Genomic DNA, 115,343 nt, shown 5'->3' with positions numbered 1-115,343 from the left:
TCCGTTTAAATATTAAGGAAAAGGGAGGAACTAATATGGGAGAACATGTAGTTGTTATTTATCCGCATCCAGATGACGAAGCCTTTGGAGCGGCAGGAACTATTACCACATTTCGCGAAAAAGGAATACCAGTAACTTACTTGTGTGGAACCTTAGGGGAAATGGGACGGAACATGGGAAATCCCACGTTTGCTACCAGAGAGACTCTGCCAGAAATTCGCAAGGCAGAATTGATCAAGGCATGTGAGGTATTAGATATCCACCTAGAGATGCTAGGTTACCGCGATAAAACAATAGAGTTTGAGTCTACTGAAGATGTAGCGGCTCACCTATTTCAGTTTTTGAACGAAATAAAACCATCTTTAGTAATAACACATTATCCAGGCCATGCGGTGCATCCTGATCATAATGCTTTTGGGGCGGCAGCTATTAGAGCTGTTGAAATGTTCCCTGCGGCAGAACGGCCAACTGTATGGGCACAGGCTATCAGCAATACACACGTAGAAGAACTAGGCGGACCTGATATCGAAAATGATGTATCAGATCGGATTTCCAAAAAGTTAGAGACCATTATGGCCCATAAATCCCAGGCGGATGGAATGTTAAAATCTGTTAAAGAAGAAGCCGATGATATTGAACTTGCCACCAAACAATGGTTAGGTGTGGAATCTTTTTACACATGGGAATTTAACTAATCCCTTCTTCTGGTTTAGAAGTGTCCCATCTAGGGAATAATAAAGTGAAGCTTCATTCAATGGATTTTTTCATCCCTACTGACCGCTAGCTGAAACAAATGGACGTTACTGGCCGTTGGATCTCCCACTTAACATGATGTGTTCCTTTCTTGAGTGGGGGTCTTACAGCCAGTTACACCACGATAAAAGAAGAATGTCCTCAGTGGTAAGGCTTGATCTTCCACTGAGGGGTAGCAAAATCTGGTACCATGATCAAATATAGGACAGTTATAGGAGGGATATATGTGTCGAGAAGATTATATCGATCATCAACGAATCGGATGTTGGGTGGTGTTCTTGGTGGAATCGCAGAGGCGAGTAATTTAGACGCAACCGTATTGCGTTTAATATATGTCGTATTGTTGATTTTTACAGCTGGCATCCCACTAACGCTTTTATATATTGCTGCCTTGATTATCATCCCTAAAGAGGGTGAATACTAATGGGGCGTTTACTTGTATCGTTAGTACTGAATGCCCTAGTATTGATGTTGCTGGATTATTTGTTTGCTGGCTTTTTTATTGATGGTTTTTGGATCGCATTATTAGCCAGTGTCATTTTGTCGGTACTTAATATGATTGTCAAACCGATTTTGGTAGTCCTTACATTACCTATTACCATCGTGACTTTAGGGTTATTCTTATTAGTCATCAATGCTGTTACACTATGGTTAACACAAATTATCTTAGGCAGCTATTTTGTGATCGAAGGTTTCGGTATAGCGATAATTTCAGCTATCATCATTTCTATCTTGAATACATTTATCAATAGCCTTACCAAGGCATAAACCGTTATGGATTTATAGCGGTTTTTTTATGAGCAAAGAAGACATATATTTTGGCATATATTTTGTATAGTATCAGCAAAACGAATTTTTTCTAATGCAAAAAATTGTTCGAAGATTAAATAGCAGATGGATAAAAATTGTTGAAAACAAAAAATCAGGGACAGATCTAAGGCGAGATCTGTTCCCTGTATGCTGAGTGAATGATACTTTTTATGTGCGATGCTCTATCAGATTGCTTTCCGACTGTAAAGCCTTATCTCTAAGCTAAAAAAGCTCGTGTGCTTCCCCCCTTTTTGTAACTTATGGATTCTTGGCTAGCGCTTTAGGAAGCAATAGATTTAATAATACAGTAGCTATCGCACCAACAGCAGCACCAGATGATAAGATATAGCCGATAAAGTCTGGTGTGGCTTCGATTGCTTCAGCTGGAAGAATAACTGTAGCAATCGTTAATAAGATGGGAATCCCGATAATAAGCATATTGCGGTCATCAATAAACAATGGCTGAATAACCTTCATTCCATTTGTCACAACTGCTACACAAACGATACCAAATACCCCATTAATAACTGGTTCCGGAATACAGGTAATGGCTGTTGATAATTTTGGAACTAATCCTAGTGCAATCAGGATAAACCCGCCAGCCATTATCGCCATTCTGCTGGCAACCCCGGTGATCGCTAGTAATCCTGCATTGGAAGAATAACCAGTCATCGGTGTGCTGCCAAAAAGAGAGCTGGCAAAACATCCTAATCCTTCACCAAATGAAGCTCGATTTAAACGTTTTTCATCTAATTTTTCTCCAGTAACAGAGGAAACGACAAACCAAGTACCGGTTGTTTCAATAAGAATAATAAAATAAACAAACACCATTGTTAAGATTGCACTAATATCAAAGATTGGTGCTCCGAATGGAAAGAATTTCGGTAAAGAGAACCATGCAGCGTCTTTTACAGGCGAAAAGTCTACCTGCCCAAAGAAGCTGGCAACTACCGTTCCTACAAAGATAGCAATCAAAACAGACACGATTCGAACCACAGTACCAAAACGAGTCTGATTTCTGCCTAGCATAATACAAATCATCAGAACGCCTGCTGTGACACCTGCAATCAAGATGTTATGCCAGATGTTACCTGGTGATTGATAGATATTGTTCATCCCGATTGGCATAAGCGAGATGCCGACAATAATAATTACTGTTCCACCCACCAGCGGCGGGATGATTTTTTGTACGACTTTCGCAAACCATTTCAGTGGAATACCGATTAAAGCTACAATAATAGCACCTGGAATCAAGCTTCCGGCAATAGCTCCCAAACCTAACTTGCTTCCGATCGCTCCAATTGCCCCAATTGGTACATAAGATGGTCCTTGAACAACTGGGAGTCGAATACCAAAACCTGTTTGGATAATCGTTCCAATTCCAGTAGCGAGGAAACACATTTGAATAAAAAATGACATATTGGCTGTTGATAATGACAGAATACCTGCGATAATGATAGGTGCAATATACAGATCCATCGCCAGTACGTGCTGCAATCCCAGCAAGAGTGCCTTTCTTACACCAATTTTCTCATCTACCCCTACAACAATATTTGTTTTGTGGTCTTGCACAAGATAGCCCCCCCTAAAGTATCATAAATGATGATATTTATTATAGCGCTATTCTCTTAGATTTCAACAAAAAACGAATAAAAATACATTTTTTTTATAAAATGTTCGTATTGGGTTGAAGTTAAACTAATTCTGCCGTAAAATATGATTAAAAATACTCATGAAAGAAGGCTGTCTGTATATGCGATTAACAGAGAAGATTTTAGAAAATGACTGGATCGTAGCTTGTCCTGCTGAAGAGGTACAAGAGGAACCAATTCAGGTTGTTATTTTAAATGAACGGGTCGTTATTTTTCGAACAGATAATGGGGTACAAGCATTTAAGGACTTATGTATCCACCGAGGAGCAGCATTATCACTAGGAACAGTTAAAGATAATTGTTTAGTATGTCCATATCACGGCTGGAAATATGATGAAACAGGGGATTGTGTCGAAATTCCACAACTTCCGGAAGATCGGGCGATACCAACAAAGGCAAAGGCAATCAAGTATGCCTGTAAGGAAGCATATGGTTTGATTTGGGTAAACTTTAACAACAATGCTCCTGAACTATTTGATTATCCGGAATATGATGATCCAAATTATCGGAATATTGTTTGGGGAGGTCATGTTGTCGATGCCAAGCCGCCTCGGATTATTGAGAATTTCCTGGATGTAGGTCACTTAGCTGTGCTTCATGGTGGATATTTAGGAGATGAGGAACATACAGAAATACAGCCTTATAAGATGAATAATCAAGAGGATGGATCGATTTTTTCTGATGAGATTCCGATTTTTCAACCAGATCCTGATGGTTCAGGAGTGGCGAAAGATGTGTATTATACTTATGGTATTTATCGTCCATTAGCGGTTCGATTTACCAAGCGTGACCCAGACACAGACCATAAATTCACCATCCTATTATTAGTACGCCCAATTGATGAAAATTCTTCAATGGTTTATGGTATTATGTCGTTTAATTATGATAACCAGCAGACAGATCAGGAAACGAAAGACTTCCAAGATATTATCTTTATGCAGGATAAACCAATTGTAGAAAATCAAAAACCGGAGGATCTTCCACTAGATTTGCAAGTAGAATTATCCTTAATCAGTGACCGGGTTAGTATTGCCTATCGCCGCTATCTAACAGATAAGGGCTTCACTTTGGGAACAGCATAAATCAGCAGGGAAAGGCTAGTCTAGCAAAATAGACTAGTCTTTCTTGTAGGAGGATCAAAATCTATGCCCTAGCTTATAAGTAAATAAAGTGGATAATCAGCGGTTCCATAAAAAGTGTCTTGTTTTATAGAGGGATTTCGCTTTATTACTGAAAAAATCAGTAATCGACAGCAACATATAAGACAAGCAGTTAGGCACCGATAAGGCAGGTTATGTGAAGTGGCTATGATCACATATTGACCTTAAAGGGGTGCAAGAATCCGCTTCGGCCAACTACTGCGCTTTTCGACGTACAGGACGTCGCGACGTTAGCCTGTCATGGGGACGGCCTCAGCTAACTAAAAAGGAAAACCGCTTTTTTAGTGGATCTTCAGCTCGTCCTGTTCCTTGTCTGGCTACAAGTGTCAAAAACGTAACAACTTCCCGAAAGCACCCTACGATAAGTCATCATCGGTTCCTCCCCGTGATTCCTTTATCTCAGTTGCTTCGGTCCAGTTGTTACGTTTTTACCCGACACTTTCGCCTTTCCCATAGGAGTCTTCGTGGTTGGCCTGGGCTATCTTATAGTTCTACACTTTATGTAAGAAATAGACCTTATGATGGATATAGCTAAAAAACAGCTTTTCTGCTGTTTTATTACTTGATTACAAGCTCGTTTATGTGCCTAGAACTCTTGATACTAGCAGTTGTAATCATTGCAGCACTACTACCTAGCGCAGCCTATTTCCGAAGCGCTGTCAAGCGCAGACAAATGATCAAAATCACTACATTGAAAAGCTTGCCACTTCACATAACCTTCGTGAAGTAGCTCCTATTTTTACTTAGTTAAATGGTAAAGCTTCAAGCAAATTTCCTGTTTTTTCTTATATACATAGCAAAAGGGGAGTGGTGTTTCCTCACAGGATATGATTTCCTTCCCCTTTTTCAAAGAAAGTTATGGAATCATTGTGCAAAAGTGCTACAATAGGGGTAAAGCATTTTAAACAGAGTGTTAGTGTGTTAAAAAGGGGGATATTATCATGCCGAAAGTACGTACACAGGATCTATTGGATCGTTTTCAGCTCGAGTTAATTGCTGGTTCGGAAGGAGTGCATCGCGAGATATTTATGAGCGAGGTTGCCCGTCCAGGTATTGAATTGACTGGCTATTTTAAATATTATCCAAAAGATAGACTGCAGCTGTTTGGAAAAACGGAATTGTCGTTTTTTGAAGAATTATCACCAGAAGAGAAAAAAGACCGCTCCTATCGTTTATGTACCGATATTACACCAGGAATTGTCGTCACAAGAAATATGGAAATTCCTGAAGAATTGGTAGAGGCTTGTGAACAATCAGGTGTGCCTTTATTGCGTTCACGTTATAAAACTTCTCGGGTAATCAGCCGGATCACTAATTTTCTTGAGGCCAAATTTGCACCTTTTACTGCTATCCATGGCGTGCTTGTTGATATCTATGGCGTAGGTGTTATTATAACAGGGCAAAGTGGTGTAGGTAAAAGTGAAACGGCCCTGGAATTAGTGAAGCGGGGCCATCGCTTAGTTGCTGATGACAGTGTAGAAATTCGTCAAGAGGATTATGACCGTTTGATTGGTTCCTCACCTCCATTAATCGAGCACTTATTAGAAATTCGTGGTTTGGGTATTATTAATGTAATGACACTTTTTGGAGCGGGTTCGGTGCGATCCCATAAAAAGATTTCATTAGTTATTAATCTCGAAACATGGGATGCAAAGAAACAATACGACCGCCTAGGTTTGGAAGAAGAAACAATGAAAATTATTGATGTAGATGTTCCGAAGGCGACACTTCCTGTTCGACCTGGACGTAACTTGGCTGTTATTATAGAAGTAGCAGCTATGAATTTCCGCTTGAAACAGATGGGAGTCAATGCAGCGGAAGAATTTTCACACAGATTAACACAAATGATCCAAAAAGGTGGAACAGAAGAAGACGACGAATTAAGCATGAAGTTGGATTCGGAGTAAACAGATCGGAGGAAATGAATCTTGGCATGTGAGGCACCTGCACTAAACCCTGTCTTTCTGCAGCTCGGTCCTTTGTCGATATACTGGTATGGTGTGATTATTGCCTTCGGTGTATTCCTGGCATTGTGGATGGCCACAAGAGAATCAGAACGATTAGGATTGAAAAAGGATTATATGGTAGATTTGCTCATGTTTGCAATCCCGGCAGCTATTATTTTTGCGCGAATTTACTATGTTGTATTTGAATGGGACCGATATGTTGGCGGTCCTTGGTGGAAATGGTTTGCGGTATGGGAAGGCGGTATTGCGATACACGGCGCATTGATTGGTTCCGTGCTAACAGCAATCATCTATACGCGCATCAAAAAGTTATCATTTTGGCAGATCGCAGATATTGCAGCTCCAAGTCTGCTTGTTGGACAAGCGATTGGCCGCTGGGGTAACTTTATGAATCAGGAGGCACATGGCGGCCCCATTTCAGAGACAACCTATCAAAATTTCCATCAGTACTTACCTGATTTTATTATGAATCAAATGTGTATTGATGGGACCATGTACCATCCGACGTTCCTATATGAGTCGGTTTGGAATATTCTTGGAGTGGTATTGTTATTGATTTTGCGACGTAAGTCAATCCGCAGAGGAGAATTATTCCTCAGCTATGTGATCTGGTATTCGATTGGACGATTCTTTATTGAAGGGATGCGGACAGACAGCTTATATGTAAGCACTGCGTTTGACCTTCGGGCAGCACAGTTACTTTCCATCCTATTGATAGCTGGATCCGTACTTCTGATACTATACCGCCGCAATAAAGGACTGGCAGATCGCACCTACCAAGGAAACCGTATCAAAAATGCTGCGAAAAAGAAGAAGAAATGATCGACAGTCGAAGAGAGGGGATCATTCCCCTCTTTTTCGCACGTTACAATGGGATTGATTCTAATCCCTGATAAGTTTTGCAGAAAGCAGGAGGTTATTGGATGAAGTTAGAAACACTATTATTTGATTTAGATGGAACACTAATTAATACTAATGAGTTGATTATTGCCTCTTTTACCCATACATTAGAACAGCATGGCGATCGACCATATACAAGGGAAGAGATCATTCAATTTATTGGCCCGCCATTGATAGAAAGCATGGAAAAAATCAATCCCGACAAAAAAGATGTTCTGATGCAAACCTATCGTGAGCATAATTTGGCTAATCATAAGGAATATGTCGAAGCATATCCGACTGTATTGGAAACCATGAAACGTCTAAAAGAGGCAGGCTGTAAGCTAGGTGTTGTTACAACGAAGCTGCATGATACTGCTCAATTAGGATTAGAGATGACAGGGCTTGCCCCGTATTTCGATGTGTTAATTGGGCTGGATGATATTGAGCATGCCAAACCGCATCCAGAACCAGTGTTGAAAGCGATGGACCAACTACAAGCAAATCCGATGACTACTATCATGGTAGGGGATAATTATCATGATATTGAGGCGGGACATAATGCCGGTGTGCAGACCGCTGGAGTAGGATGGGCGATTAAAGGAAAAGAGACACTAAAACAATATGATCCTGATTATATACTAGATGAGATGTATGATTTATTAGCAATTGCTGGAGTGGAATAGCCATGCGGAAAACCGATCGCTATCGTGTATATAATGGAAATAGTTTAAATCAGATATATAAGACGGTATCATTCTGGAAGGTCGCCAAGAATTTCGTGATCATTCAGATAGCAAGATATACACCATTTCTCCCTGTGAAAAATTGGTTATATCGCACTTTTTTGCGTATGGAAGTAGGAAAGCAGACGGCTTTTGCCCTTATGGTGATGCCAGATACGATGTTTCCAGAGAAAATCCACGTCGGTACAAATACAGTGATTGGCTATAATACCACTATTTTAGCACATGAATATTTGATTGAAGAATATCGCTTAGGAGACGTTTACATCGGCGACCATGTGATGATTGGAGCGAACAGCACCATATTACCAGGGGTGACGATAGGTGATAGAGCTGTTGTTGCCGCAGGTACCGTTGTCTATCAAGATGTTGAACCAGGCACCTTTGTTGCAGGCAATCCTATGAAGCTGATTTATACAAAGGAACAGATGGCACAACGTCGAAGCGAAGATACTTTTTTTCAAAAGTAAGCTGATTGATAAGAAGAGGACATTGCTGATACGTAGCATTTACCTCTTCTTTTGCATGTTATATGTGTAAGAGGCGATATTGCAGGGATTCCCCAAACAGCTGTAAGTCACATATATTTATTAGAGGGTGTTCTTTCCGTGTTTGCTGTGGGGGTGCCAATTTCCAACCTTTTCATAGGTAGTAGTGTTTGTCAAAACGTATTGGTTTTGAACACATACTATTAGCAAGTTTATCATGCTTTAATAAGGAAAATAGGTCTTTCAATAACTGTAAATTATGTTATAATGCATTAGTCATTGCATTTTATCGTAGGAGGTAGCGTATACCTCTGTTTTTCATCAATGAGGGGAGGCGAATCAAGCATGTCTAAGTTATATCCAGTAAAAGGTAATCTGATACCATTCATTCCTGAAGGGGAATTTTATTTTTCTAAAGGTGTAGAAGCCTATCAAAAGCGTAAATTCGACCTCTCTTTAAAATGGTTTCAAAAGGCAATGGAAAGACAGCCAAATGATCCATTATATATCTGCCAAGCTTCGATTGTTCATACCGAAATGGGGGCTTACCATCTTGCCAATCAGCTGTTAAATAAGGTATTATCACAATATGGCGAACGTTATATCGACTGTTACTATTTGTTAGCAAACAATTATGCTCATTTAGGGCTTTTACAAGATGCGGCAAAATATGCAGCATTATATTTGGAGAAAGCCTCAGATGATGAATTCAAAGAAGAAGCAGAAGAACTTCTTCAGTTATTGGATTTTACAGAGGAAGAGGATGAGGCAGAAGACTGGCTGTTAGAAGAAGAGGACGACCTTCTGATGTATCAGGAGACGGCTTTTTATCATTTAGAACGGGAAGAATGGCAAGATGCTATTTCTGTTTTAGAAGAAATGATTATCTTATTTCCCGATTTTTCACAGGCTCGACATGAATACTACTATGCCTTATTCTTCGCGGGGGAACAAGACGAGGCGGTTGCGATGGAAGAAAAACATTTGCTAGATCATCCCAATGCCTTATTCAGTATGATGAATTTGGCTGTATTTTATTATTATAGTGATGATCAGAGTAAACTGGCACCGTTCGTCCTATGGCTGGATAATATTTATCCCATTCATGAACAACAGAAACTAAGGATGGCTGTTACTTTTTGTCACCTAGGTCTTTATTCAAAGGCATTACGAAGATTTCAATTACTGCATAAATCGAAGGTAAAAGGTCATCCTTCTTATTATAGATGGTATAGCAGATGTCAATATGAGATGGGAATGGAAACGATGGCTGAACGGTTATGGGAGGAAGGCTGCCGCCAGCATCAAGCTCTCATTGCCAAACGTCCGCCGTGGAAAAAGGATGATTGAGCAAAATAGTAGACCTTTTGCCCAATAGATATGATAATGAAGTGAGACTTCCATCAGTGGAGAATTTTCTTGCCTGCTGATGGTCAACAGAGTAGTATGTGAAGCAATGGGATAAAAGCCAAGAAGGCAAGGAAAGGATGACAAGGATGACAGAAGAAAGAATGTATGATGTTATTATTGCAGGGGCGGGGCCAGCTGGTATGACAGCAGCAGTTTATACGTCACGTGCCAATTTAGATACATTAATGCTAGAAAGAGGAATCCCAGGAGGACAGATGGCCAATACAGAGGATGTAGAAAACTATCCAGGTTATGAACACATCCTAGGACCAGACTTATCTAATAAGATGTTCAGTCACGCGAAAAAATTTGGCGCTGAATATGCATATGGTGATATTAAAGAAGTAATTGATCATGGCGAATACAAAACAGTTATTGCAGGTTCAAAGGAATATAAAACAAAGACATTGATTATTACTACGGGTGCGCAATTCAAAAAATTAGGCGTACCTGGAGAAGACGAACTGGGCGGTCGAGGTGTTTCTTACTGTGCTGTATGTGACGGTGCCTTCTTTAAGGAGAGAGAGCTAGTCGTTGTCGGCGGTGGAGACTCTGCGGTGGAAGAAGGTGTGTACTTGACACGTTTTGCCAGCAAGGTAACGATTATTCATCGCCGTGATGAATTACGTGCACAAAAAATATTACAAGACCGCGCCTTCAACAATGATAAGATCGATTTTATCTGGGATACAGTAGTTAAGTCTATTGATGAAAAAGATGGAAAAGTCGGCAGTGTGACATTGTATAATAAGAAAACAAAGGAAGAATATAAGAAAGAAATAGACGGTACATTTATCTATATTGGAATGGTGCCGCTAAGTGAGCCATTTAAATCTCTTGGCATAACAAATGAAGAAGGGTATATTCCGACAAATGAGAACATGGAAACGAGTGTACCTGGTGTCTTTGCTGCAGGAGATATCCGTGAGAAGGAATTACGTCAAATTGTTACAGCGACAGGTGATGGCAGTATTGCGGCGCAGGCGGCACAGGCCTATATTGAGAACTTGGAAGAAGCAGTACAAACACCAAGCTAGTCTTGTAATGATTTAGACATACAAAGTTACTTTAACTTAATCAGGCTGTAACACGAACGAAATATAAAAATGGTACTATGTAATTAACTAATTGACCCCCTTTTTAATAAATATAGAACTTGAACGGCATAGGTTTTCATACCTGTGCCAATTTTTTTTGTGGTAGAGCGGATTGAGACTGTGTATAATAGAAGTACAGGTTGTCTGAGAAGAGGGGATTCTTTTTAGGCACGCACATATACATGATAATACGGAAGTGGCGTATGAATAATAGAATGAGGAGTGTGCGTTTATGGGGAGACAATCAGAAGAGATACATTTAGTCGTTATTACCGGTATGTCTGGTGCTGGGAAGACAGTAGCCGTACAAAGTTTTGAAGATTTAGGCTACTATTGTGTGGATAATTTACCGCCAGCCCTATTACCGAAATTTCTAGAGTTGATGAAGGATGCTACCAATAATATTCAAAAAGTGGCTCTCGTGATGGATTTAAGAGGCAGGGAGTTTTTTGATACATTATTTGAAGCACTGGATTCACTAGGGCAAGAAGAATGGTTAGATGATCAAATTCTGTTCCTTGACGCCGACGATAATGTCCTCGTATCACGCTATAAGGAATCACGAAGGTCACACCCCTTAGCACAAGATGGGTTGCCTCTGGAAGGCATTCATGCCGAACGAAAGATTTTAAGTGAACTTCGCGGGCGTTCTCAGCATATTATTAACACATCTGAACTAAAGCCGAAACAGTTACGAGAGGAAATTGTCCAACGCTATAGTCAGAAGGATCAGGAGATATTCTCCGTTCATACGCTGTCCTTTGGTTTCAAATACGGCTTGCCAATTGATGCAGACTTAGTGTTCGATGTGCGTTTCTTACCTAATCCGCATTATATTGAACATATGCGGCCTTTAACTGGACTAACTCCAGAGGTATCTTCTTATGTGTTTAAATGGTCGGATACGCAGAAATTTCTGGAGAAAACTGTTGATTTATTGCAGTTTATGCTGCCACAGTACAAGCGAGAAGGAAAAAGCCAGCTCGTTATTGCGATAGGATGTACAGGAGGCCAACACCGTTCCGTGGCAATTGCTGAGTATATTGCGAAATATTTCCAAAAAAACTATGTCACTCATGTCAGCCATCGTGATATAGACAAACGGAAGGGATAATTATGACACAGATAAACAAGAAGAAAGTCGTCGTTATTGGTGGAGGTACAGGAATGCCTATTATCCTCCGTGGTTTGAAACAGCATCCGATTGATTTGTCTGCGATTGTTACTGTCGCTGATGATGGCGGCAGTTCCGGACGACTCCGAGATGAGCTGGAAATGCCTGCCCCTGGTGATATACGAAATGTAATTGCCGCACTATCAGATGTCGAACCCATGTTGTTGTATCTATTTCAACATCGTTTTACCAAAGGCAACAATCTATCAGGACATTCGATGGGGAACTTGTTATTGGCAGCTATGTCCTCTGTCACTGGTGATTTCTATACAGGTATTAAAGAAATTTCACGCGTATTGAATGTGAAAGGGAATATTTATCCGATTGCTAATCAAAGTATGTTCCTCCATGCCGAATATGAGGATGGCCATATCGTAGTTGGGGAATCTAATATTCCAAAAGAAAACCAGCGTATTAAACGTGTATTTCTTAAACCAAATCCTGTTTTACCTCTCCCAGAAGCAGTTGTCACCATTAGAGAAGCAGACTTAGTAGTGATTGCACCAGGAAGTTTGTATACTAGTATTCTGCCTAATTTAATTGTCCCGCAAATTGGCGAGGCCTTACGTGAAACAAAGGCAAAGGTGGTTTATGTGTGTAATGTAATGACCCAAGCTGGTGAGACCAATGGTTATACGGCTTCTGATCATGTGCAAGCCATTATGGATCATATAGGAGAAGGATGTATACAGTCCGTCATTGTCCATAATCAAACGATTGATCCATCCCTGCAATTAGTATATGCAGAGGAGAATGCTCAGCCTGTACGGTATGATTTAGAGCGATTAAGAGAAATGGGATTAGAAGTGATTGAAGAAGATATTGTGAAAGATCTGAATCGCTCCTTGCGTCATGATACGGACAAGGTGGCTAACGTATTGTGTTCGTTAATAGATTGACAAAGAGAGGGGGAGGACGTTGTCATTTGCAGCAGATATTAAGAAAGAGTTGACAAAGGTTGAAGCTGAGGCTTGCTGCCAGCAAGCGGAACTAGCCGCGTTGATTCGCATGAATGGTGCTATCTCTTTCTCTAGAAATCATTATTCATTAGATGTACAAACAGAAAATGCAGCGATTGCAAGACGGATTTATACTTTAATTAAATCGACTTATCAGCTCCCAGTTGAACTGTTGGTTCGTAAGAAAATGAAGTTGAAAAAAAACAATGTATATATTGTGCGGATGAATGAGGGAGTAAAGGGAATGCTTCAAGATTTGGAAATACTGAAGGAAACCCTTCAATTTATTCACGCCATTTCTGAAAAATATACAGAAAAAGAATGTTGTAAGAGAGCCTATTTACGAGGAGCCTTCTTGGCAGGCGGTTCTGTTAATAATCCGGAAACTTCGTCTTATCACCTAGAAATCTACAATTTTCATGAAGAGCACAACCAATCTTTATGTGCCCTGTTAAATACTTATGATTTACGTGCGCGAATCTTAGAGCGCAAGAAAGGCTATATTACTTATATTAAAGAAGCCGAGAAGATTACGGAATTCTTGAATTATATTGGTGCACACCAAGCCTTGTTTAAGTTTGAAGATGTCAGAATTGTTCGTGATATGCGTAATTCGGTGAATAGACTCGTTAATTGTGAAACAGCAAACTTAAATAAGACAATTGGTGCCGCATTTCGACAAGTAGAGAATATTCGTTATATTGATAATACAGTAGGCTTAGACGCATTGCCTGATAAATTAAAGGAGATTGCCCAGCTGCGTCTGGATCATCAAGATGTGTCATTAAAAGAGCTAGGTGAAATGGTATCTGGTGGTAAGATTAGCAAGTCTGGCATTAATCATCGCTTGAAAAAGATCGATCAATTTGCCGATCAATTACGTGGCGAGAAATTAATCATTAAATAATCGGCTTTTTTTATCGCGCTTCAGCAGGAGGCGAATATTCCCTGCTGTTACTTTATGTTAGGCAGCATGAGAGTCACACTTTCATGCTTTTAGGAATATAATAAAGTTATTGATCAACAGAGGAGGGGTAATGCATGATAGAAAAAGAAATAGTCATAGGAATTGAACCAGGCTTACAGGCACGTCCGGCAGCACAATTTGTTCAAATGGCAAATAACTATACATCTGAGATATACATTGATAAAGACGATAAGCGGGTAAATGCCAAAAGTATCATGGGATTGATGAGTTTGGTATTGTCCAAGGGAAGCACGATTAAGATTGTAGTAGATGGCAGTGATCAGGACGAGGCGTTAGCAGACTTAGTGAAATTTGTCGAGGCCAAGTAGTGTAAAAAAGTGGGATGACCATAGGGCTTTTAAATTGGTCACACCACTTTTTTATTTTGCAAGATATTCTGGAGAAATCATTTGTGCTTAATGGTAGCAAGCAGTAGTAATTAAGGTTACCTCATAAAGGCCAATGTTTATATTTTCCTACGCAAGAACAAAAGCGCAGAGCGCCCTTACAGGTTAAAATCGCGACATCATGTCGCGCAACACCTGCATTAGCACATTCTGTACGTCACAGCAACGTACGAAGCTGAGGGAAGTTGCGCTAGTTGCTGGGCGCTCGGAGCTAGATGTGGCTATTCGTTTGCAAATAGTTATCACAAGCGAGTATTTTATAATTTCCTAGACAATAAGAAAAAATGGTGCTGCAGCTAACTGCAACACCACTCTGTCATCTTAATTTAAGCTATCAGGCTTTTTCTCCATCACATGGTCAATTAAGCCATATTCTTTTGCCTCTGCAGCAGTTTTGAAATTGTCACGATCGGTATCTCTTTCAATAATTTCGATTGGCTGCCCCGTACGATCAGCAAGAATCTTATTTAATTTGTTGCGCATTTCAATAATACGATTAGCATGAATTTGAATGTCAGAAGCCTGACCCTGTGTACCGCCTAACGGCTGGTGAATCATCACTTCACTGTTTGGTAACGCATATCGTTTACCAGGTGCACCTGCTGTTAGTAAGAATGCCCCCATAGAAGCAGCCATACCGATACAGATAGTGGACACATCGGGTTTAATAAACTGCATGGTATCATAGATAGCCATACCAGCTGTAATCGAACCGCCAGGAGAGTTAATATACAATGAAATATCCTTATCTGGGTCTTCTGCTGTTAAGAACAGCATTTGGGCAACAATACTATTTGCTACATTGTCATCAATTCCGCTTCCTAACATAATGATTCGATCTTTTAGTAGACGAGAATATATGTCATACGCTCGCTCGCCACGATTCGTTTGTTCAATAACTGTTGGAATTAAATTCATAAAAAGATTCCTCCTTTAAACGCTAACTTATTTCGTCATTCTTTGTTGACTAATTCTATGATAACTCAATGGTCAAAAAAGGTCAAAAGTTTTGTTTGTTTTTTGCTTAAGAAAATTAATGATACTTCTCTTGCCAAAGTGCAAGATCCCTTTTTCTAATTTCATCCTACCCTGAAGTATATCATTTTAAACCTTGAACCAAACAAAATCTAGCTTCTTTCCTTATCCTAACATGCTTTCCTCGACAATTTTTAAGATTTTCTCACTGTTTAGCATATCGGGCTTGACATGTAGTCTATTTCAGCCGTATACTGTAGTAGTTCTTGTTTACATATGCGCTCGTAGCTCAGGGGATAGAGCAATGGTTTCCGGTACCATGTGTCGGGGGTTCGAATCCCTCCGAGCGCGCTAGTTTTAAATTATCTAATACATAGCATGCCTAATTCGTATCAATTGATGAGTGGGCATGCTTTTTTATCGGCCACAATACGTAAGCGTTGTAAATACGCTATTTCATGTTCGATAGGATAGACGAATATCATGAAAAGGGAGCTGATGAGATGCAAATAAAAGAGGCTATAGAAAAGGCAAGAAGCTGGGTACAGACAATCGCCCAAAAGGAAACTGGCTTTGTCGGGGCCTATCTGGCTGGATCGATTATACAAAAGTCTTTCGATGAAGTTTGGCCGATTCATTCCGATGTAGATATTATGATTGTTTCTTCCAATATACCTGAACTAAAAATCGGAAAATTTATGTATGACGGTGTTCTGTTAGAAGCAACTCATTTGGATAGTACTCTATTTTGTAATAAAGAAATGATATTAAGTGACTATCATCTTAGTTACAGCTTTGCCCATACTCTTTTTTTAGCCGATCCAGAAAATTCACTGACACCACTGCAGAAAGAAGTAGCAGAAGATTATCATAAGGAATATTGGATCCATAGACGTTGTCAGCAAATTAAAAATAAAATAAATTCCGGCCTCAGCTCTATTCCTGAAGAGAAGCCTTTCCATGAACAGGTAATGGGCTGGTTATTTCCAACCAGTGTACTTACGCATTTGTTTCTAACTGCTGCCTTGGAAAACCCCACCGTGCGCCGGCGTTATGAAGCAGTAGAAAAAGTTCTCGAGACATATCAGATGGAGGATGTTTATCAAGCACTGTTAAAAGAAATCAATGCTGTTTCTCTAAAGAAAAATGATGTGCAAATGAGTTTGCATGATTTGAGTGACACCTTTGACTTGGCTGCTGCCTATGCACAGACACCGATTTTCTTTTTATCCGATATTTCATTATCAGCAAAATCTATTTCTATCGAAGGTTGTCAAACGCTGATTGATAAAAATAAACATAGAGAAAGTATTTTTTGGATCATTGCAACCTATTGCCGGTGTCATATTATCTTGGCAACAGATGCTCCTGAGATTCATGCAGACAGATTACCTTATTTTAAGAAAACTTTAGCTCTGATTGGCATGTATACTAGTGAAGATCTGTTTAGAAAAGCAGAAAGTACGAAATCCAATCTTCCTTACTTCTGGGAAAAAACAGAGCAACTTATTTCTATAGTAACTAAAACTTGAGATATGGCGGTTAGCTGGAAGCAAATGGACTGGAGTAAACAGCTCCTCTTCGTTATTTTCAACAAAAACTCAACCGTTAAATGTAAACAATGTATCAAAGAATCGGAACAACATAATCAAGCCTTTGCCAGCTAGTAAAAAACAATTGACAAGCCATAGCCACCATGCTACAGTATTACATATCAAAAGTGAATGATGAGTAAAATACTCGGGATTAAGTATTCTTATCTAGAGAGGCGGAGGGACTGGCCCAATGATGCCCAGCAACCATTAAGTAATTACTTAAAAGGTGCTAATTCCTGCAGGGTATCCTGACAGATAAGTAGGAGACATGTGTGTAGTGTGATAACTAGAGCCTTCTTCTTATGGAGAAGGCTTCTTTTATACTCAATAATGATATAAGTAAAACAAAGGCTTTTGACAAGCTACGTTTTTCTAAAAATATAGTAAATAGCAGAGATTCATTTGGGGAGGATATAATCATGACAGATTTTAAACGAACAACGTATGATCCAGAAACGATTCATTTACATGGAGGACAGTCACCGGACCCAACTACAGGTTCTCGTGCGGTGCCAATCTATCAATCTACTTCGTATGTGTTTCATGACACAGAACATGCGGAGCGATTATTTGCGTTAGATGAACCTGGTAATATTTATTCCAGAATTGGTAATCCAACAGTAGATGTCTTTGAAAAGCGAATGGCGCTGCTGGAAGATGGAGTGGCAGCGGTTGCTACGGCGTCAGGAATGTCTGCTATTACCTTATCGATTTTAAACTTGGCAAGTGCTGGGGATGAAATAGTTGCTGGTGTTAACTTATACGGCGGGACTTATAATTTATTTAATGTCACGCTCCCGCGCTATGGCATTCAAGTAAAGTTTGTCGATCCAACTAATCCGGAGAACTTTAAAGCGGCCATTACAGAAAACACGAAGGCGGTTTATGGAGAGATTATAGGTAATCCTGGGCTGCAAGTTTTAGATGTAGAGCGTGTTTCAGAAATTGCGCATGAGGCAGGTATTCCATTAATTATTGATAATACCTTTGCTACACCATTTGGATGTAAGCCAATTACATTAGGGGCGGATGTAGTTGTGCACTCTGCAACAAAATGGATTGGCGGACATGGAACTTCAATTGGCGGTGTTATCGTTGACGGTGGTCGTTTTAACTGGAATTCCGAGAAATATCCATCTTTTACAGAACCTGACCCCAGCTATAATGGCATTCGTTATGCAATCGATTTTGGCACATTGGCGTTTATTACAAAAGTTCGTGTCCAATTATTAAGAGACTTTGGGGCTGCATTAAGTCCATTTAATGCTTTCCAGCTCCTGCAAGGTTTAGAGACACTGCATATTCGTGTAGAGCGACATAACCAAAATGCTTTAGAACTTGCTCAGCATTTGGAAGCACATGAAGCTGTGGAGTGGGTGCGCTATCCAGGACTAGTAAGTCATCCATCACACGAATTGGCCAAAAGAATTCTCAACAACGGGTTTGGCTCTATTATCGTATTCGGTATTAAAGGTGGGCGTGATGCAGGTCGTGAATTGATCAATAATGTGTCACTATGGTCTCATGTCGCTAATGTAGGGGATGCCAAATCTTTAATTATTCACCCGGGTTCCACCACACATCAGCAATTGACTAAAGAAGAATTAGAAAAAACAGGCGTATCTGAAGAGTTAGTCCGTTTATCAGTCGGGATAGAATCGATCCGGGATATTAGAAATGATCTGGATCAAGCACTATTCAAAGCAACAGGCATCGGATCAGAAGATACCAAACCAGTGGTCAATGATGAAGGTGTGATCAAGTGGGCATTGAACTCTCCTTATGAGCGTTATACAGAGAACGGTGAGGAGAAAACGAGACAAAAAACATTAGCTATCGTTGGTTTAAGTGGTAATGAGGCTCGCCCGAGTTATCGTTTAGCTAGAAAAATGCAGCGGTTAGGTTATAAGATTGTTCCAGTTAACCCAAGAGAAACAGAAATCCTTGGAGAAAAGGCATATCCGGATTTAAAAAGTGTTCCGGTTGATATTGATATTGTTCAAGTATTCCGAAGCCCAGAAGCGGCAATTGGGATTGCAGAGGAAGCAATTGAAGTAAATCCGAAAGTATTCTGGCTGCAAGAAGGCGTCGTTTCTCCAGAAGCAGAGCGTGTGGCATTGGAAGGCGGTTTACAAGTGGTGCATAACCGTTGTACGTACAAAGAAGCACAACGATTACGCGGAACTATTTCCACTTATGCATGTGAAATTTAAGTCATACAAAGGATATCTTTATCATAGACTGTATATGCAGGGCAAAATTTTCCCTGAAACGATTATGTGGACGGGAATGGTGCTTAAGATAGATATGTCTAGCGAAGTTTTCGATTGATAAAACAGGTCACACATCATAGAAAAAAACATTATACACAGAATTTAACTCTTATGAAGAGCGGTGGAGGGACTGGCCCAGTGAAACCCGGCAACCTTAAGTGTAAACCACTTAAAAGGTGCCAAATCCAGCAGACAGCAGTTTGAAAAATAAGAGGGATACCAAAAAGTCTCTCTTTCCCTTGAAGGAGAGACTTTTTGTATGGGAAAAGCTGCATCCCCACTATGCTAGTAGTAGGTGACTTCTCTTAACATATTTATCATTGAATGAGAGGAAGGATAGTATTGGCAAAAGTCATGACAAAAAGCAAGATAAGAAACAAACGGCAAATAGCTGAACAGCAGCTGACAGTAGAGGGAAAAAGGTATTTATCTGATATCTTGGAACGCAGAAGACAGCCGAGTGTCCTTCGATTATCAGATGAACAGGAACAGCATTTTAGGGTGTCTCCGTTATTGCTTGGGGCTGTCGGAGCTCAGACATATTTTCATCCTGATGGAGAGTGTGCCACTGCCCTAGCTGCCAAACAGCAAGAAGTTCCCTTTATCGTGAGTGCCTATTCCTCCTATAGTCTAGAGGAAATCCGTGATGCAGTACCTGATAGTGAATTATGGTTCCAAACTCATATTTTCAAGGATAAAGAATTAACAAGACATTTCCTCCAGCGTGCGGAATTAGCCGGCTATCAAGCTATTGTCCTGTCGGTTTCTAATGATATCATTTATCAAGATGCTGATCAATTAGAGAAGGGAGGAGCCAATTTTGTAGTGGATCCAATTTTCTTACAAAAACATGCGGAGAGCGCAAGAACCTTTCAAGAGAAAATTGCCGAGGAATACGATACTGGTAAGTTAACTTGGCATGATATTCAAGATCTAACTTCATTTACGACTTTGCCGGTATTTATCTATGGCGATTTGTCCATTGACGATATCCGTGCCGCCCTACAGCACCATATAGATGGGATTATTCTTACCAATGTGACGGAGCATAACCTCGATTTTTTAGAACGGATTAAAATGGTGATAGGGGAATCGATTCCGATTGTTCTTGAAATGGAAGTAGAAACAAATCAGGCTTGGAATCATTATCTGCAGCATGGTGCTACGGCTATATCTATTAAAGAAAATTACTTATATGGTTTAGCTGCCAGCGGGGCAGCCGGAGTAGAAGAAACCATTTATGAATTGTTTGTATAATGCCAATATGTTTTAGCAGACAGCACTTTTTGTGAAATATCTAGTTGTACTACGTATTTGGTTTATTCGTATAAAGCACTATGTAACCAAGGATGTACGCAAAAGTAATTTATCAATTCATCCATTAAGATAGTTTCCTCATTCTTGTAAAGTGAGATATAGTATAAGTAGAACAGATAGTGAGGGGGATAACAATGATTAAACTACAAACAAAATTAAGAAAAGTGGCCGTTATTGGAACAGGTTTTGTCGGAACTAGTTATGCTTATGCCCTTATGAATCAATCCCTTGTCAATGAGCTTGTTTTAATTGATTTAAATGAAGCAAAGGCAGATGGAGAAGCACGGGATCTCAATCATGGTATGCCATTTGTTGAGCCAGTGCGGATCAAAGCCGGCGGTTATCAGGAATGTGAAGATGCTGATTTAGTGGTAATCACAGCAGGTGCCAATCAAAAACCAGGTGAAACAAGGTTAGACTTAGCGGCTAAAAATGCCAGTATTTTCAAAGGGGTTGTCGAACAAGTCATGTCGCATCGTTTTAATGGCATTTTCCTGATTGCAACCAATCCAGTTGACATTCTTACACATGTCACTAGAAAAATATCCGGTTTGCCTAAACATCGTGTGATCGGCTCAGGAACAAGTCTGGATACCGCTAGATTCCAGTATCTATTAAGTGAACATCTGGCAATAGATCCACGAGACATTCATGCCTATATTATTGGCGAGCATGGTGATTCCTCATTGCCTGTTTGGAGTCAGGCACGGATAGGGGGAGTACCATTACAGACATATTTAAACATGGAAGATATTGATAATAACCAAGATATGATTGCAATCTATGAAGGGGCACGCGATGCGGCCTATGATATTATTCAGAGAAAAGGTGCTACTTATTATGGGATTGCCTTAGGGTTGGTGCGGTTAACGAAGGCCCTTTTCCAAAATGAAAATGCAATTATCCCTGTTTCTGCCCATTTAGAGGGAGAATATGGTTTACATGATATATGTATAGGTGTACCCGCTGTTCTAAATGAGCAGGGAGTGCGCGAGGTATTAACTTTGGAACTATCACCATCTGAACAACAAAAATTGCAGCACTCAGCAGAAATTATCCGAGAGATGACCCGGACAGCTATGACGGCTGTACGGTAATAAAAGGCGGTTTTCAGCCAGTGTAGGTTTCTGTCCCTCACACTATGCAGGCAAAAAAAGATAAGGACCAACAAGAGGCATGTCTGTTGAGAAGACTGTTTCTTGTTGGTTCTTCCTATAAAAGGAAGGAGGCAGCAAACGATGCGACTGCAACTATACGGTAAAGCTGTATGTGATTTGTGTCAGCAGGCTAAGACATTACTAGAGCTGTTACAGAATGATTATCGGTTCGACATAGAGGAGATAGATATCTATTCAGATGAGCAATTGTTGGAAAAGTACCATATAGCTATTCCAGTTTTAGAACATAATGGTATGATCATTGATAGCGGAATTATTGACCTAGAAACGGTGGAAAACTATCTAAAGAAGCAAAATAATATAGAAAATAGTTGAGCACTGTACACATTTTTGTTACAATTGGATCAAGGAAGTTATTTTTTTATCCTGGGTGGGACGGTATGTGACTGCGAGGGACAAATTTTTACCGGTAAAGCTAAAGGAGCGTTTCCGTTTTGAAGGAATTAATAGAAATTCAAGAAAAACTGTTTCCAGATTTACTCGATATCATGCAACGAAGATATAAAGTGTTGCAATACATACAATTGATGCAGCCGATTGGGCGGAGAAGTCTGGCTGATAATATCAAGCTGACAGAGCGAATTGTCCGCAGTGAAATTGACTTTTTGAATAAACATGGCTTTATCACGGTTACATCAAAAGGTATGCAAGTAACACTTGAAGGAGACTTTATGATTGAGAAATTGTCCTCTTTTATGGATCAAATTTCTGAATTTCGTGTTTTAGAAACACAAATTAAGGATAAATTACAATTGAAGCATGTCATTATTGTTGCAGGGAACAGTGATAACCAAGCAACCGTCAAGCAAGACCTAGGAAAGGCATGTGTACAATATTTAAGCAGTATATTAACTTCCGATCAAACAATTGCTGTTACAGGTGGTACAACGATGGCTGAGGTTGCGAATCAAATGACGCCATTAGCGCATGCTAAGAATTGTATGTTTGTACCGGCACGCGGCGGACTAGGTGAGCAAGTGGAAAATCAAGCCAATACAATCTGTGCCCAAATGGCTAAGAAAGTAAATGGTAATTACCGCATGCTGTATGTTCCAGATCCGTTGAGTGAAGAAACATATTATTCTATTATTGAAGAGCCGACCATCAAAGAAATTCTGGAATTGATTCACGATGCGAAGATTGTTATTCATGGTATCGGTGACGCAATGACGATGGCTAAACGGCGAAAAGCATCGGAACAGATTCTGACAAAATTGCAGCGAAATCAGGCGGTTAGTGAGGCGTTTGGTTTCTATTTAGACGAACAGGGACATGTGGTTCACAAGGCCAGAACTGTCGGTATGCAATTAGAAGACTTAGATCAGGCAGAATATGTTATAGCGGTTGCTGGAGGTTCATCAAAGGCAAAGGCAATCCAATCGTATTTTAAGCAAGGAAAGAGTAATATATTAATCACCGATGAAGCAGCAGCAAAACAGTTATTAAAGGGGTAAATCCCTTTAAGTATAAATTATAAGCACAATTTTAAGGAGGAATTTTAGCATGGCAGTAAAAATTGGTATTAATGGTTTTGGCCGTATTGGCCGTAACGTTTTTCGTCAAGCTCTAAACAATGATGAGGTAGAAGTAGTTGCAGTAAACGATTTAACAGATGCTAATATGCTTGCTCACTTACTTAAGTATGATTCTGTTCACGGAAAATTAGCAGAAGAAGTTTCCGTAAATGGAAATAGCCTTGTTGTAGGTGGAAAAGAAATCAAAGTACTTTCTGAACGTGACCCAGCTAACCTTGCATGGGGAGATTTAGGTGTAGAAGTAGCAGTAGAGTCTACTGGTATCTTTACTAAGCGTGATGCAGCTGCTAAACACTTAGAAGCTGGAGCAAAAAAAGTAATCATCTCTGCTCCTGCTACTGATGAAGATATTACAGTGGTAATGGGTGTTAACGAAGACAAATATGATCCAGCAAACCATCATGTAATCTCTAATGCATCTTGTACAACTAACTGTTTAGCTCCTTATGCAAAAGTATTAAATGACAAATTCGGTCTTAAGCGTGGTATGATGACTACGATCCACTCATACACTAATGATCAGCAAATCTTAGATTTACCACACAAAGACTATCGTCGTGCACGTGCTGCTTCTGAGAATATCATCCCAACAACTACTGGTGCAGCGAAAGCAGTATCTTTAGTATTACCTGAATTAGAAGGTAAATTGAATGGTATGGCAATGCGTGTTCCTACTCCAGACGGTTCTTTAGTAGATTTAGTTGCTGAATTAGACAAAGACGTAACAGTAGAAGAAGTAAATGGCGCGTTAAAAGAAGCGGCAGAAGGTCACTTGAAAGGTATCTTAGGATATTCTGATGAGCCATTAGTTTCAGTTGACTATATTGGAAACACAAACTCTTCTACTATTGATGCTCTTTCTACAATGGTAATGGAAGGCAACATGGTAAAAGTAGTTTCTTGGTATGACAACGAAATGGGTTACTCTTCACGTGTGGTAGACTTAGCTGCATACCTTAAAAAACAAGGACTATAAGAAAAGACCAACGGGAGGGGGATCAATCCTCCTTCCGTTTTCACTTATTGAGTAGCTTCCGTGCCGCTGCAATCCAGCCTTTACTTGCAGAGGCTGTGAAGCTTCTCATTTCAAAACATGTCCTTAAGGAGGCTCATACACATGAATAAGCAAACAATCAAAGACATTGATGTCAAAGGGAAAAAGGTATTCTGTCGTGTCGATTTCAACGTACCAATGGAAGCTGGAAAAGTAACTGATGACACACGTATCAGAGCTGCATTACCGACAATTCAGTATTTGTCGGAACAAGGGGCGAAAGTGATCTTAGCCAGCCACCTTGGACGCCCAGGCGGCGAAGTAGTCGAAGAATTGCGTATGGACGCTGTTGCTAAGCGTTTAAGCGACCTCAGCGGTAAAGCTGTTATCAAAACAGATCAAGTTTATGGCGATGAAGTAAATCAAGCGGTTAGTCAATTAGAAGATGGCGACTTATTGTTGATTGAAAATGTTCGTTTCGAACCAGGTGAGACAAAGAATGATCCTGAATTAGCGAAACAATTTGCCAGCTTGGCAGACTATTATGTAAATGATGCCTTTGGTGCGGCACACCGAGCACATGCTTCAACGGCAGGTATAGCTGAGTATATTCCTTCAGCAGCAGGCTTTCTATTAGAAAAAGAATTGGATGTATTAGGAAAGGCATTGTCTGATCCAGCACGTCCATTCACAGCCATTATTGGCGGTGCAAAGGTGAAAGACAAAATCGGTGTCATTGATAATCTATTAGATAAAGTAGATAATCTAATCATCGGCGGCGGACTTGCATACACCTTTGTGAAGGCTTTAGGGCATGAAATCGGAAAATCATTATTAGAAGAAGACAAAATCGAACTAGCCAAAGATTATATGAAGAAGGCAGAAGAAAAAGGTGTTAATTTTATCATGCCGGAAGATGTTATCGTTGCGGATGACTTCTCTAATGATGCGAATACACAAATCGTCAATATTGATTCGATTCCTGCTGATTTAGAAGCATTGGATATCGGTCCAAAGACTCGTGAAAAATATGCAGAAGTCGTGAAAAACTCTAAGCTTATCATCTGGAATGGTCCGATGGGAGTATTTGAATTAGATACTTTTGCGAATGGTACAAAGGCAGTTGCTGAGGCTTTAGCTAATACAGAAGGTTATTCTGTTATCGGTGGCGGCGATTCTGCAGCAGCAGTTGAAAAATTCCATTATGCAGATCAAATGGATCATATCTCGACAGGTGGCGGTGCTTCCCTTGAATTTATGGAAGGAAAAGAACTGCCAGGCGTTACTGTACTAACAGATAAGTAAGGCAAAGGAGAGAAAGATATGCGTAAAAAAGTAATAGCAGGTAACTGGAAAATGAACAAGCTGCTAGGAGAAGCAGTCGATTTTGTTGAAGACACAAAAAACAAAATTGTTGCAGGAGATCAAGTGGAATCTGTTGTTTGTGCACCATTCCCTTATCTGCCAACTCTAGTAGAGAAAGCGAAAGGAACATATCTACATGTGGCGGCACAGAACATGCACTTTGAAGAAAGTGGAGCATTTACTGGTGAGGTAAGTCCAAGCATGCTGCGCGATATCGGTGTTACCTATGTCGTAATAGGTCACTCTGAACGCCGTGAACTATTTGCAGAAACAGATGAAACAGTGAATAAAAAGGCGCATGCTGCCTTTGCACATGATTTAATTCCGATCATTTGTGTTGGGGAAACATTGGAACAACGTGAAGCAAACGAAACAATGACCGTGGTAGAAGAGCAAGTGAAAGCTGGCTTAACAGGTCTAACTGAAGAACAAGTCAAAGCTACTATTATTGCTTATGAGCCAATTTGGGCCATCGGTACTGGTAAAACAGCTACTTCCGAACAAGCTAATGAGGTTTGCAGTTTTATCCGCAAGGTAATTGCAGAATCTGTATCCGCAGAAGCTGCAGAAGCAGTGCGCATTCAATACGGAGGCAGTGTAAAGCCTGCTAATGTGGACGAGCTGTTAGCACAATCTGATATTGACGGTGCCTTAGTAGGTGGCGCTAGCTTGGAAGCTGATTCTTTCTTACAGTTAGTGGAGGCTGGTGCAAAATGAGTGAAAACAAACTAGCTGCCTTAATTATCTTAGACGGATTTGCCATACGGGATGAAGTAAAAGGTAATGCCGTGAAACAGGCAAATAAACCGAACTTTGACCGCTATTGGAACCAATACCCTACCAATCAATTGACTGCCAGCGGCGAAGCAGTTGGTCTCCCGGATGGTCAGATGGGGAACTCAGAAGTAGGGCACTTAAATATTGGTGCTGGGCGTATTGTGTATCAAAGTTTGACCAGAGTCAATGTGGCGATCAAGGATAAAGAATTCTTTGATAATGAGGTATTAGTAAAAGCTGTTGAACAAGCAAAAGCAGCCGATAAGGCCTTGCATGTATTTGGCTTGCTGTCTGACGGCGGTGTTCACAGTCATATTAATCACCTGTATGCGGTATTGGAATTGGCAGCTAAACGAGGCTTAGATCGAGTCTTTGTTCATGCGTTTTTAGATGGGCGCGATGTTGGTCCGCAAACGGCGGAATTTTATATTAAGCAAGCACAGGACAAAATGAATGAACTGGGTGTAGGCGAGTTTGCTACTCTTTCTGGCCGTTATTATGCGATGGACCGTGATAACCGCTGGGATCGTGTGAAAAAGTCTTATGATGCGATTGCATATGGAGAAGGACCTAAGTATAGCGATCCGTTAGAAGCAGTGCGCGAGTCTTATGCCAATGAGGTGTATGATGAATTTCTTATTCCATGCGTGATTACAGATGAAAATGGACAGCCTAAGGCTACTTTAGAAGATAATGATTCGGTTATTTTCTATAACTTCCGTCCAGATCGTGCGATTCAAATTTCAGCGGCTTTTGCCAATAAGGATTTTCAAGGCTTTGAGCGTGGGGAACATGCTCCGAAAGATCTGTATTTTGTCTGCATGATGAAATATAGTGAAGCGGTGGAAGGTCATATCGCCTATAAGCCGATGAATTTGGAGAATACAGTAGGAGAAGTGCTGGCAAATAATGATTTACAGCAGCTTCGTATTGCTGAGACTGAGAAATATCCGCACGTTACTTTCTTTATGAGTGGCGGGCGCGAAGCGGAATTCCCTGGTGAAAAACGTATTTTGATTGATTCGCCCAAGGTAGCAACCTATGACTTGAAACCTGAGATGAGCGCTTATGAAGTAACGGACGCGTTATTAAATGAGCTAGATAAAGATGAGATCAATGCGATTATCTTAAATTTTGCTAACCCAGATATGGTTGGTCATTCAGGTATGCTGGAGCCGACAGTTAAGGCGATCGAGGCGGTTGACGAATGTTTAGGTAAAATAGTCGATAAAATCATTGAAAAAGGCGGTCATGCCATTATTACGGCAGATCATGGCAACTCAGATGAGGTAATAACAATAGAAGGAAAGCCGATGACAGCTCATACAACCAACCCGGTTCCGGTTATTGTAACCAAGGATGGGATAGAATTGCGTAATGGCGGTATTTTAGCTGATTTGGCACCAACATTGTTAGATTTACTCGACGTAGAAAAACCAGAAGAAATGACAGGCGACAGCCTGATCAAAAAATAAGTATTTGAAAAAGGAGAAGATAGATTATGCCATATATTACAGATGTTTACGCACGTGAAGTATTAGACTCTCGTGGTAACCCAACCGTAGAAGTAGAAATCTTTACAGAATCAGGCGCATTTGGTTCTGCATTAGTACCAAGTGGTGCATCAACTGGTGAACATGAAGCAGTTGAATTGCGCGATGGTGACAAAGACCGTTATTTAGGTAAAGGTGTTTTAAAAGCAGTAGAAAATGTGAATGAAGTGATTGCACCAGAACTTTTAGGTGTAGACGTAACACGTCAAGTAGTAATTGATCAATTATTAATTGAACTTGACGGTACAGAAAACAAAGGGAAATTAGGAGCTAACGCTATTCTTGGTGTATCGATGGCAGCAGCACATGCAGCAGCAGATTACCTTGGTATGCCTTTATATTCCTATTTAGGTGGATTCAATGCTACAACACTTCCAACACCAATGATGAACATTGTTAATGGTGGAGAGCATGCCGATAACAACGTAGATATCCAAGAATTCATGATTATGCCAGTAGGTGCTCCTACATTCCGTGAAGCACTTCGTATGGGAGCTGAAATCTTCCATAGCTTGAAGAAGGTTCTTAGCGGTAAAGGTCATAACACAGGTGTTGGTGATGAAGGTGGTTTCGCACCAAACTTAGAATCAAATGAAGAAGCATTATCTACTATCATTGAAGCAATAGAAGCAGCTGGTTACAAACCAGGTGAAGAAGTGAAGCTTGCGATGGATGTTGCCTCTTCTGAATTCTATGAAGATGGTAAGTACAACTTGAAAGGCGAAGGGGTTGTTCGTACTTCTGAAGAAATGGTTGCATGGTACGAAGAAATGATTAACAAGTATCCAATCATTTCAATCGAAGACGGTTTAGATGAAAACGACTGGGAAGGTCACAAACTTCTTACAGATCGCATCGGCGACCGTGTACAATTAGTAGGTGATGACTTGTTCGTTACCAATACAAAACGTCTTGCCCAAGGTATCGAGCAAGGTGTAGGCAACTCTATCCTTGTTAAAGTAAACCAAATTGGTACACTTACAGAAACCTTTGAAGCGATTGAAATGGCAAAACGCGCTGGTTACACTGCTGTAATCTCGCACCGTTCTGGTGAAACAGAAGATGCAACTATTGCTGATATTGCAGTAGCGACAAACGCTGGTCAAATCAAAACAGGTGCGCCGTCTCGTACCGATCGTGTAGCAAAATACAACCAGTTACTACGTATCGAAGATGAATTGGTTGGTACAGCGAAATATGCTGGTCAAACAGCGTTCTATAACTTGGACAAATAAGTAAAAGTTATTGGGACGATGTCATCAACAAAGTTCTCGTTGGCATCATACCAAACAAAGCATATAACCTCCTATTTATGTACAACCACATAGATAGGAGGTTTTTGTATAAGTAAAGAAAAACTATCATCTGTAGCTACAAATAGGATGAATAATGATGTCTATAATGCAGGTTATGTGAAGTGTCAGGCTTTTTCTATGGGGGGATTTTGAATGTTAGTATGTGCTGAGCCGCGCTTCGGAAATAGGCTGCGCTTTCCGCAGGCTTGGCTCAGTCTCCTCGTCAGCAAAGAACGCTTCCTGTGGGGTCTTCGCACTGCGCTATTCCTGCAGGAGTCTCCACCTATTTCCTACGCTAGGTAAATAGTGCTACAATTATTACAACCGCTAGCAGCATGGGTTCTAGGCACATGAAAAAGCCTGTAATCAAGTGAAAAACTGCAGATAAGCTTTCTTTTGGGGATGTCCATCATGATGCTATTTCTTGCAAGAAGTATAGAACTATTTTCCAGCGCAGGCCAACATGCTGACATACCCACTTCACATAACCTGCATTATTTAGCGTAGTTTTTGCTTGTTCTAGATTATAATGTAGGCTGTTTCCTATGCTATAATAAAAGAAAAAAGCCATAGAGGGGAGAACTATCTATGCCGACTATTTATGGACTTACCGTCGATGAGGAAACACGTTGTGAACATTATCATCAAACAGAAGATGTGATTGCAATTAAATTCAAGTGCTGCAGCAAATATTATCCCTGCTACAAGTGCCACCAAGCTTGTGCAGACCATTCAATGAAACGATGGGGAAAACATGAATTTGACCAATATGCTATTTTGTGCGGAGTATGTAAAACGGAATTAACGATCTATCAGTATTTGAATTCCAATAAATGTCCTGCTTGCGCAGCACCGTTTAATCCAGGCTGTGCCAATCATTATCATCTATATTTTGATCTCTAATAAAAAAACTAGGGTATCGCTGCATAAGCAAGCGATCAGGCCTAGTTTTTACTATTATTGATTTGTTTTTTCACGGATAAATGCTTCTACTTCATCCGCAGTATTCATACTTAGCAGTTGATCCTTATAAGAAGCTAGTTCCTCTTTCGATAGATGTTTGATCTGTGTACGAGCAGGTAAGATGGATGTTGCACTCATACTGAACTCGTCTAGACCTAATCCTAACAGAATTGGAATAGCGATGGAATCGCCTGCCATTTCACCGCACATACCTGCCCATTTGCCTTCTGCATGTGCAGCCTCAATCACGTTATGGACGAGGTTAAGGATAGCTGGATGATATGGCTGGTATAAATAGCTTACACGTTCATTCATTCGGTCAGCTGCTAATGTGTATTGAATTAAATCATTGGTTCCAATACTGAAGAAATCCACTTCTTTAGCGAACTGGCGTGCAATAACAGCGGTAGATGGAATTTCTACCATGATACCAATTTCAATATCATCAGAAACTGCTGTGCCGGCTTGTACTAAATTGTCTTTCTCTTCCAGCAGAATTGCTTTTGCCTGACGGAATTCATCAAGTGTAGCAATCATTGGGAACATAATTTTTAAATTTCCATAAGTGCTGGCACGCAATAGGGCGCGCAGTTGGGTACGGAAGATATCATCGCGTTCCAAGCAAAGACGAATAGCGCGGTATCCCAAGAATGGATTCATCTCTTTCGGTAATTCCAGATAAGTAAGTTCCTTATCACCGCCGATATCTAAAGTACGGACGACAACAGGCTTGTCTTTCATTTGCTCTAAAACAGATTTATAAGCTTCAAACTGCTCATCTTCTGTTGGGAGCTCATTTTTACCCATATATAAGAATTCGGTTCGGTATAGACCTACTCCTTCGCCGCCATTATTTAATACACCGGAAACATCCTCAGGTGTACCAATATTGGCCACTAATTCTACATGTGTACCGTCTTTAGTAACACTCGGTTCATCCTTTAATTTAGCCCATTCATTTTTTTGCTGCTCAAATTCTTCCTGCTTTTGTTGATAAAACTTGATTTCATCTTCTGTCGGGTTGATGATCACTTCGCCATGGATACCATCTACGATAATAACGTCACCCTTGTTAACCTGCTCGGTAACATTTTTCGTTCCTACTACAGCGGGAATTTCTAAAGAACGTGCCATTATGGCAGAATGAGAGGTACGACCGCCAATATTGGTAGTAAAACCTTGCACAAACTGCTTGTTCAGCTGTGCGGTATCAGATGGTGTTAGATCTTCTGCAATCACGATAACTTCCTCATCGATCAAGGCAGGATTAGGGAATGTAACACCTAATAAATGCGCCATTACACGCTTGGTTACATCTTTAATGTCGGCAGCACGTTCTCTCATGTATTCATTGTCCATACTTTCAAACATTTGAATAAACATCTGTGCTGTTTCATCTAAAGCAAACTCCGCATTTACCTTTTCATTCTGAATCTTGTCTTTGATTGGATCAATCAATTCTGGATCACTTAAAACAAGTAAGTGAGCAGAGAAAATCTCGGCATGCTCATCACCTAGTGAGGCTCGGGCATGTTTTTTGATTTTTTCTAATTCAGAAGAAGAAATGGCAAGGGCACTTGTTAGGCGTTCTATTTCCTGATCTGGATGATCAACCTTTGTTTTTTCAAAAGAAAGGTCAGGAATAGCAAGCTTATATGCCTTAGCAATGGCTATTCCATTAGATGCTGCAATACCAGTTAGTGGTGCCATTAATATATTACTCTCCTAGCCCCTCTGATTTGATTACATCAACAATAGCGTCAAGAGCTTCTTGCTCGTCAGAACCGTCAGCAACGATTTTGATTTCTGCTCCTTGTGGAATACCAAGAGACATAACGCCCATAATTGATTTTAAGTTGATAGATTTACCATTATACTCTAAGTTCATATCAGATGAGAAACTACCTGCTTTGTTTACTAACACAGTTGCTGGACGTGCATGTACTCCTGTTTCATCTGTAATTGTTACTGTTCTTTCTACTGCCATAATAAAAAACCTCCTAAGTATGATTTGAATTTTAGATCACTCTACAACCTAATTTTACCCTTGAACATGGTCTAATTTCAAGGAAAATATCAGGGTATCATTGACATTATAAAGATAGAGTCGATTTCTGACAAGACTTTTGTTTGAATATCCATAAAATAATATCTTGAAATACATGATTTTTATCCTTTTCATTCAATATTTCATGTCTGCCCGAATCGTATAATCGATAATCAATGTTCTCCATACCAAGTGATTGATAAAAAGTGACTGCCGTGTGAATACCTTTGCCATATTGACCAACAGGATCATCTTTTCCGCTGATAAATAACATTGGTAAATCTTTACGTATTTGGCTGGCTAAGGATTTAGACTGCATCTTCTCTATTCCTGTATATAGATCATAAAAAAATTGATTGCTGGGAATAAATCCGCACAAAGGGTCGGCTTGGTAACGATTCACTTGCTCCAAATCGGTAGATAACCAATCATTTGCAGTTCTTTTCTCTGTGCGCTTGTTATACCCTGAGAAGCTCAATTTATGCATCAAGGTGCTTTGCTTGTCTTTTCCCTCTACCTTGCCAAGCCACTTTGCCAGCTGTTTCCCAATTGTAAGCAATGTTTTGGACTGAGAGCCAGAACCAACCAAAATGACTCCATCAATTTCATCAGAAGACTCGATAATATAGTTTCTGCTGATAAATGAGCCCATGCTGTGACCAAGGAGGAAGAGAGGCAGCCCTTCCGGATGTTGTGTTTTAATATATTCGGTTATTTCCAGGCAATCATGTACTACTGTCTGAAAACCATCTTCATCAGCAAAAAAGCCAAGCGAGTTTGTTTCTTTACCTGTTTTCCCATGTCCACGGTGGTCATGTCCATAAACGATAATCCCCTGAGAATTGAGAAAAGCGGCAAAATCATGATAACGTTCAATATGTTCCGCCATACCATGGGCAATTTGGACAATGGCTACAGGCTGGCTTGCTGGGAGCCAGGCTTTTAGATATAAGCGGCAGCTATCACGGACAGGGACCCAAAATGAATGTTCAGGCATTACTAATCCTCCTTTTTTATCATGGAACTAAGGAATAAAAAAATCCCCAATGATAGAATTCTCGCTATCGCTGTTTGTTTATGCTGTATTTCTATTATACATGATCAGCAATGGATATTTTTAAGGATTTGCGTGTTCTTTGTCCCTGTATAGTAAAAATGTCTTGCTATTCTATTATTTTTTTGCTACATTGATATTATGTATTTGTACGTTTAAGGGGGGTTTGCAACTTGTTGACTGTTGCAATTACTTTATTAGTTATTGATGCGATTGCCCTAATTGTATTGGTATTACTTCAATCAGGGAAGAGCGCAGGCTTGTCTGGCGCGATTTCTGGTGGTGCTGAACAATTATTTGGTAAGCAAAAGGCTCGTGGGATAGACGCTGTACTTCATCGGGGTACTATCATTACAGGTAGTCTATTCTTTGTCTTGACTTTTGCTATAGCTTATTTAATATAAAAATAAATGAAAATAGCATCAATGAACATCCTTTGCTTATTTGCAAGGGATGTTTTTCATTACAGGAATAGAACGCCAGAACTAATAGGGTTTATTTCTTTCTAAAATAGGTAATAGTTTATAGTAGGTGGTGCAGAAAGGGGAAAGAATGATATGAAGATGAAACAACCGGAACCTTTTATGTTTAAAGGCGGGGAACGTGCGGTATTATTATTACATGGCTTTACAGGACATTCTGCTGACATGCGCATGCTGGGCAGGTTTTTAAATAGTAAAGGTTATACATGTTATGCTCCGATTTATCGCGGACATGGAAAAACACCGGAAGATTTGCTTGATGTTAGTGCTGACCAATGGTGGCACGACGTAGATCAGGCTTACCAATATTTACGGGAACAAGGTTATCAAAAAATAGCCATTGCAGGATTATCACTTGGAGGTGTACTAGCTTTATATCTTGCTTGCAATAATCCTGTGGTTGGTGTCGTTACAATGTGTGCGCCAATGTTTTTTGATAATGAAGAACAGCTGACGATTGGGTTTCGCCAATTTGCAAAAGACTATAAAGAATTAGAAGGCAAGGATAAGGAAACAATAGATCAGGAGATAGAACAACTGGTGATTAACTCTAAAGCGTTGTTTAAGCAAATTGAGTCTTCTATTACAAAGGTGAAAGAAAATGTGGGCATGCTGTATGCACCAACAATGGTCATACAAGCAGAACAAGACGAAATGATTAACCCTGAAAGTGCAAATTACATTTATGATCATGTAGAAACAGATCAGAAAGAAATCAAATGGTATAAACATGCTGGCCATGCAATTACCTTCAGTAAAGAGAAGGATCAGCTGCATGAAGATGTTGCAGCTTTTTTAGAATCATTGGACTGGTAATTGTTATACTAAAGAAATAGAGAGAAAGAGGTGAAAATATGACAACAAATCAAACATTACAACAAAATATTTTGAACTATTTTCAAGAAAATGCGACAAAACCATTATCGATTCATGAACTGGAAGAGATAATGGAAATGGAAGAAACAGAACAATTTACCGAACTAGTTAAGGCACTCAATCACTTAGAGAATTCCGGTGCTTTAATTAGGACAAGGAAGAATCGCTATGGGCTGCCAGAGAAAATGAATTTAATCAAAGGTACTATCCAAATGCATACCAAGGGATTTGCTTTCTTAATCCCAGAGGATGACACAATGGATGATATCTATATAAATCAAGCTGACTTGGCTTCTGCGATGAATGGAGATACGGTATTTGTCCGTGTCGACCGTAGAGATGACCAGGATAAAAGGGCAGAAGGCGTTGTCGTACGTATCATCGAGCGTCATAGTAATGAAGTGATCGGCACATATGATGACAATGGAGCCTTTGGTTTTGTGATTGCCGATGACAAACGGATTCCTCATGATATTTTTGTTCCAAAGGGGGAATCTAAAGGAGCGGTTGATGGTCATAAAGTGATTGTCGAGATCACTAAATATCCAGAAGGTCGTTTAAGTGCAGAGGGACGAGTGATTGAAATCCTTGGTCATAAAAATGATCCCGGTATGGATATTAAGTCAATTATCTATAAAAATGGGATTGCAGTTGATTTTCCTAAAGAGGTATTAGAGCAGGCTGAGAGTATTTCCGAGGAAATAAGCCCAGAAGAGCTGAAAGATCGCCGTGACTTGCGCGAAGAAACGATCGTTACAATTGATGGAGCTGATGCAAAAGACCTTGATGATGCTGTAACAGTTACCAAGTTAGCAAATGGTAATTATAAATTAGGAGTTTATATTGCCGATGTGACTCATTATGTTGCAGAAAACTCACCAATTGATCAAGAGGCCTTTGAAAGAGGTACCAGTGTGTATTTAGTCGACCGTGTGATACCGATGATCCCTCATCGTTTATCCAACGGTATTTGTTCATTAAACCCACAGGTAGATCGTTTAGTGCTTGGCTGTGATATGGAGATTGATGACAAAGGGACAGTGGTTAGTCATGACATTTTTCAAGCTGTTATTAATACGACAGAGCGAATGACTTATAAAGCCGTCAATCAAATTTTGGTTGATCAGGATCAAGAAATGATGGAACGATACGCTGCCTTAGTTCCTATGTTTCGTGAAATGGAAGACTTGGCTTCTGTATTACGCCGGAAACGCTTTGGCAGAGGAGCGATTGATTTTGACTTTAAAGAAGCGCAAGTGCTGGTTGATGAGCAAGGGAAGGCAAAGGATGTAATAATTCGTGAACGTTCAGTAGGAGAACGACTGATTGAAGAATTTATGCTCTGTGCTAATGAAACGATTGCGGAACATTTCCATTGGATGGATGTCCCGTTTATCCATCGGATTCATGAGGATCCTGAGCCGCAGAAGCTGCAGACATTCTTTGAATTTATTGCTAGATTTGGCTATATAGTAAAAGGTACATCTAATGAAATTCATCCTCAGGCATTGCAGCGTGTTCTCGATGAAGTGGCCGGAACGGATGAAGATATGATTATTTCCAAGCTGATGTTAAGATCGATGAAACAAGCGAAATATGATCCACAAAGTGTTGGACATTTCGGTTTGGCGACAGAATTCTACACTCATTTCACATCGCCGATTAGAAGATACCCTGATTTGATCGTTCATCGTTTGATTCGAACCTATTTGATTGAAGGTAGGTTAGATGAACGAACAAGACGGTACTGGAAGGATCGAATGCCTGATATTGCCAAGCACGCGTCAGAGAAAGAACGAGCTGCTGTGGATGCGGAACGGGAAGTAGACGATTTGAAAAAGGCAGAATATATGCTGGATAAGATCGGTGAAGAATATGAAGGTGTCATAAGTTCCGTAACGAATTTTGGTTTATTTGTCGAATTACCGAATACAGTGGAAGGACTTGTCCATGTCAGTTACTTGACAGATGACTACTACCATTTTGATGAGAAGGCTTATGCTATGATTGGTGAAAGGACAGGAAATGTCTTTCAAGTAGGGGATGTTGTAACTGTCAAAGTAGCTCAGGTTAATTTGGATGAACGCGCCGTCGATTTTGAGATCGTTGGCATGAAGCCTAGAAAAGAAAGACCTATCCCAGTTAATCGCAGCAATAAAAATAAACAGGATAAAGGTCAGTTAAAGAAAGTAGCTAAAAAAGCACAAAAATCCAATGGAAAAAGGCCTGCTAAGAAAAAGGGGCAGAAAAAGAAAAAGAGACGCTAATATCTGTGAATCAAGGTATTTATGGCTGCAAGCTCCTGCCTTAAGGGTAGGGGCTTGTCCAGTCATGAGACAGAGAGCAACCTTGACTCGCATGATGGCTGAATATTTGGTACAATAAGTGGTACCGAATAACAGGGGGAAGCGAAGATGGCAAAAGAAAAGGGAAGAGTACTTGCACAAAATAAAAAGGCAAGCCATGATTATTTTATTGAAGAGACATATGAAGCTGGCATTGTCTTACAAGGTACCGAGATTAAATCTATTCGTGCCGGAAGAGTTAATTTAAAGGACAGCTTTGCCACCATTAGACAAGGGGAAGCCTATATCAACAACATGCATATTGCGCCATATGAACAAGGCAATCGATTTAACCATGAGCCGACACGTGCGCGCAAGCTGTTATTACATCGTAAAGAGATCGATAAATTAATTGGTGAGACCAAACAAGCAGGTTATTCACTAATTCCATTGAAAGTTTATATTAAGAATGGCTTTGCGAAGGTTTTGTTAGGTCTTGGTAAAGGAAAGAAAAATTATGATAAGCGTGAAGATTTAAAACAGAAGCAAGCCAAACGGGATATGGACCGTGCTCTCAAGGATCGCTTGAACTAAGTTTTTCCAGTCAGCAATCCTTGAATTATCTGTTTTATATGGTATAATGGTAGTTGTCGTTACAGACATAACAATTGAATAGATGAGCTGACCAGCTTATTCCGTTCATCCTTTTATTTTTGATAAGGGGACGTTACGGATTCGACAGGGGTAGGTCGAGCTCAGGTTGCGCGTCGAGGTTACGGCTCGTAAAACGTTACGCCAATAATAACTGGCAAAGAAAACAATTACTCTTTAGCAGCTGCGTAAGCACTGCCTAAAGGATCCTTCCTGCCATCGCCCATGTGTCAGATAGAAGGGTCTCACTTATCAGTGGGCTACGCTGCGATCCTCCGCCTGGGGATTTAGCAGAAGAGACCAATCAGGCTAGCTACTTGGACGCCTGTTGGTAGGCAGAAGAGCTAGCGAATCACGAATATACCAACTATGCGTGTAGACACCTGAGTGCCGATATCCTTGGACGTGGGTTCGATTAGACAATAGTCGCCTTATGTGGTAACACATAAGTGAAAATTCGGCTTTATCGGTGAAACCTACGTTACCTTCTTGGGTAATAAGGCAATACCGAGCGGTATGTGAAGTAATTCAACAGCCGTGTATCGACTTATAGGCTCCCTTTTATCAGCGGAGTACTAGGATGTGAAGTACTGCTTTCTATTTTCAGAAAGTAAATCTACATTTCGCATAATACGCCGAGGAACCTGATTAGATTACACAGGTTCAAGATATAGTCAGTGCCATGACGAAAGCATGGAACAGCACGTCCCACCGTCTCCACCAATACATAATTGGTGGTTTTTTTTTGAACGAAAAAATCTTGATGGTGATTTTGCCCCATTGTCCCTTTATACGAATGCTTACATAAAAAGTTATCAGATCAGCCTTTCGAAAGATCATTCAGTCATATGCTACTTCTTGTATAAATTGTCGCACGTTTTATTCAGTTAAAATAATGATAAGGTAAGTCGGATTTATGCAATGATAGTAAGAGGTTTTGTGTGTGGAACAGTTGAGTAATCAAATTGAACATAAGCTTTACACAGGTGAAACAAATCTAGATAAAAGCAGAGATTTAATGAGTGATAAATTCTTTATAATTCAAAAAAATGTGTTTCGAACTCCATTTTCTTTAATAACTTTTCCTTTGTATATTTTCCATTTCTTACAGTTACTTCTTCATATTGTTTTAAAATCCATTCTGCACGTTTTTTCTTTTTAGTAATTCTAAGGTAAGGAGAGACTTCTTTCAATATATAGAAAACATCTATTTTGATTTTAATACTATGTATATAAGAATCTTTAAACTTATCTGGCTTATAATTCTTTTTATTAAAGATGTGGCCACCCGTAACGGTTTGGATATATTCTAACAGCTCAAAATCGGTAGAAGCAATAGTGATAGAAGGACGTCTGTGTTCCTTTTCATGCATCCTTGTTAGTGTTATAGTACCTTCACCATCAATTATTCCTGCTAAATAAGCAGCTTCACTAATTTCCACTATGAAAGCTCCTCTCTTTCCTTAATCATTCAATATGCTTTCTCGTGTAAAGGCGTTAAAAATAGATGTTATCATAAATAGTCTATCATAAGTTTAATTCATTGGTAAAACTTCGGTCCCAAGAAAAATCAAGTGCAAGAATTTTAGCTAACTGAAGAATTTATCATGTACTCGACTGGCTCACCCCTAAAAACATCAATTGACCTCCAATTCTTGGCAGTTTATAATGAAGGTCATCAATGAAAACGTTGTCATTTTGAAAGGAGGAGTATATGATTACATATTTAACGGATTTCTTTCTAGACCTCCGCTTGAAATATAAGATGGTGATTTTGACGACTTTAGTGCTGTTATCTTTTAGTGTAGGAGGATTATCGATTCTGCAATATGCCTTTAATCTGTATAATCAAGAAATCTACCGCCAATCAGCTCAAGCGTTACAAGTATCGATGAATTCAATGGAATCCGAATTAAGAAAAATGGAGCAGTTATCCTATCAAATTGCCACAGATCGGTATGTACAATCTTACTTATTAGATATAAATAATACTGAATCTCATTACTATAAGTTTCTTTTTGGCAGTGAATTGAGGAGACATCTGCTGCAAATTGGTGCCCTTAACAAATATGTGCAATCGATCCAAGTATATGACACATCGGATAATGAATATGCCAGCGGAAATATGACCGTTCGCTTGTCAGAAGAAAGAAGAGAAGCATTGAAGGAAGCGGCAAATGAGGCAGAGGGCGGAATCAGTTGGGTTTCTCCTTCAGAAGAGGATGAAAGCGTGACAGCAGTAAGAGGAATTCGTGAATATATCAATTTTTCACTTGAGAATCTAGGTACAATGGGCATTCGAGTTAATATCAGGCAAATGATGGATGAATTAACTAATAATATGGAGGCACAAGGAACTAATTTTTTGATTTTTGACAAACAGGAGTATCAGCTGTTTGCAAGTGAAAATTTTTTCGAGGATTTTAAGCCGTCATCATATATGGAAGGGAAACAAGGATATCAGATTATCAGCTATCAAGGGGAAAAGTACTTCTTTACCTATTCCGAATCTGAAGCAGATCATTTGGACTGGACATATGTCATTATTACCCCATACAGCAGTCTGTTTACGGTTATCACAAAGGCCAGAACGGCAGTGTTTTTGACCTATTCGATCTTATTTATTTTGGTTGTATTTCTAGGTGTTAAATTTACTGGCACAATTGTCAATCCAATTGAAAGTCTGAATAAGAAAATGAAAAAGGTGCAGACGGGTGATTTTAATTATGAAGATGTCGGTATGGAAGTAAGGACCTCCAAAGATGAAGCAGGTCAAATGCATGAGAACTTCAAGAAAATGATGCAGCAAATCAATGATTTAATTATTGAAAACTATAAGAAACAGCTGCTTATTAAAGAATCGGAATTTGAGACTTTACAAGCACAAGTGCATCCGCATTTTCTCTATAATACGTTAGAATCGATTAATTGGTCCGCTCAAATGGCAGGTGAAAAGAAGATAGCACAAATGGCAGAATCATTAGGATATGTGCTGCGTGCGTCTATTAATACAAAAGAAGCCCTGATTTCTTTGAAAGAAGAGCTGGCTATCGTGGATCACTATATCACGATTCAACGATACCGCTTTGAGGAGCGGCTGCAATTTTCAAAGGATATAGAAGAAAAATATCTAACCGTAATGGTACCTAAATTTATAATTCAGCCATTGATTGAAAACTCGATTAAATATGGACTGCAGGAAATTATCGGACCTTGTGCTGTCACTTTATCGGTGCGAGAAGAAGAACAGCAAATAATCATAACGATAGCAGATAACGGACCAGGCATGAATCCAGACTATATTCGTGAAATAGAACAAGGAGAATATACAGCAAAAGGTACAGGGATCGGTATTCGCAATATTAATGAACGCATAAGGATGCTGTTTGGAGAGGAATATGGATTGAAGATAGAAAGTATTATACATCAAGGTACAGTTGTTTCTATTAGATTACCAAGAAAGGATGGAACCATGTAATGTATACCGTGTTATTAGTAGATGATGAACGGATGATTTTGGAGGGGATTTCTTCTATTGTAGATTGGCAAGCGTATGAAACCAACTTAATTGGTAAGGCAATGAATGGAATAGAAGGTTATCAATTTATCAAGGAACAGCAGCCAGATATTGTGATTTCGGATATCACGATGCCAGGATTGGACGGGATTGGTTTAATCAAAAAGGCTCAGGCGGAATTTCCAGAGATCAAGTGGATTTTTCTGTCTGGTTATAATGAGTTCGAGTATGCCAGACAGGCCATGCGCTACGGGGTGAAACATTACCTGTTAAAGCCTTGTAATGAACAACAAATTGCGGAAGCATTGCAAGAGGTCATTCAAGAAATCGATACATCTGAACAAGAAAAGAAATTAAGCATCAAAATGGAATGGCGTGAAATCTTGCAGCAATTATTCAATGGCCACCCTATAACCGAAAATCTATCTGCCAAAGTCCATCAGTTAATGGGTGCCTTGTTTCAAGGAAAAGAATTTGGCTTCTTCATGTTAGTGGCAGAAGATAAGCTAACCTATGAGGAATGTATAGATATCAAACAAGCCGTGGTAAAAGAATTTGGAGAAGAACTGGTGATTGATATCTGTCTAGATAATAAATGGATTACCAGTCTGCCAAGGCATGTGTTAATCAATCATTATATAGCCCATTTTTTATCGACTAATCCAAAAATGCAGGAACATCGCTTTACTGCCATAATCATTAATGATTACAACTTACGTCATAATGGTTCCTTTCCGAATATATACGACCTTGCGGAACAACTTTTTTACCAAGACAGGGGAAGTACAATAGACTACGCCAGTTCCTTTCGTTTTCAAGAAAAAATCCCTGCCGATTTGGAGGTAGACATTGACAAGGTCTTACGTATGTTAAGAAGTGAGAAAACAGTACAATTGTCGACATATTTTCAGGCATTTGTGGAGCAGGCAAAGCAGCAGCGTATATCTCCTAAGTTGGTGAAGGGATATGCCGTGCAGCTGTATCTTATATTAATGAATAAGTATCCGCATGTTACGACAGAAGATCGGGTAGAAGCAATTGAACAGATCGAGAATGATCAATACAGCTCAGAATTATTGGCTTTTTTCACAGAACTGTTTAAACGCTTAATTACTTATTCAAAGACATCGGTTAAATACTCAAAAATAGTACAGCAAATGCTGGCTGTGATTGAAGAGGAATTAAGCAATTCGGAATTATCGTTACAAGGGATAGCCTCTGATCACTTATATATGAATGCTGACTATTTAGGCAAAACATTTAAAGCCGAGGTAGGGCAGGGTTTCTCATCTTATGTAACCAATGCCCGTATTAACAAGGCAGTAGAAATTATTGAGAACGAAAGAGATATCAAGGTATTTGAATTAGCAGAGAAAATAGGTTTCGGCAACAACCCCCAATACTTCAGCCAATTGTTCAAACGGATAAAAGGCAGTACACCATCTGAAATCATTAAGACAAGAGGAGAATAACACAAAGGAAGATCTTTTGACATTAACAGATTAGCTAATGGGTCAATTGTTTAGAAGAAAGAGCGATTAGAGATGGTATAGGATATTTCATACATTCTGTCTTTCCTTTGTCAGAGAGGAGGCAGAATGTATCAGGACAAGTTCTGCTGTTGTAAGTATTGTTTCACTAAAACGTTTCAATTATAGAGAAATCTTATCTGTTAATAAATTATTTTAATAAAGTAGAGAAATAATCATAGTAATCAAAATGCTCTTTTTTTTAAACATTGACCACTGATTTTTCTATAATACCTTGACGAACATATCTGTTACCATATGGTTGTAATCGCTTACAAAATAATAAAAAGGGGAGATGAAGAATGAAAAAATCTTTATTGGGATTATTCGGAGTCATCATGATGGTTTTGCTGGCTGCATGTGGTGGTGAAGATGGAACGGAAAATACAAGTGGTGATGCAGATAATGATACAGATGGCGGCACAGGCGGAGATATCACCTTGAGAATTGCTTGGTGGGGAGATCAATCACGAAATGATTACACATTAGAAGTAATTGAAATGTTTGAAGAACAAAATCCTCATATAACGATTGAAGCGGAATATGCAGGCTGGGATGATTATTGGCAAAGGTTAGCTCCTCAAGCAGCTGCAAATGAACTTCCTGATATTATTCAAATGGATTTATCCTATATTTCACAATATGCTGATAATGGGCAGCTTGCCGATTTAGAACCATTCTTTGGCGAGCAGATTGATATCTCTGATATTGCAGAGAATACGATCGAAGCAGGAAGAATTAATGATGGTATTTATGGATTTAATTTAGGTTCTAACGTACTAAGTACACACTATAATCCAGAGATTTTAGCAGAAATAGGTATAGATGAAATGCCGGAAAGGTATAGTTGGGATGAATATCAAGAAATGGCTGAATTAGCAGCTAATGCAGATTATATATTTGATACTGGTATGCAGTCAGATGTATTTTTTAACCTTTACTTACGTCAGCATGATGGCCGGCTTTATGCGGAAGATGGTAATGGGCTTGGCTATGAAGATGATCAATTATTTGTCGACTTTTTTACAATTATAAAAGAGCAAGTGGACTCTGGAGCTACTCCAAGTCCTGATGAAACAGCTCAATATGCTGGACCGGAAGATAGCCCTGTGATGAAGGGAGAAGGGGTAGCTGTTCATCAATGGTCTAATCAATATGTAGGGATTCAAGAAATGAATGAAGATATTAATTTTGAGATTGCTCCGCCTCCTGGTGAGGAACTGGAGAAAGGTTTATTCCTAAAGCCGAGCATGTATTTTTCTATATCGGAAAATTCTGATCATAAGGAAGCAGCAGCCGAATTTATTGACTTCTGGGCCAATGATATCGAGGCCAATAAGATCATCTTAGGAGAAAGAGGTGTACCAGTTTCTTCAATTGTACAGGAAGAACTGTCAACAGAAGTGGACGCTGCGCAGGCAAAAGTGTTTGAATATGTGACTTGGGCAGAAGAAAACAGCACACCAATGGGGGCGCCGGATCCTTCAGGAGCTGGTGAAATTATCGAACTGTTGGGTAATTTAAGTGAGCAGATTGCCTATGGGGAAGTTACGCCAGAGGATGCTGCAGCGCATTTCAGAACACAAGCAGAAAGTATTTTAGGAAACTAAAAGAATGAGGAACAAGAATAGCTGATTCTTAACAGGTCAGCTATTCTTGTTAAAAAAGAGATAGTGGAAAGGAGTTCACAACTATGCAGACTCATATGAAGCAAAATTTATGGGGATACTTATTTATCAGCCCATTTATTATTGGGTTTTTAGCATTCACGATTGTTCCTATGATTGCTTCACTTTATTTTTCTTTTACTTCTTATAATCTATTTAATCCTCCTGAATGGATTGGATTTGCAAACTATATCGAAATGTTTACCAGTGATCCGCGATATATACAGTCACTAAAGGTTACATTTATTTATGTATTGGCTGGTGTGCCGCTTCAGCTTGTTTCAGCATTGTTTGTTGCCATGTTATTGAATACTGCTTCCAGAGCCGTCGGACTTTACCGTACTGTCTATTATTTACCATCACTAATTGGTGGAAGTGTGGCCGTAGCTATTATGTGGCGCAACATTTTCGGTGATGAGGGGATCATTAATCTGGCTCTGCAAGGCTTAGGGTTAGATCCAGTTCGCTGGTTTGGCAATCCTACTGCAGCGCTATGGATGTTAATTTTTTTAGCAATTTGGCAATTTGGTTCGTCGATGCTTATCTTTTTAGCTGGCTTAAAATCAATTCCGCAAAGCTATTATGAAGCAGCAAGTGTAGATGGTGGCAGCTATTTCCAAAAGTTTTTCCATATTACACTGCCAATGTTAAGTCCTGTTATCTTATTTAATACTGTTATGCAGACAATTGGAACTTTTATGACATTTGTTCCCGCTTATGTTATTTCAAAAGGTACTGGCGGACCATTAGATGGAACATTATTGTATTCCCTTTATCTGTTTAAACAGGGATTCGAATTTTTCCATATGGGCTATGCTTCCGCAATGGCATGGGTTATTTTAGTCGTGATTGCGGTTATCACATCACTGATATTTTATTCCTCCAAATTCTGGGTTCATTACGAATCGGAAGGGGGCAGATAAGTGATGAGACCAAAGCATATCAAAAAAATAATCTATCATGTCTTTGTCAGCGGTTTAGCTGTTCTGCTGCTGTACCCTGTGTTTTGGCTGATTGCCAGTTCTTTTAAAGAGACCGGACAAATTTTTGCAACAGCTGGCAACTTAATACCCAAGCCATTTACTTTTGAAAATTATGCACAAGGATGGCAAGGGATGGGGAATTACGGTTTTGATACCTATATTATGAATACATTTGTCTATGTCCTGTTAGTTTTGCTTGGCCATCTGATCTCATGTTCCTTGATCGCCTTTGGATTTGCACGATTAAAATTTACAGGAAGAGGAATATGGTTCGCGATTATGATTATGACCTTAATGTTGCCATCTGAAGTACTAATGATTCCGCAATATATTATTTTTGCTCAGCTTGATTGGTTGAATTCTTTAAAACCATTGGTAGTCCCGGCTTATTTTGGTCATCCTTTTTTCATTTTTTTATTGGTTCAATTCATTAGGACTATACCTAGAGAACTGGACGAGGCTGCTATTATTGATGGGTGTAATACCTTTGGGATATTCACCAAAATTATTTTACCGTTATTAGTCCCAGCCTTAGCAACCACTTCGATCTTTACGTTTTATTGGACGTGGAGTAACTTGTTAGGTCCTGTATTATATCTGAATAGTCCAGGTAACTATACGGTTTCCATGGCATTAAATATGTTTCTAAGTAATGAAACAGTGTCTAATTGGGGAGCCATGTTTGCGATGTCAGTTGTATCCTTGATCCCTGTGTTTATTATTTTCTTTATATTTCAGCGTTATGTGGTGGAAGGCATCAGTACCAGCGGATTAAAGGGATAGAAGAAAGGGAGAAAATCATGGCTGCATTAAATAAGGTGTTAGAATGGATCACAAAGGTTGCTTATTTGAACCTGCTTTGGCTAGGCTTTAGTATGATGGGGTTAGTGGTGGCTGGCTTCTTTCCAGCAACGGTAGCAACTTTTGCGGTCGTAAGAAAATGGATAACAGGTCATACAGATATTCCTGTTTTCCAACAGTTCTGGAAACAGTTTCGGCAGGGGCTGCTGTCAGCCAATCTACTCGGGTATCCATTTGTGCTATTGGCGTACATTTTGTATCTGGATTTTCTGTTTATTACGATTGTATCCAACCAGGCAAGTTTAATTCTGACGATTCCTTTTCTCATTATTTCTATTATGGCAGTTTTAACTATTTTGTATCTATTTCCTGTCTATGTACATTTTGATATGAAAATCATGGATGTGATAAAAACCAGCTTCTTCATGGTGCTGCTAAACCCGCTTCAAACTGTCTGTATGGCATTAGGTGCTTTTGCGGTACTGTATGGGTTATGGCATTTTCAATGGTTGTTTCTCTTTTTTAGCATGAGTGTATTGGCGATTGTTTTAACGATGCCTGCCTTACATGCGAGTAATAAAATCTATCAGAAACAAAAACAGATTGCCCAGAAAGCTAGTATCGAAGAAAAATAGAAGAAAAGAGCCGGGTCAAAAGTAGAGCATAATCGCTAAAATGCGAATAAAAACCTGAATTTATTTTTATAGATTCGGGTTTTTTTGGCGGAATTCTACAAAATTTGTCTAGTTTGAATGGGAAATAAGAGCAGTGAACAGTTTAATTTACTTTGAAAGACAGGGAGGTTAGAAAATAATAAGCTATAATAGATAACGAATACGTAAACTTGAAATCTAAGTTCGGGTTTGCAAGAATTATTTTCTATTAAAAAATGTTGATAGAAAAAGACGGAAATGTTACATTTGTTTTTCTCTTGGATTCGAGGTAAAATGCCAATTTATTGCGATTCTTTGCTATATACAGCTGTTATTCTTGACAAAATATAAGAATTATTTTCTCGATTTTGAAATATATTTGTAACATTAGCATCATACGATTGAAATCTATGTATGTTACACTGAGTCTGGTTCAAAAGAAATACATCATAGATCTCAATAAGAATATAGAATTATACATAGAATACCAAAATGAACGAAAGTAGGGGAATTATTAAAAATGCGAGAGAAAAAGATTACGGTAAAAAGTTCTGTTGTTGCTCTTTCAGTTGTCACAGGTTTGTTATTTGCTCAATCGGTTAGCGCGGAAACAAAAGAAGAAGTGCAGTCACAACGGTCTGAGGTACAAGCAGATATTAGTGAAAAAGAACAGGAAATTGAAAAAATTAAAACAGAATTAATTGAATTAAACGAGAAAATCCAACGTTTGGACGAAGCTATCGCAGACAATGAAAAAGAAATTAAAGCAACAAAGGACAAGATTGCTCAAGCAGAATCTAATATTACTGATTTAGAAAAAGAGATTGAAAAAATTGAAGAGAATATAGAGCGTAGAAATGAAATCTTAAAAGAAAGAATCTCTTCTTTACAGGAAAACGGCGGTTCTACCGGGTACTTAGAAGTACTTCTTGGAGCTGATAATTTTATCGATTTAATTGACCGTGTATCTCTTGTAAACAAAATTACACAAGCGGATCAAGATCTACTAGAACGTCAGCAAGAAGATAAAGAAGCAGTTGAAGCAAATAAAAAAGAATTAGATACGAAATTACAAGAATTAGAAGATGTTAAAGCAGATTATGAAGAAATGCAAGAACAAATTGTTGCTCAAAAAGATCAAAATGAAGAATTAAAAGATGAGTTAAAACAAAAAGAAGAAGAAAATAGTGATATTTTAGGTGATCTTAAGATTGAAGATGAGCTTTTAGCAAATAAAGAGCGTGCCATTGAAGAGGCAGAAGAAGCAGAACGTCGTCGTATCCAGCAAGAGGAAGAAGCAGCTAGAGCAAGAGCTGAGGCAGAAGCTGCGGAAGAAGAACAAGCAAGTGAAGCAGCCGATACAGAAGAAAATGCTTCAGCAGCAGAAAGTTCTTCAAGTTCAAATGAGAATTCCTCCAGTAATGATAATGAATCAAGCAGCAGTAACAACAGCAGTGCTAACAGCTCAGACAGTTCAAATAATACTGCCAATGTTTCTAGCAGCAGCAAACCAGCTGAGAAAACAGTAAGCCAACCAAAAACAACTGCGTCAGCTAGTGGAAACTTACAAACTATTATGAATGCTGGTAATAAATATATTGGTAACTCTGTTTATGTATTTGGCGGTGGAAGAAGCGCTTATGATATTGCAAATGGACGTTTTGACTGTTCAGGTTTTGTAAGCTGGGCATTTGGTCAAGGTGGAATTAGTCTTCCAGCAAGTACAGACGCTTTAGCAACAGTTGGTACAAAAGTTTCTACAAGTGATATGAAGCCTGGTGATATTGTTTTCTTTGATACATACAAAAAGAATGGTCACGTAGGTATCTACCTAGGAAACAATCAGTTCATCGGTTCCCAAAGTTCAAACGGTGTAGAAATTGCTAACATGGGAAGCGGATATTGGAAAAAGACTTTTGCGGGACATGTGCGTCGTGTAGCTAACTAAAGAAATGAAGAAGAACAAGTGATTTATACAAATATCACTTGTTCTTTTTTTGTGCTAGATGATTCTGTTTGAATTAAACGCAACTTTCACATACATAAACAAACACCTATACCTTACTATCATTCCTTGATGAATAGCGAAGGGGGATGGACAGGTTAAGACTCCTAAATGTTGTAGAATCATACCGTAGCGATTGCCTTGCACTTGATACCTATCATTTATTTCTTCTATGTTCAGTCGATCTGCTTGTGTTAATATCAAAGCAGAAAAAAGCTGTTGCACCATCAGTTACCTAATGGTGCAACAGCCTCTTGTCGTTAACAATATTGATCATAGGCAGTTGTGAGCTGACTAATAATATCTTCTAATTCATAACCTTCAATCTGCTCTCTCGGAATAAAATGTTTTAATGCTCCATTTTCTAAAATAGCCATAGAAGGCGAAGATGGCTCCACATCTACAAAATATTCTCTCATTTTATTAGTAGCCTCGCGATCCTGCCCAGCAAAGACAGTAACTAGCTGGTCAGGCTTTTTACCATGTTCCAGTGATTGAACGGCAGCAGGACGAGCAAGACCTGCGGCACAGCCGCATACAGAATTAACTACCACTAAAGCAGTTCCTTTTGCTTCACTAATAAATTGATCAACGGCCTCAGATGTTTCTAGCTCTTGGAACCCAGCGTTAGTTAATTCAGCTCGCATCGACCGTGTAACTTCTCTCATATATTCTTCATATGCATTCATTGTTTATCCTCCTCGTTATCTTTCCTAATCACATAGTAACAAAATAGTCCTTAGCATGGCGACTGATTTGTTTGGTAATCGATTAATTTTATCTTTACCCAGCCTCTTAAACTATTGATAAACCAAAGCTGATCAACATAAGTAAGGCTGGATAAGTGGATATTAGCCTCCGTAATAATACCTTCTCTAACTAATTTCTCACGAAAAGTGCCAGGTAATAAGCCGTCAGATACTGGCGGTGTAAAGTATTGCCCATCCTTTTCCACTACCAGGTTGCCAATTGTGAATTCTGTCGCATTACCTTCCTGATTCCATAATAGTGAAGTGAAAACTTCTGCGGGTTTAACAAGGTCGATTTCCTTGTATAGGTCCCTGTTGGTCGTTTTATGATAGAGATAGCGATTTTCGTGATCTACAGGAAAAGGTGCAAGGATAGCGGTTTGCTCCCCTGTTCTCTTCTCCATTTTTTTACAGGTGATATCGATTTCCCCATTTGGATCATACAGCAGTCTCACTCTGAATAAGCCAGACGGATATTCAATCGCTGTCTGCTGCAGTTTTTGTTTCAATAGTGAGGGATTCCAAGGATAAGCAAAATAAGAAACAGATTGTTCCAAACGGTCTTGGTGGTAATCTTTTAATGGATAGTGTCCATTTTCTAATTTCATCGTTTCGAGTAGTGGATAAGCGGCATGGCTTGCTTGCAGGATTTGTGCCTTTTGCTGCAGCTCATCGTATTCTGAAGCGCTTGTGGAATCCCAGGTAATCCCACCGCCAGTTCCGTAAGTAGCCCGCTTATCTTCTATAATTACTGTACGGATCGGTACATTAAAGACCGCCTTACGCTCTGGGGTAATGTATCCTATAGCTCCACAATAAACCTCTCTTGGCTCTGTTTCCAAGGCAGCGATCTGTTTCATGGTTTCTATTTTGGGGGCACCTGTAATAGAGCCACAAGGGAATAATGCCTTAAACACGTCGAAAAGTTTGCTTGTCGTAAGTTTTGCCTTAATGGTAGAAGTCATTTGATGGACTGTCGGATAGGTTTCGATATCAAATAGGTTAGTTACCTTCACACTTCCTATCTCAGCAATTTGGCCAAGATCATTACGTAATAGATCAACAATCATTACATTTTCAGCACGATCTTTCTCTGAATGAAAGAGCTGCTGCTTTAATTGCTTGTCCTCCTTCCATGTTTTCCCTCTTCTGATCGTGCCTTTCATTGGTTTGGTTGTAATTTCTCCATCCTCCATACGGAAAAATAATTCGGGAGAAGCAGATAATATTTGAAACTGATTAAGGTTTAAATAAGCGCAATAAGAAGCCGCTTGGTTTGTCCTTAATTGTTGATAAAAGCTGTAACTCTCCCCTTGGAAATTCGCTTGAAGCCTGGTAGTATAATTGACTTGATACGTGTCGCCAGCAGCGATGGCATCTTTTATTCTCTTGATACCTGACTGATAGGTATCAAAATCTGTCGCACACTCCCAATCGGATAATGAATAATTTCCTTGTTGATAAGGTATGCTCAACGTTTCAGGTTTTTCAAATGCTGCGAACCATAAGAGTGGGAGTCTGCTTTGATCTGAAACGATATAATTGACATCAAAGGCAGGGGCAGCCTCATAAGATAGACAGCCAGCAATATAGTAGCCACTGGATAGATAGGTCTCTATATCATCGAAAATTGCTTCCACATTGTTTATTTGATAAGTATGCCAGATCTTGATAGGATCTTTAAATTGATAAGGCTGCTGCTCAAAATCGAACTGTAACAGTATATCTGACAAAGTAGTTCACCTCGGACTTTCATGATGGGGAAATAGTTCTAATGAATGAAATCTTTCTATATTATAACGCATCTTCGTTTGACACACGATCCTAAAAGTGAAAGAAAAGAAGAAAGAGACTTTTGTAAGCGATTACTTTGGAAAACCTACACAAATAAGCGATTTTATCAGTGAATATAGGTAAAAAACATTGACTCTATAATAGAATATGATAAAATTGTATCAGGTTAATTGATAATGATTTTCATTATTGAAAGTTTAAGAGAGGTAAAGGTACTTGCATGAAGCTGCGTTATTTAATTCCATTACTTATTATCCTATCTATTATATCCATATTTATTGGAGTAATTGATTTAAACCCTCAGGATATTTTTAATCTAACAGAAGAACAGAAAGAGATTTTAGTTACAAGCAGAATTCCACGGCTGCTCAGTATTATTATTGCAGGTATGAGTATGAGTATCTGTGGTCTGATTATGCAGCAGCTTAGCAGAAACAAGTTTGTTTCGCCAACAACTGCTGGGACAATGGATTCCGCTAGATTTGGTATTCTTATTGCATTAATGATCTTTCCAGCAGCAGGTCCCATTCAGAAAATGTTGGTAGCCTTTGTATTTGCATTATTGGGTACCTTTATTTTTATGAAGATTCTTGAAAAGGTAAAATTCAAAGACCCAATCTTTATTCCTTTAGTAGGTCTCATGTTCGGGAATATCATTAGTTCGATTACTACCTTTTTTGCTTATAAGAATGATCTTATCCAGAATATGTCTTCCTGGCTGCAAGGCAACTTTGCCTTAATCTTGCAAGGGCGTTATGAAATCTTGTTTATAGGCATTCCGCTCATTGTCTTTGCATATATTTATGCGAATCGTTTTACTATTGCTGGGATGGGGGAGGACTTCTCCAAAAACCTGGGCATGAACCATAAGTTGGTGGTCAATATCGGGCTTGTAATTGTAGCCATTATTACCTCAGTCGTGATTCTTACTGTAGGTATGATTCCATTCTTAGGGTTGATTATTCCGAATATCGTTTCGATTTACCGAGGTGATCACTTAAAAAATAGTTTACCTCATACCGCAGTACTAGGAGCAATATTTGTGTTAGTTTGTGATGTGTTAGGAAGAATTGTAATTTATCCATACGAAATCGCCATCGGAGTGACAGTAGGTGTTATTGGTAGTGGGATCTTCCTGTACTTATTGATGAGGAGATCTGCTTATGCGTCTTAGTTTGAAAATAAAATTAACCATACTATTAGTTATCAGTCTAGTATTAATTGCCGTTTATTTATTTGTAGGTGTGCCAGGAAATTGGGAATATATCTTACCTAGAAGGGCAAGCAGGATTTTAGCCATTGTGATAACAGGTGCGGTTATTGCGATCGCAACCATTGTGTTCCAAACGATTACGAATAACCGAATTCTAACACCAAGCATAATTGGTTTGGATTCTCTTTATGTATTAGTTCAAACTTTTATTATTTTTGTATTTGGTTCAACCAGTGTAGCAGCTGTCAACCATAACTTGAACTTTGGTTTGTCTGTAGGGGCTATGATAGTATTCGCCTTCTTGCTTTATCAGTTTTTATTTAAGAAACAAAAGAATATCTATTTTCTTTTGTTGGTAGGGATCGTATTTGGAACTTTTTTTAGCAGTTTAACGTCATTTATGCAGGTGTTAATTGATCCAAATGAATTTATGATGGTTCAAAACCGTATGTTTGCTAGTTTTAATAATGTCAATACTAATATTTTATGGTTATCGATTGGCATCCTTATTTTAACGATCATTTATTTTTGGAAGTACATAAAGTTTTTAGATGTTATGTCACTTGGCAAAGAACAAGCGATTAACTTAGGAATTGACTATGATCAAGTGGTCAAACGATTAATGATTGTGATTGCTATCTGGATTTCAGTAGCAACTGCATTAGTAGGACCAATCTTATTTCTAGGCTTATTAGTTGCTAACGTAACCTATGAATTTATGAGAACGTATAAGCATAGTTACCTGCTGATTGCTTCCGTTTTCATTAGTATAATCGCCTTAGTAGGTGGCCAATTAATCGTTGATCGAATTTTTTCTTTTGAAACAACACTAAGTGTCATTATTAACTTTATTGGTGGAATATATTTCTTATATCTTATTCTAAAGGAGAGTAAAAAATGGTAGAAGTTCAGGAGATTACTAAGAAATATGGAAACACAGCGGTGGTAGACCAAGTCTCTGTTTCCATCCCTAAAGGGCAGATCACATCATTTATTGGACCTAATGGTGCAGGTAAGAGTACACTGTTATCGATTGTAAGTCGCTTGATTACAAAAGATTCAGGTGAAATTATCATTGATGATGAAGAAATATCTACCGTAAAAAACAGTACATTAGCCAAAAAAATTGCGATTTTAAAGCAATCTAATCATCTTAATGTGCGCTTAACTGTGAAGGAACTTGTTAGCTTTGGGCGTTTTCCTTATTCTCAAGGCAGGCTAAAAAAAGAAGATCACCGTTTTATTAATGACGCCATTGAATATATGGAATTGACCGATATGCAAGACAAGTTTTTAGATGAACTAAGTGGCGGTCAGAAACAACGAGCCTTTATTGCCATGGTTATCGCCCAAGATACAGATTATATCCTATTAGACGAACCTTTAAACAACTTAGATATGAAACACTCTGTACAAATTATGAAGGTATTAAAAAGGTTAGTTAATGACTTAGGTAAGACAGTAGTGATTGTCATTCATGATGTTAACTTTGCATCTGTTTATTCTGATTATATTGTTGCCTTAAAAAACGGTAAGATTATTCATCAAGGACCAAAGGATGCCATGATAGATCAAAGTGTCCTAAGAGATGTATATGATATGGACATTCAAATCCAAGATATTGATCAATGTAAGATTTGTTTATATTTTCATTAATAATAAGATCATAGTAATCTTTAAGCGGTTAGGGCCCAGCCAATTAAAGAAAAATGATCGATTATTATATATATGCAATAGAGAAAAGTAGAAAGCTCCTTTCAAAACATAGCAGCTGCACCATGATACCGGATCATGTATGATATATGTTCTGGAGACTGTCGGCTTAATCCATATATAAGTGTTTGAGATAGGCTGTTATTCATCTTTACTTTTCCTTGTTTGACAAAATAATTAAAGAGGTGTAAATAGTGAAGAAACTTCTATTACTTTTATCAATTATAGCAATGGTTTTATTTGTCGCAGCCTGTGGCGCAAGTAACGAGGATGAAAATACAGGTTCTGACAATCAGTCAACAGAAGAAAGTAGTGACAACGGCGCAGCAGCTGATAATAGTGAAGCAGCAAGTGAAGTTGTGGTAGAACATGAATTAGATACTACTACTGTACCTGTAAACCCTGAAAAAGTAGTTGTGTTTGATTATGGTTCTTTAGAAACATTAGACGAATTAGGTGTTGAAATTGCTGGAGTGCCTCAAGGTAGCTTACCTCCACATTTAGAAAAATTTGAAGGAGAAGAATATACGAATGTTGGTGGCTTAAAAGAGCCAGACTTTGAAGCAATTGCTATGTTAGCTCCAGATTTAATTATTATTTCAGGACGTCAATCAGAAGTATATGATGACTTAAAAGAATTAGCCCCAACTATCTATATGGGAGTAGATTCAGAAGATTTTGTTAATTCCTTTGAAAACAATGTTATTACATTAGGTGAAATTTTTGAAAAAGAGCAAGAAGCAACTGATAAATTAGCAGAAGTTATGGATGTTGTTGATGAAGTGAATGCTTCCACAGCAGATTTAGATGAGAAAGGTCTAATCATCCTAACAAACGATGGTAATATTAGTGCATACGGACCTGGTTCACGATTTGGAATCATTCATGATGTACTTGGAGTGAAATCAGCAGATGAGAAAATTGAAGTTTCTACACACGGTCAGAATGTTAGTTTCGAGTACATTGCTGATACAAACCCTGATTATTTATTTGTGATTGACCGTAACGTGACTGTTGGTGGTGAGGCTAGCGCACAAGAAACGTTAAACAATGACTTAGTGCAAGGTACAAATGCAGCACAGAATGATAAAATTGTCTACTTGGACGCAAACTACTGGTATGTTTCTGGCGGCGGCTTAGTATCCGTTGCTGAAATGGCTAATGATATTAAAGAAGCCGTTCAATAATGAAATATCCCCTTGATAAAGAGAGGAGCTTTTGGATAAATTCCAACGAGCTCCTTTTTGAATGGGGAAAAATAGTGTGACACATATCATTTAGTCTAAAATATTTATTGCAAAAACTTTCATTGAAGGAAGGTTTAATTTATAGTAAAATAAACTTATAATTAAATAGGATAAATTACATAGATGGTTCTTTTCGATAGGTATATAGTATGTTTTATCTCGTTTTTTCTAGGTTTAATTTACTATTGGTGCGATGAGGATACATTTATTTTCCTGAGTATCGTTTAGAGAGGGGTTTTGTATGATAGCTTCAGCAGAACAGAGCAGTAATGAGATGATTAAGGAATTATATAATGGTTCTATACAAACAATTAAGCATATTATCACGGCAAATCACCGCTTTACAGCCCCGCAGATTACTACGGGAGGTATTCCAGTGCAGTACGGTGTTTTGGTTGGTTATAGCGGCATTTTTAAAGGAGAGCTGGTCATTCAAGCAGATGCTTCTGTATTTAGTGAAATTGGTGTATTATTATATGGAATGCCACTTCCAGAAGAAATGCTGGACTCCTTTACTGGCGAGCTGGGAAATATGCTGGCTGGTGGTCTGTCTACGTATTTAGCCAATCAGGGAATAGAAACAGACATTACACACCCAACGATTTTGAATGGGGATACGAAGTTATCCGGTTTCAAGCGAGCGTTAGAGGTGACTATTCATTATCAGGATATCGGTGACATGAAAATCTCCATATTATTAAATGATTAGAAAGCTGGTGCAAAAATGGTACAGGAATCTTTAACAAAAACAATTATCTTTACTTTGAATAATCAAGAATATGGTGTGAATATTGCACAAATTAGATCAATTGAACGGTTAGACGAAATAGTAGCTATCCCGCAGACTTCTGATTTTATTAAAGGGATTATTAATTTGCGCGGCAGTGTGACACCTATTATTGATCTGCGGACGAGGTTAGGACTGCCTGAAACGTCGGCTACGGAGCAGACAAGGGTTTTAATTGCTAATGTGAATGATCTCCAAGTTGGCTTTATTGTTGATGCTGCAACAGATGTTATTGACGTGGAGCCTGGGGAGATCGAAGAGGCACCTGAACTGGTTCACGGTGTTGATTATCAATATTTAAAAGGCGTCGCTAAGTTAGAGAATCGCGGAATGATATTGCTGCTAGACCTTGACCATGTGTTGAGTGTATCAGAAATGGATGAAGTCCAGCAAGTGACAGAAGATTAATTGATATAGAAAAAGTTCTATTTCCTTTTTGGAGCAGCGTATCAAAAGAGGGTATAGAACTTTTTTATATTTATCGGATAAGCAGACATGATCTATCTCGCTTAATAATTGTGCCCCAACTAAATTAGTTTTCATGGAAAAAGGGTGTATGTCAAGCTAGTTTTGAATATCCCCTATAAAATTAATTTCCATTTGATTATATACTTGCAAGGATAAACATAATGACATATGTAAAAAAAATACTATTTCGATGTAAATAGGTAGCCAAAAACAAATGGTTTCGCTATCATTTAATGTAGAGATGTAAAGGAGGCTGATGATGGATGAGGTTTTCAAATATTTTTATTCAGACAGAACGCCAGGAAACACTATACCAAATGGCAGGAGAGATTGCGGAAGAAGTCAAACAATACAAAAAGCAGGGGGATCAAGAAGCGACACTGCCTATAGAGGCTTTAGAAGCTTTAAAGCAAAGCCACTACTTATCTTTAACATTACCAAAGGCATATAATGGAGAAGATATTTCCTTATATGAATTTTTACTTATACAAGAGAGGTTGGCAGAAGGAGACGGAGCGGTAGCGCTTTCGATCGGGTGGCACTTAAGTGCCATTAAGCAAATTTTTGAAGAAAATCAGTGGGAACAGGAAAAAATTGATTTTTTAGCACGAGAAATCAGTGAGAAGCAGAAGTTAATTAATCGCTGTAATACCGAACCGGCTACAGGCAGTCCGACAAGAGGCGGGATGCCTGAAACAAAGGCTGTAAAAGATGGAGATCACTATCTTGTCAGTGGCAGAAAGAATTTTGCAACTATGGCTGCTGTACTTGATTATTATATTATTAACGTATATGTGGAAGATAAGGAAGCTGTAGGCTCCATTTTGATTCCACGTGAATTGGACGGTATTGATGTGGAGAAGACGTGGGATACTTTAGGAATGCGAGGAACAGGCAGTGACGATCTAGTATTTGATCAGGTCCGTGTGCCAAAAGAGAATATAGTGGAATTATATGATAAGCCACAGCGCCCGACACCAAATGGCTGGTTACTGCATATTCCTGCCTGTTATCTGGGCATTGCTATGGCAGCGCGAAATGAGGCGATAGAATTTGCCAAGAGCTTTCAGCCTAACAGCTTAAATAAACCGATAGCAGAAGTGGAACATATTCAAACTAAAATCGGGGAAATGGAACTTAAGTTGTTACAGGCTCGTCATTTGATGTATAGTGTGGCAGAAAAATGGGATAGCTTTTCGGAGCGCCGTCATGAGATTATGAGAGACCTGGGAGCTGTTAAATTAGTAGCTACAAATAGTGCCAATGAGATTGTGGATTTAGCGATGCGAATAGCAGGAGGAAGAGGGCTCTCCAAACAATTACCATTTGAGCAATTGTATCGTGATGTCAGGGCGGGACTTCATAATCCGCCAATGGACGATATGGTTATTTCTATGTTAGCAAAGAATGCCCTGTCCTAAATCAAAAGAACAGTTTTTCAATCATATAAATATACAAAAAGCTAAAATAGGCATGATATTATTCATTAAGAGAGGGCCTTATTTTGGCTTTTTGTATCTAACCATAACCAGGCTAGACTTGAAAAATAGCTTATTAAGAGAGGCTGTACTCATATTTCGGCTGAGACAATTCAAAAAAAAATGAAACCTGTTCATTAGTCTTGTTCATAAGGATGTTTTAATGGTAGAGTAAATACTATATGATAAAACGTAACGATTACGTTTTATGACGATAATATAATATTTCAAGGGCAGGGTGTTGACATGAATTATTACCTAAGTGAGTTGTTTTTAAATAGGATTCTAAATAGTTTATCAGATAAAGAAAGGTTGTTGTATACATCTGTTTGTGAAATGGAAGATAAGATAGCAGAAAAATGCTTAACACCAGAAGCATTTATTAATCAGTTTACAAACTATTTACCTCATAAAGATTTAGCAGAAAAATTTGATTTAAAATTACCCGAATTAATCAAAGCAGTAAATGAAATAGATGAAAAAATCAACAGAAAGTTAGAAGAAATATATCAGAAGATCCAATGGATTGATTGTACAAAAATTGCTTATAAAAGAATGGAAGATAAGCCAAACACAAAATTATTTTATGTAAATATTCCTTATAATTGATCAGGTCAAGTAACATTAACTTTTTTTCTTGAATCGTAATTGTTTCGATTTACAAGCAGTCTCATTTGATTTTATTTGGAGGGTCAGATGATGTTAGACGATTTATATCGCCAAATAGTGATGGATCATGCAAAATACAAGCGAATTATGGCATGCTGAGTGGAGAAGCTGTTATTGATAAAATTCATTATAAGAACCCAACATGTGGGGGTGTGATGATTCTATATTTACAAGTAGGAGAAAAAGGGATAGAAGACTTATCATTTGAAGGTGAAGGATGTAGTATTAGCATGCCTCCTGTTCCATGATGACAGACCTTCTAAAAAACCATACACTCGAAGAATGCCTAATAAAGAGGTATGCTTTTGAACGCCTAATAAGAGAAGGGGAATTAGAAGACGATGTTGATTTAGGAGAAACAGCATCACTTCAAGGAGTGCATAACTTACGGGCAAGACACAACTGTGCGCTTATGCCTTGGCAAGCTTTAGATAAATGGTTAGAAACACAAACATGTAAAAAGGACTAGTCTCGAATATTTCAAGGGGCTGGAAAGCAGCAGAACAGATTACACAGTCAGTCAAGATCATATAAAAACCCCTTATTAAGATATGGTGTAATAAGATGTTTTTAAGAGATATCCACTTGATGATTATGTGCTTACCCAGAGCAAACTTTAATACTGTTTATCATTTTCTAAATAGAAAAGTGAAGAATGAGCACTTAACCAAGTAAATAAACGATACTGGCAAAGATCAAAAGGCTGACTGTAATCGAACCGAAAAAATAAAGACTGGCTCGCTTCCATTGCTTGGCTTGCAACATCTTAATAACCTCTAAACTAAAGGTGGAATAGGTGGTAAAGGCACCACAGAAGCCAACACCACATAACAGCCAGATCGTAGTGGAAATAGTGGTGTCTTGATGCCATACATATAAGAATCCAAGCAGGCTACTGCCGATAATATTGGCCAGCAAGGTACCAAATGGAAGCCGGTAGCGGTCTGCAGACAATAATAAGCTAAATGCAAAGCGCAAAATAGCCCCGCCGATTCCACCTGCAGCGACAACAAGATATGACATATACATTTACTCCTTTATATAGCTTAAACGTATTCCCAGCCAGCAGCTTAACAAACCACCGATCATAGTCAGCAGGAGATATCCAACTGCCCAGATAATATTGTTTTCTGTCAGGACCCACCCCTCGGCAATGAAGGTGGAGAAGGTAGTGAAAGAACCAATAATTCCAGTCGATAAGCCAGTAAAAGCAGCTGGAGTCAGCTTTTGTCTAATCCAGGGCTGAAAGGTAATATAACCTAGTATAAAACAGCCGATTAAATTAACGATAATAGTACTCATGGGAAAGTTTGTCTGTGGAGTCCATTCCGCTACCAAAAAACGTAAGACAGCTCCAATCGCCCCGCCTAATCCAACCAACAGAAAAACAGAGATATTCTGTGTTTTCATTGACAGGCAGGGCAATAGCCATAAATCTCAAATTTATGGTCTGCAATCGTATATCGCTGCAGTTCTTTTGAGATTTCTTCCATTGGACAGTGGTGGATTTCTTTCGTGACGCCACATTTTTTACAAATAAAATGATGATGGTGTTCATGACCGCAATTCAAGCGGAAATGTTTCTCCCCATCTAATTCGGTAGTTTCTAATATGCCTAATTCAGCAAATAGATGTAAATTACGATAAATGGTATCAAAGCTAATGCCTTTATAACTTGGTTCCATGTTTTCCAATAAATCCTTAGCTGTGCGATAGCGGTCTTCTTCCGCAAAAAACTTAATCATATGTTTACGTTTATCGGTATACTTATAGCCTTTCTGTTTTAATACCGCAAGTGCTTCTTGTGTATTCATAGTATTTTCACCTCAATTGTAGACGATGTTTACGCTGCCTTACCTTAGTGATCAGATATTTTGCTGCCATTGTAGCGACTAGCAGCAGAATTAGGATCATAACAATCGTTCCTCCCGGAGGAATTTCTAAATAATAGCCGGAAAATAACCCGAGTATAACAGCTGCTTCTCCATATATTATCGCATAAATAATCGTTTGTTTAAATCCTTTTGCAATCCGGATACTCGCCGCGACTGGAAGTGTCATCAATGCCGATACCAGCAATACCCCAACAATACGAATGGAGGCAGCGATCACCAATGCGGTTAAGACAATAAAAATAAAATGAATTCTTTTGGCATGGATGCCGGTAACTACTGCTTGTTCTTCATCAAATGAGAGTAAGAACAATTCTTTGTACAAGGAATAGATGACGGCACAGACAATTAATCCAATCACAATAATGATATATAAATCTTGTCTGCTAACGGCTGATACCGATCCGAATAAATAGTTATATAAATCGTTATTAAACCCATCTGCTAACGAGATAAAAATAACACTTAAACCGACTCCGCCAGATAAAATAATCGGTATTGCCAATTCCTGGAAGGAATGATAGACCCTGCGTAATCGCTCCACAATTAAAGAACCAATTACAGAGAAGCCAAGTCCGCCATAAAAGGGAGTGATAAAGTTAACTCCTGTTTTCTTTTCCAAGAGTAAGCCAAACGCAATCCCTGCTAAGGTTACGTGAGATAGTGCATCCGCAATTAACGAAAGTCTTCTGACAACAATAAAAGCCCCAAGCAATGGAGCAATAAAACCGATAATAATACCGGTGAAAAAAGTGTTTCTTAAAAACTCATATTCAAACATATTCATTAACATAATTGTGTTTCCTCCATTAATGCTTGTGGGTTACCAACTTAAGCGGATGACCATATACATCAGATATATGATCGTCAGACAAATGTTTCGTTTCATCGGAATGCTCATGGAAATGCAATTTTTTATTCAAACAGGCAATCTTTGACGCATGGTCAGTCATTGTACCAATATCATGTGTTACTAGTAATAAGCTGATGGCTTGCTTGTTTAATTCTTGTAATAAATCAAAGAATTTCTCGACATTCTCAGCATCGACACCTACTGTCGGTTCATCCAATATTAATAATTGTGGATTGCTGACTAGGGCACGAGCGATAAAGATGCGTTGCTGTTGACCGCCTGATAAGTCACCAATATTCTCATGAAGATACTCTGACATACCGACCTTATCAATTGCTTCATGGATTTGTTGTTTTTGCTGGCGTGATAGACGTTTGAAATAACCGAGTTTGGCGGTTAATCCCATCTTGACAACCTCTTCCACAGTAGCAGGAAAACCACGGTTAAATGTATTGGCTTTCTGGGAGACATAGCCTATCTTAGATTTTTCTTTGAATTTCCGCATCGGCAGTCCAAACATTTTGATCGTTCCAGAGTCTGGCTTTTCCATACCTAACAGTAATTTAATTAAGGTTGTCTTACCACCCCCATTTGGACCGATCAACCCGATAAAATCACCTTGTTCGATGGTAAAATTAATATCTTCTAATGCTTGACGTTCTCCATAATAGAAGTTGACATTATTCATTTCGACTATTGTATCTTTCATATTGTTCACCCTTACCTTAATCGACTAAATATATAAACCCATTTTATCGTAACGGTTACGCTTTGTAAAATAGTCTGCCGCCAGATTATTTGTTTTTATCTATGCTTTTCGTTAAAATATGATTAAGGTATTTAAAGGAGGAAGTTAGATGACTCTTCAATTTTATTGGTATCCAAAATGTGGGACATGCAGAAAGGCCAAGCAATGGCTGGAAGCACATGACTTGGATTTTGAAGCTATACATATTGTGGAACAACCACCGAGTGAAGAAAAGTTACGAGAAGTTTTAGAAAAGAGTGGGTTAGAACCGAAGAAATTATTCAATACTAGTGGTAAAAAATACCGAGAACTTGGTTTAAAAGATAAACTACAGGATATGGAGCTAGATGAGATGTTGAAATATTTGTCTGCAGACGGCATGCTGATTAAGCGTCCTTTGACTATTGGAGATAAGCAGGCGACTGTGGGTTTTAAAGAAGCAACATTCGAGGATACTTGGACTAAATAATAGGAGGAATGACAGATGAGCTTACCTGAAAAATATTTGTATTCAAATGAACATGAATGGGTCGAAAGAGATGGAAATAAAGTAAAGATTGGTGTAACCGATCATGCTCAATCCGAATTGGGGGATATTGTATTTATTGAATTACCGGAAGTTGGAGATACAATAAAAACAGATCAACCATTTGGCAGTGCGGAGTCGGTTAAGACGGTTTCTGAACTATATGCTCCAGTTACTGGAAAAGTGGTTGAAGTTAACAAAAACTTAGAAGACAGCCCTGAACTAATTAATGAATCACCATATGATAAAGCTTGGATGATTGTCGTGGAAGTGGACGATGAGAGTGAGCTGGACCGTTTATTGTCAGCAGAAGAATATGATAAGCTTATTCATGAAGCATAAGTTGTTGTAATGTAGCATCCGTCCTGTTCGGATGCTATCTTTATGCAGTCGGGAACTAGTTGGTCTGTCCGGATTTTCACTAACATGGGTGTTTCTTTTAGGTTCAGGAGGCATAAGTTCATCAGGCAGTTCCATAGAATACACTATATAGAGGACGTACTAATAGCTATTATTGGAAATGGATAAAGGACAAAGTGGGTGAGCCAATTGTCAGTAGATGAAGTGAAATTAATCATTGTAGAAGGCAGGTCAGACAAAGAGAAGGTTGCCAGAATAGTTGAAGAACAGCTCGAAATTGTATGTACCAATGGAACGATAAATGTGGAGCGTTTAGAAGGTTTAATCGAATCATTTGAAATGGATGACCGAGATGTGTATATTTTGGTTGATGAAGACGCAGCAGGTAAGAAACTGAGAAAACAGTTAAGCAAAGAACTGCCGCATGCAGCACATATCTATGTGGACAAATCTTATCGTGAGGTAGCGGCAACACCAGAGTCAGAATTGGCTGTTGCCTTGCTGGCAGCTCATATTAAAATTAACCCTATTTATTTGTAAGGATTAGAAGGTGATCATAATGAAAGAATTAACACAAGATAACATGGAGCAAGAAATCCAGAATAGGCAATCCATGATTGTATTTGTACACACTCCCTTTTGTGCTACTTGTCAATTGGCTGAAAAGATGCTTCGTATATTAGAGGAGGGAGAACAGCAGCAGTTATTTTATCGTATGAATGCTTCTTTTTTTCCTGAATTTATGCATCAACATCAAGTGGAGAGTGTACCAGCATTATTGTGGATACGCGATGGTAAAGTAAAAGAGCAAGTCTATGCATTTGAATCAGTTACCAATCTTTTTCATTTATTAGAGAAGTGGCGTAAAAAGCAGAGCATTTCGTAATAAATAACCGAAATAAAACAAAAGATTAATTCTCTATCGTGCTGTTTCGTGTATTTGGTCATTCAGCGGTTAAGATAACTCTATACCTCGTTAAATCATGTTTGGAAGCTGTGTTAGAACATGTTACAATAGACATTGTGAAAATAAGAAAGGGTTGATTTATTATTAATGACCATCATGTAGACATGAAGTATACTCCAGATATGGAGAAAGCCATGCAGCGAACACATGGAATTGGCTACGCAGAATATTGTCGTAAATTAGACCAGCGAATGGAAGTAGAGAAAGAACGAGAAGCAAGCTACCGTCAAGGAAAGCATGTTGTTGAAGATATTCAAGGATTGGTTCACAGATAAACTTATAAACAAAGCAACACGTTCACGCGGAGTGGGCGTGTTCTTTTTTGCACTACTATATATAGTAACTCAACTTTCCCACACATAAATAGGCACATACACCTTGTTATCATTGCGTAAACCTATTCCCCCATATTGCCCTTGCCTTGTCATTATTTTGACTGAATAAAGGTGCGAAGATTTGCTCCGGTCAACCACTTCGCTTTCCATGAGGACGGCCTCAGCTAACTAAAAAAGAAGATCACTTTTTTAGTGGATCTTCAGCTCGTCTGTTCCCATAGGAGTATCCGTAGTTGACCTGCGCTGGAAATAGTTCTACACTTCATGAAAGAAATAGCATCATGGCTGGATGGTTCCTAGGGTAAGCTTATATCTAATTACTTCTGATGACAGTATTCTATAAAGGAAAATGGGCAACATCAAGATTATTTTCATCCTTATACCTACAATCAATGCTATCCTAATATCTGTTATTGCTTTATCATTCCTTGATGAACTAACAGAAGATGGTCTTATATGCTAAGACTCGTAAACAGTGTAGCATCAAACCATAGCGGAGGCCGACCGTTTCGACTCCGGAGGGATTCGCATGATCTGAAGATCCACTTTTGTCAAGTGACTTCTTGGCAAAAGTTAGCTGAAGAGCATGCCCCTCGGAAAGCGAAACGGTCAGCTGCAGCGGTTGCCTTGCTCACGATAGCTGCCATACGTTGCTTTCTTTGTCAAGAAGTCAGTTGAAGTAACTACAAATACTTGTGTCTATGAATACTATGCAGTTTTTCGAGGTGCGAAAGTTGAGTAATTAAGAAAGAAAAATTTATGGATGGATACTGAAAATAAAACGAAGTTATTCTAATCAGAGCAATGAGAATATCGATCACTCGTTAGCGTCTGAAGAGACAAGCTCTGTTCTTTGTTAAATGATAATAGATGACATGAACGGCAAATTTGCGTACAATGTACGGAATGACTGGAATCCTTTCCTAGAAATTTGCATAGTAAATGGTTGATTATAGTTTCTAAATAGTTTAAGATTATAATGAGAATAAAGTGAGAATGAGTGTAATTCCACTTCAATTTAATACAATATAAGTTTTGGAGGTATGTAGTTATGGCAAGTTCTACTCTAGAAATTAAGGATCTTCATGTAGAAATCGAAGGTCTGGAAATATTAAAAGGTGTTAATCTTACCATTAATGGCGGTGAATTCCATGCTGTAATGGGGCCAAATGGTACTGGTAAGTCAACATTAGCTTCGGCTATTATGGGACACCCAAATTATGAAGTAACCAAAGGTGAAATTTTGCTTGATGGTGAAAATGTACTGGAAATGGAAGTAGATGAACGTGCAAAAGCAGGACTATTCTTAGCTATGCAATATCCAAGCGAAATTAGCGGGGTAACTACCTCTGACTTCTTACGATCTTCTATCAATGCTCACCGTGAAGAAGGTGATGAAATTTCCTTAATGAAATTCATTAAAGAAATGGATGGGACAATGGATTATCTGGAAATAGATAAGAATATGGCTCAGCGATACTTAAATGAAGGCTTCTCCGGTGGTGAGAAAAAACGTAATGAAATCTTGCAATTAATGATGTTAAAACCGGAAATTGCTATCCTTGATGAGATTGACTCTGGTCTTGATATTGATGCATTAAAAGTAGTTGCAAAAGGAATTAACAAATTACGCAACGAATCCTTCGGCTGCTTGATTATTACACACTACCAACGTTTACTGGATTATATCACTCCTGATAAAGTACATGTTATGATGCAAGGACGTGTAGTTAAATCTGGCGGTCCAGAATTAGCTCAGCGCCTTGAGGCGGAAGGATATGACTGGATTAAACACGAATTAGGCATTGAAGATGAAACTGTAGGACAAAAAGCGTAAGGGTAGGAGGTATCATATGACTGTGGAAATTAAACTTCCATTTGATCAGGACTATGTCCGATCATTTTCAGAAAACAGAAACGAACCAGATTGGATGAAAGAACTGCGTTTACAGGCATTTGATTTAATTGCAGGCTTAGAAATGCCGAAGCCGGATAAAACAAGCCTAACACGCTGGAATTTTGATGATTATAAACATGGCGTATCTGGGGAGACTATCTCATCATTAGATGAACTTCCTGAAGATATTAAAGTATTTTTAGATAAAGAAAATCATAACCAAAACTTAGTGATTCAACGCAACCAAACAGTAGCATATGCCTCATTATCTGATGAGCTGGCAGCAAAGGGTGTTATCTTAACAGACATCCAAACTGCTTTAGCGGAGCACAGTGATTTACTACAGCGATACTATATGAAAGACGCTGTGCAAATGGATGAACATAAGTTAACAGCATTACACACTGCTTTGATGAATGGCGGCGTCTTTGTTTACGTGCCAAAGAATGTACAGGTGGAAGAGCCGCTTCAAGCTGTTTTCTGGCAAGAAGACAACGAAGCTGCAACCTTTAGCCATGTAATCGTTGTGGCCGAGGCGAACAGTTCTGTTACGTATGTTGAGAACTATATTTCACAAAATAAAGAAGAACATGCTGTGGCGAATGTTATTGCAGAAGTAATCGCTCATGATAATGCACAAATTAATTTTGGTTCTGTTGATAATTTTGCGGCAGGTACGACTGCTTATGTCAACCGTCGCGGGGTAGCTTATCGTGATGCACGCATTGAATGGAATCTAGGTCAGATGAACGATGGGAATACTGTTTCCGAGAATATTACACATTTAATTGGTGATAATTCGTACTCTTATGCCAAAACTGTTGCTGTTGGACGTGGCGAACAAGTGCAGAATTATACTGCCAAAATTGTTAACTTTGGTAAGCAAAGTGAAGGTTTAATTTTACAGCACGGTGTAATGAAAGATAATGCGTCTGCTATTTTCAATGGTATTGGTAAGATTGAACATGGTGCTTCAGGTGCAAATGCAGAGCAAGAGTCACGCGTACTGATGTTAAGCAGTGGTGCACGAGGTGATGCGAACCCGATACTTTTAATTGATGAAGATGATGTTATGGCAGGTCATGCAGCGTCTGTTGGCCGTGTAGACCCGCTTCAATTGTATTACTTGATGAGCCGTGGTATTTCTAAACAAGAAGCAGAACGTCTGATTATTCATGGTTTCTTAGCTCCAGTAGTTACAGAGATCCCGATTGAAGCCGTTCGTAATCAATTGACTGAGGTAATTGAAAGGAAAGTTTATTAATGGATATACAATCTATTCGTAAGCAGTTTCCGATTCTGGGTCAAGAAGTAAATGGACATCCGTTAGTTTACTTAGATTCTGCGGCAACCTCCCAGAAACCTGTTTCCGTTCTGGAGGCAGTAGATGCTTATTATAAGTTAAACAACTCTAATGTACACCGCGGTGTGCATACTCTGGGAACAAGAGCGACAGATCAGTATGAGGGTGCAAGAGAAAAAGTCAAACACTTTATTAATGCAGCTTCTACAGCAGAGATCATTTTCACTCGCGGAACAACCACATCACTCAATACGGTAGCTTATGGATATGCACGTCAATTTCTAAAAGCCGGTGATGAGATTGTTTTGACACAAATGGAGCATCACAGTAATTTAATTCCTTGGCAGCAAGCAGCCAAATTTACTGGTGCAACGTTAAAGTATATCCCAATGGAAGCAGATGGGACGATCACACTGGAAGCTGTTCGTCAAACTATTACAGAGCAGACAAAATTGGTAGCTGTCACACACGTTTCCAATGTATTAGGCACCATAAATCCGGTCAAAGAAATAACACAAATAGCCCATGAAAAAGGGGCGGTTGTGGTTGTGGATGGGGCACAAGGGATTCCACATATGAAAGTGGATGTGACAGATTTAGACTGTGACTTTTATGCCTTTTCCGGCCATAAGATGTGTGCTCCGACAGGTATTGGTGTATTATATGGTAAGAAAGCTATTCTTGAGAAGATGGAGCCGGTAGAATTCGGCGGTGAAATGATTGATTTTGTCGACCTTTATGATTCTACATGGAAAGAGCTTCCCTGGAAGTTTGAAGGAGGCACACCTATTATAGCAGGCGCTATAGGGTTAGGTGCCGCGATTGATTTTCTGGAGAATATCGGTATGGATAACATCTTAGCTCATGAGCAGCAATTAGTGCAGTATGCAATAGAACAGTTGTCTGCTATAGAAGGATTAAAGATTTTCGGTCCTGAACGACGCAGTGGAGTACTTACCTTTAATATGGATCAAGTACATCCTCATGATACGGCAACGGTATTGGATGCAGAAGGTATTGCTATCAGGGCAGGGCACCATTGTGCACAGCCGTTGATGAAATGGTTAGAAGTTACGGCAACAGCAAGAGCCAGCTTCTATTTATACAATGATGAAAGTGATATTGACCGATTAGTAGAAGGAATCCAGCGAGCGAAGGAGTATTTCGGCGATGTCTTTTGATAATTTAGATACATTGTATCGGCAAGTTATTATGAATCATTATAAAAACCCGCGTAACCGTGGAACACTAACAGAAGAATCTGTTACAATAGATATGAACAACCCTACTTGTGGAGATCGCATTGAATTGCATCTGCAAATAGAAAATGGCATTGTGAAAGATGCCAAATTTGAAGGTGAAGGTTGTTCGATTAGCATGTCATCTGCTTCTATGATGACACAGGCAATCAAAGGTAAGAAAAAGGATGAGGCTATTTATATGTCATCCATTTTCTCGAAAATGATGTTAGGTGAAGATGTGGAGGACGTCGAGATTGATTTAGGGGACATCGAGGCATTACAAGGTGTATCGAAGTTTCCGGCCAGAATCAAATGTGCAACATTGGCATGGAAGGCAATGGAGAAAGCTGTTGCGGCTGATGAAGAAGAGTAATCAACGGAAATCCATCATCAATAGGAGGTAATAATATGGCTAAAAAGGCACCTGAAATAGGCGAATATAAATATGGCTTTCATGACAGAGATGTTTCGATCTTTCGTACGGAAAAAGGTTTGACTCGTAAAGTTGTAGAAGAAATCTCCCGCATGAAAGAAGAACCAGAATGGATGCTTGAATATCGTTTGAAAGCATTAGAACAATTTTACAAAAAGCCAATGCCACAATGGGGCGGCGATTTGTCTGAATTAGATTTTGATGAAATTACGTATTATGTTAAACCATCGGAGCGTTCTGAACGGTCATGGGATGAAGTTCCAGATGAAATTAAACAAACCTTTGATAAATTAGGCATCCCGGAAGCAGAACAGAAATATCTTGCTGGTGTATCGGCACAATATGAGTCAGAGGTAGTTTATCATAACTTGAAAGAAGACTTAGAGAACTTGGGTATTGTCTTCAAAGATACGGACACAGCTTTGAAGGAAAATGAAGATTTGTTCAAAGAGTACTTCGGTAAAGTTATCCCAGCTTCTGATAATAAGTTTGCTGCATTAAACTCTGCGGTATGGTCTGGTGGATCATTTATCTATGTTCCTAAAGGCGTAAAGGCAGAAACACCATTACAAGCTTATTTCCGTATAAACTCAGAAAATATGGGGCAGTTTGAGCGGACGCTTATTATTGTAGATGAAGGAGCTTCTGTTCACTATGTAGAAGGATGTACGGCACCAACTTATACAACGAATTCCTTACACAGTGCTGTAGTAGAGATTTTTGTTAAAAAAGATGCTTACTGCCGCTATACAACAATCCAAAATTGGGCAAACAATGTGTACAATCTAGTAACCAAACGTGCCACATGTGATGCAAATGCAACCATGGAATGGATCGATGGTAATATTGGTTCTAAATTAACCATGAAATACCCAGCTATTATTCTGAAAGGCGAAGGTGCTCGTGGTAATACCCTTTCCATTGCCTTGGCAGGTAAAGGCCAGCATCAGCATGCCGGTGCAAAAATGCACCACTTAGCGCCAAATACTTCTTCTACGATTGTATCGAAATCAATTTCGAAACAAGGCGGAAAAGTAACATATCTTGGTATGGTGCACTTTGGCCGTAAAGCAGACGGTGCCCGTTCTAATATCGAGTGTGATACCTTAATCATGGATAATCAATCTACATCTGATACCATTCCTTACAATGAGATTCTCAATGAGAATATCTCTTTAGAGCACGAAGCAAAAGTTTCTAAAGTATCAGAGGAACAATTATTCTATCTAATGAGTCGTGGTATTTCCGAAGAGGAAGCAACAGAAATGATCGTAATGGGCTTTATTGAGCCGTTTACAAAAGAACTTCCAATGGAATACGCCGTTGAGATGAATAGATTGATCAAATTTGAGATGGAGGGCTCCATCGGATAATCAATAAGAACTGAAGCACGAAGTATAAGCTTATGATAACATTCCTCATCTAATAAGCTGATTACTTCGTGCTTTTTTGCTTTATAGAGGCGGCCGTATGTATGATTGTTTACTCGGTATTGTCATGTCGTATTAGTGATTTTAATTTAAATTATCAGCTTTTGAACTAGCTACATATGAAGCAAATGGACGCCATAAATCAAGAGGAACGAAGTCGAGAATAACTTTTTGAAATTTTACTATAGGTTTAATAGTAGACATAACATTCCTAATTAACTATATATAATGACTATTTTATAATATAATATAGAAGGAATAACTAGGAAAAACCAGCGTCCTGTAATAATTTGAAACTGAAAGATTAGCAGGTGTTGGTATATAATGCTGTAAAAAATTCAGGATTTAAATATGTCCTCAAAAGAAGAGTTGATATAAATGAAACGTGATTATATCCGGACGGGGATTCTTGTCATTCTATTTATTATTAGTTTGTCTGCTTTACGGCTCATTTGGGTAGGCGTATTTCAAGAAAATATAACACCTGCTATTGTTGATGGAGAGCTTGATTTAAGTACCTGGGAAATAGAAGACAGTCGAACGTTGCAACTGGATGGAGAGTGGGATTTTTATCCATCTCAGTTTATCATACAGGAAAACACATTGCCTGTTGAAGCACCAGAAACGATTGAAGTACCCAATGGCTGGGAGAATAAGCTGGGCTCTCCTTTTGGTTATGGATCCTACAGGCTGCAAATGAAGGTACAGCCGGATGATGACCGGAATTTTAAATTATACATACCAAAAATCCCCACCTCGTCAGAAATCTATGTGAATGGCCGGGAAGTAGCAAAAATTGGTCAGCCAGCTGAAACAGAAGCGGAATATACTGCAAATGTCATGCCTCAGACATTGACCTTTACTGCGGACGAAGAAGGAAATATAGATATTGTTATTCAGGTTGCAAATTATAAAGACAGCAGAAAAGGCGGTATATATCACTCATTACGATTCGGTACAGAGGAAACAATTATGAGAGAAGTACAGCTTACAAACTATTCTCAAGTAGTAATTGCAGCCCTACTGCTTATTCATACTGTATATGCTTTAATTATTTATTTTATCGGAGGACGGGTTAAAAAGGTTCTTTCCTTTGCTTTACTGACCTTTAGTTTGTTTTCGGGATTTCTCTTTTATACAGGTGAGAAATTACTGCAGCAATTTGTTAATATAAGCTATGATTTAGAATATTGGCTGATACATACGGTGTATTTAATTAATTATTATGCCTATGTTCAATGTACTGATCATCAAAAGCTGCCTTATTGGAATAAAATTTTCCCATTTTTTAAATGGGGAATGGCTGCATTAGCTTTTGTTACTATCTTTTTATCTATGCCGCAAATTTTAGCTCTTCGTCCGATTTATAATATTTTTGCTTTTGTTACGGTGGTTGTTACTGTTGCTTCGATTACTCGGATGTATAAGAACAATCCAAAGTCTACCTATCTTCTGCTGTTCGGTTTTATTGCTATTGCCAACCATGGTATTTGGAATTTTATATGGACAGGACAAAGTGTATATCTGACCTTCTACCCATTTGATATGATGATTTTTGTAACATGTTATACTATTTTCTGGTTTCGAGGGTATTTTCAAAAGCATCAGGAAACAAAGAAAGTAGCGGAAAGATTAAAGAAAGTGAATGAAGAAAAGGATCAATTTTTGGCAAATACCTCCCATGAATTCCGTAACCCTTTAAATAGTATATTATTGCTATCTGAGGCGATACGTGATCGGGAAAAAACAACTTTATCGAAGCGGAGTATTAATGAATTAAATACCGTCTTGAATGTTGGACAGCAAATGAACCTATTGTTGACAGAATTATTGGAGGTAAGAAGCTTACAGGTTAATAAACCTAGGTTAAATAAACAGGTAATTGCATTGGAACCAATTGTTATAGGGGTTATAGATATTTTGCGTCTTTCATCCGATGTAAAGGGTTTGTCAATCGTTAATCAAATTTCCAAAGAATTTCCTTATGTATATGCAGATGAAAATCGTGTGAAACAAATCTTTTTTAATCTAATAGATAATGCGATTAAGTATACCCATCATGGATCGATTACTATCTCTGCTTCCGTGAAAGAAAATAATGCAGAAATTCAGGTGATGGATACGGGAATTGGAATTAGTGAGGAGGTGCAAAAGAGAATATTTCAGCCTTATGAACAGGGACAGACATCTAATAAAATGGCTGAAGGCGGTTTTGGATTAGGGTTAAGTATTACTAAACAGTTAATAGAGCTTCATGGCGGCGCTATCCGAGTTTCTTCCAAAAAAGGAGAAAAAACAACATTTACATTTACGTTAGCGCTGGCATCGCAAAAAGTGGTTGAGTCACCTCGTGAAGAGCAGACAGAAGAAGCTGTCAAGAAAGAGAAAAGAGAACAAACAGAGCTTCCGTCTTGGACAGATGGTCAAGCACCATCTGTTTTAGTAGTAGATGATAATCCTGCCAGCTTATTGGCTTTAAAGGCTATTCTTCCAGAGGAGATGTATAATACGGTGTTTGTTTCCTGTGCCAAACAGGCTGTAGAAGAACTAAAAAAGCGGGAATGGGATATTATTATTTCTGATATTATGATGCCAGAAATATCAGGATATGAACTCACTCGTATCATTCGGGAAAGGTTTTCTCTTACAGAATTACCTGTACTTTTACTTACTGGCGGTAGTACGGATATACAGGCTGCTTTTCTAGCTGGAGCAAATGACTATATTACAAAACCTGTGGAACCAGTTGAGCTGAAAGCACGTATGGACTCTTTGATAACTTTGAAGCATGTTGCTGAGCAGCAAATACAGCTGGAAACATCCTGGCTGCAGGCTCAGATAAAGCCGCATTTTTTATTTAATACATTGAATTCTATTATGGCGTTAAGCGAATTAGACTTAGAAGGAATGAAAAAGCTTCTGAATGAATTCAGTAATTTGTTAAGAAGTAAATTTCAATTTCAGCATATGAAAGATTTGATACCTTTAGAAGAAGAATTAAAAATTGTTCGTTCCTATTTATATATTGAGCAGGTTCGCTTTGGAGAAATATTGCAAGTAAACTGGGAGCTGAAGGATGAACAAGGGGTGCATGTGCCTTTATTATCCATTCAGCCATTGGTGGAAAATGCGGTACTGCATGGTATCAGAAACAGACAGGGCAAAGGGACGGTTACAATTAGCTGTAAAAAAGATTACTCCCATTCCATAGCAACGATTACGGTGGAAGATGATGGAGGCGGGGTAGAAGAAGCAGAAATTCAAAACATTTTAAACGGGGAATCTAAAAGCAAATCAGGTGTCGGTATTTTTAATGTGGATAAAAGATTGCATCAACATTTTGGGAGAGGATTGAAGATTGTCAGTTCTCCGGATCAGGGGATGAAAGTGTTTTTTGAAGTAGATTTGGGTGAAATGGAATAAAGATTATATGTAATTCGAGATGGAAGACTCCATCGAATAATCAATAAGAAGAGAAGCACGAAGAATAAGCTTGTGGTAATGTGATAATATTACTTTTCTAATAAAGCTGATTACTTTGTGCTTTTTGTTTTATTTATAGGTTCATAAACATTTATTTTTACAGTATACCTTTTTAAAAACTGAATGAAAATAAAAAAATATGGCAATTTGCGAAGAAAAGTGGATAAGATTGCATTTTGAAAATAAGTGCTTTTGTTGAAAATGAAACTAAATGAGAAGCTGTTCCGTATAGTACACTAACATCTAGTACTCAGATTTTGAAAAACATAAGAATACAACAATACCGATCGACTTTCAATAAGACAAAAATCAGAGTGGGTAGAATCGGTCTACTGATTTGAGGAAAATTAACCATATATTGTAATTGTGGAGACAGACGGTTATGCCCGTTCCTCTTAACTACACAATTACATTTTACGGGAGGGTTCCACACGTTAATTTCGATGAAAGACTGTCTTCAAATTTTCCACATCATAAATCCTCATTACTGATAGCAATTTCAGGCATAGAAGGAAGAAAATTACGATGATAGTTTAAGGGCAAGAAATAAAGGAAAAAGAAACAGTAGATGAATCTAAAAAGGAAGAAACGAAAGACAATATAAAAGAAAAATGTGCAAGTTATAAATCATAACAGCCAGAAAGTAAACTAAAAACTATCCAAATATTAAGTTGCTCATATAAAAAAATGCACCATTCATTGTTTGATGTTCTCCACTTATGTGATATATAATGCATGGGCGACGAAATGTCCGTATACTAGAAGCAACAAATGAAATGGGAGGAAAAAAGTATGAAAAAAATTTTATTATCGTTGCTCACCTTTTTACTTGCAGGTTTACTAGTTGCATGTAATACGGGAGACGATAACGACAGCGAAAATAATGATCCAATGGAAGAGACGGCAGAAGACACCAATGGCAGAGTAGAAACAGATGAAGCTGAGGCGAGTGGGGAAGGTAATGGCGGCTTCTTATGGAAAGTAGAACATGGTGATACGGAAATGTATCTGCAGGGTACGATTCATTTAGGTCATGATGATTTTTATCCATTAGATCCGGCGATTGAAGAGGCTTTTGAAAGTGCTGATGTGGTGCTGCCAGAATTTAATATGTTGGAAGTTGATATATCGGAAGAGGAATTGATGGATTATGTGATGTTCTCCGATGATACCACACTGGAAGAAGTCTTGTCAGAGGATACGTATGAAGAACTTGGCTCCATTTTTGAATCAGCTGGAATGGATGTAGAGACACTGAATGATTTTGAACCATGGTATGTTGAAATGATGCTGCTGCAGATTGGCATGACAATGAGCAATGTCAATGCACAAGATGCTGTTGATTTATATTTTCTGGAAAGAGCTATAGAAGATGACAAAGAAATTATTGATTTAGAAAGCCCGGAACAGCAGTTTCAAATGCTTACCGATTATTCCATGGAAACACAGGTACAGACATTAGAGAAGGCTGTTCAAGGTTTTGATAGTTATCCTGCTGAATTGGATGAACTTGCTGAAGATTGGCTTGCCGGGGATATAGAAGCAATGCGCAGTATGTCTGAAGAGTACGAAGAAGCAGACATAAATGATGAATATTGGACAGAGATCAATGATAACCGCAATATCGACATGGCCGATACACTTGATGAAATTCTGCAGGATGATAGTGGACAGACATATTTTGTCTTTGTTGGTACAGCTCATTTAACGATTGATCCTAGCATTGTGACGGAACTGGAGGACAAAGGTTATCAGGTGGAACATATATACTAAAGACACTATCCGTGAGGGATACACCTCACGGATACATTTTTTATGAGTCTGGGCAGTGATAAGCTTGTGCTGATGGTTGTTGCACAAATCAGGAAATATTGAATCAGAAGAGAGTGAAACGGTTGCGATTTTTTATAGCTGGTCATGCAACATAAATAATTTTGGGCACATAGTAAGAAGGAGGCGGTTAATGTGTTAGGTATATAATAGAATTCGGGGGGATATGCATAGTGAAACTAATCCAATAAAAAAAGACAACAATCTGCTACAACCTTGTCCAAAGAATATGTTGAGATTAATAATGTGAGGCAAGGTTTAATAATAGAAACGACAGATGACACTCTGACGGTATTACTAGTAGTACACGGTGGTCCAGGCTATCCGCTTTACCCTATAGTTAAGGCGAATAAGCTGGAACTCCACAAATTATTTACCGTATGCTATTGGGATCAAAGGGGAACAGGGATGTCGTACGTTGATCAGAGTGGTGCCCGTTATTCTATTTTTCGGGGTCTAAAAGATGTGTTGATGAATCGTCATTATCAGTTAAAGGAGAAAATTAATATCCTCAAGGGAAGTGTTTTGTCTTATCAATCATTAGGTAAGACGATGGCACATATGGATTTAACAAAGTTAGTGACTAAAATCTCTATACCCGTGTATATAATTCATGGAAAAATTGATTATCTAACGACACATACACAAGCACTACGTTTTTTAAATCAGCTGACAGCACCGAGTAAAAAATTCTTCACCTTTGAAAATTCGTCACATCCCCCATTTATAGAAGAAAAGGAATCTTTTTCACTATATTAAAAGAAGAAGTGTTGGTTGACACTACTATATAAATAAATGGTAACAACATATGTTTAGGAAAAATAATCCATTTGTTATTTCTTTTCTCCACTTGATGTGGTTCATCTGTGTACAGCTAAATATACTGTGTCAATGGACAAAGAGTATAAAGTGAAATCCTATATACATACACATTTTTATCATCATGACATAAATAGATCAAGGTGCTAATACTAGTTGAAAAGGGTGTATTAGCACTTTTTGTATGTCTTTAAATAAGTATTGTGTTTTTGGATAATAAAAAATTCAATCTTTCGTTTTACAATTTGATCCAAAAATGATATCATTATAATATGAATAAGATATGAAAGGATGGTTGTTATGCAAGAACGCAAAGCTTGGAGTATGAATGGAATATTAGGGATTGTTGTGATTGCAGTGTTACTTGGTGCAGGAATATTTAGTCTTACACAACTACAAATTTTTTTGGGAATCGTGCTGGTTGTTATTGCTGGTGTACTGATTAGCGGGGTTACGCTTGTTCAGCCCAATCAATCTGTTGTTGTAATCTTCTTAGGAAAGTATATGGGGACGGTTCGCCGGGAGGGGATTGTCATAACTGTGCCTTTCTCGGTTCGGCGAACGATTTCTTTAAGGGTGCGTAACTTTAATAGCAAGCGTCTGAAAGTAAATGATGTCAATGGGAATCCGATTGAAATTGCGGCAGTTGTGGTATTTAAGGTAGTGGATGCAGCGAAGGCTGTTTTTGATGTAGATCGCTATGAACAATTTGTGGAGATTCAGAGTGAGACAGCGATTCGTGCTGTTGCAACTACTTATCCATATGATTCGTTCAGCGATAATGAGCTGACACTGCGTGGGAATGCAGACGAGGTATCTGCCGAATTAACAACAGAACTTCAGGAACGTTTAAAGGTTGCCGGTGTCGATGTGATCGAAGCGCGGCTTACACACTTAGCTTATTCTACCGAGATTGCTCAGGCTATGCTGCAGCGTCAGCAGGCAAGTGCGATTATTTCTGCACGTAAGCTGATTGTCCAAGGTGCTGTAGGAATGGCGCAAGATGCGATTGCTCGTTTAGAAACGGACAATGTAGTGGATCTAGACGATGAGCGCCGGGTTGCCATGATTAATAATCTGCTTGTTGCGATTGTCTCAGATCGGGGAACCCAGCCGGTTATTAATACAGGATCACTGTATCAATAAGTTGGTTTTATTATGGCTAAGAAAAAAAATTTCCCCTTACGTGTGGACCCGGAACTCTATGCAATCTTACAGCGTTGGGCACAAGACGAATTCCGCAGTGTCAACAGCCACGTAGAATTCTTGCTTAGAGAGTCAGCCAAACGGGCAGGCAGACTGCCAAAGAGCCAGGATAAAAAAATAGGAGAAGATTAAACTTATTTCCTTGTGAATGGAGCAAGTTGTTATATCTAAAGGGAAAGTCATAAGAAACAAGTGAATTGATTTCTTATGACTTTTTGTATTGGAGAATGATAAGGGAAGAGTTGCTTGATGTTACCCCTTTAGCACAAAACACTCATGTTTCAAATAATAAAATAAGCAATAATGGTAAGACAGCTGGAAGTAATCATAACGGCTAACAGTGGTTTTAATGCTTTCGTTCGTAGGGCTTTGAGATTTACATTCAGCCCCAATCCAACCATAGCTGCGGTTAAGATCCATGTGGTTGCAGAAGCAATGCCTTCCATCAGGTTTGCTGATACAGGAATCACATCTCCAAGCAGATAGCTACCAACTAGACTCATCAGAATGAAACCGAGTAAAAACCAGGGGAATTCCACCTTGTGCTGGGTTTGCTTCTCTTTACGCTTGCGTTGCATAACATAAATAAGTATAAAGCAGACGGGAATAAGTAAGAATACTCGGCCTAACTTTGCTAATAGTGCTATGGCTAATGCCTCCTCACCGGCAGGCTCTGCAGCAATGGCGACATGGGCGAGTTCGTGTAAACTGATGCCTGACCAAATTCCATAATCTATTGCGTCGGCAGGTACTAATGGTCTTATAATCGTATAGCCAACTGCAAATACAGTACCTATCATTGCGATAATACCAACGCTTATGGCAGTATCTTCTTCTTTTGTATTCAGAATTGGTGCAACGGCAGCAATAGCAGCGGCTCCGCAAATACCTGTGCCAATTCCAAGGAGAAGGGAAATATGTTTATCCGCTTGGAATAATTTAGCAAGCCACATCATTACAACAATCGCAAACACAATAACCAAGCTGTCACGTACAAGCAGTCCTAATCCGTCACGAAAAATAATATCGATATTTAATTTTAATCCATATAAAATAATAGCTGCACGCAAAAGTCTCCTCGTTGAAAACGTAATACCTGCCCGCCAAGAATCAGGGTATCCGAAAAATTGCCGGTACATAACGGCAATAAGAATAGCACAGGCTAATTGACCGACATGGTCAAAGCCAGGCACTTTCGCCAATACATATCCAATCAAGGCAATAAAAAAAGTGAATGTGACCCCACTCAGCCATTTTTCAAAAGAGTGGAAATTTTGTTTGTTTATCTGCTGTAATAGTTGTGTCATCATGAAACCGCCTCCTTAACTTAGCATAACGGATACAGTTTGATAAGAAAAATTATTAATTATGATAGTTATGATAAGTAAAATGTTATAATAGAAAAAAAGTGGAGGGATGGAAGAGGAAAAATGATCGACAATCATTTGCAAATTTTTATAACAGTTGCGGAAAAGCAAAGTTTCTCTAAAGCGGCTGCAGAGCACTATATGACACAACCAGCGGTCAGCCAGTATATCCGTGCTTTGGAAGATAGTATCGGTATGCGTTTATTGGAACGCAGCAATAAATATGTTCGCTTAAATAAAGCCGGGGAAATTGTTTACCATTATGGCAAGGAAATTCTCGGTTTATATACCACCATGCAGAAGTTAGTAGATGATTTGACTAATAAAGCCAATGGATCACTGGGAATTGGAGCGAGCTATACATTTGGAGAATATGTCCTACCCAGAATTGTTGCGGATTTGCAAGTGAACTATCCAGATATTGAGCCAACGGTGACCATTGGCAATACAGCCATGATAGCTGAGCAGGTAGCGACACACCAACTAGACATAGGGATTGTGGAAGGACATTTTGAAGAAAAGGAAATTAATATAGAGCAATTGGCAGAGGATGAGATGGTGATTGTCGTTGCGCCGGAACACAAGTTAATGCATAAAGGAGGAAAAATGACAGTCAGTGATTTGGCAGAGGAGAAATGGATTGTGCGGGAACATGGTTCAGGAACAAGGGAAGCAACTGAAAAATTATTCGATGAATCGGCAATTAAACCTTCTCGGTTGATGTATTTCAGCAGTACCCAGCCAATTAAGGAATCGGTAGCTGCAGGGCTGGGAATTAGTTTGCTTTCGAGATGGACGATTCAAAAAGAAATAAAATATGGTGATTTAAACATATTACCAATCAAAGGCCTTCCGCTTGTACGTCAATTTTCAATTATCACCAAATCACCATTTCAAACTAAGGCTTTGGAAATATTTATTGACATGTTGCGTGACCATGCGGCAAAGGGCACGTTTTGATCTTTTATGATAATTTCAATTTTTTCGTTTTGTACAAATTCGTCGCTGAAGACCGCTTGTTTTCCTTTGTTCTTCATTTTTAGATATTAGTTGACACTATGTATATCTTTAGTTAATAGAGTTAATTTATTGTTGGAATTTTTAACATCTAACCCTTTTTCAGTGTGGTAGTAAAAAACATTCTGGGAGGTGACTGCCAATGATAAGTAGAGCTTATGATGAAATATAGAAATGAATATACAGAGGTGAAAGAGAGCCTATGTTTCGTAATGATACAAAAGGGAGCGCTTTAATTTATCTATAATCTTTCTGTTACTCGGTATGCAGACTAGGGTATGGACAGTATTGTTTGCCGATTTGGCAGTGGATATACAAATGGGAGAAAGACAGTTGGGCATCAGTTTGACCTTACAATCGATTGCAGGGATTATGGGCATCTATTTCGAGGGGAATCTTAAATCGTTTTGGACGCAGGATTATTTTAGTTTTGGGGTTAGCTGGGACAGGGTTGTTTTGCTGTTCACTCATAGTTGTAGATCAATTCAATTCACTTATTATTTTGTTTATTATAGGTGGTTTGGTTCTTGTGGATTTTTCGCTTGCCCCGATTACACCGATTGCGTTTTTCATGGCAGCGAAAGTGTCTGATCGAATCCGTGGACGAGAAGTGTCCATTGTTACGATCTCAGGTTACTGCTCCGTCCTTTAGTCTGCGCACGTCATTTGCCTTTTTAATGGTTTGCTCCGTAGGAATTATTCTGATTTCGATCATTTATCATCTGAATAATAAGTCCGAAACAATATGATTTAACGTAACTTCTCTACATTTCATCAAAAAAGAGCCTCACTAGGAGACTCTTTGCCTTATTATTGAATATATGATTTAGCGCCAAGATAATGGTTTTGCCAGTAGTCAATACTGATATCGGCAACCACTACACCTTCATTACCGGCATGAATCATTTGGTTGTTACCAATGTAGATTCCGCTGTGTGAGGCACCTTCTGTGTCATATGTTCCTTCGAAGAAGACAATATCACCCACATTAGGAGCATCGACATGTACACCAGTATTTACCCAATTATCACGGTGAGTACGGTCAATATCAATACCTACTTGATTAAACACATAATGGATAAAACCGCTGCTGTCCATCCCGCTAGGTGTTGTACCGCCCCAAACATATGGCGTTCCAATCACACTTTCGGCAACTGAGACAATATCAGATGAAAGGGAAGAAGATGTTTCTGCTGGTGGGGGAGTGTCTTCCTCAACGTTGCCTAATTCAACAACTGGTGTGTCATCCCCTGTGTTGTTGCTCTCATTTGCCTGTGTTTGTGTATTTGTATTGTTAGAGGTTACCCCTTTTAATGCACTTAATGTATTAGGTCCCGCAATACCATCAACTTGTAAGCCTTGATCTGCTTGGAAGTCACGTACAGCTTGAGCTGTAATATCTCCGAATATTCCATCGATGTGATAAGAATAATAGCCAAGATTTTGCAGGCTGTTCTGTAAATCTTCTACAGCCGCACCAGTGTCACCTTGCTGAATCAATGAGGAAGTCTGATTAGACGATGGGGCAGGCTCCTCTGCTACTTGAACGTTCTTGCTTTGACTGACACTTAAGTCCCCCTCAGCAGATTCTGGTCCTGCTTTTGCAAACGCATCACCTGTGAATGCAGGAGATAAAGCAATTGATGTAACAATTGCTGTAGATAGAAAATACTTTCTCACATTAAATTGCGATTGTACCAATGTTACTCCTCCTTGATTTAAATTAAAAATTAAACTAGCAAGTATGTACTATACATTGTCTAATTCTCTATGAAACACTGTAACACGAGAATATCACAACGAGTTTTCGAAAACTTTAAGCCGATATAACAAATTATTATAAGATATGACAAGGAACGACAGACGGAAAAAGAGGTGAGTCGGGCAGGGGAGGGTTTAGCACTTTTTTGTAAAATAAAACCATTACAATCAAATGACATTATTGCGTGTGTGTGGCGAAATTTTAACAAGGTGAAATTTATATAAGTGAATCGAAAAAAGAAGGGGAAGGTTGTACAAAAACAGTAAAATGAGATGTAGATCAGATTAATATGGCCAAGCCGGCAATTGCGGGGAGAGCAGGTGCCGGCTTGGTTTCCTTTAGCTTCTTGTTTGTTTGTCTAACCAATTGTTGAGGGTTTGCAACACATCTTTGGCAATTGGTAATTGTGCTTGCTTTTCGAGATAATCAGTTTCTTGTTCATTTGAAAGTTGTTCTTCAAACTGCCGAAGTGAATGATTAACACCTGCAATGATCTTCCATTCCCCGTCCCCTGAAACCATTTCTGCTATAACCTGGGCGTGTTCAGGAGGGACATGTTTATCGTTCTCTCCTGTTACGGTCAATACAGGGCAGGTTATCTCTGGTAAGAGGTCACAAACGTTGTAATGCCAGACTTCGCGCAGATACTTGACATTGATAGCCTTACCGTTTACAGAGACAACATCTTCTTTGGCAAAAAGCAGCTTGTTTCGCTGCATATTCAGCATTCTTTTTTCTAATGCATCTAGTTTAAAGAGGCGATAGAGTAAACCTCTAATGGTTTTCGATTGCTTGATATTTTCAAAAAGCTCATCATTCTGTCTATTCGTAAGGTCAATCGTTGACTCTGCTAATCCACTAAGGAGAATAAGTCCATTAACTGGCTGCTGTCTTTGAATAGCAGGTGTGATGATGGCACCTTCACTGTGACCGAGCATGAAGATCTGTTCTGAGTCTGCTTCTGGGAGACCTTTCAAGTACTGGATACATGCCGTTGCATCTTCGATCAAGTCATAAAATCCTGTTCTGATAAATTCCCCTTCACTTTTGAAAAGCCCACGTTTATCATAACGAAGTGAGAGGTAACCTTGTTCAGCCAACCATTCCGCCATTTCTTTATAGAGGTTGATTGGAGGTTCTCCTGCGGTATTGCCGTCCCGATCTATTTCTCCTGAACCAGGAATAATAAGAATGGCAGGCGAAGCAGCTTGATTTTGCTCTGGTATGGTTAAGGTTCCGCTTAAATTATAAGTTGCTGGAATCGTAACTTCCTTGCTCATTATCATTGGTAAATCAAACTCCTTTTTACTGTTTATTCAAAGAGATATGCTTGTTGTATATGATTAATTTCTTAATGCTTAACCGTGTTTGCTATAAGCCAATCTATGTTTCCATTTGTTTTGTTTACCCTACTAAAATTGGAATACGCTGTTCAGCTTGTCTATTAACTGCTCATTTTCTTAAAGAAAGAATGGATTTTGTTTTCTTCTTTACTATCTTATCACAATTATATCTATGTTGGGCTTTCCAATTGACGCTTTCCTTGGAACTCATTAAAATAGGGACATAGTTAGAAATGAGGGATAACCATATCATATCAAATAAGACAAGAAAAAGAGACGGATTATCCGTTTACAGAAAATGTAGTTAGTCAGGCATTTTTGCATGAACAACACAGTGATCATAGTGAACATCAATTAGTACACCGTCTTAGGGAATCAGAGGCTTTTATCCCAGAATTATCTTTGGTTGCGGTGGATAACTCAGAATCGGTTATTGGTCACATTCTTTTGACAAAGATTTCTATAGATTGCAAGAACAGAATATCTCCTTCCTTAGCACTTGCGCCTGTTTCTGTTTTACCTGCTTATCAATATCAGGGAATAGGCAGTCAATTAATTCAGGCAGCTCTTAAACAGGCAAGGGAACTTGGACATTCTTCTGTGATTGTATTGGGTCATCCAGACTATTATCCGAAGTTTGGTTTTAGAAAAGCAAGTGAGTGGCAAATTAAGGCACCATTTGATGTGCCTGATGAGACCTTTATGGCGATCGAGTTAACAGATGGCTCATTACGCAATATACAAGGTACCGTGAGATATTCGGCTGCCTTTGATCAATAGATATCAAGAAAGAGGAAGGGATAGAGGGAGAAGGGGGCTTGGCTTGATGATCGAACAGATTCACTTTTATTATTGTAATGACCTACATAGCCATTTTGAACAATGGCCAAATATTACACATTATTTCAAGAAGGAACGAGATAAATATAAAGAGCGGGGAGAACAAAGCTTTCGAATTGATATCGGTGACCATGTCGATCGTTTTCATCCCATTGCCGAGGCCTTTAAAGGAAAAGCCAATGTCGATTTGTTAAATGAAGCAGGCTTTGACTTTGCAACACTGGGAAATAATGAAGGAATTACTTTAGAATATCAAGATTTATTTCAACTTTATGATCAGGCCGATTTTCAAGTAACTTGTGCAAATTTAAGCCCTATTCATGGAGATAAGCCAAATTGGCTCAAGGAATATATTACAATCGAAACATCCCAGCGCTTACGGGTGACTCTTTTTGGAATGACAGCAACTTTTAATGCCTTTTATCATCCGTTAGGCTGGAATGCCAGTTCTCCTTATGATTATTTATCAGCAAACATTCAGACGCTTAAGCAAAATTGTGATGTATTGATATTATTATCCCATTTGGGCTTATCAGAGGATGAAGTGATTGCCGAACGTTATCCGGAAGTTGATGTGATCATTGGCGGTCACACTCATCATTTATTGAAAAGCGGGAAAGTGGTAAACAAGAGTTTGCTGACTGCTGCTGGCAAGTATGGAAAATATGTTGGTGAAGTGCATTTAACTTGGGATCATTCTTTGAATAAATTAACGGATAAACAAGCCTATACGGTAGAGACAGAGTATTTAGACCGAGATGCAGATACAGCTTATTATTTGGAGCAAATTAGTAAAGAGGCAGAAAGTGTTCTTAATCAGCCTGTTGCCATGATTTCCAATCCATTGGAAGTGGATTGGTTTAAGCAAACCCCACTCACACAAGATTTAACAGACTATTTAAGGCGGTGGACAAAGGCCGATATTGCCATGTTAAATGCAGGCATACTAATAGAAGGGCTTAAAGCAGGAACAGTTACTTATGGTGATGTCCATCGAATTTGTCCACATCCAATAAATCCCTGTACCGTTGAATTAAGAGGTGCACAATTGCTCGAAGTGATTCGCGGTACTTTTCAGCACTCTCTGCAGCATTTAGAGTTAAAAGGTTTTGGTTTCCGCGGTAAAATAATCGGTACCTTTTTATTTAGTGGTATTTCAATTGATACGGTTATCGATCAAGATGGAGAAGAAAGGGTACAACAAGTACAGATTGATGGAAAGCCTCTTGATCCCGACAGGATGTATATATTGGCAACACCGGATATGTTTACCTTTGGTAACATGTTTCCCGAGATTGTTCGATCGAAAACGAAGCACTTTTTCTTGCCGGAATTTATGCGTGATCTACTGGCCAATTTGTTAAAAGAAAATCAATAACACATACTTACATCTCCTCTCATAAACTAAATAGAGAGGAGTGTATGTGATGATGATGGAAGTGTATCCAGTTACGATAGAGAATCATACCTTCACTGCTGTAACAGTTAAATTACCGCATACCAACTTGTTAGTGATTTCCAATGAGGTTGGCTATGTGATGTGCGGTGCTCTTGATGTGAAGCTGCTGACAGAGAAGTTAGCCGATCGTCCGATTGTTGCCGGCAGAGCTGTAGGTGTGAAGACGATCAATGATTTAAAGGAAGCAAGCTTAGATAGTGTTACCGATTATGCCAAATCATATGGATGGCAGCCAGGAATGAAAGTGAAAGAAGCTTTATTAAGAATTGCACAATGATGGCAGTCTCGTTTTAATTCGTACAAATGGTTAGAAACGTTCTGCGAGTGTGCTAACCATTCGATAATCATCGTACATTGCTTTGGATTTTTTGACCCCATCACTTGATAAAAAATGATAATGATTTATAAAAGTCTCCTTCCCGTCATAAAGATATGATGGGGGGAGATTTTTTATGTACGGGAGACCAAGGAGAAGACAATGGAGGAAAACACCTGGTAATCATATGCTGTTTATCACTTTCTTTCTATTTGTATTGGCTATGATTGCAAGTATCCTAGTGGTAAACGAAGGGATAAAGCCTGTTTTACTAAACACTGCTGAGGTACGTGTATCCCAGATTGCTAACCAGGCATTAGGAATAGCCGTCAGCAAGAAGATATCTGAAGATTTAGAAAACGGTGATTTAGTGGAGGTACAGCTAGATGATCAGGGTCGGATAGAGAATTATGTCTTTAATGCGGTTGTTGAGAATCGAGTGCAGCGTAATGTACAGTACCGTTTAGAAAATTTCCTGAAACTACTGGAAAGCGGGGAGCGGCCTGAAACTGGAGTCCCGATTGAGGTAGAAATATTAGATTTAGACGAATCCGAACAAGCCTTATTAGATGAGATTCGGGAACGAGGCTTATTAATCGAAATTCCCGTTGGTCAAGCATTGGGAATCCCGTTGTTGGCTAATTTGGGTCCAAGAATTCCTGTGAATATAGAAGTGCTCGGTAGTGTTGGGACCGAAACAACGAGTGAAATTGTCCAGACAGGGATCAATGGTGCCTTGATTCAAGTGAATGTTTTTGTTGAGGTAGAAATGAGGGTAGTGATCCCATTTGCCTCCAAACCGGTGAAATTGGAGCAACATATCCCCGTAACAAAGGTATTTCATCCAGGTGATGTGCCTAATTATTATCATAATGGGGAGGGGTCATCCAATTTATCTATTCCAATTGATCCGCAAATGATAGAATAGAGGATGCGCTGGGAGCTGCTATCGCTGGATAGCAGCTTTTGGGCGAAATAGCTTGAATCAAGTATAAAATAGTGATAGTATTTTTATTTGACAGAATATTCATAACTACGTATAATTTCTAAGGTTGGAATGACAGGATAGTTTCTATGGAAGATTTGGAGGTAACACATTCTTCTTGTTTCTCTCATGGAATTACTATTAAGTCAACGAAAGGAGTTCGAATGATGGATAACAGGTCACAATGGGGAACAAGATTGGGGTTCCTTTTAGCAGCAATTGGATCTGCTGTCGGGTTAGGAAATATTTGGCGTTTTCCAGCAGTAGCTTATGAGAATGGAGGAGGCGCCTTCTTTCTTCCGTATTTATTTGCATTATTAACGGCCGGAATTCCGTTACTTATTATGGAATATACAATCGGGCATAAATACCGAAGTTCCTCCCCGCGCAGTTTTTCTAAAGTAAGTAAAGGGATGGAGTGGGTAGGCTGGTGGCAAGTACTGATAGCCTTTGTTATCTCTACCTATTACCCAATTATTATCACTTGGTCTGGAATGTACGCCTACTTCTCTTTACGTACACAATGGGGAGATGACTCGACTAGCTTTTTCTTGAATGACTTCTTGCAATTAGAGGAAGCTGGAACGTTTGGATCATTTGTACCTATGGTTTTGATTCCTCTTATTGTGGTATGGGCACTTGTTTTCTTCTTTTTAGGAAGAGGAGTAAAGAAAGGTATTGAGTTTGCTAATCGTATTTTTATCCCGGCTTTATTTATTGTCTTTGTTATAATTGTTGTTCGCGCAGTTACATTGCCAGGTGCATTCGAAGGTTTAGATGCCTTCTTCAAACCAGATTGGTCTAGGATTATAGATGGCTCTGTATGGGTAGCAGCATACGGCCAGATTTTCTTTAGTCTTTCGATTGCATTTGCAATCATGATTACCTATTCCTCTTATTTGCCGAAAAAGTCGGATATTTCTAATAACGCCTTTATCACCGGTTTTGCTAATTCATCGTTTGAATTATTAGCTGGTATTGGTGTATTCGCTATATTAGGTTTTATGGCTTCCCAAACGGGAGCAACGATTGATGATGTAGTAGAAGGTGGAGTAGGGCTGGCCTTTATGGTATTCCCAGAGATTATTAGTCAAATGCCTGCTTCTGGTTTCTTTGGCTTCTTATTCTTTGCTTCTTTATTCTTGGCAGGTATTACTTCGATGCTCTCGATTTCAGAAACGTATATCGCAGGGCTGCAAGAAAAATTCTCGCTTTCTAGGGGAATGGCGGTCTTACTTGGAGGCGGGCTCTCCGCACTAATTTCGATTCTCTATGCAACCCAAGGCGGGCTTAACCTGTTAGATACAGTTGACTACTTTATTAATAACTATGGTGTTGCACTAGCTGGGTTGTTTGAGGTAGTAGCTATTGCTTGGTTTGCTCGATTATTGAAAGATTTACAAGGTCATGCAGACAGCGTGTCGGATATTAAATTAGGTATGTGGTGGAGAGTATGTTTAAGTGTGATCACACCTGTAGTCCTAGGGTTTATGTTAATTCAAAACTTAAAGAATGACCTAACAAATGCCTATGGTGATTATCCGTTAGACTTCCTGTTCAATTTCGGATGGTTGTTAGCAATTGGAGTTATGTTTATTGGTACGCTGCTTACGATTAAGAAATGGCCAAAGAAGGATCATCAAGCATAAGTATTTAAGAAAGATAAAAGTTCCAAACAACAGAAACCGAATGCTTTCTAATGGAGTAAAGGAGGATACATCATGTCTGCAAGTGCAATTGTCATGGCGATAATTGGTATTGTGATACTATGGGGTGGATTAATTGCAAGTATCCTAAATGCAAGGAAAGCCTCAAAAAAATAAGGGGAGCTCTTATCGGTAAGAAGGTTACAAATGGTTAGCTCCGTGATATATGCTGAAAATCCGTAAAGTGAATGTGAATACTTTACGGATTTTCTCTTTCCCATTTTTTTAAGTGTGGATAGGGGTCAAACGACCACTCTGTTTTGCCGTTATCCTTATAAAGACCGTAATGAAGATGAGGTGGAAACTTACCTGCTGTACCAGGCGGACCGTATCCAGAAGAACCAACTGTTCCAATTGTTTGTCCGGCTTCTACGATATCTCCTACTTCCAATCCTTCTGCAAAACCATTGAGGTGTGCATAATAGTGGTAGCGGTTATAGATGTCACGGATGCCGATGCGCCAGCCGCCATATTTATTCCATCCTTTCAATTCTATGATGCCATAGGTAGCAGTTCTTACAGGAGTTCCGTAACTGGCAAAGATATCTGTTCCTTCATGAATTCTCCTGCCGCCAAATCCTCTGGCATCGCCCCATGTGTTCCGATAGCTGTAATTATAACCAGGGGGAATAGGGAAAGCTGTTTCATCAAAGGAAATGGTTTGATAGGTATCAAATAATGTAGCATAATTCATTATCGACATTACGGTTAATTCTCTCTGGTAATAGTTCCATAAGCCAGTTCGAATATCTTGTGCAGTATGTCCGTAACGTTGCAGATATTTAGCTATGGTATAAACGATATCGATATCGTTGGCTGGATCAGCAAGTTGATCACCGTTCCCATCTTCTCCAATTCCGCCAAACATCTGGATAAATTCTGGGGGATAAGGCTGTCTGCCTGGAGTTGCACCATACCACTTGTCATCTGGAATTTCGATATCAATAAAGGAGGACTCGTCTGCTTCCGTCTCACGGATATTGGCCTCATAGCGGTCAATGGCAGCTAAATAATACCATGGAATCAAGGTAACGGCTTCTATCTGTTTATAAATGGCGATTTTTTCTGCTTCTCTGTCCACATTTTCTTCCGCATATGCTATAGTAGATAGGAGAAAGAAACCTATAAAAGTAGAGAATATACTACGTTTGATCAAGATCAAATAACCTCCTTTTACACCATTATCCTTACCTACTAACATTAGTGTGAACAACAAGGTTAATTTCATGCTAGTAACATTTGTAAAATCTAAGCGCAAAAAGGTGTGACATATTATGATTGAAGTGCAGGGAAAGAAATATGAATTAATTAAGGATTATCGTGCGGGCTTTGAAGAAAAGTCGTTTAAAGATCGCTATACAGATATTTTGATGAAATATGATTTTATTGTTGGCGACTGGGGGTATGAACAACTCCGCTTAAAAGGGTTTTATGATGATCAAAATCCCAAAGCCACTTTTGACACGAAATTCAGTACGTGTGAAGATTATTTGTATGAATACTGTAATTTTGGCTGTCGTTTTTTTATTGTCAAGCAAGTGAACAACTAGAAATCCATTACAACATGCAGAGGGGGAATAATTAGTGTACTTTGTAGATATGCGACAAATGAATGAATTACTTGATTTTTTTGATGAAACAATTGCAAATGTCAAGGATCGTTCATTTGAAACAGAGGTGGAAAAGTATGCGTTAGAGCGGATCACTCATCTGTTAATTGAGTCATTAATTGACGTAGGTAACATGATGATTGATGGCTTTATTATGCGTGACCCAGGTAGTTACCAAGATATTATTGATATCTTAGTGGATGAACAAGTTATCCCGGAATCAGACAAATCTGCCTATCAATTATTAATTGAACAACGACGAGTTGTGGTTCAGGAATATAAGCAGATCAATCATGATCAACTCGAGCAACTGCTGCAGGAATATTATCAGCCATTAAGTCAATTCAGTAAGAATATTCGCCTTTATTTGGCCAATGAAATGGGAGTAGCTAATACATTTATCAATAAAGTCTAAGTGATAAAGCAAAACTGGGGGTGAGAATCACATGCTGCAATTTAAAAGGTTGCTTTGGATAGCTGGAGGATCCATTAGTTTATTCATTGGGCTGATCGGGATCGTTATCCCTTTGCTGCCAACCACTCCCCTTGTTATTTTGGCTGGTTTCTGTTTCGGTAAATCCTCTTCACGGTTACACCGATGGTTAGTAACAAATAAATACTTTGGACACTATATTGCGGATTATCAAAGCGGTAAAGGTGTCCCATTGCGGATCAAGATATTTGCAGTAGTCATCGTCTGGTCTAGTGTATTGTTCTCCTTATTCTTTATCCCTCTAAGCGCTATTAAGATTATGATGCTTGGTATTGCTTTGTTTGTCAGCTTATTTATTTTTACTTCTCCGTTGTTGAAAGAGAAGAAAAGCAGTTATCCATTATCAGGAACAGAGGAAGTTTAACATCATAATAGTAAGTATAAAGCTAGCGGTATTATATCGTTAGCTTATTTTACAGCTGTGAAAATATAATAATAAATCAATACATAACTTTTAGAGATGAAAAAACAGAGACAGTTAAAACACAGCGAGAGAAGAATATTCCCTTTCAGTGGAAAACACGATTGGAAGGTGTTAATGTTCTGAAGAAAAGGGGGACAAGAGGTGTATGAAACAAAGAGTGATGTTGGGATGTCTTTTGGTATTATTGATTTGTGTATATTTTCCAAATGTAGTATCAGCAGAAGAAAAGAGGACACCATCAGGTATTTCTTTAACAGAATTGGAGGATGTTGTCGATGGATATGTCAACAATTACATAGGGGAAACGGTAGCAGGTGCAGGTATTGTGGTTATTAAAGATAGCGAAATAGTCTTATCCAAAGGATATGGCTATGCAGATATAGAGGAGCAAATACCCATCGACACAAGTGTGTCTATCCTTGAGTGGGGATCGATCACAAAATTATTTGTTTGGGTATCTGTCATGCAACTAGTGGAAGAAGGGAAACTGGATTTATATGAAGATATCCAAACGTATTTACCAGAGGATTTTTTAACATCATTAACTTTTGATGAGCCCATTACCATGTTACATTTGATGCACCATAATGCAGGGTATGAAGAGAATATTTATGATTTGCTTTATGATTCACCTAAACATCTGACTTCGTTGGAAGAAGCACTGAAGATAACCGAACCAGACCAAGTTTATCGGCCAGGAGAGGTAGTGGCCTATTCAAATTACTCGACTGCACTGGCTGCCTACATTGTAGAACAGGTGACAGGCCGGTCATTTGACGATTATGTATCTGAGCATATTTTTGCGGAATTGGGAATCGAACATTCAACAATACATTTGCCTGCAGAGGATAGGGAAGAGATCTTCCGGCATAAAACAAAAGGGTACAGTTTATCTGGAATAGGTGAGTTTAAAGAATCCCCACCATTCTACATTTCTATGTATCCAAGCGGAGGGATGAATGGTACGGCAGAAGATTTGGCCAGATTTGCGATGGCATTGATGCCCGTCTCGTCAGGAAATACGTCTCTATTTCAAGATCACCAAACATTAACGGAGCTTCTCTCCCCCAGTTATGCGGTTCAGGAGGGGGTACCAGGGATTGCACATGGATTTTGGGAATATGATGGTGCGTATCGCGGATTAACGCACTCAGGTAATACAGTTGCCTTCTCTAGCAATGTTCAAATCGTACCAGAAGAGAATTTTGCTGTTATTATTTTAACCAATCAAGCAAATGAGGTAGACCTCTTATTTGGATTGACGGACGAATTAGTGGGAGATGGAGAACAGACCATCCAAGCGAATCTGCCAACTTCTGACACGGTGGAAGGCAGCTACCTGTCTGCACGGCGAGTACACAGTGGTTTTATGAACCTTTATTCTTATCTTATGCCGTTACAAATACGCTCTATTAGTGAGCATGAAATAGAAGCGAATATCGCGGGATTTACGGCTAATTATGTGCAAACCAGTCCCTATGTTTACAAAATGATTAACGGAGATCATGTTTTTATACCAAATAAGGTTATGTATTTTCACGTAAAGAATGGGAAAGTTGAACAAATCTCGACTTCTTATTCTGATTATACAGCTATGGATAAACCGCAGGCATTTTTAATAATTAGTTTAGGGGTATTTATATGGTGTGCCGTCTATTTTCTCATTTCTCCTCTGTTATTAATGTTGCGCATTTTCTGGAGATGGAGAAAGAGGCAGCGATCCACATCATTAACCAAATGGAATTGGCTGTTGAATCTGTCAGGAACCGTTATGATACTCAATATATTGGTGTTAGCGGTACGAATGTTGACCAATGCGATGCGAGCATATTCCGAACTGTTGGTTCATTTTATATTAAATTATGCCTTTACGGCAATTAGTTTGATTTCTTTGGTAATGGTGATTGTTTGTTGGAGAAAAACACAAGTATCCAACATTCGTAAGACGGGTTATCTCCTATCAAGTATTAGTAGTATGCTGTTCATTGCTTGGCTAATAATTTGGCAGTTATATGCGTGATTTAACCTGACCGTCCCAGTTTCTCAGAAAGCAAAAATTGAGTTCAATCAAAAATAAACCGGAAGAAATGAAATAGAGTTCTTCCGGTTGTTGTGCGTTGTATGGATTATAGTGTACGTTTTATCACGGTGCTAATCGTCCGTAACCCCTTCATCCTAAGGTGTAAGAAACTAGGTAAGGATAACGGACACTAACTCCCTGATAAGTTTCACTAACCATCAGTAGAGGATAAGAAATTTACTCATGGGAGCCTTACTTTATTCGTCATCAAGTGTTACATCATCATGCTCAGCACTGTGTGCTAATCTTGAAGAGGCAGAAGCGGCAATAGCCCCTACAATGTCGTCTAAAAATGTGTGGCAGCCATTGGCTTTGTCATTTAATTTTTCCAAGATTCCAGGTTTCTGTTTGTCAATATAGCCGTAATTGGTAAAGCCAATCGAACCATATACATTCACAATCGATAAGGCAATAACTTCATCAATCCCGTATAAACTTTCATCTGTTTCGACAATTTCTTGTAAGGGGCTGTCTAGTTTTTTTTGTTCTGCCAGCATATCGATTTGAATCCCCGTGATAATTGCATTTTGCACTTCACGTTTCATCAAAACACGGTCGACGTTCTCATAGCATCTCTCTAGGGTAAGTTCTTCCTGGTATTTATTTTGCAGGTAATAAACTAATTCTGCGATATCCTTCAGTTTTACACCACGTTCTAATAACATGGCTCTTGCTTTTGCTTCGAGTTCGCTTTGTTTACGTTCATTTGACATAAAATCACATCCCGTATTCATCATATTTTCCCTTGATTAACATATATTCTAATATATTTGTTCGAAGGGGGAAATAAAAGTGCATTCTGTATTTCTACATTATCCGATCCGAGTTCCGATCAAGCAAGTGACACAACAACCTTACACTACTTATCAAGACCAATCTGCCTATTATTTTATAATACCTGGAACAATGTCGGAACAAGCTGCCGTAGAAATGTATAGTATTGCTTCGCACTATCATCAATATGGCTGGACAAACGTGGCATGTCCCATCCAAAATATACATAATCAATGGATTACCTCAGTAGGTAAAGATAAATATATATTATGTGTTGCTTCCAAAGGATCTGAAAGACAAGACGAAGCGCAAATGCTGGCTAGATTTCAGCAAACAGGATTTACTTATCCCTATCAACCAAGTGAGATCAATAACTATGGGCAATGGAAACAGCTTTGGGCCAATAAAGTAGATCAGTATGAACTTCTATATCAACAACTATATCAACAACGCCCAACCAATTCAATGATTCGAGAGTTTGTGAACTTTTTCCCTTATATCGTTGGCATTGCTGAGAACGCTATTCAGTATATGAATAGTGTAGAGCAGGAACGGCAATTTTCCGAGCAAGATCAGCCAACAATCACTTTTGGGCGCTATCACGGCGAAGTGACAGCAGATTTTATTTATTGTAATCATTTTATATATGATCACAGTGTACGTGATTTGGCAGAGAAATTAAGACCATTTCTGCTTGAACAGGAAGGATTACAGGATCCTGAATGCTATTCATTCCTGCGGTCTTATCTGGGAGAGATGCCGCTGTCGCCTTTCGGTTGGAAGCTATTATATGCACGATTAATCTTTCCTATTCATCTCTTTGATTGGGTTGATCAAATTCGGCAATCACCTCAATCTGCCACCCCAATCAAACAAATGATAGAGTACCAAAAAAATTATCAGCGACATTTAAAAACATTCTTTTATCAATTAGGGATTGATGAGAGGGAATTAAATAGTATACAATTAGATTGGATATGATAAAGTTTGGATAAGGTGAGAGTCTTACAGACGATTAGAACTGTGATAAAATAGTTTATCCCCTGTTTGGGGATTTTTTTACTGAAACATGCCACCGCCTTCTAAAGGAAAATTATTTTTCTGACTGTTTTAGATGATTGTACCTTGATTAAGAAGGGATTCAGATGTATAATGTCCACTATAGAAAAACAAATGTACTCGTTATGCAAACAAAGGGAGGCGTCTAGATGAATCAAATAAGTGTAGGTTTGTGTGGTTTGGGAACAGTTGGAACTGGTGTTGTGAGATTGTTACAAAACCATGCAGAAGAAATTAAATACAAGGTAGGCTGTGAGATTAAAATAGAGAAAATTTTAGTTCACGATTTGGATAAAAAGCGTGATGTGGTGATCCAACAAGAATGGTTAACCGATAATGCAGAAGAATTAGTGAGCAATCCCAATATTGATATTATTATCGAAGTAATGGGTGGAATTGAAGATACCAACCTGCTGTTAGAAAAGGCGGTTCAAAATAAAAAGCATATCGTAACAGCAAATAAGGATCTCATGGCAGTTCACGGCCAAAAATTATTGCGCCTCGCTAAAGAGAATAATTGTGATATTTTATATGATGCAAGTGTGGCTGGCGGTATTCCAATTATCCGTTCACTCACAGAAGGGCTTGCATCAGACCGGATTCAAAAAATTATGGGAATTGTGAATGGAACGACCAACTACATTTTAACAAAAATGACAGATGAATCTTTACCGTTTGAACCTGTCTTAAAAGAAGCGCAAGAGTTAGGTTTTGCCGAGGCAGACCCTACCTCTGATGTTGATGGCTTAGATGCTGCCCGTAAAATGGTGCTATTAGCAAATCTGGCATTTAAGATGGAAATTGCTTTAGAAGATGTTGAGGTATCAGGAATTCGCACAATCTCTCAAGAAGATATTACGTTCGCGTCCAGTTTAGGGTATACTATTAAATTGATAGGTATTGCATCGATTAATAATGGCAAAGTAGAAGTAAGTGTAGAACCGACTTTGTTGCCGTTAGAACATCCACTGGCACAAGTGAAAAATGAATTTAATGCAGTGTATGTGTATGGGGAAGCGGTTGGAGAGACTATGTTCTACGGACCGGGTGCAGGCAGTATGCCGACTGCAACGGCTGTTGTTTCCGATCTGATGGATGTCGTGAAGAATATTCGCTTAGGTATCACAGGAAACGAATATATCATCCCACAGTTTGAAAAACAGCTGAAACAAGATGATGAGAAGTATATGCAGTATTTCATCCGTATGGAAGTGGATGATCAAGCTGGCACTTTCCAAAAGATCACTAACGTATTCACAGAGGAACAAGTAAGCTTCCAAAAGATTCTGCAATTACCGTCTGAGAAAGAAAATATGGCTGAAATTGTGATGGTAACCCACAAAATCAGTAAGCAGCAATTAATAAATAGCAGAGAAAATCTAAAAGGACTAGACGTTGTCAATGAAATTATAAGTTGTTACCGCGTCGATGGGGAGGATTAATTCATGGCTTGGCAAGGATTATTAAAAGAGTATAAAGAATATTTACCAGTAGAAGAAAATACACCATTACTAACATTATTTGAGGGCAATACACCACTCTATAAATTAGAAAAACTGTCTGCAAAATATGGCATCAACGCATATGCAAAGTTTGACGGTTTAAATCCAACAGGGTCTTTTAAAGACCGTGGGATGGTTATGGCGATGGCAAAGGCAGTAGAAGATGGAGCAAAAGCGGTTATCTGTGCCTCTACAGGTAACACATCTGCTTCTGCGGCTGCATTTGCGGCTAGAGCAGGGCTTAAATGTATTGTCGTCATTCCTGATGGAAAAATCGCCCAAGGGAAGCTGGCACAGGCAGTAATGTATGGAGCAGAGATATATGCTATCAAGGGGAATTTTGATGATGCACTTCGTTACGTGCGTAAATTAGCGGAGACTGGCAAAGTAGCATTAGTAAACTCTGTGAATCCATATCGTATTGAAGGTCAAAAAACAGCAGCCTTTGAAGTATGTGATGAATTAGGGAAGGCGCCGGAATATTTATTTATTCCAGTTGGAAATGCGGGTAATATTACCGCATACTGGAAAGGTTTCAAAGAATATAATGAGAAAAAACAAACAGGGTTACCAAAAATGATGGGCTTCGAGGCAAGCGGGGCAGCAGCTATCGTACACGATCGTGTATTTGAAAACCCAGAAACTGTTGGAACAGCGATCCGTATCGGTAACCCTGCCAGCTGGCAAGGAGCTGTCAATGCCCGTGATGAATCTAACGGGGAAATTGATGAAATCACAGATGAACAAATGATTGCAGCCTATAAATGGATTGCTCAAGAAGAAGGTGTATTTGCAGAACCAGCTTCTTGTGCTTCGGTAGCAGGTTTATTTAAGAAATTAGAAGAAGGTAAGGTAGAGAAAGGATCTACCGTCGTAACCGTGTTAACTGGAAATGGTTTGAAAGATCCGAACACAGCTATTGATTATAGCGAAGTAAAACCTACCGTCCTGCCGAATGATGAAGAAGTGATTATCAAAGAAATTTTAGGTAGTGTACAAGCATGAGTTGGATGATTAAAGTGCCTTCCAGCACTTCTAACTTAGGTGCCGGTTTTGATTCAATTGGTTTGGCATTGAACTTGTATTTGGAGTTACATGTTACAGAAGCTGAAGAGTGGCTGTTTACGCCTGTTTCGGAATCATTAATTGGTATTCCTACGGGCAAAGATAACTTAGTTTATGAAATTGTTGAAAAAGTAGCTTCTTTAAATAATAAGGCAGACGAAATCCCTGCTTGTCACGTAGAAATGACAAGCAATATCCCTTTAGCCAGAGGACTGGGAAGCAGTGCGACGGCTATTATTGCAGGTATCGAATTAGCTAATGTATTGTTGGATTTACAGTTAACTGAACGTGATAAATTGCAGATTGCCACAGACATTGAAGGCCATCCGGATAATGTAGCACCTTCCTTGATTGGCGGTTGTGTTGTAGGGCATTATGACGGCGAAGTGACCTATAGTCAACTACCGGTTCAAGGTGTTACTTTTGTTGCGGTTATTCCTTCATTTGAATTAAAAACGAAGGATGCCCGTGCGGTTTTGCCAGATACATTTAGTTTCAAAGACAGTGTACAGGCTAGCAGTGTCGCTAATGTGAGTGTAGCAGCCATTTGCAATGGCGACTGGGATACATTAGGTGCCATGATGGAAAAGGATCATTTCCATCAGCCTTATCGTAAATCATTAATCCCTCATTATGATGAATTGTACTATTATATGAGACAAGAGGCGTATGGTGTTTTTTTAAGTGGAGCAGGACCAACCATGATAGCTGTTGTGGATGATAAGAAGGTCTTCTCTATCTTAAACCAATGGCAAGCAGAATATCCTGATTTTCAGTGGATTCCGCTCCAGGTAGAAAGAAAAGGCTCATTTGTAGAAGAATTGCAAAAAGAATACAAAGAATAATTAAAACAGCTGTTATATGGCTTGGTTCGATTGAGGCCGTATAACAGCTGTTTGTTGATTTGTTTTAAATTGTGACATGGGCATTCCCCATGAGGGAATCTTATGGACAGAAGAAGAGAAAAAGTTATTTCTGAGTCCATGAGAGCCATTCGATGGACAGAAGAAAAAGAATCATCCTCCCAATTCATAAGAATGAATTTACTGACGTAACATGTTGCTTGGCACAAAAAAACCCACCTGTATGGTGGGGGCCTTACTAACGGAGAAAATTCCGCTTTCTTTAAAATACTTGTTCAATTTCTGTTACACCAGGCACCTCTGCCATTAAAGCACGTTCAATTCCTGCTTTTAAGGTAATGGTAGAGCTTGGGCAATTTCCGCAAGCGCCCATTAGTCGAAGACGCACAATACCGTCTTCTACATCGACTAATTCAACGTCTCCACCATCACGTAATAGGAAGGGACGTAATTTATTTAAAACTTCCTGAACTTGTTCAGTTTGGTGATCCATATTTTATAAAGTCTCCTTTCCATACACTGGAAACAAATGTGGTAAGGTATTAGCCGCATTTGTTTTCATCAAGTCTCACTTGATTAATAAATCTGGTTTGATTACATTACTATATATTCTCTATATTATTTTAGCCTTTATTTATTTATTTGTAAATCAAAGTGTGTTAAAAATAGGGTAAAGACAAAATTAACGCTTGTTCCGTTAAAGGTGTGATATGATAATGATCAGGATAAGAATAGGTTTCTGTGTGAAGAATTTAGCACGAGGTACAGAAAGTGTCCGGCAACAATTACTAAAAGATCCGGATGTAGATGTGGTTGAGTATGGCTGTACCAGTTATTGCGGTATTTGCCGCAAGTATCATGTGGCTATCGTAAACAGCCAGCCGATAAAAGCAGAAACGCCAGAGGAGCTGCTTCAGAATATAAATGATTATATCGATAATGAATTAATCGACCAATTATAATAAAAAAGTACATGATGGAAGAAGGTAAGATAGCAATGGATATACCATTTACAAAAATGCATGGGCTTGGCAATAGTTATATATTTCTTAATATGTTTGAGATTAACTTGCAGGAAGAGCAGTTGTCAAATTTGGCAATTGCTGTGGCTAACAAAGATACAGGGATAGGTTCTGATGGGCTGATCTTAATCCATCCAACTGATCAGGCAGATGTCGGAATGCGTATCTTTAATAAAGACGGTTCAGAAGGAAAAAATTGCGGCAATGGATTACGTTGTGTGGCTAAATATGCTTATGAGCACCACCTTGTTCATGCTAAACAATTTACTATAGAAACAAAAGCTGGAAATGTGACGGCAGCGATACATGGTGACAACCAATTCGTTTCTGAGGTGACAGTAGATATGGGGGCACCAATGCTACAGCGATCTGCAATTCCTATGTTAGGTAAAGACAGTGAAACCGTGGTTGCTGAACCATTTGAGGTAGATGACCAACAATTGACGATAACCACAGTATCAATGGGCAATCCGCATGGTGTCTTTTTTGTTGATGATATCCATCAGGCACCATTGCATAGTCTGGGGCCGATTATTGAAAAAGATTCCCGTTTCCCTGAAGGGGTGAACGTCGAATTTGTTGAAAAAGCTAATCAGCAAGAATTACATTTTCGAGTTTGGGAAAGGGGATCAGGTGTCACTCAGGCTTGTGGTACAGGCGCATGTGCAGCTGTCGTTGCAGCTGTTTTAAATCAGAAAGTTAACAAAGGGCAAGAAATTACTGTCCATCTAGCTGGCGGCGACCTATTTATTACTTGGGCTGAGGATGGTCGTGTCTGGATGCGCGGTGCAGCTGAAACAACAGCAGAAGGTATATTTATCTGGAATGAAAAACAAAAAAATTGAATTCATAATAAGCAATTTGTATACTTAATATACAAATGATTAATCAGAAGTAATCAGGAAAAGGAGTTTTTTCAATGATTATTAATATAACGGATAATGCGAAGTATCAAATCCAAGAAATGATGAAGGAAGAGGACAGAGATAATGTGCGTTTGCGCTTCGGTGTAAAAGGCGGGGGATGTAGCGGGCTATCATACTCTTTAGGATTTGATTATGAGGTAAATGAAGAATTGGACCACACCGAAGAATCAAATGATATTCCATTAACGATCCAGAAATTTGATATTGATGTAATCCAAGGGACTACGATAGATTTTAAACAGAATATGATGGGTGGAGGGTTTACAATCGATAACCCGAATGCAATTGTATCCTGCGGATGCGGCTCTTCATTCAAAGCAAAAGAACGCGAGGGTACTCCCGGAAATTGCTAGGAACATAATAAAAAAGCTAAGGATTTCTCCAAATAATTCGGCAGATTCCTTAGCTTTTTTTGGAAATTATAGAATTTTTCTTATGGATAACTATTCGTTGAAGAATAGTCAAGTCCCTTCCGAGCCCTCTGCGCTTTTTTTAAAACATGCTGGTTGAGTGTTTTGGCTGAATTCTTGCCTTCGGATCCATGTATGCCTTGGCATTGTTGACGGCCGTTGGTCCTTCACCAAACCCGGCAGCAATTAGATTTACTTTTCCAGGATACGTACAGATATCCCCAGCAGCATAGATTCCTGGAATATTGGTTTCCATTTTGGAGTTAACAACAATACTATTCTTATCTATTTCAAGCCCCCAGTTTTTGATTGGTCCTAAAGAAGAAATAAAACCATAATTAACGAGGACGTGATCGACATCAAGGATAATTTCTTTATCACCTTTCACTTCTTTCAAGCGAACTTGTTCGACTACTTCTTCGCCAATCAAATTCTCAGGTACATATGGAGTTAGTAATTGAACATTCGACTTCATCAAATTATCAACACTTGCTTCATGAGCCCTAAAGGAATCACGGCGATGTACTAAGGAAACTTCCTTCGCAATAGGTTCAAGCATTAATGCCCAGTCAACCGCAGAGTCACCTCCGCCAAATAACACGACACGCTGATCCCGAAATTTCTCCATTGTATCTACGAAATAATGAAGATTCTTGTCTTCATAATCTTCCGCTTGATCGATTGTTAGTTTTCGAGGTTGGAAAGCCCCGTTACCACCAGTGATAATGATTACTTTGGAATAATGTTCTTCTGTGGAAGTAGTAATTCGAAATGTTTCCGCATCGATGCGTTCGACTTCTTCCACCGATTGATTCAAGACAATTTCCGGTTGGAATAGATCGGTCTGTGCTTTTAAATTATCAACTAATTCTTGTGCTCTGATCTTGGGAAAACCTGCTATATCATAAATATATTTTTCTGGATATAGGGCACTTAATTGACCGCCAATTTGTGGTAAACTTTCGATGATTTTGACAGAAGATTGTCGCAATCCACCGTAAAAAGCAGTAAATAAACCAACTGGGCCTGCTCCAATAATAGTAATATCATAAACTTCTTTTGACATTTGTTAATTTCCCCCTTAATACTGCGCCTGATATCGCGCTGACAATGTCGTTACGTATTTCGTTGATGTTCCCACTGGTTATTGCGCTAACGTTCCGCTCATTGTTTCGTCAATACATGCGCTCAACGCTTCTTATTTTATCACAATTCTAACAAATCTGTCATTTTTATTTCACTCTAATTGAGAATTTATATCAATACAACGATTATTTTTAGATATTTTCATGTCAAGGGTTGAAAATTATCAGAAAAAAGACTAACATATATTATGAATTAATATTTTTGTTATGTATCACTAGGTGATTCTACGTGAAGAATATCACGAATTGTTTCAGAAAATTTTATGATGATGGATGTGAGAAAGATGAGTCAACCAAAAATAGTAGTATTAGGTGCAGGGTACGGGGGTTTAACTACTGTAGCAAAATTACAAAAACAACTAGGGGTAAACGACGCTCAGATAACACTTGTTAACAAGAATGATTATCACTATGAGTCTACTTGGTTACATGAAGTAGCGGCAGGAACAATTGCTCCTGATAAGGGTCGTTTCAAAATAACCGATGTGATTAATTCGGCGAAGGTTAATTTTGTACAGGATACGGTAACTGCTATCAAAGCGAATGAGAAAAAAGTCGAATTGGAAAACGGCGAATTAGATTATGATTATCTAGTAGTAGCGTTAGGATTCGAGGCAGCTACATTTGGTATCCCTGGATTATTAGAGAATGCCCTTACTATCGGCAGCACAAACAAAGCCAGATTAATCCGTGAGCACTTAGAGTATCAATTTGCTCAGTATAACAATGAAGCAGAACCTAAACAGGAACGCTTAAACATTGTTGTCGGCGGCGGCGGCTTTACTGGTATCGAATTTGTAGGAGAATTAGCCAACCGTGTACCAGAACTTTGTGAAGAATTTGACATTGATCGCAGCAAAGTACGCATCATTGTGGTAGAAGCAATGGAAACGATTATGCCTGGATTTGATCCTGCATTGATTGAGTATGCGATGAACTCTTTAGAAGGACGCGGAGTCGAATTTAAGCTAGGTGCCTTTTTGAAAGAGGTTCGTGCTGATGGAATTACCGTGGAACAAAACGGTAAAAAAGAAGAAATCCCTACTATGACTACGGTTTGGGCTGCCGGAGTGCGTGCCAACCATTTAGTGGAAGAGTCAGATATAGAGGATAACCGTGGGAAAGTAGAAGTAACGCCTGAATTGCGTGCACCATCTCACCCAGATGTATTTGTGGTTGGAGATTGTGCTTTAATTTGGAACAAAGCAATCGACCGTCCATTCCCGCCAACTGCTCAAATCGCAATGCAGGAAGCGGAAACTTGTGCGCATAACCTTGTAGCCTTAGTTAAAGGCGGTGAACTGCACCCGTTTGAATTTATCAATCGCGGAACCGTTTGTTCCTTAGGTGAAAATGATGCAATGGGTTCTATCTTTAATGGCAAGCAGATTTACGGATGGACTGCAACCGTAATGAAGAAAGTCATCGATAACCGTGCCCTATTGAAAGTCGGCGGCTTAGGCTTAGTTTTGAAAAAAGGTAAATTTAATATTTTTACATCAAAATAATCTAACAAAAGAGCAGGGGAACTATCCTCTGCTTGTTCTTGATTGTAATCATTATACATAATGATGGAGAAAGAGAAAGCGCTATTTTTAATTAAGTCTTGCTTTTGCACGTTTATTCCATTTTTCGAGTAAAGTGATGAGGATTATAAATTATTAAAACAAGCTATACTGTTTTTGAAAAGATCAATATAAATGTAACAACTGGTGAATTTGTTTCCTTATTAGGTCCGTCTGGTTGCGGAAAATCAATCTTACTGAATATTGTTGCTAGGTTGGAATCAGCGACAGAGGAAGAAATAAAGGTAGATCATACTGCCATCGATTCACCTGATCAGATTGGGGCGTAGTTTTTCAGGAGGCTGCGTTGATGCCGTGGATGACCGTGTTAGATAATGTCGTATTTGCATTGAAAAAGCAGAAAATCGATCGGTAAAGAAGAGGTTAAGCAAAAAGCAATTGATCATTTAAAACTAGTTCATTTAAGCAAATTTCTTGATTCTTATCCCCATGAACTATTAGGGGGAATGAAACAGCGAGTGGCTATTGCCCGTGCTATTGCGATGAATCCAGAGATTTTATTAATGGACGAACCTTTTGGGGCATTAGCTGAGCAAACTCGTTCTAATCTCCATAAAGAAATCGAATATATTTGGCAACCACCCGAAAAACGGTCCTCTTTGCCACGCATAATATCCGTGAGCTAATTTACTTTCAGATCGGATTATCTTAATGGGGACCAGACCAGGTCGGATGATAGGAGAGTACGGTAGAACATCAATCGCGTGTCGCACCGGCTAGCATGATTAGCATGTTTGAACAAGGTCAAATTGAGGCTGCCGCAGCTCCAGAACCATGGGGAACTTATCTTGTAGAAGAACTAAATGCACATGTGATTACAGAATGGGATGATGTTTTTTAGGAAAAACATTACCAAGTGTGGTTCTTGTTACTACCAATAAATTTGTTGACAATCATCAGAAATCGTTGATCAAGTACTGCGTGGACATAAGGCTGCTGTAGAATTTGCCCAGGAAAATACAGATGAAACACTAACAGCTGTAAAATGATACTATTTTTAACTTGACACAGACTACTCTTCCGGAAACAGTATTAGAAAAAGGCTGGGAGCGAATGAATGTCACGTTTAGATACACATGCTGATGCCTTACAAGCATGGGCTGATGCGTCTTATGAACTACAGTTTATGGATCAAAAACCAGACTTAAATGGTTTGGTAGATACCAGCCGATTAGATGATATTATAGCCGAATAAAGAAGCTTTTGATAAAAGTGAAAAACACCGTCAATTGTTAGACATGAACTGACAATTGATGGTGTTTGTTTAGGTTTTAGAATAACTTTTAGCAGGAGAAAAAATCTCGTGGAATAGAAAAGCAGAAAATGATAGATTTTTTAAACAATCAACTTTGGTAACATATGTGGTAGCTTGTTGAGGCTTTTTCTAAATAATCCAAGATATTCTTTACAAAAAGTTGAACAGTATTGCACGAATCTGATAGACATTATACAATAGTAGGAGTGACTGCATTGAAGTGAGAGAGGTATACATATGATACAATTATTTATTATGGTGTTATTATTCTTTGTAATGTTTTTCGGTATTAGCTTTATTCTCAATATGATTCTACGGCAAACATGGCTGATGGCCTTCGTGTTTCCTATAGTCGTACTATTGATTGTTGATACATTTCCCTTTTCCACCTACTTTACTGATCCTGGTTATGCCTTTTCAACATTAGGTAAGGAGTTAGTGACATTAAGCATTCAGGATATGGTTATTCTGCTATCGGGATTTGTAGGTACCATCACAGCTGGCTTCGTGATACGATTCCTGCGAAAAAGCGGATATCAAATGTTTTAAAGAATCCACAAGTATATTTTGGATAGAAAAGGAAAAGATGACACTTAAAAAGGTGTGATCTTTTTTTATGGGTTTACGAAGTTTATTAGCAAATGGTTTATTGTTGCTTTTGCTGATAGGAGCTATCCTATCCAGTTTTACGATGATCACCAATCTAACACCTGGAGAGGTTTTTCATAACATTCAGGAAGACAAAGTGATTCCGGTTTCCGTTGATGGCGAAGACAAATAAAGCAATAAAAAAAACGAAGACGATAAGTAGTCCTCGTTTTTTTATTAAAAGTGCGTGTTCAAAAAGGTCGATAAAAAGGACCATCATCGGTTAGGTTCGCAACGTCCTGTTGCAACACCGATACTAGCACATCGTGTGCGTCGAAAGTTCAAGGCGGCGCAGTCTTTGAGCAGACGATCTTGCACGCAGAAAAAGCGACCTTCCTTTTCAAGGAGACGGTCTAGCACGGAGGAAAAGTTTTTTCTTTTCCAAGGAACGGAGCGTATGCTCTTAATACGTGAGTAGCGGAAAAGCAAGCCAACGCAGAAATTCGCCGTGTCATTTTTATCGGACTTTTTGAACGACCTCTAAAAGAGTGGATATAACAAGAAGGCCAGAGCGATACCGGTTAAGCCGCCGAAGAATACCTCGATAGGCTGATGCCCTAACAATTCTTTTAACTCTTTTTGTTTTTCATATTCACCTTTTTGCGCCCAGTCTTTCGCCTCAGAGACAAAACGATGGAAATCCTTCACCAGTGTATTTAGTAAAATAGCTTGTTCACCAGCTTGGCGGCGAATTCCTGTTGCATCGAACATAATGATTACGGCTAATACGCATGATACAGCAAATAGTCCAGAAGAAACCCCATGTTCAATGCCAATTCCCGTGGACACAGCAGTTACAGCTGCAGAATGGCTACTGGGCATGCCACCAGTACTAAATGCTAAACTTGGTTTGAATTCCTTTGTTGCAATAAAATGCAACGGAACTTTAACCGTTTGTGCAAAGACAATCGCAATCAAGGCAGCCCAAAGGGGGAAATTTGCGAAAAGCTCCAATTCCAAAACATCCTTCCATATACTTAGAAACTATTAGTCGTTTATCACGGTTCTGGCCATCAATTCGGATGAACGTCAATGATGGAAGTTTCCTTTAAACAACCTCTTTAAAATAATAGCTTTATTATAACATAGCTTTTTTTGGTACGTTAGTAAAATTCTATCATCAAGTATAAGAAAAACGATCAAATCCAGTCAATACGTGGTTCAGGTTGATTGGTTCACCAATAGAGAGTGGCTAGGATTGAATCGCTGCTTCTAGCGATACCTCCATCATATCATGGAAGGTCGTTTGCCGCTCTTCGGCACTAGTTTCTTCCCCTGTAACAATATGATCAGATACGGTTAATACAGACAATGCTTGGCGGTCATACTTAGCCGCTAAAGTATACAAGGCTGTGCTTTCCATTTCAATGGCTAGTACATTATATTGATCTAACAATGCTAGCAATTCCTTCATATTATCACGGTAGAAGCTATCACTTGTAAAGACATTTCCTACTCTTAAAGACAGGCCTTTACGTTCTCCTGCTTCATATGCCTTTTTCAATAAATCAAAAGAGGCGGTAGGCGCATAATCAATCCCTCCGAATACCATTCGATTCATTTGTGAATCTGTGGAAGAAGTACTGGCAAGAATAACATCTCGTACCTTTACATCTCTTTTAACGGCACCACAGGTCCCAACACGAATGAGTTTCTTCACATCATAGCTTTGAATTAATTCATTGACATAAATGGAGATAGAAGGCACACCCATGCCTGTACCTTGTACAGAAATGTCTTTTCCCTTGTATGTTCCTGTGTAGCCATACATACCGCGAACTTCGTTATAGCAAAAAATATTGTCTAAAAAATTCTCAGCAATATATTTTGCGCGTAACGGATCGCCAGGCAGTAAAATAGTATCTGCAATTTCACCTTGTTTTGCTCCAATGTGTACACTCATGATTTAGCCCCTCCTTCAATCATTGCTTGTTCAGCGTTATTTTGGTAAATAAAACGTATCATAAAGCTTAAGCAATTACAAATAGTAACCGAATTCTTTTGTTAGAGGCAAGCTCTCATGCAAGGTTTTTTACTTTCATCATTAAAATTAGATGGGAGGATTGATAGCGACGTGCAAGGTCATTTTAGGACGAATCTCTATACTTGTTTATTGAAATAATTTATTAATCTCAGGTCTGTCATAATCTAAAATCCAGTCATTATGTTTATGGTAGACGTCGCTTATGGCAGCAAGTGAAGTTGCCAACAAATCACAACCTCTGTCATCATAAATGTGAAAGATCGTTTGTCTATTGATATTTATGAAGTATACTCTATGGGACATACTAGGTTTTAAACCCAAATCTTGATTGCAAATCGCTTTTAACAATGGGGCATATTTAAAATCGGATGTCTGGCATTTCAAAGTAAATCTGTGTGTTTGATATGTACCTTTTGCGTCATCTTCTGGGAAAATATAAGGTAATGTTTGATGCTTCAATTGAAACAATAAGGATTTCTTAACATAAGGGTGAAAATTCTTTAACTGATGTTTCAGTTTTTTTCCTTGATCAAAATCATGAACATCGACCACAACAAATATATCTTCTGCTGGAGCGTGTAAGGATTCAAATAAAGTAATCGCTCTTTTATAACACCCCAATACATAAGGATTGTTTGGATAATCGTGTTCTCTTTCCCACTCTATACCAAGGGCAAAACGGATCCCAATATCCCAATTATAAAACAAAGGTGGTTTAAGCTCTAAATGGAGGTAATGTTTGTACATAAAGTCATTTAATTGCATGTCAACACCTCATAGATATTAAATTATTTAATCAACGGTTCAACTGACTGAAATATGGACAGATATATACTATCAAAAACCATTGTTATTTCAAGTGTGGTATAACCATGACAAGTCGTTTCTGTACTTGTAATGTGAGTGTTAAGTTTTGGGTTTCTAATTATAGTTTTATCGTATATAATATAGATAGGTCAATAGCGAAAGCGTTATCTTGAACCGATGAGGAGGAATTTAAACGATGAGAGAACAATCTTTTTCCATTTTAAGTGAAACTGGAATTCATGCTAGGCCGGCAACATTACTTGTCAATAAAGCAGGTCAGTATGAATCCCATATTGAATTACACTATAATGGAAAGACTGTCAATTTAAAATCAATAATGGGAGTTATGTCTCTTGGTGTGCCGCAAGGGGCAGAGGTACGCATTACTGTGGATGGCAATGATGAAGACCAGGCATTAGAAGGGATTGCCGAAACGATCGCAGAGCATTTAGGGAAATAAATGCTCTGTCTTTCTTAAGGGATCGTTATCGTTTTCTTAATGGTAACGGTCTTTTTTTATTTTAGAGAACGAAAAGGTCATCATTTCTTAATAAACAATGGGAGAGTAAGCAATTATTTTATGTTACAATGAGGATAGTGATATATTATGTAGAAAAAGGATCGTGATAGAACATGATGGAATTTCTTTACTTCCCGGAAGATAAATCCTTATATATTCCTTCTGTTATTAGTTTAATTATTTTTGCTGCTGGAGCTGTTTTGACGATGTATTTAATAAAAAAAGCAGCCAAAAAAGAACAGCGCGAATTTGAACAAAAATACCAGGATATACATGATAAATGATTAAAATCTCTTCCAATTGTCCATACTGACTAATGGATGATAGAAGAGAGGCGATAACCAGTGAAATTAGTTTTATCCGTGCTTGCTTTGTCCTTATTAGTCGCTTGTCAGGATCAGGAGCGTTCTCCGATTGAAACGCGTTTATTTAATACAGATAAAGATGCGATTGGTACGGCAACCTTTAATGAATTAGAGGACAAAGTTAGCGTGCATATTAAGGCGGAGGGATTGACACCAGGATTTCATGGTGTCCATATCCATGAATATGCCAAGTGTGAAGGACCAGATTTTGAGTCTGCAGGTAATCATTTTAATCCAGAAGGAAAAGAACATGGATTAATGCACCCTGATGGTGCTCATTTAGGAGATATGCCTAATTTAGAAGCTGACTCCGATGGGACGGTTGATGTAGAGCTTGAATTGCCAGGGGCTACACTAATGGAAGGGAATAATTCCCTTTTAAGAGAAGATGGGACATCAATTATTATTCATGAAAATGAGGATGATGGTGTAACCCAGCCAGGTGGCAATTCCGGTGACCGGATTGCTTGCGGTGTGATCTCGATGGCTGATCAGGACAAAGAGGAGCCTACCGATCCAACCGAAACAAACGACGACGAGGAAAAGAAAGAAGAGTGAGTATGGTTGCTCACTCTTTTGTAATGGTCTAATTTTGTCTGGAAGTTAGGGCTTGCAGGATACGTGAAACCCCTTCTTGTACAACAGATAATGGACAGGCTATATTCATTCTCATAAAACCTGTTCCTTCCTCACCAAAAGACGCTCCGTCATTTAATCCGACTTTTGCCTCCTTTTGAAGGAATTCTTTTAGCTGGTCTTGCGTAAGATCAAGCTTGCGGAAATCAAGCCAAATTAGATAAGTTCCTTCTGGACGAAAGGCGGTAACTTCTGGATGATCTTGAAAGGCTTCTTGTACATAATTAATATTCTTCTGCAATTGTATCATCAAGGCCTCCAGCCATTCCTTACCATCTGAGTAGGCGGCGTCTAAGGCTGTAATTCCCATCGTATTCAAGTGATTAACGCCTTGGATATTAAACATGTTTTCCAATGCTGTTCGTTTCTGTTTATCGCTTACGACAACAAACGAAGCTTGTAATCCAGCTAAGTTAAAGGTTTTGGTTGGCGACATACAAGTAATTATATGATCCTGCATCTCTTCGTCAATCGTAGCAGCTGGAATATGATGATGTGGCTGTAAGACAAGATCGGCATGAATTTCATCTGATAAAACCAATACATTGTACTGCTTACATAATTCAATCATTTTCTCCAGTTCTTCTCTAGTCCATACCCTGCCAACTGGATTATGCGGATTACATAAGATAAACGCCTTAACTCCTTGCTGTAATTGCTGTTCAAAATCATCAAAATCAATCTGATAACGCTGATCTATTAAAGATAATTTGTTAGTGACTAATGTACGGTTATGACTTTGGATAATATTATAAAACGGCGGATATACCGGCGTTTGGATCAATACCTTATCTTTTTCATTGGTGAATGTCTGTATCGCCATATGTAGCGAGGTGATGACCCCTGGACTATACAGCAAATGTTGTTTCTTTACTTGCCACCCATGCTTATACGCCAGCCAGTCGATAACCGTTTGATCAAGATCCGGATCGGTAAAAGTATAACCGAAAACACCGTGCTCGGCTCTTTTGATAAGGGCTTGTTTTACGGCAGGAGGCACTTCAAAATCCATATCTGCTACCCACATAGGCAGCACGTCTTCTGCCCCATACAATGTTTTTACTAAATCCCATTTCGCTGCTCGTGTATTTCTTCTTTCTACTGTATTTTCAAAGGAATAATTCATTCGTGCTACACTCCTCACTTGTAGTAATTCTTCTCTTGGTATTTAATCATACCATTTGTCACGCCAAAAGTCTTATCAAGGGATTAAAACAAAAAAAGAGCAAAGCGTTAAACGCTTTGCCATCTTAGGGGAATACGAGAAAGTCTTTCATATACATAGAATGCCCGCTTTTTCCAACCTTTAAACCTACTTTCCCTATTTTTTTAAAAAAAATTAAAAAAACCAGTGATTGTCTGGTCACTTTCACATTATTTGCAATTATTACACTAACTTTTTATGATTACATTAAGAATATATTGATTTGACAGAACACACAGTATTTTAGCTGAAAAATGCAGCATACCAACTTAGACTTTTGCTATTTAATCAATGAATGTGGTAATATAACTTGTTGTCTAGCAGATAGATTACTTGGTTAAAATAAAGGAAAGGAGTGGAGGCGATGTCCGATAAATACAAAGTAGGGGACACGGTGGAAGGCGTAGTAACAGGAGTACAGCCTTATGGGGCATTTGTGACCATTAACGAAGAAACACAGGGATTAATTCATATATCTGAGGTGACGAACGGATTTGTAAAAGATATTACAGATCATGTGACAGAAGGGGATAAGGTCAAGGTGAAAATTATTGAAATTAATCCGGAAGATCATAAGATGGCATTATCTATTCGAGCTATCGAAGGCCAAATTTTAAAAGATAAGAAAGAGAGCGCAATTGCTGATAAAAAAGGAACGCACGGCTTTGCTACGTTAAAAAATAAACTAAAAGAATGGATTGAAGAAGCCAAGTAGATTACCATAATAATCGAACTTTTTTGAAAGCACACGAATAGCAAGTCCAACATTGTCTCTATCCTTTGGATGGGTATGATGTTGGACTTGTTTGTTTCTATCAAAAAAATCATAGTGTTTCTATATTAACCTTTATTTCTTCTCGTGGTAAGCCTTTAATATGACATTCCCCAAAAAAGAATCCACAAAAAAGGCCGATCAGCATTTTTAGGGGTCAGGGCATGCTGATTTTGAAAATATACTATAAGTGATACAGTATTACAAATTTTCGCTGATTAAAACCGGTATATTTCCAAAAAAAAATCAAATATTCAGTAAGAATGCTTGATTTAATAGGCAGTTTTCGTTACATTTATATTAGAAAAAATAATTATTAATGGAGGTTCACATCACTATGACTCATGTACGCTTTGATTATACAAAGGCATTAACTTTCTTTGGTGAGCATGAACTAGCTTATCTCAAGGAACCAGTAAAATTAGCACATGAAATGGTACATAACAAAACAGGTGCAGGTAATGACTTTTTAGGTTGGGTAGATCTACCAACTGATTATGACAAAGAGGAATTTAGCCGTATCCAAAAGGCAGCAGAGAAAATCAAGTCAGACTCTGATGTACTGTTAGTAATCGGAATCGGCGGATCCTATTTAGGTGCACGCGCTGCCCTAGAGATGTTAAATCATTCGTTCTATAATGAACTGTCAAAAGATCAGCGTCAAGCACCACAAGTATTCTTTGTAGGTAACAGTATTAGTGCACCTTATATTAATGATTTATTTGATTTATTAGAAGGAAAAGACGTCTCTGTCAATGTTATTTCAAAGAGTGGTACAACAACCGAACCAGCAATTGCTTTCCGAATCTTCCGCAAGTTCTTAGAAGAAAAATATGGTGTAGAAGAAGCGAGAAAACGCATCTATGCTACAACAGATAAGGCGAAAGGTGCCTTAAAAACATTAGCAACCGAAGAAGGCTATGAAAGCTTTGTCATTCCTGATGATGTGGGTGGGCGTTACTCTGTATTAACTGCAGTAGGGCTATTGCCAATTGCAGCAAGCGGTATTGATATTGAAGCGATGATGCGAGGAGCGCAAAAAGCGCAGGAAGAATTAAATGAGGCAGACTTAGATAAAAATCCTGCTTATCAATATGCAGCTGTGCGTAATGTTCTCTACAACAAAGGTAAAACGATTGAAATGTTAATTAACTATGAGCCATCCTTGCAATATTTTGCTGAATGGTGGAAACAGTTATTCGGTGAAAGTGAAGGAAAAGACTTTAAAGGAATCTACCCATCTTCTGCGAACTTCTCGACAGACTTACACTCTCTGGGACAGTATGTACAAGAAGGACGTCGTGATTTGTTTGAAACAGTGCTTCATGTAGAGGAACCAAAATCAAACATTACCATTGAAAAAGAAGATCAAGACTTAGACGGTTTAAATTATTTAGCGGGAGAAACAATTGATTTCGTTAATCAAAAGGCTTTCCAAGGAACACTATTGGCACATACAGATGGACAGGTTCCTAATTTACTCGTTCACCTGCCTAAATTAGATGCTTTCACATTCGGTTATGTCGCTTACTTCTTTGAAAAGGCATGTGCAATCAGTGGTTACCTGTTAGGTGTTAATCCATTTGATCAGCCTGGTGTAGAAGCCTACAAGAAAAACATGTTCGCCTTATTAGGCAAGCCAGGATTTGAAGCAGAGAAAGAACAACTAGAAAAACGTTTATAATGAAACACAAGGCTTCCTGAGTCATGATACTTAGGGAGCCTTTTTTGTGTCTACAGGTATGTCTTGTCAAGATCAGGAAACCCTATAACAAAGGGGTGATAATAGTGTATGCATTAAATTCAACATTAACGAATCAAACTTATAATTATCAAGCCATCAAGGATTTTCTTGAGGAACAAGGTTTTGTGCTGGCTGGGAACTGGGATTATCAGCAAGGTTATTTTGATTGCAAATTAGCCAATCAAGATGGCTACCATTTTCTAAGGATTCCTTTTGAAACTGTAAATGGGGAGGTAGAACAGCCTGAGGCAGTCGTGCAATTAGGTAGTCCATTTGTACTTACACACCGGTATCAGGACGATGTCGATCAGACAGCGGACAGTGGTGTACTGCAAGCCTCCTTCAATCAATTTCAGACGCCAGTTGAAAAGGATGGTGATATCCCTAAAGTTTACATTGAACAAGCCGAACAAAAGTTGAGGCTAGTAGAGAAAACGATTGATTAGCTGTTCATATAAATTGTGCAAAAATCTAGAACTATTTCATTAAAAAAACAGTCTATTAAATATGTTTGAGGCGGGTCACTTTACTGATCGTTATCTTTTAAAAAAGAAAAACCGAAATCTTTTCACTCTAGTTAATGAAAGGGTTTGTACTTTTAAATCAAGAATTTGCCGAATTGTTTATTAAAGACTTGTATCATAGTAGAAAATTATCGTCTTTTTAGGTACAATAATAATTGAAATAAACCAACTCAATGTTTTCTAGGGTTCCGCAGCAAGGTGTTGGACTGGTCCGAGAGAAAACCCATAGCATTAGCTGTGACACGGAGGGATAAAAGCCCGGGAGATACTGTTTAACAGTGTTCTCTTAGGCTTTTTTTATTTCTGATAAAATGAATGGAGAGGTGTTTTTAGTGAATCGTAATTGGCTTAAAGTGTTTGTGGCCGCTTTTTTGGAGATTTTTTGGGTAATTGGTTTAACACATGCTTATGATTTTTGGACATGGGTTGGAACGATTACCGCTATTATCGTTAGCAATTATTTAATGATTACGGCAGCACAAGTACTTCCAGCTGGAACAGTCTACGCCGTTTTTGTGGGGTTAGGTACAGCAGGTACTGTCATTGCTGGTCTATTTTTCTTCGGCGAGGCTTTTAAATGGGAAAAGATCATTTTAATAACCACATTATTGATCGGAGTTATTGGGCTAAAATTAGTTACGCCTGAGAAGACAGAGAAAGGAGTGGAGTCCTGATGGCTTGGTTTATTTTGATTGTGGCTGGATTATTGGAGACATTTGGCGTTGCAATGATAAATCAACTTTCTGTCAAACGTGATTGGCAAACAGTTCTCCTGCTTATTTTAGGATTTGGTTCAAGTCTTGCGTTACTCAGTTATGCCTTACAGTTTATCCCGATGGGAACAGGCTAT

General features: G+C 38.7%; 117 protein-coding genes, 1 tRNA gene, 1 other RNA gene, 1 pseudogene and 3 riboswitches (2 of these 123 cut by a window edge). Of the genes and pseudogenes, 96 read left to right on the top strand and 24 right to left on the bottom strand.

Annotated features, from left to right (window positions below; genetic code table 11):
- The 4 genes from JOD18_RS05010 to JOD18_RS04995 form a co-directional block, all read left to right on the top strand.
- Positions 1–16, top strand: the 3' end of a protein-coding gene (locus JOD18_RS05010) for a YojF family protein (RefSeq protein ID WP_204667843.1). It extends 338 nt beyond the left edge of the window; only the last 16 of its 354 coding nucleotides appear in the window; its start codon lies beyond the left edge, outside the window; the stop codon is at positions 14–16.
- 19 nt (positions 17–35) lie between these two features.
- Positions 36–695, top strand: a complete 660-nt coding sequence (bshB2, locus tag JOD18_RS05005) for a bacillithiol biosynthesis deacetylase BshB2 (protein ID WP_204667842.1) — start codon at positions 36–38, stop codon at positions 693–695.
- Between the two features lie 284 nt (positions 696–979).
- The gene (locus JOD18_RS05000; protein ID WP_204667841.1) at positions 980–1,177 is read left to right on the top strand and encodes a PspC domain-containing protein; all 198 of its coding nucleotides are present in this window, start codon (positions 980–982) and stop codon (positions 1,175–1,177) included.
- Positions 1,177–1,521, top strand: coding sequence for a phage holin family protein (locus JOD18_RS04995; protein ID WP_204667840.1), 345 nt, complete (start codon positions 1,177–1,179; stop codon positions 1,519–1,521). The genes JOD18_RS05000 and JOD18_RS04995 overlap by 1 nt, the downstream gene beginning before the upstream one ends.
- A 300-nt stretch (positions 1,522–1,821) precedes the next feature.
- Here the strand turns inward: JOD18_RS04995 and JOD18_RS04990 are convergent, their stop codons facing one another.
- Entirely contained in the window at positions 1,822–3,135 is a 1,314-nt protein-coding gene (locus JOD18_RS04990; RefSeq protein ID WP_204667839.1) for a solute carrier family 23 protein, read from the bottom strand.
- A gap of 181 nt (positions 3,136–3,316) precedes the next feature.
- Here JOD18_RS04990 and JOD18_RS04985 point away from each other — a divergent pair, with 181 nt between their 5' ends.
- The 11 genes from JOD18_RS04985 to JOD18_RS04935 all read left to right on the top strand — a co-directional run bounded on the left by JOD18_RS04985 (position 3,317) and on the right by JOD18_RS04935 (position 14,391).
- Positions 3,317–4,297 carry an aromatic ring-hydroxylating dioxygenase subunit alpha gene (locus JOD18_RS04985; RefSeq protein WP_204667838.1) on the top strand — a complete coding sequence of 327 codons (981 nt, stop codon included), beginning with the start codon at positions 3,317–3,319 and terminating at the stop codon, positions 4,295–4,297.
- 1,019 nt (positions 4,298–5,316) lie between these two features.
- The gene (hprK, locus tag JOD18_RS04980; RefSeq protein ID WP_204667837.1) at positions 5,317–6,282 is read left to right on the top strand and encodes an HPr(Ser) kinase/phosphatase; all 966 of its coding nucleotides are present in this window, start codon (positions 5,317–5,319) and stop codon (positions 6,280–6,282) included.
- 21 nt (positions 6,283–6,303) lie between these two features.
- Entirely contained in the window at positions 6,304–7,164 is an 861-nt protein-coding gene (gene lgt / locus JOD18_RS04975) for a prolipoprotein diacylglyceryl transferase (RefSeq protein ID WP_204667836.1), read from the top strand.
- Positions 7,165–7,265: 101 nt separating this feature from the next.
- Complete coding sequence (gene ppaX / locus JOD18_RS04970) at positions 7,266–7,907, top strand: pyrophosphatase PpaX (RefSeq protein WP_204667835.1); 642 nt, start codon at positions 7,266–7,268, stop codon at positions 7,905–7,907.
- A 2-nt stretch (positions 7,908–7,909) separates the two neighbouring features.
- A complete protein-coding gene (locus JOD18_RS04965) occupies positions 7,910–8,437 on the top strand; it encodes an acyltransferase (protein WP_204667834.1) in 528 nt (175 codons plus the stop codon).
- Between the two features lie 363 nt (positions 8,438–8,800).
- Positions 8,801–9,805, top strand: coding sequence for a tetratricopeptide repeat protein (locus tag JOD18_RS04960; RefSeq protein WP_204667833.1), 1,005 nt, complete (start codon positions 8,801–8,803; stop codon positions 9,803–9,805).
- 146 nt (positions 9,806–9,951) lie between these two features.
- Complete coding sequence (trxB, locus tag JOD18_RS04955; RefSeq protein ID WP_204667832.1) at positions 9,952–10,902, top strand: thioredoxin-disulfide reductase; 951 nt, start codon at positions 9,952–9,954, stop codon at positions 10,900–10,902.
- Between the two features lie 292 nt (positions 10,903–11,194).
- The gene (gene rapZ, locus JOD18_RS04950) at positions 11,195–12,076 is read left to right on the top strand and encodes an RNase adapter RapZ (protein WP_204667831.1); all 882 of its coding nucleotides are present in this window, start codon (positions 11,195–11,197) and stop codon (positions 12,074–12,076) included.
- 2 nt (positions 12,077–12,078) lie between these two features.
- Complete coding sequence (locus JOD18_RS04945) at positions 12,079–13,035, top strand: gluconeogenesis factor YvcK family protein (RefSeq protein ID WP_204667830.1); 957 nt, start codon at positions 12,079–12,081, stop codon at positions 13,033–13,035.
- Between the two features lie 19 nt (positions 13,036–13,054).
- Complete coding sequence (gene whiA / locus JOD18_RS04940) at positions 13,055–14,002, top strand: DNA-binding protein WhiA (RefSeq protein WP_204667829.1); 948 nt, start codon at positions 13,055–13,057, stop codon at positions 14,000–14,002.
- Positions 14,003–14,136: 134 nt separating this feature from the next.
- Positions 14,137–14,391, top strand: coding sequence for an HPr family phosphocarrier protein (locus JOD18_RS04935; protein ID WP_204667828.1), 255 nt, complete (start codon positions 14,137–14,139; stop codon positions 14,389–14,391).
- Between the two features lie 399 nt (positions 14,392–14,790).
- Here JOD18_RS04935 and clpP read toward each other — a convergent pair whose 3' ends face one another.
- A complete protein-coding gene (clpP, locus tag JOD18_RS04930; RefSeq protein ID WP_204667827.1) occupies positions 14,791–15,387 on the bottom strand; it encodes an ATP-dependent Clp endopeptidase proteolytic subunit ClpP in 597 nt (198 codons plus the stop codon).
- Positions 15,388–15,722: 335 nt separating this feature from the next.
- Between clpP and JOD18_RS04925 the strand changes: the two genes are divergently transcribed.
- The 13 genes from JOD18_RS04925 to JOD18_RS04865 all read left to right on the top strand — a co-directional run bounded on the left by JOD18_RS04925 (position 15,723) and on the right by JOD18_RS04865 (position 30,229).
- A tRNA-Arg gene (locus JOD18_RS04925) sits at positions 15,723–15,795 on the top strand.
- Between the two features lie 152 nt (positions 15,796–15,947).
- Positions 15,948–16,976 carry a hypothetical protein gene (locus JOD18_RS04920; protein ID WP_204667826.1) on the top strand — a complete coding sequence of 343 codons (1,029 nt, stop codon included), beginning with the start codon at positions 15,948–15,950 and terminating at the stop codon, positions 16,974–16,976.
- A 221-nt stretch (positions 16,977–17,197) separates the two neighbouring features.
- Positions 17,198–17,301, top strand: a riboswitch (SAM riboswitch).
- A gap of 157 nt (positions 17,302–17,458) precedes the next feature.
- Entirely contained in the window at positions 17,459–19,252 is a 1,794-nt protein-coding gene (locus JOD18_RS04915) for a PLP-dependent aspartate aminotransferase family protein (protein WP_204667825.1), read from the top strand.
- Positions 19,253–19,418: 166 nt separating this feature from the next.
- Positions 19,419–19,526: riboswitch (SAM riboswitch) on the top strand.
- 128 nt (positions 19,527–19,654) lie between these two features.
- Positions 19,655–20,569, top strand: a complete 915-nt coding sequence (locus JOD18_RS04910) for an alpha-hydroxy-acid oxidizing protein (protein ID WP_204667824.1) — start codon at positions 19,655–19,657, stop codon at positions 20,567–20,569.
- 194 nt (positions 20,570–20,763) lie between these two features.
- Positions 20,764–21,726 carry an L-lactate dehydrogenase gene (locus JOD18_RS04905; protein WP_204667823.1) on the top strand — a complete coding sequence of 321 codons (963 nt, stop codon included), beginning with the start codon at positions 20,764–20,766 and terminating at the stop codon, positions 21,724–21,726.
- Between the two features lie 141 nt (positions 21,727–21,867).
- Complete coding sequence (locus JOD18_RS04900; protein WP_204667822.1) at positions 21,868–22,122, top strand: glutaredoxin family protein; 255 nt, start codon at positions 21,868–21,870, stop codon at positions 22,120–22,122.
- A gap of 119 nt (positions 22,123–22,241) precedes the next feature.
- On the top strand, positions 22,242–23,261 hold the full coding sequence (locus JOD18_RS04895) for a sugar-binding transcriptional regulator (protein WP_204667821.1): 1,020 nt from the start codon (positions 22,242–22,244) through the stop codon (positions 23,259–23,261).
- Between the two features lie 49 nt (positions 23,262–23,310).
- A complete protein-coding gene (gap, locus tag JOD18_RS04890; RefSeq protein WP_204667820.1) occupies positions 23,311–24,318 on the top strand; it encodes a type I glyceraldehyde-3-phosphate dehydrogenase in 1,008 nt (335 codons plus the stop codon).
- 141 nt (positions 24,319–24,459) lie between these two features.
- Positions 24,460–25,641 (top strand): phosphoglycerate kinase, encoded by a 1,182-nt coding sequence (locus JOD18_RS04885; protein WP_204667819.1) that lies wholly within the window; start codon positions 24,460–24,462, stop codon positions 25,639–25,641.
- A gap of 18 nt (positions 25,642–25,659) precedes the next feature.
- Positions 25,660–26,418 (top strand): triose-phosphate isomerase, encoded by a 759-nt coding sequence (gene tpiA / locus JOD18_RS04880; protein ID WP_204667818.1) that lies wholly within the window; start codon positions 25,660–25,662, stop codon positions 26,416–26,418.
- A complete protein-coding gene (gene gpmI / locus JOD18_RS04875) occupies positions 26,415–27,953 on the top strand; it encodes a 2,3-bisphosphoglycerate-independent phosphoglycerate mutase (RefSeq protein ID WP_204667817.1) in 1,539 nt (512 codons plus the stop codon). Before tpiA ends, gpmI begins: the two co-directional genes overlap by 4 nt.
- A gap of 26 nt (positions 27,954–27,979) precedes the next feature.
- Positions 27,980–29,266: a phosphopyruvate hydratase gene (eno, locus tag JOD18_RS04870; protein ID WP_204667816.1), complete on the top strand. Its 1,287-nt coding sequence runs from the start codon at positions 27,980–27,982 to the stop codon at positions 29,264–29,266.
- A gap of 648 nt (positions 29,267–29,914) precedes the next feature.
- Positions 29,915–30,229, top strand: coding sequence for a CHY zinc finger protein (locus tag JOD18_RS04865; RefSeq protein ID WP_204667815.1), 315 nt, complete (start codon positions 29,915–29,917; stop codon positions 30,227–30,229).
- Between the two features lie 54 nt (positions 30,230–30,283).
- Here JOD18_RS04865 and ptsP read toward each other — a convergent pair whose 3' ends face one another.
- The 3 genes from ptsP to JOD18_RS04850 all read right to left on the bottom strand — a co-directional run bounded on the left by ptsP (position 30,284) and on the right by JOD18_RS04850 (position 33,333).
- Positions 30,284–31,999: a phosphoenolpyruvate--protein phosphotransferase gene (gene ptsP / locus JOD18_RS04860; protein ID WP_204667814.1), complete on the bottom strand. Its 1,716-nt coding sequence runs from the start codon at positions 31,997–31,999 to the stop codon at positions 30,284–30,286.
- 7 nt (positions 32,000–32,006) lie between these two features.
- Positions 32,007–32,276: a phosphocarrier protein HPr gene (locus tag JOD18_RS04855; protein ID WP_204667813.1), complete on the bottom strand. Its 270-nt coding sequence runs from the start codon at positions 32,274–32,276 to the stop codon at positions 32,007–32,009.
- A gap of 106 nt (positions 32,277–32,382) precedes the next feature.
- A complete protein-coding gene (locus tag JOD18_RS04850) occupies positions 32,383–33,333 on the bottom strand; it encodes an alpha/beta hydrolase (protein WP_204667812.1) in 951 nt (316 codons plus the stop codon).
- A 230-nt stretch (positions 33,334–33,563) separates the two neighbouring features.
- Between JOD18_RS04850 and secG the strand changes: the two genes are divergently transcribed.
- The 5 genes from secG (at position 33,564) to ssrA (ending at position 38,102) form a co-directional block, all read left to right on the top strand.
- Positions 33,564–33,794 carry a preprotein translocase subunit SecG gene (gene secG / locus JOD18_RS04845; protein ID WP_204667811.1) on the top strand — a complete coding sequence of 77 codons (231 nt, stop codon included), beginning with the start codon at positions 33,564–33,566 and terminating at the stop codon, positions 33,792–33,794.
- Between the two features lie 153 nt (positions 33,795–33,947).
- Positions 33,948–34,688, top strand: coding sequence for an alpha/beta hydrolase (locus JOD18_RS04840; RefSeq protein ID WP_204667810.1), 741 nt, complete (start codon positions 33,948–33,950; stop codon positions 34,686–34,688).
- A gap of 38 nt (positions 34,689–34,726) precedes the next feature.
- Positions 34,727–37,015, top strand: coding sequence for a ribonuclease R (gene rnr, locus JOD18_RS04835; RefSeq protein WP_204667809.1), 2,289 nt, complete (start codon positions 34,727–34,729; stop codon positions 37,013–37,015).
- Between the two features lie 147 nt (positions 37,016–37,162).
- Positions 37,163–37,627, top strand: coding sequence for an SsrA-binding protein SmpB (gene smpB, locus JOD18_RS04830; RefSeq protein WP_204667808.1), 465 nt, complete (start codon positions 37,163–37,165; stop codon positions 37,625–37,627).
- A gap of 134 nt (positions 37,628–37,761) precedes the next feature.
- Positions 37,762–38,102, top strand: a transfer-messenger RNA (tmRNA) gene (ssrA, locus tag JOD18_RS04825).
- A 616-nt stretch (positions 38,103–38,718) separates the two neighbouring features.
- Here ssrA and JOD18_RS04820 read toward each other — a convergent pair.
- Positions 38,719–39,126, bottom strand: a complete 408-nt coding sequence (locus JOD18_RS04820) for an LAGLIDADG family homing endonuclease (RefSeq protein ID WP_338029490.1) — start codon at positions 39,124–39,126, stop codon at positions 38,719–38,721.
- 272 nt (positions 39,127–39,398) lie between these two features.
- Between JOD18_RS04820 and JOD18_RS04815 the strand changes: the two genes are divergently transcribed.
- The 7 genes from JOD18_RS04815 to JOD18_RS04785 all read left to right on the top strand — a co-directional run bounded on the left by JOD18_RS04815 (position 39,399) and on the right by JOD18_RS04785 (position 48,782).
- Positions 39,399–41,162, top strand: coding sequence for a cache domain-containing sensor histidine kinase (locus tag JOD18_RS04815; RefSeq protein WP_204667807.1), 1,764 nt, complete (start codon positions 39,399–39,401; stop codon positions 41,160–41,162).
- Positions 41,162–42,673 (top strand): response regulator transcription factor, encoded by a 1,512-nt coding sequence (locus JOD18_RS04810; RefSeq protein WP_204667806.1) that lies wholly within the window; start codon positions 41,162–41,164, stop codon positions 42,671–42,673. The genes JOD18_RS04815 and JOD18_RS04810 overlap by 1 nt, the downstream gene beginning before the upstream one ends.
- 359 nt (positions 42,674–43,032) lie before the next feature.
- Positions 43,033–44,340, top strand: a complete 1,308-nt coding sequence (locus tag JOD18_RS04805; protein WP_204667805.1) for an ABC transporter substrate-binding protein — start codon at positions 43,033–43,035, stop codon at positions 44,338–44,340.
- A gap of 83 nt (positions 44,341–44,423) precedes the next feature.
- Positions 44,424–45,320, top strand: a complete 897-nt coding sequence (locus JOD18_RS04800) for a carbohydrate ABC transporter permease (RefSeq protein WP_204667804.1) — start codon at positions 44,424–44,426, stop codon at positions 45,318–45,320.
- Positions 45,321–45,323: 3 nt separating this feature from the next.
- On the top strand, positions 45,324–46,163 hold the full coding sequence (locus JOD18_RS04795) for a carbohydrate ABC transporter permease (protein ID WP_204667898.1): 840 nt from the start codon (positions 45,324–45,326) through the stop codon (positions 46,161–46,163).
- A gap of 17 nt (positions 46,164–46,180) precedes the next feature.
- Positions 46,181–46,816 (top strand): YesL family protein, encoded by a 636-nt coding sequence (locus JOD18_RS04790; RefSeq protein WP_204667803.1) that lies wholly within the window; start codon positions 46,181–46,183, stop codon positions 46,814–46,816.
- Between the two features lie 538 nt (positions 46,817–47,354).
- On the top strand, positions 47,355–48,782 hold the full coding sequence (locus JOD18_RS04785) for a C40 family peptidase (RefSeq protein WP_204667802.1): 1,428 nt from the start codon (positions 47,355–47,357) through the stop codon (positions 48,780–48,782).
- Between the two features lie 317 nt (positions 48,783–49,099).
- On the opposite strand, the gene JOD18_RS04780 is transcribed toward JOD18_RS04785, so the two are convergent.
- The gene (locus JOD18_RS04780) at positions 49,100–49,528 is read right to left on the bottom strand and encodes a BrxA/BrxB family bacilliredoxin (protein ID WP_204667801.1); all 429 of its coding nucleotides are present in this window, start codon (positions 49,526–49,528) and stop codon (positions 49,100–49,102) included.
- 50 nt (positions 49,529–49,578) lie between these two features.
- Complete coding sequence (gene pabB, locus JOD18_RS04775; protein ID WP_204667800.1) at positions 49,579–51,321, bottom strand: aminodeoxychorismate synthase component I; 1,743 nt, start codon at positions 51,319–51,321, stop codon at positions 49,579–49,581.
- Positions 51,322–51,602: 281 nt separating this feature from the next.
- On the opposite strand from pabB, the gene JOD18_RS04770 reads away from it, so the two are divergent.
- The 9 genes from JOD18_RS04770 (at position 51,603) to JOD18_RS24760 (ending at position 59,205) form a co-directional block, all read left to right on the top strand.
- Positions 51,603–52,556, top strand: coding sequence for an ABC transporter permease (locus JOD18_RS04770; protein WP_204667799.1), 954 nt, complete (start codon positions 51,603–51,605; stop codon positions 52,554–52,556).
- Positions 52,546–53,499, top strand: coding sequence for an iron chelate uptake ABC transporter family permease subunit (locus JOD18_RS04765; protein WP_204667798.1), 954 nt, complete (start codon positions 52,546–52,548; stop codon positions 53,497–53,499). Before JOD18_RS04770 ends, JOD18_RS04765 begins: the two co-directional genes overlap by 11 nt.
- Positions 53,493–54,251, top strand: coding sequence for an iron ABC transporter ATP-binding protein (locus tag JOD18_RS04760; RefSeq protein WP_204667797.1), 759 nt, complete (start codon positions 53,493–53,495; stop codon positions 54,249–54,251). The genes JOD18_RS04765 and JOD18_RS04760 overlap by 7 nt, the downstream gene beginning before the upstream one ends.
- Before the next feature lie 251 nt (positions 54,252–54,502).
- Positions 54,503–55,495, top strand: coding sequence for an ABC transporter substrate-binding protein (locus JOD18_RS04755; protein WP_204667796.1), 993 nt, complete (start codon positions 54,503–54,505; stop codon positions 55,493–55,495).
- Between the two features lie 301 nt (positions 55,496–55,796).
- The gene (locus JOD18_RS04750; protein ID WP_204667795.1) at positions 55,797–56,264 is read left to right on the top strand and encodes a chemotaxis protein CheX; all 468 of its coding nucleotides are present in this window, start codon (positions 55,797–55,799) and stop codon (positions 56,262–56,264) included.
- 15 nt (positions 56,265–56,279) lie between these two features.
- Positions 56,280–56,750 (top strand): chemotaxis protein CheW, encoded by a 471-nt coding sequence (locus JOD18_RS04745; protein WP_204667794.1) that lies wholly within the window; start codon positions 56,280–56,282, stop codon positions 56,748–56,750.
- A gap of 323 nt (positions 56,751–57,073) precedes the next feature.
- Entirely contained in the window at positions 57,074–58,231 is a 1,158-nt protein-coding gene (locus JOD18_RS04740; RefSeq protein ID WP_204667793.1) for an acyl-CoA dehydrogenase family protein, read from the top strand.
- Positions 58,232–58,534: 303 nt separating this feature from the next.
- Entirely contained in the window at positions 58,535–58,897 is a 363-nt protein-coding gene (locus JOD18_RS04735) for a hypothetical protein (RefSeq protein WP_204667792.1), read from the top strand.
- Between the two features lie 65 nt (positions 58,898–58,962).
- Complete coding sequence (locus JOD18_RS24760; RefSeq protein WP_338029489.1) at positions 58,963–59,205, top strand: iron-sulfur cluster assembly scaffold protein; 243 nt, start codon at positions 58,963–58,965, stop codon at positions 59,203–59,205.
- Positions 59,206–59,620: 415 nt separating this feature from the next.
- Here the strand turns inward: JOD18_RS24760 and crcB are convergent, their stop codons facing one another.
- Genes crcB through JOD18_RS04705 form a run of 5 tightly spaced genes read right to left on the bottom strand, consistent with a single transcriptional unit; the run spans position 59,621 to position 62,411 of the window.
- The gene (gene crcB, locus JOD18_RS04725; protein WP_204667791.1) at positions 59,621–59,980 is read right to left on the bottom strand and encodes a fluoride efflux transporter CrcB; all 360 of its coding nucleotides are present in this window, start codon (positions 59,978–59,980) and stop codon (positions 59,621–59,623) included.
- A gap of 6 nt (positions 59,981–59,986) precedes the next feature.
- Positions 59,987–60,367, bottom strand: a complete 381-nt coding sequence (locus JOD18_RS04720) for a fluoride efflux transporter FluC (RefSeq protein ID WP_204667790.1) — start codon at positions 60,365–60,367, stop codon at positions 59,987–59,989.
- Positions 60,364–60,771 (bottom strand): Fur family transcriptional regulator, encoded by a 408-nt coding sequence (locus JOD18_RS04715; protein WP_204667789.1) that lies wholly within the window; start codon positions 60,769–60,771, stop codon positions 60,364–60,366. Before JOD18_RS04715 ends, JOD18_RS04720 begins: the two co-directional genes overlap by 4 nt.
- Positions 60,772–60,778: 7 nt before the next feature.
- Complete coding sequence (locus JOD18_RS04710) at positions 60,779–61,642, bottom strand: metal ABC transporter permease (RefSeq protein ID WP_204667788.1); 864 nt, start codon at positions 61,640–61,642, stop codon at positions 60,779–60,781.
- A 16-nt stretch (positions 61,643–61,658) separates the two neighbouring features.
- Entirely contained in the window at positions 61,659–62,411 is a 753-nt protein-coding gene (locus JOD18_RS04705; protein ID WP_204667787.1) for a metal ABC transporter ATP-binding protein, read from the bottom strand.
- 148 nt (positions 62,412–62,559) lie between these two features.
- Here JOD18_RS04705 and JOD18_RS04700 point away from each other — a divergent pair, with 148 nt between their 5' ends.
- From JOD18_RS04700 to JOD18_RS04630, 15 genes are all read left to right on the top strand, one after another.
- Positions 62,560–62,919 (top strand): arsenate reductase family protein, encoded by a 360-nt coding sequence (locus JOD18_RS04700; RefSeq protein WP_204667786.1) that lies wholly within the window; start codon positions 62,560–62,562, stop codon positions 62,917–62,919.
- A 15-nt stretch (positions 62,920–62,934) separates the two neighbouring features.
- Positions 62,935–63,318 (top strand): glycine cleavage system protein GcvH, encoded by a 384-nt coding sequence (gcvH, locus tag JOD18_RS04695; RefSeq protein ID WP_204667785.1) that lies wholly within the window; start codon positions 62,935–62,937, stop codon positions 63,316–63,318.
- A 207-nt stretch (positions 63,319–63,525) separates the two neighbouring features.
- The gene (locus JOD18_RS04690) at positions 63,526–63,876 is read left to right on the top strand and encodes a toprim domain-containing protein (protein WP_204667784.1); all 351 of its coding nucleotides are present in this window, start codon (positions 63,526–63,528) and stop codon (positions 63,874–63,876) included.
- A 19-nt stretch (positions 63,877–63,895) separates the two neighbouring features.
- Positions 63,896–64,222: a thioredoxin family protein gene (locus tag JOD18_RS04685; protein ID WP_204667783.1), complete on the top strand. Its 327-nt coding sequence runs from the start codon at positions 63,896–63,898 to the stop codon at positions 64,220–64,222.
- Between the two features lie 215 nt (positions 64,223–64,437).
- The gene (locus JOD18_RS04680; protein WP_204667901.1) at positions 64,438–64,578 is read left to right on the top strand and encodes a YuzK family famiily protein; all 141 of its coding nucleotides are present in this window, start codon (positions 64,438–64,440) and stop codon (positions 64,576–64,578) included.
- Positions 64,579–65,689: 1,111 nt separating this feature from the next.
- Positions 65,690–66,475 carry a Fe-S cluster assembly ATPase SufC gene (sufC, locus tag JOD18_RS04675; RefSeq protein WP_204667782.1) on the top strand — a complete coding sequence of 262 codons (786 nt, stop codon included), beginning with the start codon at positions 65,690–65,692 and terminating at the stop codon, positions 66,473–66,475.
- 16 nt (positions 66,476–66,491) lie between these two features.
- Positions 66,492–67,799 carry a Fe-S cluster assembly protein SufD gene (gene sufD, locus JOD18_RS04670; protein WP_204667781.1) on the top strand — a complete coding sequence of 436 codons (1,308 nt, stop codon included), beginning with the start codon at positions 66,492–66,494 and terminating at the stop codon, positions 67,797–67,799.
- A complete protein-coding gene (locus JOD18_RS04665) occupies positions 67,799–69,019 on the top strand; it encodes a cysteine desulfurase (RefSeq protein WP_204667780.1) in 1,221 nt (406 codons plus the stop codon). Before sufD ends, JOD18_RS04665 begins: the two co-directional genes overlap by 1 nt.
- On the top strand, positions 69,009–69,452 hold the full coding sequence (gene sufU / locus JOD18_RS04660; RefSeq protein ID WP_204667779.1) for a Fe-S cluster assembly sulfur transfer protein SufU: 444 nt from the start codon (positions 69,009–69,011) through the stop codon (positions 69,450–69,452). Before JOD18_RS04665 ends, sufU begins: the two co-directional genes overlap by 11 nt.
- 35 nt (positions 69,453–69,487) lie before the next feature.
- Complete coding sequence (sufB, locus tag JOD18_RS04655) at positions 69,488–70,885, top strand: Fe-S cluster assembly protein SufB (protein ID WP_204667778.1); 1,398 nt, start codon at positions 69,488–69,490, stop codon at positions 70,883–70,885.
- Between the two features lie 435 nt (positions 70,886–71,320).
- Positions 71,321–74,365, top strand: a complete 3,045-nt coding sequence (locus JOD18_RS04650) for an ATP-binding response regulator (protein ID WP_204667777.1) — start codon at positions 71,321–71,323, stop codon at positions 74,363–74,365.
- Positions 74,366–75,217: 852 nt separating this feature from the next.
- The gene (locus JOD18_RS04645) at positions 75,218–76,198 is read left to right on the top strand and encodes a TraB/GumN family protein (RefSeq protein ID WP_204667776.1); all 981 of its coding nucleotides are present in this window, start codon (positions 75,218–75,220) and stop codon (positions 76,196–76,198) included.
- 303 nt (positions 76,199–76,501) lie between these two features.
- Complete coding sequence (locus tag JOD18_RS04640) at positions 76,502–77,014, top strand: alpha/beta fold hydrolase (RefSeq protein WP_204667775.1); 513 nt, start codon at positions 76,502–76,504, stop codon at positions 77,012–77,014.
- A gap of 360 nt (positions 77,015–77,374) precedes the next feature.
- Entirely contained in the window at positions 77,375–78,220 is an 846-nt protein-coding gene (locus JOD18_RS04635) for an SPFH domain-containing protein (protein WP_204667774.1), read from the top strand.
- Between the two features lie 12 nt (positions 78,221–78,232).
- Positions 78,233–78,412 carry a type II toxin-antitoxin system antitoxin gene (locus tag JOD18_RS04630; RefSeq protein WP_204667773.1) on the top strand — a complete coding sequence of 60 codons (180 nt, stop codon included), beginning with the start codon at positions 78,233–78,235 and terminating at the stop codon, positions 78,410–78,412.
- A 149-nt stretch (positions 78,413–78,561) separates the two neighbouring features.
- Here JOD18_RS04630 and JOD18_RS04625 read toward each other — a convergent pair whose 3' ends face one another.
- The gene (locus JOD18_RS04625) at positions 78,562–79,590 is read right to left on the bottom strand and encodes a YeiH family protein (protein ID WP_239587924.1); all 1,029 of its coding nucleotides are present in this window, start codon (positions 79,588–79,590) and stop codon (positions 78,562–78,564) included.
- 123 nt (positions 79,591–79,713) lie between these two features.
- On the opposite strand from JOD18_RS04625, the gene JOD18_RS04620 reads away from it, so the two are divergent.
- Positions 79,714–80,607 (top strand): LysR substrate-binding domain-containing protein, encoded by an 894-nt coding sequence (locus JOD18_RS04620; RefSeq protein WP_204667896.1) that lies wholly within the window; start codon positions 79,714–79,716, stop codon positions 80,605–80,607.
- Between the two features lie 487 nt (positions 80,608–81,094).
- A complete protein-coding gene (locus tag JOD18_RS04615) occupies positions 81,095–81,316 on the top strand; it encodes a hypothetical protein (RefSeq protein WP_204667772.1) in 222 nt (73 codons plus the stop codon).
- Between the two features lie 158 nt (positions 81,317–81,474).
- Here the strand turns inward: JOD18_RS04615 and JOD18_RS04610 are convergent, their stop codons facing one another.
- Positions 81,475–82,365, bottom strand: coding sequence for a C40 family peptidase (locus tag JOD18_RS04610; protein ID WP_204667771.1), 891 nt, complete (start codon positions 82,363–82,365; stop codon positions 81,475–81,477).
- Between the two features lie 399 nt (positions 82,366–82,764).
- A complete protein-coding gene (locus JOD18_RS04605) occupies positions 82,765–83,712 on the bottom strand; it encodes an alpha/beta hydrolase (protein WP_204667770.1) in 948 nt (315 codons plus the stop codon).
- Between the two features lie 303 nt (positions 83,713–84,015).
- Between JOD18_RS04605 and JOD18_RS04600 the strand changes: the two genes are divergently transcribed.
- The 6 genes from JOD18_RS04600 to JOD18_RS04575 all read left to right on the top strand — a co-directional run bounded on the left by JOD18_RS04600 (position 84,016) and on the right by JOD18_RS04575 (position 89,192).
- Positions 84,016–84,549 carry a GNAT family N-acetyltransferase gene (locus tag JOD18_RS04600; RefSeq protein ID WP_204667895.1) on the top strand — a complete coding sequence of 178 codons (534 nt, stop codon included), beginning with the start codon at positions 84,016–84,018 and terminating at the stop codon, positions 84,547–84,549.
- Between the two features lie 46 nt (positions 84,550–84,595).
- Positions 84,596–85,987 (top strand): bifunctional metallophosphatase/5'-nucleotidase, encoded by a 1,392-nt coding sequence (locus JOD18_RS04595; protein WP_204667769.1) that lies wholly within the window; start codon positions 84,596–84,598, stop codon positions 85,985–85,987.
- Positions 85,988–86,039: 52 nt separating this feature from the next.
- Positions 86,040–86,345: a YunC family protein gene (locus JOD18_RS04590; protein WP_204667894.1), complete on the top strand. Its 306-nt coding sequence runs from the start codon at positions 86,040–86,042 to the stop codon at positions 86,343–86,345.
- A 175-nt stretch (positions 86,346–86,520) separates the two neighbouring features.
- Entirely contained in the window at positions 86,521–87,312 is a 792-nt protein-coding gene (gene yunB, locus JOD18_RS04585; protein WP_204667768.1) for a sporulation protein YunB, read from the top strand.
- A gap of 224 nt (positions 87,313–87,536) precedes the next feature.
- A complete protein-coding gene (locus tag JOD18_RS04580) occupies positions 87,537–89,018 on the top strand; it encodes a sodium-dependent transporter (protein WP_204667767.1) in 1,482 nt (493 codons plus the stop codon).
- 72 nt (positions 89,019–89,090) lie between these two features.
- On the top strand, positions 89,091–89,192 hold the full coding sequence (locus JOD18_RS04575; protein WP_204667766.1) for a methionine/alanine import family NSS transporter small subunit: 102 nt from the start codon (positions 89,091–89,093) through the stop codon (positions 89,190–89,192).
- Between the two features lie 82 nt (positions 89,193–89,274).
- On the opposite strand, the gene JOD18_RS04570 is transcribed toward JOD18_RS04575, so the two are convergent.
- Entirely contained in the window at positions 89,275–90,228 is a 954-nt protein-coding gene (locus tag JOD18_RS04570; RefSeq protein WP_420827780.1) for a M23 family metallopeptidase, read from the bottom strand.
- A gap of 121 nt (positions 90,229–90,349) precedes the next feature.
- On the opposite strand from JOD18_RS04570, the gene JOD18_RS04565 reads away from it, so the two are divergent.
- From JOD18_RS04565 to JOD18_RS04550, 4 genes are all read left to right on the top strand, one after another.
- Positions 90,350–90,625 carry a YutD family protein gene (locus tag JOD18_RS04565; RefSeq protein ID WP_204667764.1) on the top strand — a complete coding sequence of 92 codons (276 nt, stop codon included), beginning with the start codon at positions 90,350–90,352 and terminating at the stop codon, positions 90,623–90,625.
- A gap of 34 nt (positions 90,626–90,659) precedes the next feature.
- Entirely contained in the window at positions 90,660–91,100 is a 441-nt protein-coding gene (locus tag JOD18_RS04560; protein ID WP_204667763.1) for a HepT-like ribonuclease domain-containing protein, read from the top strand.
- Between the two features lie 31 nt (positions 91,101–91,131).
- The gene (locus JOD18_RS04555) at positions 91,132–91,542 is read left to right on the top strand and encodes a YbaN family protein (RefSeq protein ID WP_204667762.1); all 411 of its coding nucleotides are present in this window, start codon (positions 91,132–91,134) and stop codon (positions 91,540–91,542) included.
- Between the two features lie 205 nt (positions 91,543–91,747).
- Entirely contained in the window at positions 91,748–93,622 is a 1,875-nt protein-coding gene (locus JOD18_RS04550; RefSeq protein ID WP_204667761.1) for a serine hydrolase domain-containing protein, read from the top strand.
- A 257-nt stretch (positions 93,623–93,879) separates the two neighbouring features.
- Here the strand turns inward: JOD18_RS04550 and JOD18_RS04545 are convergent, their stop codons facing one another.
- Entirely contained in the window at positions 93,880–94,395 is a 516-nt protein-coding gene (locus JOD18_RS04545; RefSeq protein WP_204667760.1) for a phosphatidylglycerophosphatase A family protein, read from the bottom strand.
- A gap of 79 nt (positions 94,396–94,474) precedes the next feature.
- Between JOD18_RS04545 and JOD18_RS04540 the strand changes: the two genes are divergently transcribed.
- The 4 genes from JOD18_RS04540 (at position 94,475) to thrB (ending at position 98,927) form a co-directional block, all read left to right on the top strand.
- The gene (locus tag JOD18_RS04540; RefSeq protein ID WP_204667759.1) at positions 94,475–95,437 is read left to right on the top strand and encodes a protein kinase family protein; all 963 of its coding nucleotides are present in this window, start codon (positions 94,475–94,477) and stop codon (positions 95,435–95,437) included.
- Positions 95,438–95,664: 227 nt separating this feature from the next.
- Positions 95,665–96,957, top strand: coding sequence for a homoserine dehydrogenase (locus tag JOD18_RS04535; RefSeq protein ID WP_204667758.1), 1,293 nt, complete (start codon positions 95,665–95,667; stop codon positions 96,955–96,957).
- Between the two features lie 3 nt (positions 96,958–96,960).
- Positions 96,961–98,022 (top strand): threonine synthase, encoded by a 1,062-nt coding sequence (gene thrC, locus JOD18_RS04530; RefSeq protein ID WP_204667757.1) that lies wholly within the window; start codon positions 96,961–96,963, stop codon positions 98,020–98,022.
- Positions 98,019–98,927, top strand: coding sequence for a homoserine kinase (gene thrB, locus JOD18_RS04525; RefSeq protein WP_204667756.1), 909 nt, complete (start codon positions 98,019–98,021; stop codon positions 98,925–98,927). Before thrC ends, thrB begins: the two co-directional genes overlap by 4 nt.
- 280 nt (positions 98,928–99,207) lie before the next feature.
- Here thrB and JOD18_RS04520 read toward each other — a convergent pair whose 3' ends face one another.
- A complete protein-coding gene (locus JOD18_RS04520) occupies positions 99,208–99,438 on the bottom strand; it encodes a NifU family protein (protein ID WP_204667755.1) in 231 nt (76 codons plus the stop codon).
- A gap of 223 nt (positions 99,439–99,661) precedes the next feature.
- Here JOD18_RS04520 and JOD18_RS04515 point away from each other — a divergent pair, with 223 nt between their 5' ends.
- The 3 genes from JOD18_RS04515 (at position 99,662) to JOD18_RS04505 (ending at position 101,246) form a co-directional block, all read left to right on the top strand.
- A complete protein-coding gene (locus JOD18_RS04515; RefSeq protein WP_204667754.1) occupies positions 99,662–99,907 on the top strand; it encodes a DUF1450 domain-containing protein in 246 nt (81 codons plus the stop codon).
- 35 nt (positions 99,908–99,942) lie between these two features.
- Positions 99,943–100,812 carry a diaminopimelate epimerase gene (dapF, locus tag JOD18_RS04510; RefSeq protein WP_204667753.1) on the top strand — a complete coding sequence of 290 codons (870 nt, stop codon included), beginning with the start codon at positions 99,943–99,945 and terminating at the stop codon, positions 100,810–100,812.
- Between the two features lie 74 nt (positions 100,813–100,886).
- Positions 100,887–101,246, top strand: coding sequence for a HesB/IscA family protein (locus tag JOD18_RS04505; RefSeq protein ID WP_204667752.1), 360 nt, complete (start codon positions 100,887–100,889; stop codon positions 101,244–101,246).
- Positions 101,247–101,385: 139 nt separating this feature from the next.
- On the opposite strand, the gene JOD18_RS04500 is transcribed toward JOD18_RS04505, so the two are convergent.
- Positions 101,386–102,369: an NAD(P)/FAD-dependent oxidoreductase gene (locus tag JOD18_RS04500; RefSeq protein WP_204667751.1), complete on the bottom strand. Its 984-nt coding sequence runs from the start codon at positions 102,367–102,369 to the stop codon at positions 101,386–101,388.
- A gap of 363 nt (positions 102,370–102,732) precedes the next feature.
- Here JOD18_RS04500 and JOD18_RS04495 point away from each other — a divergent pair, with 363 nt between their 5' ends.
- From JOD18_RS04495 to JOD18_RS04475, 5 genes and pseudogenes are all read left to right on the top strand, one after another.
- Positions 102,733–103,956 (top strand): NAD(P)/FAD-dependent oxidoreductase, encoded by a 1,224-nt coding sequence (locus JOD18_RS04495; protein WP_204667750.1) that lies wholly within the window; start codon positions 102,733–102,735, stop codon positions 103,954–103,956.
- Between the two features lie 149 nt (positions 103,957–104,105).
- A pseudogene (locus tag JOD18_RS04490) lies at positions 104,106–104,660 on the top strand (ATP-binding cassette domain-containing protein).
- Positions 104,661–105,091: 431 nt separating this feature from the next.
- Positions 105,092–105,229 (top strand): hypothetical protein, encoded by a 138-nt coding sequence (locus tag JOD18_RS04485; protein WP_204667749.1) that lies wholly within the window; start codon positions 105,092–105,094, stop codon positions 105,227–105,229.
- Between the two features lie 297 nt (positions 105,230–105,526).
- The gene (locus JOD18_RS04480) at positions 105,527–105,838 is read left to right on the top strand and encodes a YuiB family protein (protein WP_204667748.1); all 312 of its coding nucleotides are present in this window, start codon (positions 105,527–105,529) and stop codon (positions 105,836–105,838) included.
- Positions 105,839–105,905: 67 nt separating this feature from the next.
- Entirely contained in the window at positions 105,906–106,070 is a 165-nt protein-coding gene (locus JOD18_RS04475; protein WP_204667747.1) for a hypothetical protein, read from the top strand.
- Between the two features lie 347 nt (positions 106,071–106,417).
- Here JOD18_RS04475 and JOD18_RS04470 read toward each other — a convergent pair whose 3' ends face one another.
- From JOD18_RS04470 to JOD18_RS04460, 3 genes are all read right to left on the bottom strand, one after another.
- Positions 106,418–106,891 carry a divergent PAP2 family protein gene (locus JOD18_RS04470; RefSeq protein ID WP_204667746.1) on the bottom strand — a complete coding sequence of 158 codons (474 nt, stop codon included), beginning with the start codon at positions 106,889–106,891 and terminating at the stop codon, positions 106,418–106,420.
- A gap of 238 nt (positions 106,892–107,129) precedes the next feature.
- Positions 107,130–107,840, bottom strand: coding sequence for a purine-nucleoside phosphorylase (deoD, locus tag JOD18_RS04465; protein WP_204667745.1), 711 nt, complete (start codon positions 107,838–107,840; stop codon positions 107,130–107,132).
- 207 nt (positions 107,841–108,047) lie between these two features.
- Positions 108,048–108,686: a DUF3885 domain-containing protein gene (locus tag JOD18_RS04460; protein ID WP_204667744.1), complete on the bottom strand. Its 639-nt coding sequence runs from the start codon at positions 108,684–108,686 to the stop codon at positions 108,048–108,050.
- A gap of 238 nt (positions 108,687–108,924) precedes the next feature.
- Here JOD18_RS04460 and JOD18_RS04455 point away from each other — a divergent pair, with 238 nt between their 5' ends.
- The 3 genes from JOD18_RS04455 to JOD18_RS04445 all read left to right on the top strand — a co-directional run bounded on the left by JOD18_RS04455 (position 108,925) and on the right by JOD18_RS04445 (position 110,171).
- The gene (locus tag JOD18_RS04455) at positions 108,925–109,188 is read left to right on the top strand and encodes a phosphocarrier protein HPr (protein ID WP_204667743.1); all 264 of its coding nucleotides are present in this window, start codon (positions 108,925–108,927) and stop codon (positions 109,186–109,188) included.
- Between the two features lie 173 nt (positions 109,189–109,361).
- Positions 109,362–109,532 carry a hypothetical protein gene (locus tag JOD18_RS04450; protein ID WP_204667742.1) on the top strand — a complete coding sequence of 57 codons (171 nt, stop codon included), beginning with the start codon at positions 109,362–109,364 and terminating at the stop codon, positions 109,530–109,532.
- A gap of 60 nt (positions 109,533–109,592) precedes the next feature.
- The gene (locus JOD18_RS04445) at positions 109,593–110,171 is read left to right on the top strand and encodes a superoxide dismutase family protein (RefSeq protein ID WP_204667741.1); all 579 of its coding nucleotides are present in this window, start codon (positions 109,593–109,595) and stop codon (positions 110,169–110,171) included.
- A 28-nt stretch (positions 110,172–110,199) separates the two neighbouring features.
- Here JOD18_RS04445 and JOD18_RS04440 read toward each other — a convergent pair whose 3' ends face one another.
- Positions 110,200–111,375, bottom strand: a complete 1,176-nt coding sequence (locus JOD18_RS04440) for a MalY/PatB family protein (protein WP_204667740.1) — start codon at positions 111,373–111,375, stop codon at positions 110,200–110,202.
- Between the two features lie 442 nt (positions 111,376–111,817).
- Between JOD18_RS04440 and JOD18_RS04435 the strand changes: the two genes are divergently transcribed.
- From JOD18_RS04435 to JOD18_RS04415, 5 genes are all read left to right on the top strand, one after another.
- Entirely contained in the window at positions 111,818–112,168 is a 351-nt protein-coding gene (locus JOD18_RS04435) for a CvfD/Ygs/GSP13 family RNA-binding post-transcriptional regulator (protein ID WP_204667739.1), read from the top strand.
- 394 nt (positions 112,169–112,562) lie between these two features.
- Positions 112,563–113,909: a glucose-6-phosphate isomerase gene (locus JOD18_RS04430; protein ID WP_204667738.1), complete on the top strand. Its 1,347-nt coding sequence runs from the start codon at positions 112,563–112,565 to the stop codon at positions 113,907–113,909.
- A gap of 104 nt (positions 113,910–114,013) precedes the next feature.
- Positions 114,014–114,415: a YugN family protein gene (locus JOD18_RS04425; protein WP_204667737.1), complete on the top strand. Its 402-nt coding sequence runs from the start codon at positions 114,014–114,016 to the stop codon at positions 114,413–114,415.
- Positions 114,416–114,662: 247 nt separating this feature from the next.
- A riboswitch (guanidine-I (ykkC/yxkD leader) is annotated at positions 114,663–114,760 on the top strand.
- A gap of 65 nt (positions 114,761–114,825) precedes the next feature.
- On the top strand, positions 114,826–115,167 hold the full coding sequence (locus JOD18_RS04420; protein WP_338029487.1) for a DMT family transporter: 342 nt from the start codon (positions 114,826–114,828) through the stop codon (positions 115,165–115,167).
- Positions 115,167–115,343 carry the 5' portion of a DMT family transporter gene (locus JOD18_RS04415; protein WP_204667735.1) on the top strand. The gene runs 138 nt beyond the window's last position, so the window shows 177 of its 315 coding nt (coding positions 1–177); the start codon lies at positions 115,167–115,169; the stop codon falls past the right edge of the window. The genes JOD18_RS04420 and JOD18_RS04415 overlap by 1 nt, the downstream gene beginning before the upstream one ends.

This window comes from Gracilibacillus alcaliphilus, assembly GCF_016909015.1.
Lineage (GTDB): Bacteria > Bacillota > Bacilli > Bacillales > Amphibacillaceae > Gracilibacillus > Gracilibacillus alcaliphilus.
Note: the sequence above shows the minus strand (reverse complement) of the source record. Positions and strands in the feature narration are given on the sequence as shown.

Excerpts from the sequence above, each read along its gene's own strand:
- bshB2 (WP_204667842.1), top strand. The coding sequence starts at position 36 with ATGGGAGAACATGTAGTTGTTATTTATCCGCATCCAGATGACGAAGCC.
- JOD18_RS04995 (WP_204667840.1), top strand. The coding sequence starts at position 1,177 with ATGGGGCGTTTACTTGTATCGTTAGTACTGAATGCCCTAGTATTGATG.
- JOD18_RS04985 (WP_204667838.1), top strand. The coding sequence starts at position 3,317 with ATGCGATTAACAGAGAAGATTTTAGAAAATGACTGGATCGTAGCTTGT.
- hprK (WP_204667837.1), top strand. The coding sequence starts at position 5,317 with ATGCCGAAAGTACGTACACAGGATCTATTGGATCGTTTTCAGCTCGAG.
- ppaX (WP_204667835.1), top strand. The coding sequence starts at position 7,266 with ATGAAGTTAGAAACACTATTATTTGATTTAGATGGAACACTAATTAAT.
- JOD18_RS04965 (WP_204667834.1), top strand. The coding sequence starts at position 7,910 with ATGCGGAAAACCGATCGCTATCGTGTATATAATGGAAATAGTTTAAAT.
- JOD18_RS04960 (WP_204667833.1), top strand. The coding sequence starts at position 8,801 with ATGTCTAAGTTATATCCAGTAAAAGGTAATCTGATACCATTCATTCCT.
- trxB (WP_204667832.1), top strand. The coding sequence starts at position 9,952 with ATGACAGAAGAAAGAATGTATGATGTTATTATTGCAGGGGCGGGGCCA.
- rapZ (WP_204667831.1), top strand. The coding sequence starts at position 11,195 with ATGGGGAGACAATCAGAAGAGATACATTTAGTCGTTATTACCGGTATG.
- JOD18_RS04945 (WP_204667830.1), top strand. The coding sequence starts at position 12,079 with ATGACACAGATAAACAAGAAGAAAGTCGTCGTTATTGGTGGAGGTACA.
- JOD18_RS04935 (WP_204667828.1), top strand. The coding sequence starts at position 14,137 with ATGATAGAAAAAGAAATAGTCATAGGAATTGAACCAGGCTTACAGGCA.
- clpP (WP_204667827.1), bottom strand. The coding sequence starts at position 15,387 with ATGAATTTAATTCCAACAGTTATTGAACAAACGAATCGTGGCGAGCGA.
- JOD18_RS04920 (WP_204667826.1), top strand. The coding sequence starts at position 15,948 with ATGCAAATAAAAGAGGCTATAGAAAAGGCAAGAAGCTGGGTACAGACA.
- JOD18_RS04915 (WP_204667825.1), top strand. The coding sequence starts at position 17,459 with ATGACAGATTTTAAACGAACAACGTATGATCCAGAAACGATTCATTTA.
- JOD18_RS04905 (WP_204667823.1), top strand. The coding sequence starts at position 20,764 with ATGATTAAACTACAAACAAAATTAAGAAAAGTGGCCGTTATTGGAACA.
- JOD18_RS04900 (WP_204667822.1), top strand. The coding sequence starts at position 21,868 with ATGCGACTGCAACTATACGGTAAAGCTGTATGTGATTTGTGTCAGCAG.
- gap (WP_204667820.1), top strand. The coding sequence starts at position 23,311 with ATGGCAGTAAAAATTGGTATTAATGGTTTTGGCCGTATTGGCCGTAAC.
- JOD18_RS04885 (WP_204667819.1), top strand. The coding sequence starts at position 24,460 with ATGAATAAGCAAACAATCAAAGACATTGATGTCAAAGGGAAAAAGGTA.
- tpiA (WP_204667818.1), top strand. The coding sequence starts at position 25,660 with ATGCGTAAAAAAGTAATAGCAGGTAACTGGAAAATGAACAAGCTGCTA.
- gpmI (WP_204667817.1), top strand. The coding sequence starts at position 26,415 with ATGAGTGAAAACAAACTAGCTGCCTTAATTATCTTAGACGGATTTGCC.
- eno (WP_204667816.1), top strand. The coding sequence starts at position 27,980 with ATGCCATATATTACAGATGTTTACGCACGTGAAGTATTAGACTCTCGT.
- JOD18_RS04865 (WP_204667815.1), top strand. The coding sequence starts at position 29,915 with ATGCCGACTATTTATGGACTTACCGTCGATGAGGAAACACGTTGTGAA.
- ptsP (WP_204667814.1), bottom strand. The coding sequence starts at position 31,999 with ATGGCACCACTAACTGGTATTGCAGCATCTAATGGAATAGCCATTGCT.
- JOD18_RS04855 (WP_204667813.1), bottom strand. The coding sequence starts at position 32,276 with ATGGCAGTAGAAAGAACAGTAACAATTACAGATGAAACAGGAGTACAT.
- JOD18_RS04850 (WP_204667812.1), bottom strand. The coding sequence starts at position 33,333 with ATGCCTGAACATTCATTTTGGGTCCCTGTCCGTGATAGCTGCCGCTTA.
- JOD18_RS04840 (WP_204667810.1), top strand. The coding sequence starts at position 33,948 with ATGAAGATGAAACAACCGGAACCTTTTATGTTTAAAGGCGGGGAACGT.
- rnr (WP_204667809.1), top strand. The coding sequence starts at position 34,727 with ATGACAACAAATCAAACATTACAACAAAATATTTTGAACTATTTTCAA.
- smpB (WP_204667808.1), top strand. The coding sequence starts at position 37,163 with ATGGCAAAAGAAAAGGGAAGAGTACTTGCACAAAATAAAAAGGCAAGC.
- JOD18_RS04815 (WP_204667807.1), top strand. The coding sequence starts at position 39,399 with ATGATTACATATTTAACGGATTTCTTTCTAGACCTCCGCTTGAAATAT.
- JOD18_RS04810 (WP_204667806.1), top strand. The coding sequence starts at position 41,162 with ATGTATACCGTGTTATTAGTAGATGATGAACGGATGATTTTGGAGGGG.
- JOD18_RS04805 (WP_204667805.1), top strand. The coding sequence starts at position 43,033 with ATGAAAAAATCTTTATTGGGATTATTCGGAGTCATCATGATGGTTTTG.
- JOD18_RS04800 (WP_204667804.1), top strand. The coding sequence starts at position 44,424 with ATGCAGACTCATATGAAGCAAAATTTATGGGGATACTTATTTATCAGC.
- JOD18_RS04795 (WP_204667898.1), top strand. The coding sequence starts at position 45,324 with ATGAGACCAAAGCATATCAAAAAAATAATCTATCATGTCTTTGTCAGC.
- JOD18_RS04790 (WP_204667803.1), top strand. The coding sequence starts at position 46,181 with ATGGCTGCATTAAATAAGGTGTTAGAATGGATCACAAAGGTTGCTTAT.
- JOD18_RS04785 (WP_204667802.1), top strand. The coding sequence starts at position 47,355 with ATGCGAGAGAAAAAGATTACGGTAAAAAGTTCTGTTGTTGCTCTTTCA.
- JOD18_RS04780 (WP_204667801.1), bottom strand. The coding sequence starts at position 49,528 with ATGAATGCATATGAAGAATATATGAGAGAAGTTACACGGTCGATGCGA.
- JOD18_RS04770 (WP_204667799.1), top strand. The coding sequence starts at position 51,603 with ATGAAGCTGCGTTATTTAATTCCATTACTTATTATCCTATCTATTATA.
- JOD18_RS04765 (WP_204667798.1), top strand. The coding sequence starts at position 52,546 with ATGCGTCTTAGTTTGAAAATAAAATTAACCATACTATTAGTTATCAGT.
- JOD18_RS04760 (WP_204667797.1), top strand. The coding sequence starts at position 53,493 with ATGGTAGAAGTTCAGGAGATTACTAAGAAATATGGAAACACAGCGGTG.
- JOD18_RS04750 (WP_204667795.1), top strand. The coding sequence starts at position 55,797 with ATGATAGCTTCAGCAGAACAGAGCAGTAATGAGATGATTAAGGAATTA.
- JOD18_RS04745 (WP_204667794.1), top strand. The coding sequence starts at position 56,280 with ATGGTACAGGAATCTTTAACAAAAACAATTATCTTTACTTTGAATAAT.
- JOD18_RS04740 (WP_204667793.1), top strand. The coding sequence starts at position 57,074 with ATGAGGTTTTCAAATATTTTTATTCAGACAGAACGCCAGGAAACACTA.
- JOD18_RS04735 (WP_204667792.1), top strand. The coding sequence starts at position 58,535 with ATGAATTATTACCTAAGTGAGTTGTTTTTAAATAGGATTCTAAATAGT.
- crcB (WP_204667791.1), bottom strand. The coding sequence starts at position 59,980 with ATGTCATATCTTGTTGTCGCTGCAGGTGGAATCGGCGGGGCTATTTTG.
- JOD18_RS04720 (WP_204667790.1), bottom strand. The coding sequence starts at position 60,367 with ATGAAAACACAGAATATCTCTGTTTTTCTGTTGGTTGGATTAGGCGGG.
- JOD18_RS04715 (WP_204667789.1), bottom strand. The coding sequence starts at position 60,771 with ATGAATACACAAGAAGCACTTGCGGTATTAAAACAGAAAGGCTATAAG.
- JOD18_RS04710 (WP_204667788.1), bottom strand. The coding sequence starts at position 61,642 with ATGTTAATGAATATGTTTGAATATGAGTTTTTAAGAAACACTTTTTTC.
- JOD18_RS04705 (WP_204667787.1), bottom strand. The coding sequence starts at position 62,411 with ATGAAAGATACAATAGTCGAAATGAATAATGTCAACTTCTATTATGGA.
- JOD18_RS04700 (WP_204667786.1), top strand. The coding sequence starts at position 62,560 with ATGACTCTTCAATTTTATTGGTATCCAAAATGTGGGACATGCAGAAAG.
- gcvH (WP_204667785.1), top strand. The coding sequence starts at position 62,935 with ATGAGCTTACCTGAAAAATATTTGTATTCAAATGAACATGAATGGGTC.
- JOD18_RS04685 (WP_204667783.1), top strand. The coding sequence starts at position 63,896 with ATGAAAGAATTAACACAAGATAACATGGAGCAAGAAATCCAGAATAGG.
- JOD18_RS04680 (WP_204667901.1), top strand. The coding sequence starts at position 64,438 with ATGCAGCGAACACATGGAATTGGCTACGCAGAATATTGTCGTAAATTA.
- sufC (WP_204667782.1), top strand. The coding sequence starts at position 65,690 with ATGGCAAGTTCTACTCTAGAAATTAAGGATCTTCATGTAGAAATCGAA.
- sufD (WP_204667781.1), top strand. The coding sequence starts at position 66,492 with ATGACTGTGGAAATTAAACTTCCATTTGATCAGGACTATGTCCGATCA.
- JOD18_RS04665 (WP_204667780.1), top strand. The coding sequence starts at position 67,799 with ATGGATATACAATCTATTCGTAAGCAGTTTCCGATTCTGGGTCAAGAA.
- sufU (WP_204667779.1), top strand. The coding sequence starts at position 69,009 with ATGTCTTTTGATAATTTAGATACATTGTATCGGCAAGTTATTATGAAT.
- sufB (WP_204667778.1), top strand. The coding sequence starts at position 69,488 with ATGGCTAAAAAGGCACCTGAAATAGGCGAATATAAATATGGCTTTCAT.
- JOD18_RS04650 (WP_204667777.1), top strand. The coding sequence starts at position 71,321 with ATGAAACGTGATTATATCCGGACGGGGATTCTTGTCATTCTATTTATT.
- JOD18_RS04645 (WP_204667776.1), top strand. The coding sequence starts at position 75,218 with ATGAAAAAAATTTTATTATCGTTGCTCACCTTTTTACTTGCAGGTTTA.
- JOD18_RS04635 (WP_204667774.1), top strand. The coding sequence starts at position 77,375 with ATGCAAGAACGCAAAGCTTGGAGTATGAATGGAATATTAGGGATTGTT.
- JOD18_RS04630 (WP_204667773.1), top strand. The coding sequence starts at position 78,233 with ATGGCTAAGAAAAAAAATTTCCCCTTACGTGTGGACCCGGAACTCTAT.
- JOD18_RS04625 (WP_239587924.1), bottom strand. The coding sequence starts at position 79,590 with ATGATGACACAACTATTACAGCAGATAAACAAACAAAATTTCCACTCT.
- JOD18_RS04605 (WP_204667770.1), bottom strand. The coding sequence starts at position 83,712 with ATGATAATGAGCAAGGAAGTTACGATTCCAGCAACTTATAATTTAAGC.
- JOD18_RS04595 (WP_204667769.1), top strand. The coding sequence starts at position 84,596 with ATGATCGAACAGATTCACTTTTATTATTGTAATGACCTACATAGCCAT.
- JOD18_RS04590 (WP_204667894.1), top strand. The coding sequence starts at position 86,040 with ATGATGGAAGTGTATCCAGTTACGATAGAGAATCATACCTTCACTGCT.
- yunB (WP_204667768.1), top strand. The coding sequence starts at position 86,521 with ATGTACGGGAGACCAAGGAGAAGACAATGGAGGAAAACACCTGGTAAT.
- JOD18_RS04580 (WP_204667767.1), top strand. The coding sequence starts at position 87,537 with ATGGATAACAGGTCACAATGGGGAACAAGATTGGGGTTCCTTTTAGCA.
- JOD18_RS04575 (WP_204667766.1), top strand. The coding sequence starts at position 89,091 with ATGTCTGCAAGTGCAATTGTCATGGCGATAATTGGTATTGTGATACTA.
- JOD18_RS04565 (WP_204667764.1), top strand. The coding sequence starts at position 90,350 with ATGATTGAAGTGCAGGGAAAGAAATATGAATTAATTAAGGATTATCGT.
- JOD18_RS04555 (WP_204667762.1), top strand. The coding sequence starts at position 91,132 with ATGCTGCAATTTAAAAGGTTGCTTTGGATAGCTGGAGGATCCATTAGT.
- JOD18_RS04550 (WP_204667761.1), top strand. The coding sequence starts at position 91,748 with ATGAAACAAAGAGTGATGTTGGGATGTCTTTTGGTATTATTGATTTGT.
- JOD18_RS04545 (WP_204667760.1), bottom strand. The coding sequence starts at position 94,395 with ATGTCAAATGAACGTAAACAAAGCGAACTCGAAGCAAAAGCAAGAGCC.
- JOD18_RS04535 (WP_204667758.1), top strand. The coding sequence starts at position 95,665 with ATGAATCAAATAAGTGTAGGTTTGTGTGGTTTGGGAACAGTTGGAACT.
- thrC (WP_204667757.1), top strand. The coding sequence starts at position 96,961 with ATGGCTTGGCAAGGATTATTAAAAGAGTATAAAGAATATTTACCAGTA.
- thrB (WP_204667756.1), top strand. The coding sequence starts at position 98,019 with ATGAGTTGGATGATTAAAGTGCCTTCCAGCACTTCTAACTTAGGTGCC.
- JOD18_RS04520 (WP_204667755.1), bottom strand. The coding sequence starts at position 99,438 with ATGGATCACCAAACTGAACAAGTTCAGGAAGTTTTAAATAAATTACGT.
- JOD18_RS04515 (WP_204667754.1), top strand. The coding sequence starts at position 99,662 with ATGATCAGGATAAGAATAGGTTTCTGTGTGAAGAATTTAGCACGAGGT.
- dapF (WP_204667753.1), top strand. The coding sequence starts at position 99,943 with ATGGATATACCATTTACAAAAATGCATGGGCTTGGCAATAGTTATATA.
- JOD18_RS04505 (WP_204667752.1), top strand. The coding sequence starts at position 100,887 with ATGATTATTAATATAACGGATAATGCGAAGTATCAAATCCAAGAAATG.
- JOD18_RS04500 (WP_204667751.1), bottom strand. The coding sequence starts at position 102,369 with ATGTCAAAAGAAGTTTATGATATTACTATTATTGGAGCAGGCCCAGTT.
- JOD18_RS04495 (WP_204667750.1), top strand. The coding sequence starts at position 102,733 with ATGAGTCAACCAAAAATAGTAGTATTAGGTGCAGGGTACGGGGGTTTA.
- JOD18_RS04485 (WP_204667749.1), top strand. The coding sequence starts at position 105,092 with ATGTCACGTTTAGATACACATGCTGATGCCTTACAAGCATGGGCTGAT.
- JOD18_RS04480 (WP_204667748.1), top strand. The coding sequence starts at position 105,527 with ATGATACAATTATTTATTATGGTGTTATTATTCTTTGTAATGTTTTTC.
- JOD18_RS04475 (WP_204667747.1), top strand. The coding sequence starts at position 105,906 with ATGGGTTTACGAAGTTTATTAGCAAATGGTTTATTGTTGCTTTTGCTG.
- deoD (WP_204667745.1), bottom strand. The coding sequence starts at position 107,840 with ATGAGTGTACACATTGGAGCAAAACAAGGTGAAATTGCAGATACTATT.
- JOD18_RS04460 (WP_204667744.1), bottom strand. The coding sequence starts at position 108,686 with ATGCAATTAAATGACTTTATGTACAAACATTACCTCCATTTAGAGCTT.
- JOD18_RS04455 (WP_204667743.1), top strand. The coding sequence starts at position 108,925 with ATGAGAGAACAATCTTTTTCCATTTTAAGTGAAACTGGAATTCATGCT.
- JOD18_RS04450 (WP_204667742.1), top strand. The coding sequence starts at position 109,362 with ATGATGGAATTTCTTTACTTCCCGGAAGATAAATCCTTATATATTCCT.
- JOD18_RS04440 (WP_204667740.1), bottom strand. The coding sequence starts at position 111,375 with ATGAATTATTCCTTTGAAAATACAGTAGAAAGAAGAAATACACGAGCA.
- JOD18_RS04435 (WP_204667739.1), top strand. The coding sequence starts at position 111,818 with ATGTCCGATAAATACAAAGTAGGGGACACGGTGGAAGGCGTAGTAACA.
- JOD18_RS04430 (WP_204667738.1), top strand. The coding sequence starts at position 112,563 with ATGACTCATGTACGCTTTGATTATACAAAGGCATTAACTTTCTTTGGT.